The following is a 115,343-nucleotide window of genomic DNA, read 5'->3' on the forward strand; positions in this document are numbered from 1 at the left end:
CTGCACATTAACCCAACCAACGGCCATATCCTGAACGACCCCGAAGCCCAAAAGCTTTGGAGCCGGGAATATGAAAAAGGCTGGGAGGTAAAGGTGTAAGCAGCCACTAATACTAATAACACCGTCATTGCGAGGTACGAAGCAATCCCGAACTATGTGAGATTTAGCTTGTTGGAGATTGCTTCGTACCTCGCAATGACGTAACATAATAATGTACTCATTTAACATCATAACATGAAAAAATACATCTATCCCTTAGCTCTTTTACTTGCAACAGCGTCATTAACCCAAGCGCAAACCAAAATATTTGATGGCAAAACGCTTAAAGGCTGGAAACGCCTTGCCGGTACTGCGGATTATAAGGTAGAAGACGGGGCTATTGTGGGCACCACCGTTTTAAACTCCGGTAACACCTTTTTGGTTACCGAAAAAGAATACGGCGATTTTATTTTAGAGTTGGATGCCAAAATAGAAAGCAAACTGAGCAACTCTGGTGTGCAAACACGTAGCCATTATAACCCTGCCGGTCACGATGGCAAGGGGCTGGTTTATGGCCGCCAGTTTGAGATTGATCCATCGGACCGTAAATGGACAGGTGGTATTTATGACGAAGGACGCCGCGACTGGTTGTACCCACTTGATTTGAATGCCGCTGCCAAAGATGCCTTTAAAGTGGGCGAGTACAATCACATCCGCATTGAGTGCATTGGTAACGAAATGAAAACCTGGGTAAACGGAATCCCAACTGCTGATGTGGTGGATACCATAGACACTAAAGGCTTCATTGCCTTACAGGTTCACGCGGTGAACGACGAAAAACAAGCCGGTAAAAAAGTATATTTCAAAAACTTTAACCTGCAAACTACCAATCTAAAATCAAAGCCGTTTCCTAAAAATGTGTATGTTGTGAACCTGCAACCCAACAGTATCACCGCTGCCGAAAAAGCTGCCGGTTGGAAGCTGTTATATGATGGTAAAACCAGTGCCGGCTGGCGCGGTGCAACCCTCAAAACTTTCCCTAACCACGGCTGGGAAGTAGCCAACGGAACCATGCATGTGCTGCCATCTGCCGGTAAAGAAGAATCGGGCGGTGGTGATGTGGTTACTGATGACAATTATAGCGCCTTCGACCTTTCGTTTGAGTTTAAGCTGACTCCGGGGGCCAACAGCGGTGTTAAATACTTTGTTACCCTGAGTGAAGTCACTACAGGATCAGCAATAGGCCTGGAGTACCAGGTATTGGATGATAAACTACACCCCGATGCCAAACTTGGCCGCGACGGCGACAGAACGCTGGCTTCATTATATGACCTTATTAAGGCAAATAAACCGGAGCGCTTTGTACACCCGATAGGAGCATGGAACATTGGTAGGGTAGTGGTTTATCCTAATAATCACGTTGAGCATTACCTGAACGGAGTTAAAGTATTAGAATACGAGCGTGGTTCAAAAGCATTTAAAGACCTGGTTGCCATTAGTAAATATACCATATGGAAAAACTTTGGCGAAGCCCCTCAAGGACACTTATTGTTACAGGATCATGGTAATGAGGTGTTTTTCAGGAGTATAAAAGTTAGGGCCCTATAGAAAAACCGTCTCAAGTCTCCCTCCAAAGGCGAGACTTGAGACGGGATTATGCTTAATACCCTACTGTAAACCTTCTTTTTACAAATTCGTTGTTTTCCAGTTCATTTAAAATAGCAACGGCCAGGTCTTCAACCGTGATTTCGTGTTGGCCTTTATCGTTAAATATTGGTTCATCGGTACCGGTACGGAATTTGCCCGTGCGCTCGCCGGGGTGCAGGTTAATGGCGGGGCTTAAAAATGTCCAATCCAATTCATCTTCTTTTTTCAGTATGTTCAGGTAATCGCGTGCCGCTGTAGCCCCTGCTTTCCACTCGGCAGGGAATTGAGGGCTATCAACCAATTGTACACCCGGTGCCACGTATAAACTACCCGCGCCGCCAACAACCAATAAGCGCTTAACGCCCGATTGTTTTACAGCCTGTTGTATCGCTTCGCTGCCTTTTAAGAAATCATCATAAAGGTTTGGATTTGTCCAGCCGGCGTTAAAAGCGCTAACTACTGCGTCATGGCCTTTAAGGGCCGCTGCCAAATTATCGGTATCCCAAATATCAGCCGTTACCGTCTTAAGCTTATCGTTATTAATACCAGCTGCCTGAGGGTTACGGGCGATAGCAGTTACCTCATATCCGCGTTGTAACGCTTCGTTTAATACAGCTTTGCCTACAAAGCCTGTAGCGCCTATTAGTGCTAATTTCATAATTGTTGTTATTTTTATTGTAATTTAATTTGTTACAGTTTTGTTTAAATTTTTTTACTCGAATTTGCTGCTGAAATCAGCCAGTGTCATCGTTTTTAGTTTGTCAAAGATGGTTGTATCAACCTCGTCGGCCAAATCATCCAGATGCTTACTTATTTGCTTACCTATGGAGCAGGCTGGGTTGGGTTTATTTTTTGCCTGACCCAAAGCCGGTGCAACTTTTACAGCCTTATACACATCACTGAAGCGAATTTTATCGGGCGGCAGGTTAAGGCTATATCCGCCGGCCTTACCTTCCTTACTGGCTATTAATCCGTATTTACGCAGGTTGCTAATCTCTTTACGTACCAATACAGGGTTGATATTGATGCTGCCGGCAATATAATCAGACGACAATAGCTCACCCGGCTGCGCATTGAGTAGGGTGAGAATGTGTATCGCTATTTGAAATTGCCCGTTCATCTGTAATTAAAATTATTACAGTACAAAGATACGACTGTAATCGATAATTGCAACAGGTTTTAACTGTTATTTTTAAAATTATAGTTTTAAGCACTAAAAAATAAAAGGGTTATAGCTTTGGCCAACTCTACCGCTCAATATTAGAACGCTCCGTAATATTTGTTTATCGACGAATTGGGGTGCAGCCTCGTTGCCTATATGATACCAGGCATATAATTGTTCCGGATTTTATTTGTACAAAACCCGGTAGGGCACCACAAAAAAATGTAAAAGAATGTTTCGCTATAAAGAATCCCGACTATTTTACAAGTTTGAAAATTTAATAGTTTGCGCTCGGCTATACTTAAAAAGGCAGATTGAAACTCGTTTAGTGCCCTGTAACGCAGATAATTGTGATTTGTTTTATCGGGTTGCGCTTTTAAATAAAATATTGTGCAAATTAGTTGATAATTAGCGTGATAATAAATATTATTGTAAGGTAATTAACTTTTGCGAAACCTTTATTATTATTCGAATTAAATGAAGACACTTGGAAAAAAAATCAGACTATTACGTCATCAAAAAGGGTGGAGCCAGGAGGATGTTGCAAAGCGGTTAGATATTTCCATTCCCGCATTCTCAAAAATTGAAACCGGGATAACGGATATTAACTTATCAAGGCTTGAGCAAATAGCAACTTTGTTCGAAATGTCGGTGGTTCAGCTACTTACATTCAACGATGCCGAACAGGATCAAAAATTTGTTAACGAATTGGAAACAGTTAACAAACGCTTAATGGATCGTGAAACCGAAGTTATCGATCTGCAAAAAAAGGTGATTGAGCTGTTTGAAGAGCTTAGGCACTCAAAAGCTACCGCATAAATTTAAGCCCGGGTGCAACCGGGCTTGTTTAAAATGTGCAACGCATTGTTAAATGTTTTTTGCCAAATGTAGCCCCAACAGCCGCATGAATGGCAATCATTTTCTCGTTAAAATCCCCAACCCACGACAATTCCAGTTCATCGTATTGCTTTAAAGGTAAAACATACTCTTTAAGTTTGATGAATATGGCCGATTCGAGCCCGTGTTTCTGGTATTTTTGTTTGGTGCCCATCACTATCGCCCGCATACGCGATACGCCTTTCCAACGGTAATATAAAAATTTAAGCTTACCAATCAGGTCCAGTTTGCCGTTTAGTGGCTTAAGCATCTGGTTGGCATCGGGCAAAATTATAATAAATGAAGCCGGTTCATCATCAATGTACGCAAACCAGATCAATTTTTCGTCCATTAGGGGCTTCATTTTTTTAAAGCTTTCGGCAATGGTGGCCTGGGTAATTGGAACAAAGTTTTCAAAATCCCGCCAGGCATCGTTATAAATCTCGATAAAATCGGCAGCAAACTTTTCCATCTTTTTTATCTCGAAATGCCTGAAATCGTAACCGGGCTTTTTAATAACCCAATTGGCAATTTTTGTAAAGCGCTCAGAAAAAGGCTTGTTTACATCCAGGTGATTGGTAATTTGCTCATACAGTGTTTTAAAACCGTAATCTTCAAAAAATGCCCGGTAGTACGGAAAATTATAGTTCATGCCATAGGAGGGGTGGGTGAAGCCCTCTACCAGCAATCCCCAAAAATTATCATTCTCGCCAAAATTAATGGGCCCGTCCATGGCTTGCATGCCATTATCCTGCAACCATTTTTTTGCGGTGTCAAATAGCAGGAAAGCTGCCTTTTTATCGTTGACGCATTCAAAAAAGCCCATGCCACCCGTTGGCTGCTCATAATGATAGGCCTTTTTATTATTAATAAAGGCAGCAACACGGCCTATCACCTTGCCGTTATCATCTTTAAGAATCCAGCGGGTACACTTGCCATCCTGGTGAAAATTGTTTTTAGCCGGATCAAATACCGCTTCAATATCATTATCCAGCGGGCAAACCCAGTTTTTGTCATTCTTGTATAATGTACGTGCAACGTTTAAAAATGCTTTTTTTGATGCTTTATCTTTTACTTCGGTAATAATCATAGGAAGGCCAAATATAAAAAAAAGCATTCAGGGCATGTGCTGAATGCTTTACAAATGGAACTATGTATGGTTAACGATTAAAAATCGTCGTCATCGTCGTCATCAAATGAATCATAACCTCTGCCCAGATCGTCATCTAAAGGGCCGTCAAAATCATCATCATCGTCCTCAACTTTTTTCTTTTTTGAGTCGAGACTCAGATCGTCGTCGTCATCAAGGTCGTCATCAGAATTGTCGATCTTCTTAGTGGTTGGTTTTTTTGGCGCTCCCATTGTAATGGATTTTATTTGTAAAACTTTGTCAATAATACTTTAAATCGGGCAAAAAGCAGGAATTTTTTTAGAAGCTTTTATTTCCCATTTCAATAGTAAAAATAATCAAAATCATTTTTATTAAAAACATGAAATAAAAATTATTCTGTTTGTTCGCCAATGGCTACCGATGTGCTTGTAAAATCCTTAATCTGAGGTAATTCCTGTATGCTGTTAATTCCAAAATAATCCATAAAAAGGCCGCTGGTGCCATATAATATAGGTTTTCCCAACGCTTCCGACTTCCCGGTTATAGCTATTAGCTCTTTTTCGAGCAATTTTTGGATCGAGTAATCGCAGTTTACACCGCGTATTTGCTCTACATCGGTTTTGGTTACCGGCTGTTTATACGCAATAATGGCAAGGGTTTCCAAAGCAGCCTGGCTCAATCTTTTTTTAGATCGTTGCAATTGTAACAGGTTGATAACCGGGTGGTATTTTTTTTTGGTAAAAAACTGGTAGCCGTTGCCCACTTTTACTAACTCGATGGCCAGGTTATCGTCGCTATATTTTAGTTCGATGGCTTTTAGGCTCTCGTTCACTTCATCAGCCGTAAAATCGCGTTCAAAAGCAGCCTGAAGGCAATACATGATCTCTTCCAACCGTATACCTTGTTCAGATGCGAAGATGAGTGCCTCTATATGATGGGTCATTTTTTTAGTTTGCAGTCCGCGGTTTTCAGTTTGCAGTAAAAAGCAATACACCTGGCTGCCAACTGCTAACTGAAAACTGCCAACTTAATAATCTATAACTTGTTCCTCAATTTCAACCGGTATATCGCGCCAGTCGTATTTTTGGGTGCGTAGCTGTGGCTCAAAACCAGCTTCTTTGATTGAATCCTGGATGCCTTTTGCGGTAAACCTGTGCGGTGCGCCTGCGGCAGATACTACGTTTTCTTCAATCATGATCGAGCCAAAATCATTAGCACCTGCGTGTAAGCATAATTGGGCCACCTGTTTACCAACGGTAAGCCATGAGGCCTGTATGTTTTTAATATTAGGCAGCATAATACGGCTTAACGCTATCATACGGATGTATTCATCGCCGGTTACATTATTGGTGATGCCACGAACTTTACGTAGCAGCGTGCCATCGTCCTGGAAAGGCCAGGGTATAAAGGCAACAAACCCATAATGACCTTCAGGTTTTTCGGATTGTACCTCGCGGATCCAAACCAGGTGCTCAAAGCGTTCTTCGATGGTTTCAATGTGGCCAAACATCATAGTTGCGGATGTAGGCAAGTTAAGCTGATGGGCTGCACGCATTACATCCAGCCACTCCTTGCCACCGCATTTACCTTTTGATATCAGGCGGCGTACACGATCGTTCAATATCTCGGCGCCTGCGCCGGGCAGTGAATCCAGTCCCGACTCTTTCATCGCCCTGAGTACATCTATATGACTCATATTCTCCAGCTTGGCTACGTGCGCTATCTCCGGCGGGCCTAAAGAGTGTAGTTTTAACTTGGGGTATAATTGTTTCAGTTCGCTGAACAGATCGGTATAAAATTTAAGCCCTAAGTCGGGGTGGTGGCCGCCCTGTAGCAGTAACTGATCGCCGCCGTAACGGAAAGTTTCTTCTATTTTCTTTTTGTAGGTTTCAATATCGGTAATGTAGCTATCCTCGTGGCCGGGCCTGCGAAAAAAGTTACAAAACTTGCAATTGGCTATACATACATTGGTAGTATTAACATTACGATCAATTTGCCAGGTAACCTTTCCATGCGGAACCTGCTTTTTACGCAGTTCGTTGGCAGTGTACATTAAATCGGCAGTAGGCGCATTATTATATAGATAAACCCCTTCTTCCTGGGTCAAAAAATCAAACCGCAAAGCGCGTTGCAACAGATCGGCTGTGTTCATATAGCAAAGATAAGCTTTACCTTATTAATTGTTTAACGTTGAGATAAGATTGACAAATTAATGAGAAGCTCACCAGCCCCCTGAAGGGGGAGCAATAATAAACGAGGTTAATTGCAAATCAGAAACTCCCCCTTTAGGGGGTTGGGGGGCTCACCTTTACACTATTATTTCCCCTGTTCAAATCAGGTAGTGCATTATCCGGGTCGATGGTAACGCTTTCAACGTCTTTGTCGTCGGGGAGTATTACCGTTACTACTTTGCGCTGCATCCAGGTTTCAACAGGGAGGTAGTGGCGCTTTTTGCTGCCGTCTTGATATTTTAACTCCACAGTAAATGGCATTGGCAGCTGCTCTTTACTCACAACAGTTATTTTTACGCCCTTGGTTGCGTTACTACCTATGTTTTGGGCTGCTGTAATGGCTATGTCGCTCACCCAGTTGTTATAAAACCAGCCCTTCCAAAACCAGGATAGATCTTCGCCGGCGCCGCTTTCCATCGAGCGGAAAAAGTCGTCGGGTTGCGGGTGTTTAAATGCCCATTTGCTGATGTAGTTGCGGAAGGCATAATCAAACCTATCCTTACCCAGTATCTGTTCGCGCAGCAAAACCAGGCCAAATGCAGGCTTAAAATACACCAGCGGATGGCGATATTTTTCGGGCGTTGCATCTGCAGCCGTCATGATAGATGGCGAAGCGGGGTCGTTCAAAATCGGGATGATCTCATCGGCGGGGTTACCACCACCGGGCGCATATTCACCATCGCGCTTAGGGGCGTATTCGCCTTTGTTAAATTCTTCCGATGCGTAAATGTCTATAAAGGTGTTAAAGCCTTCATCCATCCAGCCAAAACGGCGCTCGTCCGATCCTACGATCATCGGGAACCAGTTGTGGCCTATCTCGTGCGCGGTTACCCAATATAACTCGTTGCCTTTATCGGTAATGCCGTCAAACACAATACCCGGATACTCCATACCGCCTGCAATACCGGCCTCGTTAATGGCAACAGGGTAGGGGTACACAAACCATTTTTCTGAAAAATATTCTATCGATTTTTTGAGGTACTCAGTCGCGCGGTCCCAGGCATTGGGGCCAACACTCTCGACGGGGTAAACCGACATGGCCAATGATTTTTTGCCACCGGGCAAATTAACCCTTGCCGCATCCCAAACATAGGCTTTTGATGCACCAAATGCTACATCGCGGGTGTTTATCATCTTGTAATGCCAGGTAAGCGTGCCTTTGTTAACAGGGCGGCTTGCCGGGTCGGTAACCTCGGCAAGGGTGCGTATCATTACCGTTTTATCGCTTGTGCGCGCGGCATCAAGGCGGGCTATTTGTTTGGCGGTTAAAACTTCTTTTGGGTTTAATAACTCGCCCGAACCGGCTACAATCATATCCCATGGTACAGTAACCTGGTAATCAAAATCGCCATAATCTAAATAAAACTCGCCCGCACCCAAAAATGGCAGGGTATCCCAGCCCCGGCTATCATCATACACGCACATACGCGGAAACCATTGGGCTATTTCGTAAATCGTTCCGTTTTTGGTGTTTACATAATCGGTGCGGTTACCAAAGTCACCCGGAATGGTGTAGTGATATTTGATGCGCAGTTTTAAAGCACCCTTGCCCAAAGCATGCGGTAAACGCACTTGCATACGCGTGTCTGTTATGATAAAAGGCACAGGCTTAACTACATCGCCATAATCTAAAGCGACTGATTCTATGGTATAACCTGTAGTATGCTGGTTTGGTGCCGGCACCCGGCCGGTAAAAAAGTTAGAGCGGGCTTCTTTTTTATAGGTGTTTTGATCCAGCTGAAGCCACAGGTATTGCAGCGCGTCGGGGCTATTGTTTACATAATTAATGGTTACTGTGCCGCTAATGGTTTTGGCAGCGGTATCCAGCGCTACGTTAATGGTATAGTCGGCGCGGTTTTGCCAATATTTGGCGCCGGGTTCGCCATTGGCCGAGTGAAACTCGTTGCCCTTATCGGTATAAAACTGCGGCGAAAATAATGCCGCCGGGTTGTAGTTGGATGTGGTATCGCCGGGGTTAATTTTTGTTTTTTGTGCCTGGGAATTGACAGCAAAAAGGACGAATAGGCCGAAGCCTAAAAATTTAATTTTCATGAGGATCAGTTAAAGGCAGCAATATACAAAGGATGGGCGGGAATTTTATTTGGCGATGAAAAAGATAAAGGAAATTTCAAAAAAATTAAAACGCGTTTATGGAATGGCGATAAAAATTGCATCCTGTTAAAAAACGCACCCGATATGTCGAACATCCAAAATGTCAATATACCTAAACCTTGTCACCAATCGTGGCAGCAAATGATGCCTGCCGAAAGCGGCAGGCATTGCGCCCAGTGCTGTAAAACTGTTACCGATTTTACAACCATGACCAATAGCCAGGTTATTGCTTACCTAAGCAATACAAGCAATGTTTGCGGCAGGTTTAACGAGCAACAGTTAACTAACCTCAATCATCAGTTTAGTGCCGATACCCCGGCAACGGCAACCAGCGGTTGGAAAAGGCTGGCTGTAATAATGGGTATTGCAAGTTTTACCTTATCATTTAAAGCCGTGGCGCAAAATAAACCGGCTATAACGGTGCAAGTTCCCAGGCCAACCGGCGATGCGGGCAGTATTATGTTGGGTAAGGTAGTAGCAACAACCGATGCCGCTAAAACCCGGGTAATCACCGGGCGCATATATGACGACCAAAACTTATCTATACCGGGTGTTAGTGTCAAAACACCATCGGGCTTAACACGCGCTACAACCGATACAGCCGGCAAATTCAGGCTTACCATACCGGCAGATACAAAGCAAGTACAGGTTGCCTTTATAGGATACAAAACGATGCTGGTTGACATTTGTGCAGATGAAAATTACCAGGTAAAACTTACGACAGAACAATATGCCATGCTGGGCGAGGTAGTGGTAACCAAAACGCCCCTTATTAAACGTATTTATTATAAATGTATAAAAAGGCCGATACGGAAGATATTTAATTGATGGGAAATACCATTGGCGCAAGATCTGTTTGATGAGTAAATTGTTAACTTAGTTGTAACCTAACAATCGAAATAATCCATGACGGCAATAAAAAGTATCAGCATTCATGAGCCCTGCCACGAGCAATGGGTGCAAATGAAACCCGTTATCGACGGACGCTATTGCCTGCACTGCTGTAAAACCGTAACCGATTTTACAAAAATGAATAATGCTGATATTATTAGCTACCTGGATAAAAAACCTAATGTTTGCGGCAGGTTTGATAAGCAACAGTTATCACTTTTGAATAACGATATTGGCAATAATAATTATACCATACGATGGAAAAAGTTGCTGGTTGCGGCATCGCTCATGAGTTTAATTCCATTTGCCAGGGCCGAGGCTGGTGTACAACATGAAACAGAGCGACATGAGAACAAAAAACAGGGTCGACAAAATAGCTTGCCGGCTGATACCGTGGGGGAGGTTCTTTTAAAAGGGAAGGTTATAGTAAAAGATGGCGGCCTGCCGCTTCCGGGCACTTCGGTTTATTTGAACGATAAAACCCTCACCACGTCAACCGATATGGATGGCAATTTTAAGTTAATAGTGCCATCATCGGCAGACAGCCTGGTTTTTTCATTTATCGGTTTTAAACCCCAAAAGTTTAAAATTAAAGATGTGCCCGGTAATTTATATAACGTTACAATGGAAGAAGATTCGACAATTGCTAATTCAGCTAATATTGTAGCCGGCGGAGTTTGTGTTCGATATTCATTCGCCCGGCGGGTATGGAATAAAATAAAAAGAATATTTTAGAGCCTTACTAAATCACGTTGCACTTCCCCTTAAATATCCCCATAGGCAAATCATCCATTCCCGTACATTTTGTGTGCGAAACCCTGGCTTACTTTTTAGGCTACCGCTACTATGCCTGGCTGCGCCGGAATACCCACGACCAGATTAGTACCGAAAACCGGCTTATTATTTTTATCGGCGCGGCATTGGGAGCTTTTATAGGTTCGCATGTGGTTGGCGTTTTGGAGAACCCAGCGCTGCTGTCAAAGTTCAACCTCATTTACTTTATGGGCAATAAAACCATTGTGGGCGGAATGCTTGGCGGATTGACAGGCGTAGAGCTTACCAAGAAGAAAATAGGAGTAACCGTATCATCCGGCGATTTGATGGTTTACCCGCTGATACTGGCCATGATTATCGGCCGTACAGGTTGTTTCCTGGCGGGGTTGGAAGATGGTACTTACGGCATTGCCTCAAACCTGCCCTGGGCTATCAATTTTGGCGATGGTATCCGCAGGCATCCCACAAACCTTTACGAGATTGTGTTTTGGATTTTGCTTTGGCTCATTTTAAAGCTGATTGAACGGCGACATCAATTTACCGATGGTTCAAAGTTTAAGGTTTTTATGGCAAGTTACCTGGTATTCAGATTTCTGGACGAGTTTATTAAGCCCGATTACTTTTTTAGTTTTGGGCTTTCGGTAATTCAGTTAGTTTGTTTGGCGGGTATTTTGTATTATTATAAAGTATTTATACACCCATCTAAACTGATAAAAACCGATGCCTGAACGCCCTTATATTTATTATGATTTTACCCTGAGCATTTGCTCCACTTGTTTGCGCCGGGTTGATGCCAAAATTGTGTTTGAGGACGATAAGGTGTACATGCTTAAAAACTGCCGCCAGCATGGTTTCGAAAAAGTACTGATAGCCACCGACATCGAGTATTATAAAAACTGCCGCGACTATGCCAAACGTAGCGAAATGCCGCTCAAATTCAACGCCAAAACGCATTACGGCTGCCCTTATGATTGCGGCCTGTGCCAGGATCATGAACAACACTCCTGCCTTACCGTGGTTGAAGTTACCGACAGGTGCAATTTAAGCTGCCCAACCTGCTATGCCATGTCGTCGCCAAGCTATGGCCGTCATCGTACCTTGCAGGAAATTGAGCAGATGTTGGATGTAATTGTAGAGAACGAGGGCAAACCCGATGTGGTACAGATAAGCGGCGGAGAGCCAACAGTGCATCCCCAGTTTTTTGAGATATTGGACATAGCCAAAACAAAGCCCATTAAACACCTGATGCTGAACACCAACGGCATCCGCATAGCCAAGGACGAGAACTTTGTAAAGCGGCTGGCCACTTACACGCCCGATTTTGAGATATACCTGCAATTTGATTCCTTTAAAAAAGAAGCTTTGGAGCAATTGCGGGGCGAGGATTTGCGCGAGGTGCGCACCAAGGCTATAGAGCACCTGAATAAATATAACCTCTCGACCACGCTGGTAGTAACACTGCAAAAAGGTTTGAATACCGACGAGATAGGCCAAATTATCGAATACGCCCTGAAACAACCCTGCATCCGCGGGGTAACCTTCCAGCCAACACAGCAGGCTGGGCGGTTGGAGAATTTTAATGAGCAAACAGATCGGTACACGCTAACCGAGGTGCGTACCGCTATACTGGAGCAAACCAATATCTTCAATAAAAATGACCTGATCCCGGTACCCTGCAACCCCGACGCGCTGGTAATGGCCTACGCCTTAAAACTGGGCGACCAGGTATTCCCGCTCACCCGGATGATAAACCCGGACGATTTGTTGGATAACTCCAAAAATACCATTGTATATGAACAGGACGAACAGCTGAAAGGCCATTTGCTGAATATGTTCAGCACCGGCAACTCGGTTGATAAAGCTAAAGAGCATCTGCATTCGATATTATGCTGCCTGCCCGAAATTGACGCACCAAGCCTGAGTTACGATAACCTGTTCAGGGTAATTATTATGCAATTCATCGATGCCCATAATTTTGATGTACGCGCCATCAAAAAATCATGCGTGCACATTGTAAACAAGGATATGCAGATTATCCCCTTTGAAACCATGAATATTTTTTACCGGGATGATAAACGGGAATATTTAGAACAGTTACGAAATGAAATGACGGTATGATAGAAGATAACGACCTTAACGACACCACTCAACCAGGTGGTTTTAATACTAATGAAACACCTGAGCCCAATAAACAAAGTGAGGGGATGAAAATAGTTGGATACAATATTTTAGCACTTGCTGTTTACTCCATACCATGCCTTACTGTATCTGGCGGAGCTTTAATTGAAGCTTTCCTGCTATTTATCCATGTGGTTGTATGCATTTGTGCCGCCCTTGGTAAGCGAAGCTGGTTTTGGCTGCTGGCCGGTTTATTAGTCTTAATTATTGGGTTTTCTACCTGTGTTACGGTTGGCTTTAAAGGACTTTAGTGTAATAAATAATTATAAACTATTAATGGAAGAGCTAAACGAAAAGCAAAAGCCACAACAGCGGCCAAAAATAATCATCATCGGCATTAACCTTGCGGTGTTGGCGGCTTATACTATATACTTCGGCGTCAACAAAGAAGAGCTTATTATTATTGGCGAAGCGTTCTTTATAGCCGTCCAAATTATAATATGCTTAATAGCGGCCATTTTTGTTTATCGTAAAGAATTTTTATTAAGTGCATTAGTGGTTTTGCTGATTGGTTTTTCAACCTGTTTGGCCGTTTTTTCAAGCTAACTTACCTATATCTTATGCCAGATAGTGGAACATTTGTTCCAGGGATATATATTGATTGATTAGTTGATTTTGCATTTTAAAATATTTTGGAAAATGCCACAGATGTAACAATAACGGCTTAAACATTTGTCATTGATTCTTAGACTAACACCGGTGGTGTACCACCCCGTACCAGGGTGTTTCAGGGTGTACCAGGGTGTTTCAGGGTGTTTCAGGGTGTCTCGTCCTGACCGGTACACACACTTTGTTGGTTATGCATAGTACCCAATTATTCCTCCAACATCCCGGCCAAAACCCCTTCCTTAAGCGAATTACTGCACATACTTACCTTACCAATACCAAGTTTAGTCATAATAAAACGGGTAATGAGCGATGCGGCAACTATCATATCAACCCTAACCGGGATAATGCCTTTATTGGCGGCCCGCTCTTTATGGCTGGATGCTACAAATTTACCAATGAGCATTAATAATTCATCCTCGTCGAAACTGTAATTTTTGTTGGTTTTTAAGTCGAAATTATGCCCTTTTTCAACTTCTATCACTTCGGCAAAAGTTTCAAAAGCGCCGGAAGAGCCGATGAGGGTGTCGATTTTGCTGCTTTTTACGGCTGCGAACAAATCGACCAGTTTTTCGTCAAGATATTGATTTAAGGCTTCTATGGATGCCGGTGGGATAGGATCTGTTCGATGAAACAAATCCATCAGCCGGGCTGCGCCAATTTCAAAGCTTTGTTTCCATATGATACCATCGGCATTTCCTAAAATAAATTCAACACTGCCGCCGCCGATGTCCATAATGAGCGAATTTTGTGCCGATAAGCATCCGCTGATCTTTACGCCCTGGTAAATAAAACCCGCTTCCTGTTCGCCATCGATAATTTCGATGACTATGCCTGTTTGGGCTTTAACCTCGCTGATAAAATCCTTTCCGTTTGATGCACTGCGCAGGGCAGATGTTGCTATCGCGCGAGCTTCGGTAGCGTTATTGGCCTTTATTTCCTGCTCAAACATTTGCATGGTATCAATGCCGCGCTGGTAAGCCTCGGGTGCAATATAGCCTTTGTTAATGCCGCCCTCGCCAAGCTTTACGGCTTCATGGTAATGTACAATCTCCTGGTAGTTATCAATATCGCCATCGGCAATCAATAAATGGAAGGTATTGGTACCCAAATCCATCACGGCAACGCGTTTACTCATGTTGCTAAAATAGATATTTTAGTTCATTGGTTCACTTGTTCATTAGTTCATTAGTCTTTTCTGGTGGTTAGTCGTTAACCTAATCGCCGAAAGACTTACGAGGTTTTTAAAACTTCGCAAGTCTTGTGCAGTCGACCGTTTTTTGCCCGCTATGCCGCGTTCCAATGAACCAATTATTCCTTATAAAAAAACCATTTACCCAGCTCTTTAAAGTTTACTTTTTTACCATACATCAAAATACCAACACGGTATATCCGTGATGCTACCCAAGTAGTGAAAATAAAGCCGGCTATCATCATTACCATCGAAATGCCAAGCTGCCAGGGTGGAACGCCAAACGGAACCCGTACCATCATGGCCACGGGTGCGGTCAGCGGGATCATGGAAAGCCAAACCGCCAGTGGGCTATCTGGTTTTTGAAACAGGTATGAAACAGATAGGATATAGGTAAATAACAATGGCAGTGTTATCGGGAACATAAATTGCTGGGTTTCTGTCTCGCTGTCAACCGCCGAACCTACTGCTGCAAATAAGGCACTATACAATAAAAAACCGCTAATCCAAAAGAAAGCAAAGCACCCAATCTCATAACCCGCATTGGCACCCAGATTATGGATAAAAGTATAAACAGGGCTTGCCACAGCGGCATTTTTGCCAGCAAGATAGCTTACCAGCGCAGATAAACCAATCCATAGTATAAACTGCGTTAATCCAACTAAGCCAACTCCTATGATTTTACCCATCATGAGTTGAAATGGTTTTACCGAGGATACGATGACCTCAATGATGCGGCTTGTTTTCTCTTCAATAACACCCCGCATTACCTGTGCGCCATAAATAAACAGCGACATGTATATCAAAATTGCGCCCGCGAAGCTAAGCGCGTAGGTAGCACCGATGCTGGTACTCTGGTCGCCGGTTTCGGTTATTTCATTGGCGCTTACTGTCACATTGCTTTTTGTGGCATGTAGTTTTGCAGTATCAATACCAGCTTTAACCAAAGCCGCGCCGGAATTGATATCATTTAACTGGCGCTCAATATTATCGCTCATGGATAAGGTCGATTTCTTTTTGGCAAACATCTGCGTTTTATCCGGCGAATGTGTTGGGATATATAAAACCAGGTCGTTTTCCTGTTCTTTAACTTCGACTTTCAGGTCTTTTAAAGCGTGTTTTGAATAGTCGAATTTGATGTATTGGCTATCTTTTAATTTGTCTTTATATACATCGGCGCTATCAACAATGTGTACAATGTGTGTTGCTTTTACGTCGTTTTTATCGTCGGCTACATAGGCAATAACCTTGTACATTAACGCAAACAGGGCGGGCACAAGCAGTGTCATCACAATAAACGATCTTTTCCGTACACGGGTAAGATATTCGCGTTGTATAATAAGTAATACTTTATTCATGGCTTAGGGAGTTTGCGTTAACTTTTTCAATGAAAATTTCGTGCATGCTGGGGATTACCTCCTGTAGCATGTTGATGTGGGTTTTGGGGATCAGGTATTGCAACACATCATTGGAGTTTTTGCCTTCGGTAAGCTTTATTTTGATGGTGTTGCGCTCATCGTCGGTAAGGGTATCGCCAATCACTTCAAATGGCTGCAGGCCGTCTAAGCTTAAAGGCACACCGGTATATTCCACAAAGTAAGTATCGTTACGGTAGGAGTTGCGGATAGCTTTAACCTTCCCGTCTAATATTTTATGCGATTTATTGATGAGCGCTATAGAATGGCACAATTCCTCTACAGATTCCATGCGGTGGGTAGAGAACAGGATGGTAGCACCTTTTTTGTTCAGCTCCAGGATCTCGTCTTTAATGATCTCGGCATTTACAGGGTCGAAACCGCTGAAGGGTTCATCTAAAATAATCAGGTCGGGCTCATGTAACACGGTTGCCACAAACTGGGCTTTTTGCTGCATGCCTTTGGATAGTTCTTCAATCTTTTTTTTCCACCAGGTTTCCATGCCCAGCTTATCAAACCAAAATTTTAAACGTTTTTGGGCTTCATCGCGGCTAAGCCCTTTCAGGCGGGCCAGGTAAATCATTTGCTCGCCTATTTCCATCTTTTTGTAAAGGCCGCGCTCCTCGGGCAGGTAGCCAATACGGTCTATATGCGATTGATTGAGCTTTTCGCCATTAAAGAAAACTTCGCCTGAATCCGGCGCGGTTATCTGGTTAATGATGCGGATAAGGGAAGTTTTGCCTGCGCCATTTGGTCCCAGCAGACCGAAAACCTGGCCGCTTTCTACCTCCAGGCTTACATCGTCTAACGCCCGGTGACCGGCGTATTGTTTAACAATATTGCGGATGCTTAACATGTTTTGTTTTAGGTTTTATATGTTAATAGTACGGTTTAGATACGGGGAAATTTATAATGTTACATGGCACACGAATTGTCACGAATTTAAATAGATACGAATTTCACGAATTAGGCGAATTGACACGAATGCCGGCGAACAAATCCCAAAGTCATATTTATTCGAATTCGTTATAATTCGCCTAATTCGTAAAATTCGTGTTTAATTCAAATTCGTGCTTATTTTAAACCGGAGCACCTCAATGGCCTCTTTCTGCCGCGATATAATTACATACATATAGCCATTGTAGATGATAGTATGCGGATATCCGTATTGGCCGCCTTTCCATAACCCTTCTTTTTTAAGGTGGTAAAGTTGGTTTGCGATGATGTAGTTTTTATCGAACGATTGGCCATCTTTTGATAATGATAACACCAACGGGTTCCGGTCGTAATGATGTAGTGTATCGGGAATGCCTACGTAATAAAAACGCTTATCGGGCAAGCGGCCGAAGTGAAATTTGCTGTCGTTGTCAGAAAAAGGAACCTCTGCCGGGCGCGACCATGAACTGCCGTTATCCTTACTTTCGGTAAGCCATAATTTACCCTTCCAGCCTTTGCCGGTAACGCGCAACAACATGTGCAGCACGTTATTATCCGTCTGGAAAAACGAACCTTCGCAAAGCGGGGGCAAGCCAAGCCTGGCTGCGGGAGCATAAAAGGCAGCGGAGTTATCCTGGGTGTATAACGAATCGGGGTAAAAGCTGCTGAGTTTCCAGCCGGAGATGCCGCGGGGATCATCAGTGTATGGAAACAAAAAGTTACCGCTGATGATGAGTCGACCGCTTTTGGTGGGCTCGGGGCCGTGGTTAGGGATTAGCGGCACATGCATGTCGATCGGGTTACTCCAGTGCATACCATCTTTACTGGTTTTGGCCCAAAGGTGGGTGTTTTGCCGATGTTTAGTATACTCGCCATAATAGGCCACCAGAGTACCTTTGTACTGGTATAAGCCAGCGGCGGTTAATACGGTAAGTGTATCATTAATCTTGCCCGGCGATGCCAGGGCTACCGGCGCCGACCAATTCACAAAATCCTTCGACGTGGCATAAACCACCCGCTGGCCCGGCGAATCCTCGTCGATAAGGCCGTTGCTCCATATCGCTATGAATTTATCTTTAAAATGAATAATGGATGGGTGATGATTATACAGCCATTCCTTATCGGGCGAGTAGATCATCGACCGCTGGATGTTTAATTTAGGTACGCCGGCTTCGGTTTTGTAGGTGTTGTGGATGGTTTGGGCCTGGGTGTTGCCTGGCATGAAACTTATCAACCAAATAATTAAGGCGGCAAAATATTTAACAGGCACAGTGTTAAAACTTGATTTTGATGGAATATTCATTTATTGTGTTCGAAATTCGGAGATTGAGCGGTTAAGTTCATCCTGGTTTTTTAAATATTTGGTTATCCCTATCAATGCATAACACAACGAAGCAGGTACAAACAATAGACTGAACTCACTAATTTGCACGAAGATTTGAGCTACAAGAACTATCAGAATGCCGGATGTTATATAAAAAAGAAAGTAACTTAAATAAGCAAGCCCAAATAAAGCAAAGGGTAGCCTAAGTTCATCATTACGCAATTTAAAAAAAGCAATAATCAGAGCAATGTTCATAATCATCTTCAAAATTGATAGGAAAAACAACAACATGGCCCCGTTGGTATGAGGGGGAGTAACGTCAGACAAAAAGGTTAATATAAAGTTGAATACGATGAAAACTATAGACGTGTTGATGTATGCTTTTTTTTCATGAAATTGTTTTAACACATAAACCAGGTATATAAGTTGCGCATCAAAAAGTAACTCCCTAATCATCGTGAAATAAAACGGTGGCAGCTGTTGGTTTAACTCAAATAGAAGAGCCCCGATGACTGTAATAAAGTAAATGGCATTAATGGCAATGATATACTTGGTTATTTTAACGCTTACTTTCATATCATTTGCTCATTTAGTCCCTTGTCGATAGCCAGGTACTTTGCTACCTTAAACAGGATATAGAATGTTATGCCCGGAATAAATACCTCGGTAAGGCTAACATATTTGAACATCATCGACGAATAGATGATGCTTGCCACCAATTGTAGCAAAGTGATAAAAAGAAACGCAAGGCCATAAGTAAACATGGGGTATGCCAGCCACTTGTTTTGTATCCTGGCAGATTGGATAATAAAAATAATTACAACAATAATGGATAATAAAAAAAGAAGATAATACAAGGATATATTTTTTGCGGTGATTTTAACAACCACAAAATACAACGAAATAAAAACGTCAACACCGATAAAGATTTTGCACGTTGTGATGATGGAGGTATCTTCCTTTAAGTATTTTAAAACTAAAACCAGGTAGGTTAACGGGATTATGTATACTATTTCATTAGAAACAAGGTGTATTTTGCCTACCCGTATATTGTTAAACCTTAATGCAATAGATGAAATAACCGAAATGGTGTAAAGCAGGTTTACAGCCATCATATAGTAAGTGTTTTTTACTGTTACCATCATTTTTCTGCATCTAATTGAGTAGATGTGTACGTTTCACTCAAGCTGGCATGTATCAGCTTGTAGTGTTGCTCCTTTTGTTCGTTAAGCAATTGGTAAAAAATAAAAATGATGCTTAATAGCACCACTGCCTCCAAAAACGGCGGAATGTAACCGAGGTAGGCGAACTTGAAGGAAAATGCATCGGCTAAGTAGCCCCAGATAAAAGGCAGCCCCATTTGTGCGATAACTTTAAGTGCGAGTGTTATACCCAATAGCTTAAAGCCAGTGCCGGTGTTTTCGTCAATTACTCTGAAAGATTGAATAAGCATATTAAGTAGTATTACTAAAGCTAAAATACCTATTGCTATAGCAATACCCTGGTTACCGAAGCCTGTAAAAGAAAACGGGATAGTAACCGCACTAAAACAAACAAAAACTGCAAAGGAAACGACTATCGAACGCTTTTCCTGCTTTGATCTTAAAATGCATAGCAAGTAAAAAAATACCAGGCAATGCACTACAGAAAATAAGATTGAAAGCGTACCATCGAAATAGAAATTGATAGACCACCTCATGATCTTCACCCCGTTAACGATCGGCAGCCACGCTAAATAGGCAAGCGTTATGGCTATATAAAAAATGCTTTTGCCAACTGTTGGTTTCATCATTGTAAGGTTGCCTTAAATTAGCAAATAAACTTTATTAATAAACTTGTTACTGCATTTTATGGCTATAGCTATTTATAACCTGCATCAGCTTATCATGCCGTATAGCATAAACCGTATTCCCGTTAATGCCTTTCATATCTTTTGCGGCTATCATCGCATTTACAATAGCTTCTTCAACGCTTTCAACGGTAGCCTGGAAAACTTTATCCATTTGTTCTTTGGGTAATACGGTCCAGGTTTGCAGGGTGCCTTTAGCGTTATCTTTGGGTGGTACTGTGCTAAATGCCAGGAAAATATCGCCCGAGCTATTGCGCCCCACGCCGCCGCAGCGGGCAACACCTAACGATGCGCGTTTGGCTACAAGTTTTAACTGGGCCGGTAATAAAGGGGCATCGGTGCCTATAATGATAATGATGGAGCCATCCTTGGGTTTGGAGTTGATAACAGGCAAATCGCCTTTCCACTCTTTACCAACGGGTACGCCGGATATGATCAAGTCTGTCCGCCTGCCAAAATTGCCCTGTACAAAGGCCCCAACGGTATAGGTAGCCGTATCGATACTAATCACCCTCGACGATGTTCCGCTACCGCCCTTAAACTGGAATAACGACATACCCGTGCCGCCGCCAACGTTTCCTTCTTCTACTTTGCCTCCATGGGCAGTACTCAGCGCCTCGAACACATCTTCTTTTTTTACGTGAAATCCGTTAATGTCATTTAATACACCATCGAAAGTTTCGGCAGCTACCGGCAGGCCAAAGGAGAAATCAACCAGCGAGCCTTTGCTGAAGTTTTTAACATTCCACTCGCCAATAGCATCTCTTACCACGCCAACGCTATTGGTATTGGTAATGCCAATGGGGCCGTAGTTAAGGCCATATTCGTCAATTACGGTAGTGCCGGTCATTTCGCCATCGCCATTCAGGCTAAACCATCCGGCAGGCAGCGGGTCGATAGATTTGCCGTTTGGCATAATAACCGTAACGCCAGTGCGTACCGGGCCTTTGCCGGTAGCCAAGGGCCCGTCGCCGCTTATTAATGTCTTGTAGCCCACCAAAACGCCTTTAACATCGGTAATGGCGTTGTACTGGCCGATGGTGCCATTGAATTTGATGCCAAGGTCGCGCGCACGCTGCTGGGCGGTAGCGGTGGTAATGGCTGTAATTATGAGCAGGGCGGTAAAAAAAGAGATTTTCATGTTGATGATACTTCGGCAGGAACCAAAATTCTAATATACCCATCAAAAAACGATAGCGGAAATCATCTGTAACAAAAAAGCCCGAAGTCATAAAACTCCGGGCTCTCAAAATCTTTCGGACTTTCCGTCTTTACTGACTTTCCGACTATCAATTACTCAAAATATTCCTTCATCCGCTCAAAAAAGCTTTTCTCGTTTTTGCCCGGATTGGGTTTAAAATTGGGGCTTGCTTGTAGTTTTTCCAGTATTTCGCGCTCTTCGCGGCTTACAATTTTTGGTGTCCAGATGTTGATGTGCACCAGTTGGTCGCCACGATGGTATGAGTTTACTTCGGGTACGCCTTTGCCTTTCAGGCGCAATATTTTGCCACCCTGGGTTCCGGGGTCAATTTTTATTTTGGCTTTACCGTCAATGGTAGGTACTTCAACAGTGGTGCCCAATGTTGCATCAATAAAATTTACATGCAAATCGTATATCACGTTGTTACCATCGCGTTTTAAAGTTTCGTGCGGAATCTCCTCGATCAAAATGATCAGATCGCCTGGTACACCACCGCGTGGGGCCGCGTTACCTTTGCCGCTCATGCTTAACTGCATGCCTTCGCTCACGCCCGCAGGTACGTTGATGGTAATCAACTCTTCGCCACGCACTACGCCATCACCATGACAAACATTACATTTTGACAGTATGGTTGAGCCTTCGCCGTTACAGGTAGGGCAGGTGCTGGTTGTTTGCATCTGGCCCAAAATAGTATTGGTTACCCTGCGCACCGCGCCCGAGCCGCCACATGTTTTACAGGTTTGAAACGATGCTTTATCTTTTGCGCCGCTGCCATCGCAGGTTTTGCAGACTATTTGTTTATTAACCTTTATTTTCTTTTCGGCGCCGTTGGCAATTTCTTCAAGTGTTAAACGTACTTTAATACGCAGGTTGCTGCCACGGGCTACACGCCTGCCACCGGCACCGCCACCCTGGCGGCCACCGCCACCAAAGAAACCTTCAAACGGACTGCCGCCACCAAATATATCGCCAAACTGGCTGAATATGTCGTTCATATCCATGCCTCCGCCGCCATAACCGCCGCCATTTGGCGATGAAGCATTGGCCGCATGACCAAACTGGTCATACCGCTGGCGTTTCTCGGGGCTGCTTAAAACTTCATAAGCTTCAGCGGCTTCCTTAAATTTTTCTTCCGCCTCTTTGTCACCCTGGTTTTTATCCGGGTGATATTTAATAGCCATTTTACGATATGCCTTCTTTATCTCATCAGCATCTGATCCTTTTGAAACGCCCAGTATATCGTAATAATCTCTTTTAGCCATGTATTTAATTATTGAATTATTGATTTATTGAATTATTGAGTTTTTATAAGTGAATTATTGATTTATTGAATTAGAGGTTGAAAGACTTTTTATCGCTTTCGATTTGTTGATTTAATTACCATGGTAGATAACCAAGTGATATTTCTAAACCTCTCTGATTTTTAAATTCAATAATTCACTAATTCAGTCCCTCAATAATTAATTACGCTCCTACAATTACTTTGGCAAAGCGTATCACCCTGTCTTTAAGGGTGTAGCCTTTTTCCATTTCGTCGATAACCTTGCCTTTAAGGTCATCGGTAGGGGCGGGTATATTAGTAATTGCTTCTTGCAGGTCGGCATCAAATGGAGTGCCTATTGATTCCATTTCTTTCAAACCTTTTTGAGCAAGTATATTTTTTAATTTGTTTTGTATCAGGGTTACACCTTCTTTAACCGGGGCCACGTCAATCGCTTTTTCCATAGAGCGTTGTGCACGCTCAAAATCGTCTAAAACAGGTAACAGGGCAATAATTAAATCCTTGCCTTCAGTTTCCCGGGCTTCGGCGCGTTCTTTTTGGGTGCGCCTGCGGAAGTTGTCAAATTCGGCATACAAACGTAAATATTTATCATTGGCCTGCGCCAGTTCGGCTTTTAACTTCTCTTCGGCAGTAGGGCCGGGTGTTTCTTCAGTTTCAACAGCCTCAACAGTTTCGGCCTGCTGGTCTTTCAGTTGTTGCTCTTCGGCTAAATTTTCCCGTGTAGGCTCATTAATATTTTCAGGGGTATCCATATTTTCTTTCTTCTTTTTCTTCAACATGTCGTTAAATTTCATAGCTGATAGTGCCAATCAAGTATCCTGCCATAGCCGTAAAGCCGACAAGGTGTCAGTGGTACAAAATCAATTCAGGCAGGTATGTCACGGTATGTGCAGGTCTGACAGTGTCTGAATCAGAATTTACAGAATTTTAGAATGAGCAGAATTTAAGAGTCAGAATTTGTAGGAGTACTGTATTAAATAAAATAAAGAGAGGATCAACAGCCATTACTTTAGTATTCTGTTAATCCTCAAATTCTGTAAATTCTGATTCTGATCATATCACCGCATCCTCCAAAACCTTACCATTCTCGCACTTAATAATGCGCGATGGGAAAGTACGGATGATATGATAATCGTGTGTGGCAATTAATACCGCGGTACCCGATTGGCTGATCTGTTTTAGGAGCAATACAATCTCTTCAGAAGTTTCGGGGTCAAGGTTACCGGTTGGTTCGTCGGCCAATATAATTTCGGGGTTGTTAAGCAAGGCGCGGGCAATTACCACGCGTTGCTGCTCGCCGCCGGATAGCTCATGCGGCATTTTTTTAAGTTTAGAACGGAGGCCAACTTTTTCCAGTACGTCAAGGGTACGTTCGGCTATCAGCTTTTTGTCTTTCCAGCCGGTGGCGCGCATTACAAAAAGCAGGTTCTGCTCTATGGAGCGGTCTGTCAATAATTGAAAATCCTGGAAAACTATCCCCAGCTTACGGCGTAAATAAGGCACGTCACGGCCTGATAATTTGCTCAACTCGTAGCCGCAGGCATGGCCGGTACCGGCTTTTATACCAAGGTCACCATAAATAACTTTAAGCAGGCTGCTCTTGCCCGATCCGGTAGAGCCTATAAGCCATACAAAATCACCTTTATCAACATGCAGGTTTACGTTTGACAGTACCAGGTGTGCCTGCTGAAAAATATCAACACCATTTAGCTTTATAATAGAGTTCCCAATCATCTTTTTTATAGCTCTAATTTCAGGATCTGCCCAAAAGGTAAATCCTTAATAATATTCATAATATACTCCGCCTTATCCGCCAGCCCCACCTTATCCAACGATTTATCGGGCCTGTCTACCCTGAAATAAGCCAGCAGCGTAAACTTATCATCCCGCAGCTGTACATAATCGGGTATTTTGGCAACGCCTTTAACTTTTATAATATACATTTTTCAAGGTGAAAGGTTAAAGGTAAAAGGAGAAAGGTAAAAGCACCCGGTACAACCTTTTGCCTTTTACCTTTCGGCTTTCGCCTCAAAAACCAAAGGTATTGTTATTTTAAAGATTTGACAAAAATTCCATTGTATCAATCCCATCGGCATAATCCCATAATGCAGGGTGCTGGCTTTGGCCGAAGCTTACCACCTGGCTGGCTACATTAATGGTGGCATTGGTAACAATACACTGAATATTGTCGCTTTGTTTTTGTAATAGTTCCTGCGCCTGGGCAAGATCGTCGTAATAGCTAAAATACAGCACGGCCAGTGGCGATGCCAGTCTGTCATCTTCCTTTACCATCAAAAATCCGTTATCAAGGTGCTTGTCGCTGTTTACCAGGTAGATGGATTTGTTATAATCGTAATTGTTGTTGTACTTGTGGTGATGGATGATGGCCTTATGATCTTCAATCGATTCAAAAAAGAAATTGAAATTATAATCCTTCGGCACCAGCAACTTACTCACATTGCGGCAACCCAAGCCATAATAATCAAAAATGTCATGGCCAAGGTTAAACAGTTGTTCTGCCGTTTCATCGCCGGTTAGCAGGGCAATACTATTCCTGTTTTTACGAATAATGTTGTGCACTTTGCCAAAGTAGTAATCAAAGTAGCGCGAGCTATTGTTGCTTCCGGTGGCTATAACGGCGTTAAAATCGGCTAAGCGCTCTACAAAACTAAACTGGCTGTCGAAGCTGACGTCAATAGCCACTAATCGTTCTAAAACAGTTTTTATCAGCCGGGCGTCTTGTGACGATGCTTTGATTAGTGCGTGATTGCCGGATGCCAGCACGCACAGCACATCATGAAAACCAACCAGCGGGATATTTCCTGCCAAAATAAGGCCCACTTTTTTGCCCGGGGCGTCATTTTCAAGATTGTATTTTGCGAGCCAGGTTTTCAAATCGTCCTCATTAAGCATTTTACCTATGGCGGTTACGGCTTGCAAAACACTTTCGGGCGTAAACCAGGCGTTATGGTAGCGTTCGTCTTCAATGATGGCCATTAATTGCGCATCGGGTGCAATTAACTGCTTTCCTAAGGTCGAAAATGAGTTTATGGAATTTTTTATGTTAAATTTTGACATATATATGGTGAGGATTTAAACCCCTAAAGCCTTTTTTTGTTATATTTGTGCGCTTGTAAATTACGGGCAAAGTTAATTGAGATTATTATATATTTAGAAATATGGCGATTAAAATCACCGATGAATGCATAAACTGCGGAGCCTGCGAGCCGGAGTGCCCCAATAATGCAATTTATGATGCTGGTGCGGCATGGCGCTTTAGCGACGGTACCGGCCTTAAAGGAATTATTGATTTTGGAGATGGCAATACTTTAAATGCCGAGGAAACTCAGGCTGCCCTGTCCGACGAGATATATTATATAGTGCCTGATAAGTGTACCGAGTGTGTTGGTTTTCATGACGAACCACAATGTGCTGCTGTATGCCCGGTTGATTGCTGCGTAGATGATGAAGATATCCGCGAAACACAGGAAGAATTGTTAGCCAAAAAAGATTGGCTGCATATGAATGAATAATTTTATAAAAAAAAATATTTTGAAAAAGGGATTAGCTTGCTGATCCCTTTTTTTTGCTTGTTTTTTAAATAAAATTATTTGGCGTTTAATAATTTAATAAATTAGCCTTGTAAATTTTAGCTTTAATCTCCTCCACAGCTAAAATATATCTTGAAAACCAATTAAAACGGTGTAATTATTGATCGCTTATTGCATCTTAGTTACATTAATTTTTGCATTTAATCTGATCTATGGAATATGGTATTTGTAACCTTGCTGTAATCCCGCTTCGCGCTTTGCCTGATGACAGGAGCGAACAGGTATCGCAGGTGTTATTTGGCGAGACTTTTGAAATTAAGGAGTGGGCCGAACGCTGGGTTAAAATTGTTACAACAACTGATAATTATACGGGCTGGATAGGCAGGCTGCAATTTGCCATGTTCGGGCATGTAGCCTATAAAAGCCAACAAAATATGCCTCCGCCTTTAACTTACCGGGCGGTTACCCAGGCCTGGAAAATTATTGATAACTCAATACTTTATTTGCCTGCAGGCAGCTCACTTGCCGGTTTAAAAGGAACAACCTGCAAAATAGGGAATGATAAATTCGAGATCATTGGCGAAATAGGCGAAAGGGAAGATATAGCAACAACGGCAAAATCATTTTTGAATGCACCCTATTTGTGGGGTGGCCGCACCCACTTTGGCATTGATTGCTCTGGTTTTACACAGGTAGTATTTAACCTTAATAAAATAAAAATAAAACGCGATGCAAGTCAACAAGCCCTGGAGGGCGAAAAAGTTGACAGTTTAAACAACGCCCGTCTGGGCGATCTGGCTTTTTTTAATAATACCGAAGGACGTGTAACCCATGTGGGTATTTTATTAAACGGCGGACAAATAATTCATGCTTCAGGAAAGGTGAAAATAGACCCTATTGATAACGACGGTATTTATTCGGAAGAGTTAAAGCGTCACACACACAATTTGCATAGCATCCGGAGGTTTTTTTAAGCACGAGCGTACGTTAAAATTTTATATCCCAAATAAAAATATTTTTATCATCACTTACTGATAATAGCTGATCTCCATTCCATGCCAGTTTATTTATTGACAGCGGATGGCTTGAGTATCCTTTTTCGCGGCTGATGATCTTGTACAGTTTAAAATCATCGGCTCCCCAAATTTTAATGCTTTTATCCATGCTGGCCGTAGCGAAGTAAGGCTGGGAGGGGTGGAAGAGGATATGGTTAACAGCAAACAAATGCGCAGGGATGTTTTTTATCAGTTGGTAAGTTGCCGTATCCCAAATTTTCATCTGTGCATCACGGCCGCCGGACACCAGGTACCTGCCATCGGTGCTGTAAGCCAAGGCAAAAACCGACATGGTATGCCCATGCAGTGCTTTAACTAAAGTGTAATCCTCTAAATCGTAAATTTTAACCACGTTATCCCTGCAGCCAAAAGCAACCTGTTTTTCATCGGGCGAAACCCCTATACAACGTACTGTATCGGCGGATACTTTGATGCTGTGCACCATATCCAATGTGTCAAGGCTCCAAACTGATACTGTGCCATCCTCAGAAGCTATCAGCAGCTCTTTTTTACCATTGACAGACTTGATATCAAACACCGGTTTTAGATGATAATTAAGTGACTTGATAACCTTTTGTTGTATAAAATCAAAAACCAGCACCTGGCCGCTGCGCAGGCCTGCAAACATTAACGGATAACCCGCCGGGCAATGAATGGCATAAATTGACGCATTAACCAGGAACATCACTTTAATAAAGGCATTTGTTTTCAGGCTCCACTCCACCAATCCTTTATCATTGCCGCCGGTAAATAGTATTCCCGGTTTTTGTGATAGCTCCAAAGTGAAAATGGGGTTGCCATGCCCGGTAAGTTCGGCTATTTTTTCTGCAATCATTATGTTAGTATCAAGTAGCAAGTATCAAGTAGCAAGATTTTTAATTTGCAGTTGATATTGGGCTGTAAGCAAAAGTAAGATTTTTGACGGAGATGAGTTGTTTTGATATTAGTCTTGACGTAATCTATTTTATGGCCTCGTCATAGGCTGCCCTTGCTATGCGTGCAATAACCAATTCGCGGGCCTTCAAATCAACGGGCGAATTGGTAACCAAAATGGAAATAGCCAGGTGATTGCCGTTAGGTAGTGCAATAATACCGGTATCGTTGGTAGCTGCCGAAATTCCTTTTTCATTGGTACCCGAGCGGCCGGTTTTATGATATACTATTGTACCAACAGGCAACAAACCTTTAATCTGGTTAGGTCCGGTTGAAGTTTCCTGCATAATTTTCCAAAGGTAAGAATGGCTTGCAGGCGAAAGAAAATCGGGTTTAAAGGCCACACTCAATAAATGAGTAAGTTCAGAAGCCGTTACCCAATCGGTAAACTGTACGTCCCAGGCCTGCGCCATTTGATATTCGGAGGCTTTTATCGAGAAGTTTTTGATCCCGATATGGTGAATATAGGCCTCTACCGCATCCGTTCCGCCTAAAACTTTTAAAAGCTTGTCGCAGGCAACATTGTCACTTAACGATACCATATAGCTAAGCAACTCCCTTATCGAAACATCTACATTTGCCGCCGGATATTTATCCTGCAAGGGGCTGTATGTTTTAAATAAATCGCTTTTATCCAGGCGAACCAGCTGATCTAATGTGAATTTCCCTTCGTCAATCTCGTGCAAAACGGTAATGGCAATCGGGAACTTCATCACACTCTGCATTGGCTGGCGCAGGTAGCCGTTATATGTTAACGTATCACCCGTTTCAAGGTTTAATACCGAAACCCCAACAGTACCTTTTGCATCCTTCGCAATTTCGGCAATCTTCTCCCTAAGCCTATCTTGTTGCGCATTGGCATTACCAATAAAAAAGAAACAAAACAGCAAAATATAAAAAACAACAAACCTCACCATAAGTTTCCCTAATGACTAATGACTAATGACTAATGACTAATGACTAATGACTAATGACTAATGACTAATGACTATTTATGCCTTTTCTCCAGGTTTTTAGCAATGGTTTCTAACGTTAATCCCTTTTCGCGAAGCAAAACCAACAGGTGAAAAACCAGATCGGACGATTCATTAATCAAGTCAGTTTCCGTTTCCGCCAAAGCGGCTATAACGGTTTCAACGCCTTCTTCACCAACCTTTTGAGCTATTTTGTTGAGTCCCTTATTCCGCAGCTTATTTACATATGATCCTTCCACCGGATTTTCGTATCTATCGGCAATAATGTTTTCCAGCTCCAAAATAAAGTTTTGATTATAGCCGGTGTTAAAACAACTGCGCGAGCCGGTATGGCAGGTAGGGCCATCAGCTTTAACTTTAATCAGCAAAGTATCATTATCGCAATCAATGCTGATGTTTTTTACATGCAAAAAATTACTGCTGGTTTCGCCCTTGGTCCACAAGCGGTCTTTTGAGCGGGAGAAAAATGTAACTATATTTTCCTGTACGGTTTTATCATAAGCCTCCTGGTTCATGTAGCCCAGCATCAGCACCTCTAAGGTTTGCTCGTCCTGTATAATAACCGGTACTAAACCGTCTGTTTTGTTGAAATCTATATTCATTGTATCTGTTGTTCTGGTTCCTGCTCCAGGGTGCCAGGTTCGTGTTATATTCAATCAAATTCCCCTCTTGAGAGGGGGCGTGTGAGTCCTGAGCGCTGGCAGGGGTGTGCTTTACACCATGCATCTACGTCTCTCCCGCTGGCCTGTGTCCTCACAGGCAGCTACCTCACGTGTGAGTGTAAGGGCGTTACCTTTGGCCCGGGCTTTACGCTCATACTGCACAGGCCTTAATCACGGGCCGGTATCCGCTGCAATCCCTAACGCGGGTAGAAGAGTTATTGCCAGTTGCCAGGTTCGTGGTTCGGGTAAAACGTTTGTTTTAAAACTAACAACGCCCGAGCCTCGAACCTCGCCACCTGAACCCCGCCACCCTATATCCTCACCTCTATATTATTACTCTTCAATACCGCTTTCAAATCCGGAATCAATATCTCGCCATAGTGAAATACCGACGCTGCTAAAGCTGCATCAATATTTGTTTTTTCAAATACGTCAACAAAGTGCTGTACCGAACCTGCCCCACCCGAGGCTATTACAGGGATGTGTACCGCATCGTTCACAATTTTTAATAGCTTGTTATCAAAACCAGCTTTTGTACCATCATGATCCATTGATGTAAGCAAAATTTCGCCGGCACCACGGCTTTCGGCTTCCAGAATCCACTCCAATGTTTCCCGTTCAGTAGGCAATCTGCCGCCATTCAGGTGTACAATGTTTTTGTCGCCAATGCTGCGGGTATCCACCGCAATTACCACAAACTGAACGCCAAATGCTTTGGCCAACTCATCAATTAAAGCCGGGTTACGTACCGCTGCCGAGTTGATCGAGATCTTATCTGCACCGGCGTTTAAAAGTGCATCGGCATCGGCAATTTCGTTAATACCGCCACCAATGGTAAAAGGGATATTTATTTGCCTGGCCACGGCTTTCACCAGGTCCACCATGGTTTTGCGGCGCTCAACTGTTGCGGTAATATCCAGGAATACCAGTTCGTCAGCACCCTGCCTCGAGTAGTTCCAGGCCAGCTCAACCGGGTCGCCCGCGTCGCGCAGGTCAACAAAGTTTACGCCTTTTACGGTGCGACCGTCTTTAACGTCTAAACAAGGGATAATTCTTTTCGAAAGCATAAGCTTTTTAGATATGTCATTGCGAGGAACGAAGCAATCGCGAACTTTGCTTATTCGCTTTGCATGCCACGAGATTGCCACGCTATCGCTCGCAATGACAAATGTTTTATTTTATAATGAGGAGTGAACTATATTGATATAAGGGCCTCTAAATTCCAATTTTTCACATCTTCGATAGTTACCCTGTTCTCATAGATCGCTTTACCTACAACTACCGATTCTACCTTCAAACGGCTCAGTTTCTCTACGTCATCCATCGAGCTTACACCTCCGGATGCTATCAGTTTAATGAATGGCGAATGGTCGAGCAGTTTTTCGTAAAGCTCAATACCCGCGCCGCCCAGTTTGCCGTCTTTGTTGATATCGGTACATAAAAAACGGAAAAATCCTAAGGCAAGGCATTTATCAACGTAGTCCATCAGTTTAATAGGTGAGCTTTCCATCCAGCCTGAGTATTTGATCACTTCGTCCAACACATCTATTGCGATAACCACCTGGTCGGAACACTTGTCGCGGCCGCAAATCTCTTTGCCTAATTGGGGCAAAAATTCGGGGTTGGTTAATGCCTGTGTGCCCACAATAACCCGGTGAACGCCCGAATCAATCAACTCTTTTACTTTTTCGATGCTGCGGATACCGCCACCGTATTGCACCTTCATGTCGGTTTTACGGATCACATCAAACAGGTATTGCTGGTTGCTGAAATCGTTTTTAGCGCCGTTCAGGTCAATAATATGGATAAAGTTGGTGCCATTGCTTTGGTAGCGCTCAATCATTTCTTCGAGCGTTACATCATATTCTGTTACCTGTTGGTAATCACCCTCACGTAGCCTAACTACTTTTTTATTCAGAATATCGATAGCGGGAATTATGTACATGTCTTTTATATTTTTGAAAAGTTTGTTAAAAGTGTTTCGCCGTACACTCCCGATTTTTCGGGGTGAAATTGTACGCCATAAAAATTATCCCGCCAAATTGATGCCGAAAATTCATTGTTATAATTGGCCGATAGTAAAGTGTACGCTTTATCATACTCAATAAAGTATGAATGTACAAAGTAAAAATGTGATCCTGACGGTATATTTTCAAATAATGGGTTTTCCTTTTCGGGATAAACCTGGTTCCAGCCGGTATGCGGTACCTTGTATAAATTGCTGTCCTTAAACCTTAAAGTTTTAATAGGGAACAGGCCAAGCAGGGTAGAGTCACCTTCTTCGGAGTAGGAGGTGAGTAACTGCATCCCCACACAAATGCCCAAAGTGGGCTTTTTTAGGGCTTTAATCGTGGGAACTAATCCTGTCGACTCCAATTTGCTCATGGCTGCGCCCGCATGTCCAACACCAGGGATGATATATCGGTCGTACTTATCAAAATCTTCTTCGCTATTGATCATGCCGTAAGGTATGCCCAACCGCTCCAACGCCGCTGTAAGCGAAAAAATATTACCGGCGCCGTATCTTATTATGCCTATCATTCAGTTTGCAGTTATTAGTTTGCAGTTTGCATTTAGCTGCAGTTTTAATTGACAATGCTTTTTCACTGCCTACTGAAAACTGCCTGCTGCCAACTTAAAGTAATCCTTTGGTCGATGGTAAAACCATCTTATTTACATCACGTTTAACGGCCATTTTTATTGCCTTCGCAAAGGCTTTAAATATAGCTTCTATTTTATGATGTTCGTTCTGTCCTTCGGCTTTTATATTCAAATTGCATTTTGCCGCGTCGCTAAATGATTTGAAGAAATGGTAAAACATTTCGGTGGGCACATCTCCAACTTTTTCGCGTTTAAATTCGGCATCCCAAACTATCCAGTTACGGCCGCCAAAATCAATAGCTGCCTGCGCCAGGCAATCGTCCATAGGCAGGCAAAAACCATAGCGTTCAATACCCATTTTGTTGCCTAAAGCAGTGGCGAAAATCTCGCCTAAAGCGATGCCCGTATCTTCAACAGTGTGGTGTTCATCAATATGCAGATCGCCTTTGGCAATCACTTCCAGGTCGATGCTGCCATGGCGGGCAATCTGATCCAGCATGTGGTCAAAAAAATGCAGGCCGGTTGATACTTTGGCTTCGCCGGTACCATCCAGGTTTATTTTGATGTAGATATCAGTTTCTTTGGTGCTGCGGCGGTGCTCAACCACGCGTTCTCCCAGTTTCAGAAATTCGTAGATTTTTTGCCAGTCGGTAGTTTCCAATGCGATGGTATCGCCAATATGATCTGCTTCGGTAAATTCGCCACCACCTAAGTTAGATTGGTTATTTAACCAGATTGCTTTGGCACCCAGGTTTTTAGCAAGCAGCACATCGTTTTTCCTATCGCCGATGGTGAAAGAATTTTTAAGGTCGTATTTCTCTGTGTTAAGGTATTGCGTAAGCAAGGCAGTTCCCGGTTTACGGGTAGGGGCTTTGTCGGCCGCAAAGGTGCGGTCGATAATTTGGTTGGCAAACTTTACGCCCTCGCTTTCAAATGTTTTGAGGATAAAGTTATGCACCGGCCAAAAAGTATCTTCGGGATAAACGGCGGTACCTAAACCATCCTGGTTGGTAACCATTACCAGTTCAAAATCAAGTTCTTTGGCTATTTTGGGCAGGTAAGTTAACGCCCCGGGGTAAAAAGTAAGTTTTTCGAACGAATCGATTTGCTCGTCCGGCGTTTCGTTAATCATGGTACCATCACGATCAACAAAGAGTATTTTTTTTGATTTATCCATTTAAGATATCTTTTATGTTGAATTCCATACTTCGGAGTTTATTTTTTAAATAAACATCGGCCGTAATTGAATTGCTGGATTTAACTTTAATTTGGCTGCCACTTAGCGTGATCTTCTGCAGCCAAAGGTATATTTGGGAGTTTTCTGCTTTGCCTATTTGTACCTTTCCCGATTTGCCCGAGGTTTTATCTAATACCGTAAAATAAATAGGGCTCTCTTCTTCCATGCTACGGGAAAAATAGCTGACTATTAATTTGTATCGTTTATTTTCAATCACTTCATATACTAATTCCGTGTCCAGGCCCTTTTGTTTTATCTCTTGTATAGTACTTTCAATGATCTCGCTGTCAAGTTTATCGATGTGAGCAATATCCCTTAAGCCATTTACAATAACATCGAATACAGTCTGTTCTTTTTCAGCGTCACTTTGCTGTAAGTACCTATCATAGTCTATCACTGAAAGGCCATTTATATACCAATGATCAAGAGTAAATGATCGCTCCAGGCATACATCCATCGTTTTGCAAACCTGGATATATAAATGGTGATACACAGGGCATAACAAATTTTTACTTCTTAAAATGTTCAAAAAGATCTCGCAATACTGATATGCATATGGGTAAAGAGCTTTTGCTCCCAAATCGAAATCATATACCCTGAAATCCCTAATCCTTTTGTCTTTAACCTTATTTGATCTCGATCTTTCCTCTCTTAAATCAATTGCGTGCTTTAAGGTATCCGCTTTGGATTTTGCTGCAAGTTTAATATTTTCTGATTCAAGAAAATCAGTGCTGATTTGACTTTTTAATAAGAGTAATACATTTTTAAATGTCTCAAAATCAAAAAGGTCGTCTTTTTTTAGCTTTGATTTAACAATTGATCCCGCTTCAAGATATTTGTCAATCAACACGTGTGCTAAATCAATTTCAGATAGGTTTTTATATTGGTTGTCAACCTCAAACTGATGTTCATATTTTTTTTGATCGGCCTTATCTAAATGCTCGGAAAACTCAAACGCTTTTAAACTAACATCGATCTTTTTATAACGTCTGTTTAAAAAGGAAGATGGAAGAGTTTCGAACACTTTTTTAAAATCATTCTCAATTCCAACAACACCAGGCAAAACATATAGTGGGGAATAAAAGAATGTTAACCAAAATTCATTGAACGAAGATGCGAACCCAGAACTATCCAATCTGTTTTGGATGATCGCAACAAGATATTCGAGGTTTCCTTTTAATCCTCCTCCATATCGTCCAGCTGTACTTGGCATTAAATAAATCTTCATTCAATTAAAGTAACGAGGGGCCAAAATTCTGTAGGGTGTCCAATAATATGGTGTTTTCTTCGGGGGTGCCCACGGTAATGCGTAAGCTGCCCTCGCACAAATCAATTTTTGAGCGGTTGCGTACGATGATGCCTTTACCCACTAAAAATTTATAAATACCGTTGGCATCAGTAGTTTTCACCAAAATGAAGTTGGCATCTGATGGATAAATATCTACCACAAAATCAAATTCCTTTAAAGCGAGTACCAGCCTGTCGCGTTGTAAAAGGGTTTCTTTTATCCAGCCATTTACCTGGTCAACGTTTGCCAGGGCTTCTAATGCCAGTTGCTGCGATGACTCGTTAACGTTGTAAGGTGGTTTAACTTTATTCATCACCTCGATAATCTCTTCGCTGGCAAAGGCCATCCCAACACGAAGGCCAGCCAGGCCCCATGCTTTGGATAAGGTTTGCATCACCACTAAATTGGCATATTCGGTAAGTTCCTGAATAAAAGTTTTTTGACGGCTGAAATTGATGTAGGCTTCATCAACCACTACAATACCATTAAAGTTTGCCAGCAATGTTTCAACATCCGCGCGGTTAATGGAATTGCCCGTTGGGTTATTTGGCGAACATATAAATATCAGTTTGGTATGCTCGTCGATAGCTTCGGCAATGCCTTCTAAGTTCAGCTGATAATCTTCGGTCAGCAAAACCTTGCGGGCCTCCACATCATTGATGTTGGCCGATACCTCGTACATACCATACGTAGGGGGCACCAGGATCACGTTATCAACACCTGGGTTGCAAAAGCTGCGGAAAAGGATATCGATAGCTTCATCGCTGCCGTTTCCTATAAATATGTTACGCGCAGGTACGCCCTTGATCTCGCTTAAACGCATTTTAATGGCGTATTGCATAGGATCAGGGTAGCGGTTAAATTGCTTTGCTAATGGTGAACCGTAGGCATTTTCATTGGCATCTAAAAAAACACTGGCTTCGCCCTGGTACTCATCACGTGCCGATGAATAGGGGACAAGCCGCTTAATATTTTCTCTTAGTATATTATTTATATTGTACATTATTCTTTCAATCTTTCTCGATAAACGAATTCTCTAACTTTCCCGTCATTGCGAGGTACGAAGCAATCCCCGATTTGCAAATCCACTTAGCATGTAGGGGATTGCTTCGTACCTCGCAATGACGTCTTTTATTTAACTTTTTCTAATTGACACCGCATTCCTGTGCGCATGTAATCCTTCCATCTCGGCCAAGATTTCAACAGTGTGGCCAATATTTTGAATCCCCTCGCGGGTGATATGCTGAAACGTGATTTTTTTTACAAAAGAATCTACCGATACGCCCGAGTAAGCCCTTGCGTAGCTACTGGTTGGCAAAGTATGGTTGGTGCCTGACGCATAATCGCCGGCGCTCTCTGGCGTTAAATTGCCCAGGAAAACCGAGCCGGCATTAATGATACCTCCGGTTATCTGCTCCCAGCTATGTGTTGCCAATATTAAGTGTTCAGGCGCATAACAGTTGCTGAAATCCATGGCTTCGGCAAGGCTGGATGTTACTACAATGTAGGAGTTATCCAACGCTAAACCGGCAATTTCGGCCCTTGGTAATACGGGTAATTGTTTTTCTATTTCTGCTAAGGTAGCCTCTGCAATTGCAGCCGATGTGCAAACCAACACCGATTGACTGTCAATTCCATGCTCGGCCTGCGCCAATAAATCGGCAGCTATATAAGCCGGTACAGCAGTGTCATCTGCAATAACCAATACTTCTGACGGGCCTGCCGGCATATCAATAGCCGTTGTGGTTGTTGACTGGATAAGCGTTTTAGCTTTGGTTACAAACTGGTTGCCGGGGCCAAATATTTTATCAACTTTAGTAATGCTTTCTGTACCGTAAGCCATTGCGGCTATGGCCTGTGAACCACCAACCAGGTAAATTTTATCGATACCTAACAATAGCGCCACATAGGCTATAAATGCATTTACCTTGCCGCTTTTTTGCGGAGGCGAGCAAACAACAATTTCATGACAGCCTGCGATGCGTGCAGGGATGCCCAGCATTAAAAATGTGCTTGGCAAAACAGCAGATCCGCCGGGGATATATAAACCAACTTTTTCAATCGGCCTTAACTCGCGCCAGCAGGTAACGCCGGGCATGGTTTCTACTTTATCCTCGGTTTTTAGCTGCGTTTGGTGAAATTTATAGATGTTGCTGTAAGCAGTTTCCAGGGCATTTTTTTGCTCTGGCGTAATAGCTTCAGCCAGTTCCTCCAACTCGGCCTTATCCAAAAAAAGCTTAGTTAGCGCTACCTTATCAAACTTTTGGGCATAGTCAATCAGGGCGCTGTCGCCGTGCTGCTGCACATTGGCAATCACTTCCTCCACAACGGCACGAATCTCATTTGCCGGGTCAACATTACGCTGAACCAGTTTCCGGATATCTTTTGCAGTAAGTTCTGAATACTTAAATAGTTTCATAGAGCCCCTAACCCCCTAAAGGAGGAATTTAAAAGGTTAATATTTATGTTGCAGCCACTTTCGCTCCCCCTTTAGGGGGCTGGGGGGCTTAAATAATTATCTTCTCAATCGGCATTACTACAATGCCTTGCGCGCCGGCTTGTTTTAGCTGGCTTATCCTGTCCCAAAAATCGCGCTCCGGGATAACGGTGTGTACTGCAACCCAATCAGCTTCGGCCAATGGTACTACCGACGGGCTTTTAACCCCCGGCAATAAAGCAATCACTGTATCAAGGTTATCTTTATGAACGTTAAGTACCACGTACTTAGTCTCTTTGGCGCGCAAAACCGATTGGATGCGTTGTATCAATTCCTGAACAAGGTCATTGCTTTCAGTGGCTTTACTGCTAATCAGAATGGCTTCTGACGACATTACATCGGCAAATGCTTTTAAACCGTTGCTCTTTAGCGTACCGCCGGTTGATACCAAATCGCAAATAGCATCAGACAAGCCCAGGCCGGGGGATATTTCAACCGAGCCCGAAATGGTACGGATATCTGATTCGATACCCTGGGCTTTCAGGAATTTGCCCAATATCACAGGGTAGGTAGTAGCTATAGCTTTACCATTTAAATCGGCAAGGGTAGCAATATTATTATTGTTTGGTACCGCTATTTTAAGCGAGCATTTGCCAAAGCCAAGACGCTGCAGATAGCTTACTTCAACTTCGGTTTCCTCTATTACGTTTTCGCCTACGATACCCAAATCGGCAATGCCATCCTGAACATATTCGGGGATATCATCATCGCGCAGAAAAAGGATCTCTAAAGGGAAATTCGAAACAGGCGAGATTAGTGAGCTTTTGTAGTTTTCGAAGTTTAAGCCGCAATTTTTTAATAATTCGACAGATTTTTCGTTGAGACGACCAGATTTCTGGATCGCTATTTTAAGTGTTTTCAAAAGAATTGAATTTATGAACTATAATAAAAAAGAGTACAAACGGAGGTTGTTATTTCGCGTAGAAACATACATATTAGCTGATCACCACATGGTGGTGATGCAGATGAAGATGATGTAATGCGATACCGTTCATTTTTTTATAGTATACGGGTAAGTCTGGCGCAAATATAGACAGATGTTTTTTAAATCAAAATTAAATCAGAATTTTATGGATTTGGGAGAATTTGTCAGAATCAGAATTTACAGAATTTGAGCATTAACAGAATTTTGTCTCAGCCGGGATTGTGAACGAAACTAACGAATTAACAAACTTTAAGATTCTGTCCATTCTTTAATTCTGTAAATTCTGATTCTGACTACTACTTTCGTCATACTCATAAATTGCACCCTCTTCCCCAAAATCCTTAATCAGCCTCAACTGTTTTACCTTTTGGATATCCTTTATGTTGATCAGTTCCGGGTTTTCGAGGCTTTTAAACCAGATAAGGTAATAGTGCTTAAAAGTATAAAATTTGGCTATATCCTTTTTAAAAAACCGGTGAGGCACCAGGTAGGATGACATGCCCGAGAAAAAGTAAACCGCCTCATGCGCATCGGTATAAATGGTAACTTTCGGGTCGAACTGGCTTTTATCCATTGTTTTAAGATAAGCCGCAAACGGCGAATCCATCCAGCTTTCGTCAGTATATCCCGGGTTGCCGTATTCGTCCCTTACCTGGTCGTCGTAGCGGTTTTTGTCAATAAAAAACTCTTTGGTTACAAAACCAAGCATCAGGACAATCATAATAGCGCCCACTATTTTGCGGGTATTATCATTAACTATTTTTTTAAGCAGCAGCAGTCCCCAGCTGGTATAACCCCAAAGCGCGGGGATGTATATAGGTGCCAGCAGGCGATGGTTGATACGTTCGTACCGCGAAAAGGTTGAAGACACCACTATAAATAAGCCATACACCAAAGCAAAAGTTATGGCAAGGTTTTCAAAACTATCCAGGTGCCTGCGGTAATAATTGTAAGCCAGGGCAGCTATAAAACCACCGAATATTAAAATAGCCAATGGCACAGATAACCAGTATTGGTTAGGCGTAAGCCCCATCCAATCACAAATCACGTTGCCAAAGTAATACAGGTTTTTGCCAAATGAGGTTATTGAAGGCTCCCGCGGCCCGGTAGTAGTGCCCGACATAAACGCATTGAAAACCAAATTGCTTACCAACAGTGAAATGCAAACAAAGCCATATATAATAATATGTATGATCTTCTTTTTAAGCGGCAAAACCCTGTCCAGCAATAAAAGTAAGCCGCCGGTGCCAACAATGGTAACTGCGGCATAACGGGTAACGCAGCTTATTGCGGCAATTAAAGCCGCTACTATCAAAGCTTTAACCGTATGCTTCAGCAAATACTGTCTGAAAGCAACCAGGAAAAACAAGGTTTCTACTATAAATAACGTTTCGGACCATAAGTAGGAGTATACCTGCAATAACGCCGGACTTAATATAATGGCTACCAGCATCAGCCACTTGTAAACGCGGTTTGCGGGCACAAAACGCTGCATGATCCAACCGGCGGTATAAATGAGCGTGGCAAACATCAAACCATTCAATACCGCGCCAAAAACAACAGGATCTATGCGGGTAATAAACATAATGCTCCCTAAAAATATGGGGTAAAATACCGGGAAATCAACAATAGGGATATGGTTAAATGTTTGCAACGTGCCATTAGTGTTCAAGCTCCGGGCAGCGCTGGTATACATAATAGAGTCTGGCGATATACCAATACCGCTATAACTGCAAAACATTTGTATTGCAACAAAGCCAAGTACCGCGGCAATAAATGTGTCGTAGTTTTTTAAATAGCGGCTTAGCTGCATAGGATTTTTTTACTGTTAAATTTAGTTGTAAAAGTTGTAAGCGGGTAAAATGTTTTAAAAAATGATTTTTTGCAAGTCAAATATGTCATTGCGAGGGACGAAGCAATCGCGAACTATGCATTTCTGTTTTGCACGCGTGCGATTGCTTCGTGCCTCGAAATGACATATTTATAATGTATTATGATGTGATCTACGCAATCAAATCCAATACGGTGCTAATCGGCTGATCGCTGTCAATCAAAATTCCTTTAACACCAGCCAGGGTGCCTGCTTCAACATCGCGCTCGCGGTCGCCTATAAAATAGGATAGGGCAGGGTCAATATTATATTTGGCAATGCCTTGTAGTAACAATCCTGGTTTTGGCTTGCGGCAATCGCAGTCGCCGGTAAAATTAGGATGGTGCGGGCAGTAAAAAAAGTCGGTTATAATTACACCATGCTCAGCATATACAGTTTTTAAGTGATGGTGCATTTTTGCCAACTCCTCTTCGGTATACCAGCCTTTAGCCAGGCCGCCCTGGTTGGTGGCTACCAGTAGCATGTAGCCCCTATCCTGCAAAGTTTTAAGGGCATCAAAATTATCCAGTACATGAAAATCCTCAAAACGGCGAACATAATCGCCCATTTCCTGGTTCAATACTCCATCGCGATCTAAAAAAACGGCTTTAACTTTTGCAGACATCTAAATTTTAATTTTTGGCGAAGTTAGCAATTTGTAAATTATAAGTCCGAAAGTCGGGAAAGTCCGGAAGTCCGAAAGTTAGGAAGTGCGAAAGTTAGGAAAGGCAGGAAGTGTAGAAAAGCTGCAATTGTCATGATCGGTGGAGATTCTTCTTTGACTTCAACCGTGTTAAACTTCCGGACTTTACTGACTTCCGGACTTCTCCCCAAAATAGTCTACTCTTCACATAGATTTAACCAACAAAATTTTATTCTGTTATTGGTATATTTACCGATTGTATAAATGAATAGCGGTAAATTGGTGCAACTTTATACCGATTCTAAATAAGAAAACAACATATTTCATTTACTTAATCATAATAATTGTTTATTTATGTTGTCATTTTGTTAAATAAATATGATATAGATAATCGAATTTTTAGAAATCTTTAAAAATTCCGATAAATTTTATAATTTATTTGCAAATTGGTAACTTCGTTGTTACACCCCTTTATAAACGGTTTACTCTAAAGATGAATCAAACTGATAGCAACCAGGGCCTTTATAGGCCAGAATTTGAACACGATTCGTGCGGAACTGGATTTATAACCAACATAAATGGTCATAAAAGTAACCAGATTATTGATGATGCGCTTACGATGCTCGAGAACATGGAACACCGCGGTGCCTGCGGATGTGATCCTGAAACCGGCGATGGTGCCGGTATATTAATACAACTGCCCCATGAGTTTTTAATGGAGGAATGCTCAAACCTCGAGATCAGCCTGCCCGAACCGGGCGAGTATGGTGTTGGGATGATCTTTTTCCCGAAAGACTCGGCACAGAAAAAAGCCTGCCGCATTGTGATTACCAATGCGATAGAAAAGCTTGGCCTTGTTAAATTAGGTTACCGCAAATTGACCGTTGATTCAATGGCAGTTGGCGAAACAGCCCGCCAGGCCGAGCCGGATGTGGAGCAGATATTTATTGCCCGCCCGCACCACATTACCAATGCGGATGACTTTGAGCGGAAGCTTTTTATATTACGCAGGTACATCAATAAAACTATTACAGATACCATTCCCGGCGCATCTGAATATTTTTATTTTACCTCGTTATCATGCAAAACAATTGTTTACAAAGGCCAGGTAACTACTTACCAGCTGCGTAAATATTATGCTGATTTAACTGATCCGCGTATTGCATCTGGCTTTGCCATGATCCATTCACGTTTCTCTACCAATACTTTCCCATCGTGGAAACTGGCTCAGCCTTTCCGCCTGATTGCCCATAATGGCGAGATCAATACTTTAACCGGCAACTTAAACTGGTTTTATGCCGGTTTAAAATCATATGCTTCGTCGTACTTCACGGCCGAAGAAATGGAAATGATTATGCCGGTGATTGATAACAACCAGTCAGACTCTGCCTGTTTGGATAATATCATCGAAATTCTGTTACATTCGGGCCGTTCGTTACCACACGTAATGATGATGCTGGTACCCGAGGCATGGGACGGCAACGTACACATGGATCCTATTAAAAAGGCGTTTTACGAATACCATGCTACTTTAATGGAGCCATGGGATGGCCCGGCCGCCATCACATTTACCGATGGTAAACTGGTAGGCGCTTTATTGGATAGGAATGGCCTTCGCCCGTTGCGTTATGTAATTACCAACGATGGCCGCGTTATAGCAGCATCTGAAGCGGGTACCCTGGCTATCGACGAAAGTACCGTAGTACGTAAAGGTCGTTTGCAGCCTGGTAAAATGCTGTTGATTGATACCGAAAAAGGCAGGATCATTACAGATGATGAGATAAAAAAACAAATTTCTTCAAGGCAGCCTTATGGCCGCTGGCTGGAGAATTATAAAATAAACCTGAGCGAACTTACCGAACCCCGTTTGGCATTCGCTCAGCTATCAGAAGCTTCTGTATTCCGTTACCAGCAGGTATTTGGTTACAGCCGCGAGGATATAGATACCATTATTAAGCCAATGGCTGTTGATGGTAAGGAGCCCGTAGGCTCCATGGGTACCGATGTGCCTTTGGCTATATTATCTGATAAACCACAACATTTATCAAGCTACTTTAAGCAATTTTTTGCCCAGGTAACCAACCCGCCTATCGACCCAATCCGCGAACGCCTGGTAATGAGTTTGGCAACCTTTATCGGTAACAACGGTAACTTGCTGGATGAAGATAAAATGCACTGCCATTGCGTAGTTTTAAAGCACCCGATATTAAAAAATCACCAGTTAGAAAAACTGCGCAGTATTGATACCGGCCTTTTTCATGCCAAAACACTGCAAACTTACTTTGTAGCCGATGGTATGCCCGGCTCGTTAGAAAAAGGTATTGCAAGGCTTTGCCGCTATGCCGAGGATGCTGTTGACGACGGTTTTGAAGTATTGATCCTGTCGGATCGTGCTGTGGATTCGGAGCATGCGCCCATCCCTACATTATTAGCGGTTTCTGCGGTACATCATCACCTGATTAAAAAAGGCCGCCGCGGCGCCGTAGGCTTGGTTGTTGAAACCGGGGATGCGTGGGAAGTGCATCACTTTGCCTGCTTGCTGGCATTTGGCGCTACAGCTATCAACCCGTACCTGGCTTTGGCAACTATCGAAACCGTTAAAAACAACGGCAGTTTAGAAACCAGCCATGATATTAAAACATTACAAAAAAACTACGTAAAATCTATAAATGATGGTTTGTTGAAGATCTTCTCTAAAATGGGGATCTCGACCCTACAATCATACCATGGTTCGCAGGTTTTTGAAATATTAGGTTTAAATAAAACGGTTGTAGATAAATATTTCTGCGGAGCTGTTACCCGTATTGGCGGTTTGGGCCTTGACGAAATAGCCCGCGAAGCTCTATGCAAACACCGCATGGGCTTTAACACCAAGGGAGCCGACAATTTATTGCCCGAAGGTGGTATTTACCAATGGAAACGCAGGGGCGAAGCGCACTTATTTAACCCAACCACTGTACACTTATTACAACATGCTACCCGTAGCAATGATTACAACGTGTACAAAAATTACGCTAAAGCAATTAACGAGCAAACCGAAAAGCACTTTACCATTCGGGGACTGCTTGACTTTGCCCATCACCGTGAAGCTATCAGCATTGACGAGGTTGAACCGGCCGAAAATATCATGAAGCGCTTTGCAACAGGCGCCATGTCATTCGGCTCTATATCTCACGAGGCGCATAGCACCATGGCTATTGCCATGAACCGCATAGGTGGTAAAAGCAACACCGGCGAAGGCGGCGAGGATGAAATGCGTTACGAAAAAATGGCCAACGGCGATTCCATGCGTTCGGCTATTAAGCAAATAGCATCTGCCCGTTTCGGTGTAACATCAAATTACCTGACCAATGCCGATGAATTGCAGATAAAAATGGCACAAGGTGCCAAGCCAGGCGAAGGCGGGCAGCTTCCGGGTCATAAAGTTGATGATTGGATTGCTAAAACCCGTCACTCAACCCCCGGGGTAGGTTTGATTTCTCCACCGCCACACCACGATATTTACTCTATCGAGGATTTGGCGCAATTAATATTCGATTTAAAGAACGCCAACCGAGCTGCACGTATCAATGTAAAATTGGTATCAAAAGCAGGTGTGGGTACAATAGCAGCAGGCGTGGCCAAAGCACATGCTGATGTTATCCTGATTGCCGGCTATGATGGTGGTACCGGTGCATCGCCAATAAGCTCAGTAAAACACGCCGGCTTGCCGTGGGAACTTGGTTTAACCGAAGCTCACCAAACATTGGTACGTAACAAATTACGCAGCCGTGTGGTATTGCAAACAGATGGCCAGCTAAAAACCGGTCGTGATTTGGCCATTGCAGCTTTGATGGGAGCCGAAGAGTGGGGAGTTGCAACAGCGGCGCTTGTAGCCGGTGGCTGTATCATGATGCGTAAGTGTCACCTGAATACCTGCCCGGTAGGTGTTGCCACGCAAGATCCTGAATTAAGGAAACTGTTTAGCGGTAAGGCAGATCACGTAGTGAACCTGTTTAAATTTATGGCCGAAGAACTGCGCGAGATTATGGCCGAATTAGGTTTCCGTACCATTAATGAAATGGTTGGCCGTGTTCAGTTCCTGAAAGTGAAAGATCATCTGGAAAGCTGGAAGGCTAAAAAGATTGACCTGAGCGGTATTTTACACCCGGTTACCAATACCAAAGGCATGACGCTTTATAACAGCGAAAAGCAGGATCATGGCATGGATGAGATATTGGATTGGCAGTTGTTAGCGGCAGCTCAACCTGCTCTTGAAGATAAAACACCGGTATTTGCATCGTTCGATGTCATCAACGTTAACCGTACCATTGGTACCTTACTGTCAAACGAGATCTCGAAGATCTATGGTTCGGCTGGCTTACCCGATAATACCATTAACTACAAATTCAAAGGCTCGGCCGGGCAAAGTTTCGGTGCTTTTGCAACCAAGGGTATCTCTTTTGAGTTGGAAGGCGAAGCCAATGACTACGTAGGTAAAGGTTTATCAGGCGCACAACTGGCTATTTATCCTTCAGCGAAAGCTACTTTCACGCCGGAAGATAATATCATCATTGGTAACGTTGCCTTATATGGCGCCACATCAGGCGAGGTATTTATCGGTGGTATGGCAGGCGAACGATTCGCGGTACGTAACTCAGGTGCTACTACTGTTGTAGAAGGTATTGGCGACCACGGTTGCGAGTATATGACCGGTGGCCGTGCACTTATCCTTGGTAAAACAGGCCGTAACTTTGCGGCAGGTATGAGCGGTGGTTTAGCCTGGGTTTATAACCCGGATAACAGCTTTGCCGAGAACTGTAATACCGAGATGGTGGATCTTGATCCGCTATCGTTACAGGATGAAGAGCAGATACTTACCTTGTTGCGTAAGCATGTAAGCCTTACAGGTAGTAAACTTGCACAGCAGATCCTGGCTAACTGGGCCGAGGCATCTACACAGTTTGTGAAGGTGTATCCAAAAGAGTATAAAAAAGTAGTAGAGAAGTTACAATATCAAACAATAGGCTAAATTTCAATGGGAAAACCAACAGGATTTCAGGAGTTTAACAGGGAATTACCAACTAAGGTTCCCGCTGCTGAACGCGTAAAAAACTATAAAGAGTTTGTTAATTTATATACCGACGAGAAGCTGAACCAGCAATCGGCCCGTTGTATGAATTGCGGTATCCCTTTTTGCCATTCGGGATGCCCGCTGGGTAATATTATCCCGGAGTTTAACGATGCAGTGTATCGTCAAAACTGGGAAGAAGCTTACCATATTTTATCATCAACTAATAATTTCCCCGAGTTTACAGGTCGTATCTGTCCTGCACCTTGCGAGTCTGCATGTGTGTTAGGTATCAACAAGCCGGCTGTAGCTATCGAGGAAATTGAAAAGCATATCATTGAAATTGCTTACCAGAAAAATCTGGTAAAACCAACTGCGCCTTTAGTAAAATCGGGCAAAAAAGTAGCTGTAATAGGCTCTGGTCCGGCCGGTTTGGCTGCTGCAGCTCAATTGGTAAAGGCAGGCCACGCAGTAACAGTTTACGAGCGCGATGACAAACCGGGAGGTTTATTGCGCTACGGTATTCCTGATTTCAAATTAGAGAAAACTGTAGTAGAACGCCGTATAGAAGTAATGGAAAAAGATGGTGTGGTGTTTAAGCTGAACAGTGAAGTAGGTGTTAACGTTGCCGCTGATGAATTGGTGCGCAATAATGATGCTGTAGTACTGGCGGGTGGTTCAACAGTACCACGTAACCTGATGATCCCCGGCAGGGAATTAAAAGGCATCCATTTTGCAATGGACTTTTTGAAACAGCAAAACAAACGTGTAAGCGATATTGCAGTTGACGGGGATGATATTTTGGCCACAGGCAAAGATGTAGTAGTAATTGGCGGCGGCGATACCGGCAGCGATTGTGTTGGTACATCAAACCGCCAGGGAGCAAAATCAATTAAGCAGTTTGAGGTGATGTTTCAGCCACCTGCACAGCGTACACAGCACATGCCATGGCCAACATATCCAATGGTGCTTAAAACCACCAGTTCGCATGAGGAAGGCGCCGAACGTTTCTGGGGCGTAAACACCATGGAGTTTTTAGGCGACGACGAAGGTAACCTGCGTGCGTTAAAAGTGGTAGATGTAGAGTGGGAGCAGGATTTTATGGGCCGCCCTGTAAAATTCCATGTGGTTGAAGGATCAGAACGTGAAATTCCTTGTCAGCGTGTGTTCCTGGCCATGGGTTTCCTGTATCCGCAGCCTGCAGGCCTGTTAGCTCAATTAGGCGTTGAACTGGATGACCGCAAAAACGTTAAAGCCAAAGAAGGCGTTTACCGCACCAACGTAAGTAAAGTATTTGCTGCCGGCGATATGCGCCGCGGACAATCACTTGTTGTTTGGGCAATATCCGAAGGTCGCGAAACGGCCCGCAAAGTTGATGAGTTTTTAATGGGCCACTCATTGCTGGAAAGTAAGGATGCCGTTAATCAGTTTGACCAGGTGTTTTAAGAAAACGCCTGATCTGCTGAAGATATATAACCACGCTGCGTACTCTTTTATGGGTATCGCAGCGTGGTTTTTTGTTTTATTTTGATGGGTTATTTTGTGCTGTTTATGGTTAATCAATATTAATTATGCCACTTTAGTAAACCACTTACCCCTTTTGTTGTTAAATCTAAACAAGGCATAATCAATTTATAAATGAAGTATTTCACCGGCTTATTATTGATTTTGGTTACCCTCATTTGGATACCATCATGTGAGAGCAACAAACGCGCAAACAATTACAACAATAAAGCACTCGTTGACGACGCCGGAATACTTTTTTTTAAAAATGGCGCTGAGGCCAGCCTGACCACCGTAAAAGCTTCCGGTTTGGCTATCTCCAACTCAAAAAATCAACAGGTTATTCAGTTTGCCAAAGCGATGATTGACGACCATACTTTGCTTGCCGATAATTTAAAAAAATTGGAGATTGATAACTTTGTAACCTCCAGCGATACCATAAATGCCGGCCATCAACAAGTAATTGCCGTTCTTGAACAAAAAAAGGCGGCCGATTTTGATAAAGCTTATATGGAACTAATTGTAAACCAGCACGAACAGGAGATAACCTTGTTTAAAACAGCCTCACTCAATAAAAATTCAAACCTATCTGATTTTGCCAATAAGAATATGCCATCGTTACAAGCGCATCTTGATTCGGCTAAGATGATTATGCTGGCGTTAAAATAGTTTATTTTATAGCAGGGTAATGTTTAAATTGCGGGCTATACCTATCTAAATCATGCTATTAAAAAAACGTTCAGTTATTGCCTTTTTGCTGGTTTTAATTGCCTGCCAAATACAGGTTTCTGCACAAGTTTCTGCTATAAAGCCGGGTGAGGTTTGGCCCGATAACCGGGGCGAACATGTACAGGCCCATGGTGGCGGCATTATCAAAATTGGCAAATTATATTACTGGTTTGGCGAAGACCGGGCAAAAGACAATGATCCCGCCAAACGCTACGTAGCCTGTTATTCCTCTCCCGACCTTACGAATTGGACGTTCCGGAACAAAGTGATCAAAACAGACGACCCGGCAAACTTTGGTAAAGGCTTTGTTTTAGAACGGCCAAAGGTTTTTTACAACAAAAAGAACAGGCAGTATGTGATGTACCTGCATATGGATAGCGCCAACTACAAAGCTGCCCGTGTTGGCGTTGCGGTTTGTGAAAAGATAGATGGCGACTACAAGTACCTTAAAAGCTTTAGGCCTTTAGGGGAGCAAAGCCGGGATATTGGCCAGTTTGTTGACGATGACGGTTCGGCATACCTGATATTTGAGGATAGGGCCAAAGGCTTCCATATTGCACAACTATCGGACGATTACCTGAGCGTTGAAAAAGAGATCTGCCTTATTAAAGCGCCTTTGGAAGGTGGCGCCCTGGTGCATTATAAAGGGCTTTACTATGCCATTGGATCGGCACTTACCGGTTGGGATCCCAATCCTAACAAATATGCTACGGCAACATCGCTAAGCGGGCCATGGTCGGAGTTTAAAGATATCGCCCCGCCCGAAACAAATACTTATGGATCGCAATCTACCATGATGGTGAAGGTTGTTGGTACAAAACGTACCACCGTGATTTTTATGGCCGACCAGTGGCGTCCAAAAGCCCAATGGGATTCGCGCTACCTGTGGATGCATTTGGAAATAGGCGATGGTAAGTTATGGCTGCCAAAGCCACAGCCCTGGAAGATAGATGTAAAAACGGGGGAATGGAAATATGCCGAGGATAAATGACAACCTGTTAAGCCTTTAACTCCCGCGAGGTTAGCGTCAGCGTAACTCGTGGGCATCCTGGTTTAAGCCTATGGCTTAACTATTTCAGCTGAAAGCTGAAACCATGTACCCCACGAGCTGGAAGCTCGCGGGAGCGATGCGCGATAGCGGAAGATGCTAAAATAATTTCAATTGCTGTTGTACCGGTGGCTTTGCTTTTCCAAATACGGTGCGGCCACCGTATTTCCATGAATCCTCACGCTCTTTGGCAATTACCTGGTCAAAATTGGCGTTGGGTGTAAAATCTTTTTCGGCATTCTCGGCTATTTTATGGAGGCGTTTGATGGCTTCGTTTTGTTCTGATAACCCCAGTTTCGATTTGTGTATTGCATTTTGGAGGACGCCTATAGTTTCATCATAAACTTTGGTAGGTACGGCGAAGGGGTGGCCATCCTTACCGCCGTGCGCGAATGAAAATCTTGCCGGATCCTTAAACCGGGATGGAGTTCCGTGTATAACCTCGCTTACCAATGCCAGCGATTGCAGGGTACGTGGCCCCAGGCCTTGTAATAGTAATAAATCTTCAAAATCAGCAGGTTGCTTTTCATGCGCTAACCAAAGTACGGCACCCAGGCGTTTCAAATCCACGTCCCTGGCTTTTACATCATGATGGTTGGGCAGTACCAGGTGACTGATCTCTTTGATCATGGCTTCCGGATTTTCGGCGGCTATCTGCATTACCCCGTTTCGGGAGGTGTCGGCCAGCTTATCTGTCATGTTCAGGATCAGGCCTGTATTTTTGCCGTAGATGGATGTATGCGGATCATCAACAAATGATGTTAATTGCTCCGAATGCCAATGGTAGCGGCGTGCCGTGCTGCTGGCATCGCTCATGCCCTGCTGTACAACGGCCCATTTGCCGGTATCGCTCAGGATAAAATTGTGGGTATACAGCTGGAAACCATCCTGAATGGCTGTGTTATCAACTTTAGCGCTTAGTTTGCTGCATCGTACCAGGTGGTTGCCGTCAAGTCCGGTGGTTTCACCAATTTTTAACAACTCGGCAGGGGTTTGTTTGGAATGTTTGCCTTTGCCGCCGCAAATATAAATGCCCAGTTCGCGGCTGTGCGGGTTTACTGATTTTTTTAAAGCGCCCATTACCGATGTAGTTATGCCCGATGAGTGCCAATCCATCCCCATAACCGCGCCAAGGCTCTGAAACCAGAAAGGATCGCTCAGGCGGCGTAAAACCTCGTCCTTGCCATAATCCATTACGATGTTTTCAATTACAGCCAGGCCTAACTTTGCCATGCGCTCGGCAAGCCATGTGGGTACATAGCCATAGTGTAAAGGTAAGTCAGCACTGCCGGATCGCTTCATGCTAACAAATTTAGCATTTGTTTTTGATTTAAGGGGCCTGCAGGATTAACAAATTTATTCTGAACTCGGATTAAGCAGATTTTTCGGATTTGATTTGGAATCCATCCTTTCAATCCCTTAATCCCCAAAATAGTGGTTCAGACCAAAAGCATCTTCAAATTCTCAAATCTTCAAATTCTCAAATTAAATTAATCTTCTTCCGTTTCACCTGCGTACAGCTCATCTATTTCGGCAGCATATTTTTTCTCAATTACTTTGCGTTTGGCTTTCATAGTTGGGGTTATTTCGCCTTCTTCCATGCTGAAAGGGTTACGTTTTATCCTAAATGATTTGATACGTTCAAACTTGGCGAGCTCGTTGCTGAATTTGCGGATATCCTGGCTTATCCAGTCCACAATTTCCTGATCATCGATAAATACTTCCGGGCGCTCAAAAAAATCATTCTGGAGGCCGAATTGTTCCTGCAAGCCTTCTTTACCAGGCACTATAATAGCGGCTATGTATTCGCGTTTATCGCCCACTAAAAACACCTGTTCAATTTTAGGGCTTTTGAGGTAGGTATTCTCAACCGGTGTAGGATATATATTTTTGCCGTATGCATTTACCAGCATGTTTTTTAGCCTGTCGGTAATTTGCAGGTTGCCGCGGTAAAAACGGCCGATATCGCCGGTATGAAACCAGTTATCTTCGTCGATAACCATGGCTGTTTCTTCGGGTTTATGCCAGTAACCTTTCATTACGCAATGGCCGCGAACAATAATTTCGCCTTCCTCGGTTTCTGTATTTTCCTTAAAATTATCGTGGGTTTGTATCGAGTAAATTTCTTTGGTTTCTACATTTTGGATGGCTACCTCAATGCCCGGAATAATGCGGCCCACAGTGCCGTAAATAACCCTGTGCCTTTCGGTTACAGCCATAACGGGCGATGTCTCTGTTAATCCGAAACCTTCCAGTATTACAATACCCAGGTCGCCAAAAAACTCACCTATGTTTTTGGGCAGTGCGCCTCCGCCCGATACCATAAACTGCAGCTTGCCACCGGTTTTTTCTTTTATCTTACTGAAAACCAATTTTTCGGCAATGCCATGTTGTGCTTTAAGGATAAGGCCCGGCGATTTACCGGCTTCGTGTATCAAACGTACCTTTTTGCCAATTTCAAATGCCCATAAAAATATTTTGGTTTTTAAACCACCCGCAGATGTGCCACTTTTAATAGCCCTATCGTGAATACGCTCAAGCAGGCGCGGCACGCAACATAGTATGGTAGGCTGCGTTTCGCCCATGTTTTTGGCTAACAGCTCCAAACTTTGGGCAAAAGCAATTTGCGACCCTTTTAAAATTGCGATATGATAAATTGTACGCTCAAATACATGCGATAACGGCAGGAACGATAAAAAGCGGTCATCCTTGCTTACAAAAGGAATTTGGATAACACTATTTAGCGCGTTTTGGGTAAGGTTATAATGCGTAAGCATTACACCCTTAGGGATACCTGTTGTACCTGATGTATAAATAAGGCAGGAAAGGTCGGTAGGTAAAATAGCTTCGCGGGCGGCAGCAATAGCATGGCGATATTGGCTCACCAAAGCCAGCCCTTCTTTAATCACATCATCAAAACCAATTACACCGGCGTTGAGCGTATGTTTACCGCTGTGTTTTTCAAAATCATCAAAAGCCGGTATAATACGAATGAGCTCGGGGCAGTTATTGGCTATTTTAAGCACCTTGCGAAGCAGGAACGGATTACCTGTAATGATGGTTTTTGCGCCCGAATCGTTTAAGATATACTCAATTTCGGTTTCGGTGAGGGTAGGGTATATCGATGCATTTACCGCACCTATCTGCTGTAATGCCTGGTCGTAATAAACATAATTTGGCCCATTCTCGATGATTAGCGACAACCGGTCGCCTTTTTTGATGCCCAGGTTTAATAACCAGGCCGATACGGCATCTATCTTTTCCAGCGCCTCGCCATAAGTAATCTCCACCCAGGTATCTTTAACCTTATGGATTAAAAATGTATGACTTTCGGGATGGATATTGGCAACGGTATTGCGTATAAACGATGGGACAGTTGTAAGCTCGGTTGTATAACTCATCAGTATAATTGGATATTCCCAACAAACTTATATTATTTGGCAACAAAAAACAATTGGGATAAGGTTTCTTAGTGGCAAATAGCGAAAGGGTTTGAAATCTGGCCTGTTCGAAACGTTAAAATAAAGGCTGGTTTTGAACGCTGATGAATACGCTCGTCGCGGGGCTAAGCCAACAAACCTCATTGATCCCGCCCGTCCGGCATAATTTATCTTCATGATCCGTGTTATTTAATGCTTTCCATCCTGAAATCATACACTTCCTGTATCGGGACAACAGCCCTGTTTACCTTGTTGATATCTTTTCCTTCCTCCGACCATAAAAATGGGTAAAAGTTAAAAGCCTGGTCACCGTTTAACTTCTTCAAATCTGCCTGCCATTCTTTCCATCGCAGGCCAGCATAAAAATGGTTTATATCACCATACCAGCAAAAGTTCAAAAATTCGGTATACCCTATATGCAGCGCTTCCCACTTTAAGTGTTCAGGTGCCAGGTAATAAATTTTGCCCATATCGGTACCAAATTTGCCGCCGTTGACAGCAAAAAGCCCGCCGCCGGCATCATCTGCTATCAGTAAAAATGAAGGCTGTTCGCCTAAACTCATTAAAACTTTTGCCTTTATTCCAGCCTGGGAGGCTCCGTTTTAATTTTTCGCTGCCCGATCCTAATATGCGTAACCAGCCATTATCAACCAATATCCCGCCGGTAAAATAAATAACCGCGCCCATGTACGAGTGAGTGGTTACTTGTGTTTGATATAATGCATCTTTGCCATTGAATGCAGGCAAAATTTCGACTTTGTTTTTCGCCGCTTTTATATCTTGTAAAAGCAAGGGCCAGGCAGATGTATCATTGGTTAATTCGGCAACAGACCGCAACTTTATTTGCGCGACAGCCGGGAGAGCAAAAGCAAAAAGAAAAAGGATTAGGATTGTTTTTTCATTTTAAGTGATAGCCAAAAGTAAACAAACGGGCAAATAAAAACTTTTAGTAAGAAACTCGAATTCCTTGCCTGTTTCTTCATCATAATAAGTAACCAACCGGGCTTCCTGCAACGGCACTTTATGAGCTTTTTCGGGGTTACCTAACAATATGATTTTATCGCTGCGCACACCATGGGCAGCCATCTTTTCACTCACTTGTTTCTCTTCTGCACATTCCCATCTTGCTCTTTTATTTAAGCGGGTTACCCAACTAATGCCTTTTTTCGTCCATTCAGCCATGGGCATATAGCTGTTATAGCCTTTATCCATAACCAGGATCGAGCCTTTGGGCAATTCCAGTTTGGGCATTACCGTTTTGTCGTTGGTCGAGGCACTGGTAATGTTAATAAAACAAGGAACGTTATCCTTAGCCCTGATCAAAACATGGGCTTTAACGCCTCCTTTCTTTTTTCCATTGGCATTGGCATTTCCGCAATCCTTAAAAATCTCGGAAAATAACGTTATTGTTGTTGAATCGACTATAAATAGCTTGTTAGACAGTTTAGTCTTAGACAGGCTGTCCGGTAAAACACCAAAATGATGTTTGAACAATTCATGGTACAGGTCTTCGAAGAAATCAGCAGAACGGCGTTCATTCGCATCTGCCAGCGTGCTTCTGTAACGGAAGCCAGGCAATATGTCGACAAGTATTTTGCCGGTAATTATGGCAGCACCTCATCGCCGTTTGGCAACCTGGGTGGTTTTTATCCAACAACTTTTAATGAAGCGGATGAATGGCTGGATAATTTTTTAAAACAGCGCCTGCATCATTTCGGTGTTTATGAGGATGCCATGGTGGCCAATGAAAGTTTTCTTTACCATTCGGTACTCACACCTATGCTTAACATCGGCCTGTTAAATCCGCAGCAGATAATTGATAAAGCTTTAGATAAGGCCGCCAGCGAGGAGATACCCCTGAACTCATTAGAGGGGTTCATAAGGCAAATAATGGGCTGGCGCGAGTTTATTCATATTGTTTATGAACGCGAAGGCGTAAAGCAGCGCACAAAAAATTACTGGGGATTTAAACGGAAAATTCCTAAATCTTTTTGGATGGGCACCACAGGTATTCATCCGGTTGATGTGGCGATTAAAAAAGTACTGGCCACTGGATATAGCCATCATATAGAGCGTTTGATGGTGATGGGCAACTTTTTTTTGCTTTGCGAATTTGACCCGATGATGTTTACAGGTGGTTTATGGAAATGTATATAGATGCCTATGATTGGGTGATGGTGCCTAATACCTACGGCATGCCCCAGTTTGCAGATGGAGGCTTGACGACCACCAAGCCCTACATCAGCGGCAGCAACTACCTGTTAAAAATGGGCGATTGGAAAAAGGGCTCATGGCGGGATATATTGGATGGCCTTTTTTGGCGTTTTATGCGCGTTCACCGTGATTTTTTACCGGTAATCCGCGATTGGCCGGTGGAACCTTTCTTATAGTTTGGGGGATAGGGAAAATAAATGAACGTCGTAAATTATTGGAATCCGGAATTAAGGTTGATGGTGTTGTTTTCAGATTAGAAGCGCGCTTAAGCAGCGGAACAGACCGAATGCTTTTATACTATCCGGTAATTAGGTATGTTACTTTAGATAAAAACTGGATAACTGAAGAATACGATGTTGGCTCTAATCCTTCAGCATATAAAGAAGGGGACATTGTCAAAATAATATATGACCCTGCAGATCAAAAGCATTTTATAATTGATAACTTTTCAACTAAAATATTCGGATGGGTACTTGCCTTGATAGGTGTGGCGATACTAGCAGGTGTAGTAATTTACTATATATTAACATGACTGTCCACTTAAAATAAGCTGAGTGACAGCTGGTTACAATTTAGTTCTTTGACATCTTTGTAGTCTATCTTTTTAAGTAGGTCATTTACAGGAGTTTTATCCAGTAGCGATATGCTGATTACCTGTAACATTTCGTAGGTTGAACGACCGGTTTTCAGGTCTTTGGCGACTATTGCCACAAGACAGTAGGCGATAATTGCTGAATAGAGTTGAATACGGACCGCGTTTTCAGAGGTACCCCAAAAGGATTTAATCTTCAAATGCTGCTTTATCCATTTAAAGAAAAGTTCTATCTGCCAGCGATTTTTGTAAAGAAGCGCAACCTGAGCGGGTGTTATTTCCATATTATTGGTCAGGAAAACGAAAGTCCTTTCGCTCTCTTTATCATAATACTTTACTCTTCGCAGCTTTTCAGGATAATCTTTGCCAGTGTAAAAGCCTGTCAATCTTCCTGTCTGATCGCACAGCACTCCGGTGGGTTTATCAACCTTATTGGAATATATTCTTCGATATTTTAAACTCGATTTAGCACGGATCACGAAGTAAGCCTTTCTTTGAGTAATGGTATACAGCCTGGAAAAATCTACGTAACCACGATCAAAAATGTAGTAAGCATCTTCTTCATAGGTGATATAATCCATAGCATTCATGTCATTTACCGCAGCTGAAGTGATGTGTATAAAGGCTGGAATCTGTGTTGTAATGTCAAAAAGGGTATGAATTTTTATTCCCCCTTTGGTTTTACGAAACTTTGCCCACCAAAATACACTTAGGCACAAGTCTATGGTGGACGAATCAAACGCATATATCTTGCCTTTTATCTCAAAATCTTCATTAGCGCGTTTATTCCGGGCGATGCCGATCACGTGATAAGCAAACTCCTCGAATATCTTGCTGTTCCTGTTTTCATTGGCTTTGGCAAGATTACTTCGGGTCACGCTTTTTCCAAGACCTAAATGATATGATTTTTTACTATGGGCTTCCAACGTAATGATCAGATCACGTAAGCTATCTCGGTTTGTAAGTTGACCAAACAGCATACAGAGCAACTGGTTCCAACAGGAAAAGTGCCTTACATACTTATCCCCGTCATACTTCTTTACAATCCCATCAAATACACGCTGGGGAAGAAACTCTGATAATTGCGAGAAAACGTATTTACCTTGATTCATTTTTGTCGGTTGACCGACTAACCTAATCAATTCAAATCGTCACGCGCTAAATGAGCATTTAACTAATAGACTATCAATGATTTCAAAGAACAATTTTTATTTTTTAATGGACACTAATGATTTTAAGCAATAAAAAACTGAAAAAAGGTGTGCATTCGTAAGGACTGAAACTTTTCGGATTGATCCTTTACTTCCCATCTGCGTCTTTTGATACACAGGGCAACCTTATGACCGCGAATAGGAAAATCCTGTATGGCCGTTTCCGGTAAGAAGCCCTTGGATTCCAGTTGTGGCTTCTCATAACCTGATGGAACAAGGTTCTTTTCTTCCAGGTAAATGTTCAATTGCCCGCTCTCAGATGAGCGAACATCCATAAGTTCAAAATATTCTAAAAGACCTTCAGGTAAGATTAAACGGACAAGGGTTTCGTATGCTGCTGTCAAGGGTATTCGTATTTGTTATTCCTATCCCCAAAACAAATACTTTTTTTACTCCCCCACAATTATTTTGCTTGATCCCCGTTTTACTCGTTTAAGTGGTGTATTCAGAAGGATTGAGAAGGATTGCTAAAAAAGAAAAATCCCTGTAAATCAGCAATTTACAGGGATCATCATTGGGCAAAAACTTCCTTTTGTGCGCCCACCTGGGCTACTATGGTTATGTCTGTATTCGCTGATTATCAATCACTTGCAAGAGGCACTGGCGATGTTAGTCGCCGCTTTGGTCGCTGACCGCTCAAGCATTGTAAAAGTACTATTTTGTACCCAAATATACCAAAAATCGGATCAAAAAATTGGTGGGTTCCTGGTTCGAGCCCAATCACGGCTACTGTATTATTTTATGCGGTTAGCGTTTCCCATTTGTCAATCTCACCCCTCTGCACTGTTAACTACAATTAACTATCTTTACCGTTGATAATACTCTTGTAAATGAGCAAAAAGCGCAATATAAAACCAATGTATATTTCCTATTTGGAAATTGAGAATATTAAATGCTTTGGAAAAAAACAAAAACTCGACCTGAAAAGTATTGATGGTACCATATCTCCGTGGACATTGATATTAGGGAATAATGGTGTTGGTAAAACTACTTTACTCAAATGTGTTGCCTGGATGGATACAGCTGAGGAAACAGATAAGAAGAAAAAAAATGATGCTAAAATAAAGGGAGATAAAATCGCCGTAAAATCATCAATGGACGCTTTGGAAAGTGATACAGACTATGAGCAATTAGCGCGTATCGGCGGTGAAGTCATCAGTACTGTGAAAGCGCAAATGACCATTGGAACAGAGCTAGGCAGTATTCCGAAGGAAAGTGACTTTTTAGAATATTCAATATCTTTTAAAACGAATAACGGAAAACTGGAGGAAGTTACTCCTACTTTAACAGGTGTTGATGAATTTCATGCCCCTTATATCTACGGCTATAGTGCGGGTCGCCATATGGAGCTAAAGAACACAGAAAGACTTGAATTAGCCGACCCTGTAGGTAACCTCTTTTCAGAAACAGGTGAATTATTTGACGCGGAAGATCAATTACTGAACTATGATTATACAGCCATTCAGGAAGGGCCAAACGCAAAAGAGGCAATATTCCTGGAAAACATAAAGACATTACTTGTATCCTTATTACCGGGAGTTGAATCGACCAAATCTATAAAGACTTACGCTAAGACCCGAACCGTAAAGATTAAGACAACCGATGGCGAGGTACCCCTTAATAATATGAGTTTGGGTTATAAAACCATGGTGGCCTGGATCGTTGACCTCGCCTTAAAGATGTTAGCTCAAAACCCGGACAGCAAAAACCCACTTGAAGAACCGGCTATTGTTATCATTGATGAGATTGACCTTCACTTACATCCGAGCTGGCAGCGGTTGATCAGGGAAAAACTTACGGGTACTTTCAAACGCACTCAGTTCATTTGCACTGCCCATAGTCCTTTTATGGCACAGGCTTCCGAAGCGGAAAATTTATGTGTTCTCAATCGTGGTGAAAATGAAGTATTAATTCAAAATGAACCTTTAATTGTTAAGGGTTGGAGGCTTGGTCAGATCGTTACAAGCGAGCTTTTTGGCCTAGGAAGCGACAGGTCTCCATTTGCTGAAAAGACCATCGAACAGCGTCGCATGCTTATCGATAAAAATAACTTGACCGCAAACGAAAAAGAACAATTAAATTCTTTGAATGACCAAATTGACAGTCTTCCACTTGAAGGAGGTGATGAAGATGATAAAATAATGCAACAGATCAGAGAAGCAGCCAAGATGTTAAAAGAAAAAGGTATCATCAAATGATCAAAATCAACAAAGGTGCAGCACCGGTTGCACTTGCGAGGGCTAAAACCAGGTACGATGGCATCAATAATCCACTATACGTTGCCAATAGGCGTGCTTACAATAATGGTACTTCAACCTTTTCATTCACGGCGGCTTATAAATCAGACTCTGTAAAATTAACACTGACTGCCAGGCAACATGGTAAATGCGCATTTTCTGAGGCAAAATTTGTTCACGATGACTTCCATGTAGAACACTTCCGTCCTAAAGGAATGGTCGAGGCATGGCCTTCGGGCGTAGCAACTTATCCAGGATATTATTGGATGGCTTATGATTGGGATAACCTTTTTTTAGCTAAATCGACGTTAAATAGCGCATTAAAACGTAATTTTTTTCCGTTGGTAGGACGTGTGCGGAGAAATCGGAATCATCTTGACACTAGGGTCGAAAATAATTTATTGATAAATCCGGGAACTGAAAATCCAAGGTCATTTATCCGATTTGAAAATGAAGAGATTAAGGGTATTAACAGAAGAGGTAAACAAAATATAGAATTATTAGGCCTGCGCAGTCCGCAATTGGATGAAGCACGTCGTAACCTATATCGCAAACTTGTAAATATCAGAGATGCTGTTGACCTGCTGTTAGAAAGTGGTGTGCCACTAACGCATCCAAAAATCAGTGAGTTTAGAACGACTTTACAGGAGGCTATTTTACCAGAAGCCGAATTTAGCTCCATGGCAATAGATTTGCTGACAGGTTGGCCCCATCTTTAGTTAAGCTGCTACACTTATCAAAATTTTGCAACATTTTAAATTCTTCGTAAATATCGGTTATCCTATAAGATAGTTGCGTTCTAGTCCGATTATCTATTGAAGGATTATTATTGAGTATTTTAAAGAACTCTTGAATGGCCCTGAACACAAATATCCCGTGTAGAACGCCATTTAACGGCCGTTGTTCATCCCGCCAAGGCGAGTAAAAAGTCTCTGCCAAATCTGATCGAATTAAAACAATATGCTGTTGGATCAGGCTTAATTTTAGATGCATTGCCTCATGTAAAATTCCTTCTGCTACGCGAAGAGAGGAAGTATTATCATTGTTTATGCAAACTGATACAAATATCGTGAAGGGCAAATTTGGGTGGCTGTAACTGGTATCATAATCCGGGCCTTCGCTGGCTATGATTTGAATACAATTGACCAGACTGGTTATACAATTGATACACTCAGGTACGGATGCTAACAGCAATAAAGCGGCTTTCAATTTAGTTGCTGCCTTTTCTTTAATTAATTGCCGTTTACTTAAAGGTAATAAGCCATGTTCTTCGTAAAATTCGGCTAGGCCAATTTCATCTGGTTCTTCCAGGTAGATTGCATTACGTCCATATGTTGCTAAGAATTGTTTACCCACCTCCGCATCCTGGCCGGTCAAGACCTTTGTAGTGGAATAGGCAGGCCGATCATGTATCCCCGCGCTTTCCAATTTCAGGTACGCCGAATTAACCAGCTTGGCAGTGAGTTCGTTTTCCCAAAGCGGGAAAGGCTGCCGGATAAAATGATCAATATCGGATTTAAACTGTTCAGTCAACAGCATTGAAAGTGTAAACTAATGTATAACGGGTAAAATCATGCACGGCAGAAACGGCATGGTAAGACCGATCTGATATTTCGAAGCCAATACCTGTATTGTGCAATGGTCGAATGATCTTGGCCACATCCGTTGGCGCTTTGGAGTTAAACAACATTAAGTAACCGCCTTTTTCATCGCTCCAGTGATCATTAATCTGAACAACCAGGCGGTGGGTTTCGGCGCTGCCGATGAAATCATTATGTACGCCCATTTTGTGACCATTGATCAATTTGTGCACTGTAATATCAATCACTTTTAATGACTTGCCGAAATGAGCTCCAAAATTTTCTGAAAGGTAATTTAATGTGGCTTCACGATTTAAAAACTTTAGCGGTTCCGGTAGGTCTAAGCTAACCAGGCTAAATTCATATTGTGTGTAAAAATTAGTTTTGGTGAATGACCACAGATCCGTGGTTTCAAACCATGCCAAGAGTTCGGTTGCGCTGTCATTCAGAAGCACCCGATCTATACTAAAATGCGGGAAAGGATTTTCACTCGTTACTATTCCAGCTAACGGTATTTCGGTGACCTCAGGCAACGTTTCCATATATCTTCTCCAGTGCGCTTTTCATTTCGTCTACCAACAGCATTTGATCGGCACAGTAAACGGAAATATTATTAAATTCAGTTTCTTTTTTCCAGCGGTGTAAGATCATGCCACCTCCGCAAAGGTCAAGATATGGACAACGCAGGCATTTTTCGTTAGAAGGTCGTTGCATTTCCCGATAAGCCGTAAATGCGGGAGAGCTGACAAAATCGAATAGATTCCGATCTGTAATATTAACCCGTCGTTCAAATTGATCAGCACCATTGAACGCGCTTTTCAGCGTATCATTCTTTGTCAATGAGCCATCCGTGTCGATGATTAAAATACCAAAATCAGTAACACCTAAGCCCTCTTTGCTAACCATGCCACCTAATAGCACTTTGAGCATATCATCCAATACGCGTATTGGCAGAGGGTTATGGTCGGCCAAGTAAATTTTAAGCAATTCCGACATCCAGCTTCCATATTCGGTAGAATACAAGGCTTTTTTACCAAAGGGGAGGCGGTCGTGATTGCCATCTCTATATAGGAAATCTACACTCGGTGCATCCAATGATTTAAAAAAACGGTAAACTTCTCCGGGGTCAGAAAACGGGTCGATCACAGCTAATAGTCCGGCATTTAAGAAAAGATGATCAGGATGTGATTTTAAAATTTCATAACCTTTGATCACCGCCTCAAAAGTACCGCCACCGGCATGATCTACGCGCCATTGGTCGTGCACCTCTTTCGGGCCGTCAATACTCACTGCAACGCTGGCGCGATGAAAAGAACATATGTCCAAGATTTCGTTGCTGATTAGTACGCCATTGGTTTGGATACTGATAGTAAAGTCTTGCGTCAGGGAATTTCTCAGGGTAGCCAGCAAATAATTTAAACGCTGCGCTCCCAACAAAAACGGCTCGCCGCCGTGTAATACGACACTAAATGGCTTACCCTGAAGGTCTGCCACCTTTTTAAGTTCTTGTGCAGTGGCTTCAATTGTTTCCGGGCTCATGAACTTGCCCATCCGTGACCAATTATCATCGCCCATATGATAAACATAGCAATAGGTACAGTCTATATTGCACCTGCTGGCTACTTTTAACAATACGGTATCGATCAATGCTTCCAAGATTAATGTTATCTCCCGCGGTTATGGCGGTTATGGGTTCTGTTGTAGGAATGGATGCGGTTTTGGTTCTCAAAATCGATCTCGCCGATTAGGCGTATTAACACTTCGTTATCCATTTTGGTATGATCGATAACGATTTGCTGGGTCTGTTGTTCCCCGGCATTGTTTTGAAGTTTTTCCTCGTTATTTTGTTCCATAAAAGCCTCGATTAGCAGGTAAAGTTATGGATAAAAATAGCCTTATTTTTTTTATTTCGTAATGGTTTGATTTTTAGTTATTTATTTACGGTTGTTGTTTTGTGTTATTTCTGCTGATGTTTTCTGATAATTTTGTTTTTCTGTTTTGTATTTGGACTTCTATTTTTGGTAATCAACTTATTATCAATTATATAATGTTTGTCTTTTTGTTTGTTGATTTCGTGATCCTGCGTTTCATCGCTACGTTCATTATTTTGAAAAATAGCATCATATTTTCTAAAACCCGAAATCCTTGATTTTTTATTTAATTTTATCAAAAAGAACTATGCTTAATAATCTACTTACCCAACAACTAAAAGGCGAATTTACAAGGCAATCCGGCGATAAACTGACCGCAGATAATAACCCGGCCGATTTCGCGGTATTTCTTTATGAGAAGCAACTCAAAGCTATCGCCGAAACTGTAACAGAAGAATTAACGAAAACCCCGGCAGCGAAGCCGTATTTGGATAGTTTTCAGAAAAACCTCCAGCATAAATTAGGCTCATCTTTTTAACTCATCCTTTAATGACACCAGCTGAAGAACTACTAAAAACCTTAACACCGAAAAGACTCCAAGAGTTTGGCGCGATAGCCGTGCTTGCCGGTAGTATCGAATTTTGGCTGGAAAGAGTAATCTGGTCGTTGACTGGTGAAGACGTTGAAGCAAAAAAGCCTTCTACTGACACGCTCCCGGTGTCCATATTGATCGATAGGCTACTTACCGCTTCAATCAAGATCGCTGATAACGATCTAAAAGCAGCAATTAATCTTTGGTCGCAAATCGCCAAACCCGCATTTCGGTGCAGAAATTCGATATTGCATGGCCTGGGAGTGATGTATGGTGAAGTTAATGCTGCGTTTATGACAAATACAAAGTGGGAAGGTGAACTTAGGAAACGTGGTAGTTCCTCTTTCCACGTAAATGAACGCACAACGACCTTGCTCAGCGCGATTTTTCAAATGCTGCTGGACGCGATTATCGCTATTAGATTGGTTTTAGCTAAAGAAAAGAATGCTAACCAATTTTTCACTAGGGATTATGTAGCCATCATGCAAGAACGCCGATCAGAAGCTAACGAAATTGTTGACCTGGCCACGGCTGTCAATCATGAAAAATATTAATTAGCCACAGCACTCTCACGTTTTCTTCAAATCAGATACGGGATAGATAATATTGGAAGTTTCTGTTCCTGGGATTCCCTTCAAAGTCTACTTCATAAAACTTTAAATCCGCTACCGGAATGGGGTTTAATAAGCGGAAATTGCAATATTGCAGTCGTTCAAATTGTTCGGGAATAGGAAGTGCCGGGAATTCATTTCGTAATTTTTGCAGTAATTGACCGGCTTCCTTGCCGTTCTCCAAAATTAGATCAACGTCGGACACTCCATTTACTTCGATCATAACCGGCTTGGCCGATATCGCTAAATACCGGCGAATATCTAACACATCAAGTTCCGCTGGAATATCGGGCTCTCTACCCGCATGAATAAGGACACTTATAAGGATCAAACACTTTTCTAGGATCTCGCTGCCTACGGTATTCATGCAGGCATAATACGCCGCCCGCATTTGACTTGCCGAAACGTAGATCCCTTCATGGCGGTAGTTTAAAGTCAGGCCGTGGTATTCAAGATCGCCTTGAGCAATGGATGCTTCTATAGAAGCTCGGTTTATATCCAATGATGGGTGGCTGATATCCCAATGCCGAATCTCCGCGTAAAGGAATTTTAAAAGGTCAATCAATTTCCAATCAGTACTTGGGTTAATCGCACCGAGGCCGGTAGCACGGATGGAATCCAAAAAAATGGTCGAGGTGCCGTGCCAGAAACTACTCCCGTTCCAAGTCAAATTGTTAAGCATTGTTTCCGAGTGTAGGGTTAGTTAAGCATTAAAATAGCCATGCAAGGCGACTAGTGTATTATAAACTATTTTACTTTGCAACTCATCTGTAAAATATTCAGCAGGATCTATGGCGTCCAAATTCATTTTGAAAGTAAGAAAGCCACTCTGAGCACCCACCTCTCGGAAAACAATGGTCGGTAAGCCGTCAATAACTGTAGCCATTGCACCATCGATGTCTGCTTTGCTCCGCTCAGGCTCCATGGCGATCAGTTCCGGCACCAAGCGCGGCACCCATTCCACCAGCGTTTGAAAGATCGTACCTGCCAGTTTCACACCGGAATTATTTTCAGCGTAAGCCAGGATACCTTTATTGAACGCATAAGCACATACCACTTCCAAAAGATCCCAAAACTCAATTCCTAGTGAAAAATACCCGCTGATGAGGTGGTTAAGATACCGATGCACCGGATGGTCTTTCTTAAATTCAGCATAAAGTTCCAATTGTAATAAAGTTGACAAGGCCATATCCAGATCAAACTCAATGTCGATCAAACTTTGAAAGTTAACATTTTTATAAAGTGGTGTTTTGTCCTGTAATAATGGATAAGCACTCGCAAAGTCCAAATTTTTTAATCTGATCAGATGGTAAAGACTACGGCTGTCATTGCTAAGTTCGATCCTGTAATTAAAGAAATTTTCAGCCTGCTCTTTCAGTTCCTGATGGTCAGGCCAATATTTAGCTAAAAGATTGGATTTAAAATTTAGGAAGTAAGGGTTAGAACCGGAGAAATTCAACCCATAGTCGATCCAATATAATGCTGATTTAAGATTGCCAACCTGTTCATAGGCCTCAGCCACCCAAAACAATCCGTTGATGTAAACTTGAGTTAAGTTATTTTTAGTGGAAAGAACTTGTTCAAAATAGGTAAGTGCTTCTTTGTATTTGCCAAAATTTTGTGCCAGTGCTACCCCTTTACTAAAAAGAGCAGGCTGTAAACCGGGGTTAATTGACAATGCGGTATCATAACATTTCAGCTCATCTTCAAAATCCCCAAAATAGCCATGTTGAGTACCGAGGTTTTTCCAGGCTTGCGCAGCGTTGGGGTCTTTTTGTAAACTGATCCGATATAGTTTGATCGCTTTCTCGTGGTCATGCAAAGCACCTAACGTATTGGCATAATTATAATAGATCATCGCCGGAGCAGTCGGTGATATAGAATCTTTAAATAGGTCTCGTGCCTGTATGATCTTTCCCTTGTCACCATCATTCATCCCATATTCGGCAAGTATACAGGCCTTCATCTGCAATAAATTCTCCGTGGTTTTAATTTTAACAAGCTCATTGATGATGCTCAACGCCTCATGATAACGAAACGTTTGATAAAGACTCCAGCAAAGTGCTTGCTCAATATTAAAATTCCCAAAACCATCCCGAATGAGGTGACGGAATAAATAGACCGCCTGCTCGAAATCATTATCATAATAGACTTTCCAGGCTGCTAACTCCACATTGTTGTGAATCTTTGAAATGTCAAATCCATCTATAAATGTTCTGTTGCTAAAGATGAGCTGAACATCATTAACAATATTTCCCCACTGTATATCTTTCACCAGCCTGGTTTTTGGCAAATTAACCGTATATTCCTTATTTCCTTTAGACAGATCAACATCCAAGTCATCTACCCACGCCCAATAAGCTTCATCTGCTTCAGCCTCATAAACAACTATCATCACTGGCTCCAAGCGGACTTTATAATAACTTAGCGTCGTATGCTTTATCACAGCCTTTGCAAAATCGCCTTTACTTCTTTTGTTATGCCCTTTTAGCTGGATCGAAAAGTTAAGCCCGGTAACCTGATTGTTAACAGCGATCTCCACCTGATAATCTATGCCGTAATCCATACCTGGAACGGTATAAAACCATTCATCGGGTATATGTCTTTCTAAATATTTCTTGGCTTTGGTGTCGGTGATATGTTCATCAGGGCGTTTAGGTTTGGTCATGGTGCGAAGGGTAAAAGTCAAATATAAGAAAACAGACGGTGCAATTTCGTATCTTTAAGGATGCCCGAACCCTCTAAAATATTCGCGAAAGATTCCATCACCCGGAAGGAACTATTTCATATCAAAAAAAGTGTCAGCCGCAATGATTTTACAGCATGGTTAAAGAATAACTTTCAGGCTATCCGTTGTTATCATGCCAGCCGGCCTACGGATCTAACCAGCTATTTTCTGCATGGCCTTCGGCCGAGTGACCTTAACCAGTCGCTTGCCTCTTTTCATCAACTTTTAAAAGAAGTAAATTATTCGGGAGACGTTAATGTGCAGGAAACCATGGAACTTTTTCAGGGAAAGAGTGATCGCTTCATCTATGTTATTTTAGACAAGTACGATTTTATCGACCATGCACTTATATGACCGGATCAAGGGCGCTTCCGGTACGTTCAATCAAATGTTAAATGACATATTTTTCAATTACACGCTGATCATCGAAAACTATATCCCTGCCAATTGTATAGTCGGACATGAGCATCCTACTGAGCGTGTTCAAGATTTTCATGGCGGGGGCTATTATCAAAACTCCATTAATAGTTGTCCATTCTGTCAGCAAGGCTAATGATAGCCTGTAATATATTTCCAGCAAACGCCCCTTGTTTACACCGCTAAAAATAATCAGCAATGTAAACAGGGGGCGTATCGGGCGGGCGTAGCCCGCCGCCGGGCAATTTTAAAAAATCTTAATCCCTATCTTATCAGGTACAAAATAATTGCAACTATAATCAGCAGCATGCCAATAAGGTTAAGTAACCTTTCCAAATTGGTAATTATTAAAGCCCGGGCATAGGTGTTAAAATATTGCAGGCCTGCAACACCACGGCGATTAAATCTGCGCCTGCCGATGGTGTAGCATATCAACAGGCCGATCACTAAAAGCACTATCGCATAAATGGTCAGGTGGTTGATATGGTGTGTTAAATATTTCATGGCTAATGGTTTTAATAAAATGGGGCTTGCGCCCCATAAATCAGTTTAAAATCAGTTGCGTTTCGCCTGTTCGTTCAAATTGCTGGCAAAGGTGAAAGGCGGTTTGTGTTTTGTTAAACCCGTTGCCAAACAAGATAGATTTTAGTTTGGCCTCTTCACTTTTATAGGATTTGACATTTTGCATGTAACCGCTGATAGCGTTGTATGCCCCAAACAGCGTTCCCCTTGTAGTGTCGGTTTGTTGTGTTGGGTGGCTAAATGCAAACTCGCAAACCTTTTCAACGGTATTCAAAAACTGGCTGGAAAATTCGTCCATATTTTCGCCGTCTATCACCTTCTGCAATACTTCCTTACTCGGCGCCATTGCCTTTTGCACCAATTTTAGAACCTCTTTATCCGTAATATGGATAAGTGCCCAACGGTTGAATATCCCGTTTAACTGGTCGCTCATGGTGTTAGATATTCCCATCACCTGATGAGCTTGTTTTAAACGCTCCTGTACGCTTTGCGTGTGGCGTATTTTTACGCAGTTGGACATGTTACCCAATGCAGCATGTAATGTGTTGTTACAAACGATGCGGGTGGGTGTAAACGCTGCGGTAATACTGCCGTAACCATCGTGCGAAGTGGTTAAAAAGAGATATTTCTCTATCAGGTCGTCATTGCCTACTTTAATGTAACCCGGCAATTTGGCGGTAATAAATATGCGCTCACCGTTGCCCAACGCCCCGCAAGTTTCGTACAAAATGCCATCCCCACCGCCTACAATAGCATCAAAGAAACTGAACGCATCACGGTTCTGTACAACTTCGTAATCATTACCCACTACGCCTAAAATCTGCTCGCTATCCGTGCGCACGGTTGCGTAATAATTCGGTACATCAACCCGCCATTCCATCACCACATCGTTATCCTCTGTTTCAGGGCTGGTATCATCGCCAAAGGTAAACAGGTTACGTTTTTCTACGGTATAGTCCAGACCTGCGTATTTTATCGCTTCGCTACTGGTGGGGTAATGGTCGATAATTTGACCTAAGTTGTGCCAGGCTTTTTCCTTTACGCTCATAAAGCTGTGTTTGCCTGTTTTCTCGTTAAAATTTATCTGATGTGCCATGATATTATGATTTTAGTTTATAATCCATTATTTCCGTTTCTATAATTTTGACGGTTTCTGTATCGGTTACCGTGCAAACCGAATTATTCTGTATTTCGTATATGGCGTCATGTACCTTAACATGCGTGTGCTCGATGCGCACTTTCACCAATAAATAAATATTATCCTCCATCTCTTAAAACTGGTAAGTGTTCAAAAACTCGGTTAATTCAAGCTGGAAGCGTGCGGGGTTCTCTTTGGCCAGTTGCTCGGCGTAGCCTTCCCAAAAAATTTGGTCGGTCAACTCTATAAATTGCTGGTACATCTTAATTCCTGTTTTTTGTGAAACCTTAAAAAATGCCCCCGCCAAAGCAGGGGCATAGATTTTTTAGTTAGCGGGAAAAATGATATTTCCTTCAATTTCGGCCAGTTTGTTATCGCAGGCATCATAGATGAATTGCGTAACCAAACGGATAAGCCCCGGTGTTGTGGTCACAAATTCACGGTTCTTATCATCTTTGATAATCAGTTTGCAACCCTGAAATGGATTGTCGTTCAATTCGTCCGCTTCCTGTGTCAAAGCCACTTCAAAGGCTTCCAGTTGTTTTTTGCGGGTTATCAGGTTTACCCGTTGCGTGGCTAAACGGTGCAGGTTTTCCACGTCTTTGATGCGTTGCTCCACGTTGCGTGGTGGCATGATGTAACGGATTTCCTTTTGTGGTTCTTCCGCTACCTGCTGCTCTTGCTGTTCGGGTGCAGGGTTAGCGGGTTGGTTATCCACTGCAACGGTAGTATCGGGCGTTGCTTCGGCGGTTTGGGTTGCCTCAACTTCCGCAGCAACGGCGGGTTTTTCATCTTTTGCGGGTTCATCTTGTTTGGCTTCCTTTCCTGTGATGTTCGGGCGGTTCTCGGTTCTTGGTGCGTTTGTGTTTTTTGCGTTAGTACCTTGTACCTGTTTTGCATTTTTTTCTGCTGTTTTCATTTTGCTTAGCATTAAAGAGTTAAAAAATTTGTTCGTTAATTCTTCTCTTTCGCCCCTTTCCCGTAAAAGCTTTTTCCAAAAGAAAAAGGAGAAAAAGAAAGCGGAATTTTCCAGGCACGTCACGCGGCAAAAAGGAAACGGAATAATTGGAGGGGACCCTTTGGGGAGGCAGCCGTTTATGCCGTAGTCTTTTTGCCTACTGCAAACGATCTTCGGCTAACAGTGCCGAATTTTGTTTTCTTTTACTCGTTTTGATTTTGTGAATAGCTGTCCAAAAAGCTATCTACTGGTAGTGTTTCGCAAGTGCGGAGGCATTCGGGACTTATGGCCTGAATGGCGATGCTTTTGCGCTAAATGGGCGGACGTTTTGAGCGAGAGCGAAAATCAGCCGCTTGCGGTAAGGATCGCAGCGGCATCCTGCGTGGCAGATAGAGCGGAGAGCCTGGGCCATAGGCACCGCATTAAAAATTGAAATTTTGGAAATGGAGTTTGAATTATAAAATATTCGGATATTGCAGGCTGTGGATCAGCAGACCTTTAAGCATATTAACCAGATACTGGCACGGGATAATAAGTCGTCGACGTATAAGTTCGCATTGCTCAGGGGGACCATCGAACTGATAGAGGATAACTCGCCGTTTATAATCATCAAAGATAGTAGGGCACATTTTCCGCTTGATCTACTCGTTGAAAAGTGGCTGCTGTATTATTACCCCTTGGTGAATGTACCGCAGATCAATAATAGTACGCAGTTGGCTTTCGCGGGGCTCTTGAAGGTGATTGTAAGTTATTACGAATTACGGGGTGGTTTTTCGGCGTTCTATAGAGACCTGAAACATATACCGGCGGAGATCGCCCCGACCTTTGCATTGTTGAAGAAGAAGTTGGCGGCGACGATCACGCAGATGCCCATGAAATATATCGGCACGTCGATCTACAATAAGTTCTATTGCATTTATGAGTATGAGCGCGGCACTTTTTCTATACCCGTTGAATATTATGAAGCCTTCCAGGTGCTCGGCAGTTTTATCAACGGAACGGATGCCATTCTTTTTAAATGGGCTGAATTCTCCGTACAGGCCTCGGGCAAAACCCTGACCACTACCCAGGTGCTTAATGAAGTATTGCGAAGCCCCGTCACCGAACGGGATATTGCTGAGTCAAAATCCCTATACAAAAGCGTCCTCCAAACCGACGGTAAGGTTCGCTGCGTCTGGAGCGGCGATACCATCAACCGCTATGATATCGACCATATCATCCCCTTTACCATCTGGAGGAACAACGACCTGTGGAACTTGCTGCCGGCAAGGCCCGACTTGAATAACCAAAAACGGGACAAAATACCCAGCCCCACCCTCATCGAGAACCGGCGGGAACTCATCACTCACTACTGGGGCCTCCTGCATATGCACAAACCGCAACGGTTCCGCAAAGAACTCCAGACCGCCCTCCTCGGTTACAATAACACAAGCGACTGGCATGAACCAGCAATCACCCAACTGAAAAACAGCTGTGATTACCTGATTACGACGAGGGGATTTGAGGGTTGGAACGGTTAATTTAAAAGGAAAAGGTTTTAAGAAAGATCTTCACCGAAATTTTTTACTTCAATGTCGAAGTTAGCTGCGATGGCATCAAGGTTAAGTTTCATGTCTGCGCGGGGTATTTTGCGGCGCATGTGGGTAGCGAACGATTTGTTGTATTGGGAATAATTGAACGGGCTTTTATCAATTTGAAAGCGTCTTTTTAAATTATTCACGCTTTTGAGGTAATCATTGAGGCATTGGGCGAAAAACGCGGGATCCTTTCGTAACAGGTAGTAATAGGTCATGAAAAAACTGCCGTTAATCATGATTAGTGGCCGGGTATTAAATGGCCGTAGCAGGTCGGCGGCCTTTTCATTGACGTATTCGTTGACCCCGTTCATATCGAGGTTAGCGTCTGAATAGACAATGATCGGGTAAATATTAATTTTCTTGACGTCTTTGAAGGCTAATAAGGTCTTTAATTCTTGATCGTTGGCCAGGTACCCGAGTTGCCGGATGATCTGGTTCAGGCCTTTTTTGGCGCCCAGGAAGTTTTGACCGATGAAATCCTGGAAGTCGGGGAAGCTTGCTCTGTCCAGCCCGTTGGCATTGAAGTCGGTCATTTTGACCTCGATCACAAATACGTTGTTGCCCGCTTTGACGTGGTAATCCTGGTACTTTTCATTGCTGACGATACGATGGTTCCGATCGCTGAAAATGGTGTTGATGAATCTGCCCACAAAATACCGCTCAAAGAAATGAAGCCCAAAATAGCTTTTGAGATCATTGTATTTTCCATCACGCAGCGAGGTGTTTTTATATAGGGAAAATAAGACTCCCTGGTCTAATCCATAAGTGAAATAGTTGTTGTCTAATATTAGCAGGCGCTCGCTATCGAGTTCGTAATAGGGCTTCGGCACCAGATCATAGTGCAGGGACAGCGGGCGTCCTTCAACCAGGTCTTCCTTGCGGAGGACAAACTGTTCCAGTACCGGTAAATATTGGCCGTTTCGTTCCAGGATATATTTGGCCTGTTTATTATTTATGAGGATTCGCTCTATGAGGTTTAATAAAACACTCGCCAGACTCCAAACATTAGGGATTTCCAAGGCTTTGCAATACTCGGATGCCGGCTCTTTTAGCCTGGCATCATCGGTTAAAAATTTACTCAGGAACGCAAACTTCAATAAAGTGTTGAACTTTAAGAACCGCTCGCGGCGCAGGTAATATTGCTGCTGGATATCCTGCCTAAATAAGCCCTCAAATGTTTCAGGGTCGGCTTTACTGGTATAGAAGTATTCATTATAAGCCAGGATCGCCTTAAAAAGATCAGCCGCAAATTCCTTGCTATTCATCGTTTCTCCGGGCGTATAATTTTCCAGCGCCTCCTTGATGATCAGGGACATCACCGGCCCGGTAAACGCGCTTTGGTGCGCGCGGTCGATCAAGGCCATCAATTGGACCGTGATGTCATTTACTTCTGGCAAACCATCAAAGATCGCCTCTTTCAATACCCGCATATTTTGTATCAGCACTTCCTGTTGGAGATAAAGGATCGCATTGATCTTTGCCAAACGGAGCAGGATCAGATCAGTCGGGTATTTCCGCAGTAAATCAAACGGGCGTTTAGGTGGCGCCTGCCCGAATGCCTGTGAGTAATTCATCACTGCAATTAGATTTGTAGCTCTCTTTTTGGTGAGGTGCATTAATAGTGTGCAAAAGGTTCATCAAGTAATACTAATTGTTCCTGGTTTAAAACAGAACGGGCGGCCGGGTACAAGGCGATGATCTGACGCGTAGCTAATTGCAAATAAGGAATGATATATTCGACTGCCATGCTGATATAATGCAGTTCGGTTTCCGTTTCTACGCCGGTACCCCGGCGCTGTTCGATAGTACGGTAAAAGGACATCGGTAAGGTATGGGTTTGGACAGAGAGCAGCCGGTACATGGCTTTTAGATCCGACTCACCGGTTCCCATGCGCTGTTCGATCGCTTCCCGGTTGAGGTAAAAGGCATGCTCGCCTTTTAGCAGCCTTTTTTGCTCGTTTTCAGAAAAAGTCAGGAAGAAGTTATTTTGCCGTAATACCGCGCGCAATTCATCAGCCTGTTGTTCAAATTTCGGCAAATCTTCTCTTATGACCTGGAAATCTGTCAGTATTTTTTTACGGGTCAGGCAATCATGTAAATTAAAAAGCTGTAGCCGGCACTGCCACTCGGTGTCCGGTATCTGTTCAATGCATAAGTAAAAATAGGCGTGATAATTTTCAATAATGTTACGGGCAAGTGTGGCGACCGAGGGGGTATCCCAGTTGTTGAAAGCTGAGGGAAAAATACAGTTGCCTGGTAAGAGCTGGACCAAGCTGACGCTGGTCACGCAAAGTTTGGCGAATAGTACCGAAGCCCAGAATGCCCGGTCATCAACAGGTTGATGATGGATACTGCCGGAAACGGTTGTCGCTAATTGGACATAATTTTCGCAAGCATTGCGGGCGTATTCGTAGGCAGGTCTGTTTTCATTCATGATTGGTTATCTCCTATTCCATTGTATCGCCATCACGGCCTTTTGCATTTTGTGTTTCAAAGAAAAGACCATGCTGCGCAGCCTATTTGCGTAGTGGTACGCTATGTCGGAATTCGATTTTCTTTTATATTATCTGACCGGCCTGAACCGGACTTCGTCCATCAGCAAAAGTATTTATGACAAATTACCCGGGCAACTAAAACACACCTACGTAGTTAATTTGATAAGTATTCAGCGATGATTGAGTAATCTCTATCCAGTTGGAAAGATTGGATAATATTTTGGATGCGTTCGTTTTTAACAAGACCGATTTGACGCTCGTTTTTAAAGGGGGCCAGCCAGCAGTCAAATCCATCCTGAAGGTTCTTCTCGCCGGCATTATGGTGGCTGAAGATTAAAAACTGATTGGTCGCGACCTGACGATAATAAAGTAGCAAGTCCTTGCCAAGAGTTTTACCTTGATCATAAGTTTGTTTAAAGCCTTTATCCGTCAGCATATCCAGCACTTGGCTGACCCGGTATTTATGCCGGTAAATACTGTCAGCATTCAGTTTATACTGATGAATTTCTGCTGCGGTCAATTCAGTTTTTAAATATCGTCGGTAAAGATTATTCGCTTTGATAGGCATTGTCTGAAAATACCATTCGAGGAGATCATTCCTATTCAGGTCACCCGGCAATTCGCTGGAATGTACGGTTTCGAGATAGTCTTGAAACCAATCCTTCATCTGTTCTAACCCTGACGGCTTGATGTCATCGTTCAGCTTTCGGAAAGTGGCTATCTTTACACCAATAGCCATTCGGCCAAATCCTTGAGCTGCCAGCCAACGGTAAATATTCCCCTCCTGGCCCGGCGAGCAGGTCGCTTTAAAATTACCGGGTTTGGTTTCATGAAAAGAAACGAAGTCGTTGATTTGATAAGGCTTGTCCATGTGAAATTATAAATAAGTAACAATATCGGATTAAATCGATAAAGGTTAAGGGTTGTGAAAAAAAACACCTAATTGGATTTGATGCCAAACTAACCTACCTTTAGCAGGTTGACCTAAAGCCATTGCCTCATGGACCATGATAAGTTTAAAAAAATAATCGAAAGTTGCCATTTGAATTTCCTGATAGGTTCTGGCGCGTCAAGAAATTATTTCGCCACGCTGGGTAATGTAGAAGACCTGCTTACGGAACTTTCAAAAATGCCGGCGGGCAAGGAAAAAAACATTTTAGAAACCTCTATCAAAAAGGATTACTTTGACAAAGCGATAGCGGGCAATCTGTTCATCAATAACAGTGCAGAGATCAAAGATGCAGTAGTTGCTGACGAGCTAAAAAGCACCAAAACCAATTACCAGGAATTTTTGGTGGCGCTTAATATTATCCTGCTGCGCCGGCGGAGTAATATTATCAGCAGGCAGGTCAACCTGTTTACGACAAACATGGACCTGTTTATCGATGTGACGCTGGAAGAGATCAACCTGGAATACAATGATGGTTTTTCAGGCAAGCTTAATCCGGTTTTCTCCACCAGCAATTATCATAAAAGCATTTTTCAAAAGAGCCCACACTATGACAATAAAGCGGAATTGCCGCTTTTTAATCTCTATAAAATGCATGGATCAGTTACATGGAAAAGTGACAGTAGCCAGATCGTATTTGACAGCCAGTTGCAAATATTGCGTGACATTGTCCAAGTAGAACTTAAAAAACCAGTAATCAGCGAATTTTTGGATGGCGACAAACCTAAAACTATAGAAGAATTAACTGCCGAAGCAACGAAACTGGAAGAAGATGTCAGCTTTAGCACCTTTCTCAATGCTTATGATAAACTGGAAATCATCAATCCAACGAAAGAAAAGTTTAGTACAACAACGGTACAGTATAACTTCTACGAGTTACTGCGTATGTATTCCAATGAATTGGAAAAAGAAAATTCCGTTTTGTTCGTGCTGGGATTTTCATTCGCAGATGAACATATCCGTGAAATTACAAAACGGGTGGCTAACTCAAATCCAACTTTGCTGATCTGTATTTTCGCTTACAACGATAGCTCGAAAACAGATATTGAACAGAAACTCAATATGGGTGAAATCAAATTCAAGAATGTTGAAGTGGTCACCGCAGGCTCCTTATTCGACCTGAATGCTAACTGGTTTAAAAAGCTGGCCATGGAACTCGATGCTGACCAGTTCACCACTAAAAAGAACGACATCATTGTCAATGTAACCTTACCCAAAGCGGAACAGGCATGAGTACGCTAGATTCCATCCTGAAGATCGGCGCGGTGGTATCTGTCCGTGGCCGGAGCGTGGAGATTAAGGTCGATTCAGCTAAAAACGCTTCTCATTTGCTCTATAAAGGCGAACTGCTTAAGAACGTTTCCGTAGGCAGTTATATCAAAATCGCCAAGGGATTTACACACTTGGTCGGAAAGATCGAAGGGGAATTTGTCACCGAAGTTAAGCCCAGCGACTTTCGAACCTATACCAGCGAGCAGGAAAAAATCAAGAGGCTGCTGCAAATCAGTCTGATCGGCTTTTTAGAGGGTAATGTATTTAAACAAGGGGTCAAGGAATTACCCTTGGTAGACAATGAAGCCTACTTACTGACGCAGGATGAATTCAACTTCGTGCATAAGTTCGTTAAAGATGATGAGGAAACGTTCATTCTCGGCAGCTTAGCGCAGGAAAAAGGCAAAGCTATAGAGCTAAGCATTGACCGGCTATTGGCAAGCCATATCGGGATATTTGGAAATACGGGCAGTGGTAAGTCTTATACACTTGCTAAACTATACCACGAAATTCTCTGTAAATACAAGGACGAGCCGGCCTTTCAGGAAAATGCGCGGTTCTTATTGATCGACTTTAACGGCGAGTATATGTCGCCGGAAGATGGTCAGCCGGATGATGTCATCATTGCTTCCAAATATAAACAGGTATACCGTTTGTCGACTGGTAAAAGCGGCAGCAAGAAAAAATACAGGTTACCTAACAAGGTTATCAATGACGAGCAATTTTGGTCTTTGATATTGCATTGTACGGAGAAAACACAGTCACCCTTTATTTCGCGCACGCTTAAAAGCGAGTTCCTGGAAAATAACATCCAGACTAATGAAGGCTTTCAAAAGCTAATCGCTGTAACACTGGAACACATTACAACAAAGGTTAGCCAAAATCAGGAAAAAAACCTCGTGCTTACCTTTCTTGAAGAACTCGCGAAGTTTGGTATGGCCGATAAAATCAATAACTTTAAAGCCTTTTACCGCGATTTACGCACCAATCTTCAATTTCACAGCAAAGACAAATATTTTTATTATAATGGTGTTATATCCACGACGGCGGAATTCCTTCCCTTGCTTCGTGAAAAAGTTAATGTCTTAGAACCAGACATTAGCGGACTATCAGTCATTCAAAAAATACGACTAAAAATCATCTTTAATTTTTATTATGAGATCCAAAACGGATTTGCAAATAAAGAACACATTGGTCCAGTAATGGGCCGGTTGGATGATCGCATCAACGATTTAGAAAAGGTGATTGAAATCACTCAGGAAAAAAATGAACCATGTATTTTGTCCGTTGTTTCGTTAAAAGATGTAAACATTCAAATGCGAAAAATATTACCGATGGTGATCTGTAAACATCTCTACGAGGAAAAGAAAAGCAAGATCGAGCGGGATAAATTTCTTAATATCATTATCGATGAGGCTCATAACATTCTTTCATTTAACTCTGACAGAGAAAGTGAAACTTGGAAAGATTATCGACTGGAAGCATTCGAAGAGATTATCAAAGAAGGCCGAAAATTTGGCGTATTTCTTACAATCGCCAGCCAGCGCCCCTCAGATATTTCTAGTACCATTATCTCCCAATTGCATAATTACCTGTTGCATCGTCTCATCAATAATAAAGATATAGAAGCCGTAGAAAAGACGATCTCTTATTTGGATAAGGTTTCATTCGATTCCTTGCCGATTTTGCCTCAGGGCAGTTGCATACTTGCCGGGATCTCGGCGCAATTGCCGGTCATTATTGAAGTGGGCACCATTCCGGATGAAAATAAACCTTTTAACGAAACGATGATCCTGACCAAACACTGGCGCGGGGAACTCAAAGCTGATGACGATCAAGCTGAAGCTGCCGCAACATTATGATTTATCGTGAAGGTGAAACAAGATATACAGCATCAACAAATAAGGCCCTGCCTGATAGAAACTATGTGTTTCTCCGTGTAGCATAGGATTACGCGGCAGATTTAGTCGTTCTGAGACCTTATGCGGTGTAAAGTTTTCCGACGGAATACCTTTATCGGTCAATTTCTTACTGGTAAAAGTATCGATTTCATTTAATGCTACTGAGATCGGTAAGTTAGTTTTTTGCAGGTATTCAAATGCCGATTTAATCGTGAGGTCCGGCTTTTTAGGCTCATATTGCTTGACATACATTTTCTTGGCTTTATCAAAGAAGTTATATTCCAGCGGGCGGAAGCCCAAATGGTGTTTGGCATAATATTCCAGCACCCCAAACATGAAAGTCGTACCAAGAATGCCCTTTGTAAAAGGTTCATCAGCCATGATCTGGGAAGCGGCTTCCCGAATGGTTACCGTTAGCCAGGGTTTTATATGATCTTGCTGGTATTCGTCAAAAAAACCTCTAATAAACCATTGCACATCGGCAAGCCACGCTGTATAGGTGCCATAAAAGCTCCGGCAGAGGATTAGTTTAGCGAAATAACATTTGAGCTCCGGGTCTGCCTCTTGATAGATAATAAATTCGCTTATCAATTCCGTGCCGGTATTGTAATCGGGATACTCGTTAAATTTGCGGTCCTCGATCAGTCGCTGATAGTCAAGGATATTAAGCAAGGTCTTCATATCTCGGGATTTGGTATACTGTAAGCGGAAAATAAGTGGCCATCATTTCGTTGGAGCATTGGATCAGGGAAAAGCGGGCGATGTTGGAGTCATATTTGTCCATATGGTCTTCGACCGGCAGATCTTCGACTAGTGTTGAGGCTACTGCAAGCACGTAATTGATATTTTTTTTGAATAGCCGTTTAAATTTACTGAGGGTCAGGTCGTCGTAATTCCGGCCTGAATTGACCAGTTTATCATAAAAACGATCCAAAAAGCTGCTGTCTTTGCCGTTGGTAGCTTCTTTTAATCGTCGGGCGGAAATGAGCACCTGGTTGGTCAATTCCCGTACTTTGGAATTGAAGCCAGCTTTTACATGGCATAAATACAATCCTTTTTTATCGTAATACAGTACATCACAAAGTTCAACGCCATCGACGATCAGCGCGTCGCAAACGATATAGCCTGCTTCCAGATCGTATAGGTGATTGTATTCCCGCTCCTGGGCCAGTTCTTCTTTATCCCAGGGGAATTTCAATATCTCCGGTTTGGCGCGGTAAGTACGGAAAATATGTTGGGCGTTAGTGATCAGGTCGGTAATAAACTGATCTTTCAGAAAATACCACTTGGTATCGATCAGAAACACCGGGCTATTCTTGTAAGAGAATTCTGCGCCAAAATGAAACATGAACCCTGAGCTTGTAGTCACCTTATCGCCTTTCAGCGCTGCGATATGTACGCCCCAAAGGTAGTCGCCGAATTTGTATTCATTGGTCATTCCGACTGTTGACACCGCCTGATCCATGACCCGGCGGAAGATATCGTCACGGTTATCTAACGTAGCAAAGAGCTTATAGCCGCCTTCTTCCGTTTTTTCTTTCAGTTGATAAGTTTCCGCTTCGTAGAACAGGTCGATACGGTTTGGATTGCAGAAATCAAAGTCAAAACGATCGCTGGCCAATCGGCTGCCATTATAAATGAAAGCGAGATTATTATAAAGTTTATGAATCAGTAGCTTACGTAACTCATAGACCTCCTCGTTATCATTGATAGGTTGGTAGGAACTGAGGTACTCTTTAGGCGGGTGCGTAGCTACCAATGCTAAATCTTCGATCAATTGGTGCAAGCCGTCGAAATCCAAGTTCTTGCCGATTCTAAACCCTGCGCCAACAGTCAATTGCAGCCGCTCACGTTCTTTACTTTTTAAGCGGGGGAAATATAAATCCGTAGACTCTCGGCAAAGTTTAACGTGGATTTCTTTAGGCAGTTTTCCAAACCGGGTAAAATTGACAATGCGGTACTCGTTCCGAAATTGTTCGTTCATACCAATGCGCTGACCGGTGATGCCCCTTGTACGGATAGAAGTTAACTCATCTTTATCGGGCTCGATAATGCGGTCATAGGCCGTTAGACCGAACGAGTGATCGATATAAGGAATGATCAACATGTAGGCACTGCCTCCAACCACCACATATAATTGAAATTCTGTTTCGACAAAAAGTAGCAAGGATAACTTTTGCTGCATGAAATCATTGCCCTCGGTAAGTTGTTCAGGTAGAAAGTCAGACCAATCCGACTCGTGCTCGGCGGTGTTCATCAAAAACAAATAATAGGTGAAATCATCGCGCTGGAAAGTGGACAATTCATCGGGATCAAAGATTTGATCGAACTGTAATTTCTTCCGCCCTTTATTGACGATAAGTTCAATGATTTCCAGTGTAGTCAGTCCTATTAATTCATGATGCTCTTTATGGATCTGATAAACGTTCGGTGTGATCGCCATAGTATTTATTGGTAACGGCTTAGTTCATTTTGAGGGACCAGTGGGTAGGTGAGCATAGCTTTGAGGTCTATGAAATCGATATCGCGGCCGCTTTTGGATTTGTCATTAGGGAAAATCATGCACAAGAGCCGTGCGCCGGTTTGTTCGTCGATCACGATCTTGTAACAGGCTTCCGGTACACGGACTGTATTACCGGGCTTGATGCGTTTGTCTTTGAAGATAGATCCGGCGACGATGAACAGGTGTTTGGTTTTGGACATATCTCTGATGCGGCCTTCCCATTCCAGCCATTTACCGTGGTTGAGCTCGGTAGTCTGCGGTACACAGTTATAATAACAAAAAGTCTTTTTCTCGACCGAGCAACTGCCCGCAAAATCTTCCGCATTCGCCAGGTGGCCACGTTCATACTGGGAGTTGGTGTAGTCGTCGTTAGTGGCCGTCTGTTCACCACACTGTGCAAAGGAAAAATGTTCTACGTTACGGTCGCAAGGGCCGCCGCCTTTATAAAGCTTATAGGTAACGTAGAGTGGGTTTTTAATCGCGAAGGAATAATAGGATTTGTAAATACCAATATCGATCACTTTGTCGACACGTTGCGCGTATGTAAAGAGGCCGTAGCAGGAAACTGCAACAAAAAGGAAGCTGAATCTCAAAATAGGTTTCATGATAAATTGGTTAGGTAAGCCGATATAAATATAAGTTATATTTGATTAACTTAGAGTACCTTATCTATCGTTATGGCCAGCAAAAAAACTGATGAAAAATTACCGCTGATCAATGCGCATACGCATATTTTCAACGGGCCTTGTATCCCGCCTTATATCGGTAAAACTTTTGTGCCCTGGCCGCTATACCAAATTTTCAGTGTTACCCTGATCCTGAAAATTTGTAAGTTTTGGTTTACAGACGACCTGAAAAGCCCTTATAAGTGGCGGTTCAGACCCTGGTACAAGAAAGTTCAAAAAGCTTTTTACGATTGGCGGATGGGCATCAGCAGGTCTTGGTGGTTACATTACCCTGCGATGGTTTTTAATATATTGATCGTTTATCATGGCTTGGTCTATATCCTTGCGGGACTTCGCTTACTACCGAAAATCATCGCCTGGTTAAGCGCACACTATGCATTTTATGACGGCCCCTCAATTTTCAGAATGCTGGTTGTTGCTTTCATGCTGTTATTCATCAAGATGGGGCGGGACCTGACATTTTTCATCCTGAAAAAAGTGTGGTCCGTTATGCGTATCCTGCCGGATAAAAAGACGGTGGAGTTTATCGGGCGGTATGTCAACATCGGCCGCTTTTCTTACTATGAGAACCAGCAAAAGATATTTGCCAAACTCCAGGTACAATATCCTCCCGGCACCGGTTTCATTATCCTGCCCATGGATATGGAATTTATGCAGGCGGGCCAGGTAGCCCCAACCATGTACGCTGACCAAATGGCGGAGTTAGCCAAAATCAAACAAGGCAAAGAAAATATTTTCTATCCGTTTGTGGCTGTTGATCCTCGGCGAAACAAAGTGGGCAAGCAGGACTTTTTTGAATGGTCAAACGCGGGTAAGGGTAATGTTGTACTCGACGCTTGCTTTATCAAAGATTATATCGAAAAAGAAAAGTTCAGCGGCTTTAAAATTTACCCGGCTATCGGCTATTACCCATTTGACCATCAGCTATTGGCCCTCTGGAAATACGCAGCCGACGAAAACCTGCCGATCACCACGCATTGTATCAGGGGCACCATCTTTTATCGCGGCAAAAAAGAAAAGTCATGGGACACACACCCGGTATTTCAGGAAGCCATGGCAGACAAAACCTACCGTCCCATGCTGCTCAAACAAATGGACAATGTGGATTTCATTAACAACTTTACCCACCCGCTTAACTACCTCATCCTTGTCGAGGAGCGTCTCCTGCGCTTAGTCGTCGCGACTGCCAACGATAAAATTCAGACCCTGTTTGGTTATAACGGACCAGATAACCCGATGGACTATGACCTCAAGCATCTCAAACTATGCTTTGCCCACTACGGCGGTGACGACGAGTGGAAGAAATATTTTGAAAGCGACCGCGACTTTGTGACCAAGGACATTATTACTATTCCAGCAAAAGGCATCAACTTTTTCAAGGACGGTCCGATCAGTGAATCCTTTGGCACACTGGAAAACATCTGGAAAGGCACGGACTGGTACTCGATCATCACCAGCATGATGTTACAATACGATCATCTGTATGCCGACATCAGCTATATCATACATAACGACAGTATAGTGCCCTTGCTTAAAGCCACCTTAAAGAACAAAAACCTAAAATCAAGGGTGCTATTCGGCACCGACTTTTACGTGGTCCGCAACCACAAAAGCGAAAAACAAATGCTGGCCGACATCCAGGCGGTGTTAACCGACGACGAACTCGACGCCATCGCCAGGGACAACCCGCGAAGCTTCTTAAACATTACCACTTCAGTTGCCATTGTCGCAGAATCGGTTATCTGATCGACCACTATGAGCACATAATGGATAATTCGCAGGAACTTACATCTTTCAAGAATGACTCTGCTCCTGATAAAAGGAGTTTGATACGTTCGTAAGCGGCTTTTTGATTCGTAGTTTGATTAGTAGATTTCAAACCTGGTTGTACGATTGTAATTTCAACCGGGATTATTGGATTATCGAAAGAATCTAAAATGGCTTTGATTTGTGCCAAAGTCCCTTTTTTGATTTTTGCACTGCTGTCATTTTGGTCAGCCCGGTCATAGATTTGTTTGACTAATAAACCTCTATTGGCCCAATTAACCGACTTGACCGCCTGTCCACAAACTTCATAGATATCATCTATGCTACAGTTTGGTTCGCTGCCACTTTGCTTCTTGCAGTGCCAAAACTGTATTTTCCCTTTTTTAAGCCCAATTACATCGGCAATTTCAAGGGAACCATGATCATAGAACACAACATCATAATCCTGAGCTGCCAATTCAATAATATAATCATGTATAGATAAGTGCGTATTACCTGCAGCAAGATTTGCTGCAACATCATCACTGGTATAAAACTCCTTAGCCACATTGACATTGGCCGGCCAAACATGAGCTTGCAACTGATCATCGCTGATTGTCCGCAACTTGTCGGTATTAAATTCAAATAATACACGTCCCACTAATTTGGACAGATCTTCATAAAAAAGATTAAGCGGGCTTTCATTCAGTAAGGCCAGGAAAGCGCTTGTATTGCCATAATGCGCACCCCGTGTGATCGCCATTTTATGCCGGGTATCAGCCGCGTATTCAAAACTTGCCCGCGGTTCGAGTTTATACTCAATTTTACAAACAATATCATTTTTGGAAATTTCGATCGTGGTAACGGAAGTGCTTTGACTAACCACCTGTACTTCACAAGAGCAAATCAAAGCCCCTTCCACAGGCTCTTCATCTTCATCAAGAAATACGATCGAGGTTAACTTATAATATTGTTTGGCATCCCAGTCTGTAAAAAACACCTGTAAATCCGGAAAAGCACTCACCACTTTGCCGCTATCCAGATCGGACAACGGGGATTCCAATTTATCCATTTCTGGATCGCCAACTTTGCGCGCGATGTTGTTACACCACTCGACAAAATATTTGATCTTATTATCCTCCAGGCACCATACTTTTGAACTCGTACTAATACCCAGTAAGACATCTTTTTGCAGAATAGTGTCAAACGCACCTCCGAAGGAATGTCCCCTCGTATAACTGTATTTATCAGAAGGTAAAACCCCCAATTGAGCCTGTGATCCCAAAATTTGTTTATAGGATTCACTGTTCCCTTTGGTTTTCCGGCTTTTTAAGCCAACATTGTACATTTTCGGTTCTTTCCAACCGGCCATCGCTCTTTTTAAGAGCGTCATCGGTATCATATCATGCAGCGTGCCCGGTGTTAAGTATTGCTTGGCAATATGTTCGTAAAGTTCAGTCTCTTTTATCGTCGCTCCTATAAATAACATCGAATTATCTTTGTCGAAATAGATGACAAAGAATTCGTTTTGAACATCTTTCAACGTATCGTCTTTCATGTACCACGACGGTGTCTTTAACTCCGACACGATATGTAAGGCGACATCGTGGGCCTGGCTGACATGGTGATGCCGCATAACCGGATTGCTTAAAGCATCAGTGCCGGAAAAATCAATTTGTTTGTGAATGTCGATTGGATTATCATCGTCGTTATCAGCTGAATGTGGGCGAGGAATAACTTTATAAACTTTGGCATGAAAAAAAGGCCTGAGATCATCATCTTCTAAAGAAATCGGTTCTTCATACTGCAAAGCAATTAGTGGTTGTTGTTCTGTATTATCTTCAAAAGAGTCAAAGAACTCCTGCTCGTCTTCCGTTTTTTGTATTTTGAGTTTATGAAGATCGGGCAACACGACAGACCAATCTTTTGTATCTTGTTTGTAAAGCTGGTGGGAATCGATTTTAAATTCATGTTCACCGGCGATCAAAGTAGCCACGCTACCGCCTGGCGTATTGGTACGGGAAATTCTTCCGACAAACTGCAAAGTAATCGCCAGCGATTTATGCGGAATGTGTACGGCAGCGATCTTTAGTGCGGGGAAATCATAACCTTCACCCATCATGTCAACGCAGATCACACCATCAATTTCTCCAGTAGTAAGTTGTTTGATCCGTGATTTAACGGTTGCATTCCCAAGCTTACTGTGAATAACCACTAATTTTAGCTGTGTGTGTTGGGCGTATATATCAAAAAGCTGGTCTGCATCGATTTTTCTATCAGTTCTGATGATAATTCTGTGGTCGCTATGGGATCTTGCGCTATATACTTCCTGGGCTTTCTTGGCGATAGCGATATTCTTATCGTCAGGTGTTGAAAATAATTGTGTATTTACAGGCACAAAATTGATCTTGCTGAATAATTTATCCTCATAAGCCTGCTTTAAAGAATAGTTGTAAATCAGCCGTGCGCGGATGTCTTTTTTATCCCGGCGAAATGGTGTGGCCGTTAATAATATTTGCCGGGCTGACGAAAACGCTTCTAGGATATTAACCCAGGAACCCGCCCGACTATGGTGTGCTTCATCGACAAATACGAGATCGAATGCTTCTTTGCCAACAGTTTCGCCCAGGTTTTCTAAACGATTCAATGTGCCGGGAATGGCGACAATTACATCGTAATCTTTTAGAATTTTGGCCCAAGCTTTCTTATCATCAATAATATTAACTAACTCGTATACTTTCGGTAATTTCCGACCGCCCGGAATGATCCCCTTATCAACCAATAGTTTAGGGTTCCGAAAATTTTCGACGATCTGCTCCCTAACCAGCTGGCTGGGCGTAACTACCAAGATCTTACTGGCATTCATCGCATAACTTAATACGACCATCACAGCGGTCTTGCCGGTGCCGGTGGGCATGGTTATTAGCCCGGGCTCATAACGTACACTGAAGTGCGCCAATGCGGCCCCGATCGCTCCGACCTGGTTTTTGTATAATCCTTGTTTGCCGTTTTTTTGTTCAAACAAATGGATTTGATCATGTCCTTTCTGGAAGCAACTCATGGTTTAGATTGATTAGGATAAGTGAATGTCAAAGGTTTAAGCCATTCAAAGATAGACGATTTATTCGTTGTATATTTATATCTATTATTTGTTCATATGGTCGAGTATTATAAGTTGTTTGGGGACCTGCCCGAGGGGGATTATGAAAACGGTGTAACGTTTCTGGAGCAGGAGTTGCGCTATGAACTTACTGCGGCATATGAGCAGGAATTTGTAGATGCCGATGTGCGACATTTTAATGATACGGAGCGACGGCTATATACACTATTCTTTGATTGCACGCAGGATTATGAGAGTGATGATATTTATGCCCGGGCCGCACGGGTCGTTTTTGTTTATGGGCGGTCATCGGCGGCGGCGGGCAAAAGGAAGCATCACCGGATGCAGCAGTTCCTTGGCGCTTTTAAGGATCAGCCAGAGTACGTGGGTTATGACAAAGGGCATTTCATCGCGCATTGTAATGACGGACAGGTCGATCAGAACTTGTATCCGCAACTGCGGGAACTGAACCGTGGTTTATCGTCGCAGGGTAAGTTGTTCCGTTCCATGGAACGCTATATCCAGCAAAATGAGGGTGTGTTCTACTTTGTCCGCCCGATCTATAATGACCTGACCTGGATACCACACCAGATCGATTTTGGCATATTTACCAAAGAAAAAGGTTTATTACTGAACCGCTTTGATAACCGGGTTTTGAAGAATGAGTGATAATCCTATCGTGCTGGATGTAAGTCATCCCTTGCTGATCAAAAGAGAGACCTGGCTGAAGAAACGGTTGCAGGAGGCACTTAACCAGCCCTTTATTTCTTTTAGTGAGGTTATTTCCAAGTATGGGATGGGCATTTATCTGATTTATGACGAAGAGGAGCTTTTGTATATCGGTATGACTACCCGCCCGGGGCATAACCGTATCAAAGAGATTATTGGTGGTTTCCGTAAACATACCCTTAACCGTAAGCTAATGGCACAGCAGTTCCGGCACCATGGTTATACCATGCATGTGCTAAGCACAAAGAATCACAAACGCGATTGGATCGAGAACGGGCTGATTAGTACTGATAAATTTAGGGAGGTTCAGCGCGAGGTCAATCAAAAAATCAAACAAACGCTGCGTTTCAAGTTTTACGAGTTTAAGTATATTAACATCGAATTTCTGGAGCACTATGCCATCGCCACACTGCAACCGCTTTATAATGATTAAGAAAATCAGGCCCGGGCGGTAAGACGGGCAACGGCACGCTGGAAGACTTGTTCGGCTTCTGTTTCGACGACCCGGATATAGTTCTCGTTCCAGGCTTTAAGGTCTTTGTAGAATTGGGCACCGGTTTTAGCGATCTTTTCGTCGATCTTGGGAGTAAATTGCGGCCTGAAGCTGAAACGCCAGCTCGGATCACGTTTCCGGTCTGCCATATATTGGGTTGCGTTTTTCCGGATATTGGAGAAAAGCAGTGTTCGGTCCATACCAGCCGCGAACTCTATCAATCGTTTGAAATTTAGCTGACTTGGTGTTGGTTTGGCGACTTTGGTCGTTTCTGCTACGGCAAACGGCCTATCCGGCTTCGGATCCAATTTAGATTCGATGCGGGTCAATAATTCGATGATCTGGTCAAGTTTATCGGCTATGCTCATGATGCAAAGTTAAGGTGGTCAAGTATTTTACGGGGAATTATTTAGTTTCGTAGTATGCCAGAAAAAAAATCAAAGGTTGCCGAGATCAAGACCAAGCCGACGGCGGTGAGCGTGACGGATTTTATCGGCACGCTGCCGGATGAGCAAAAGCGCAAAGACAGTTTCATGCTGGTGGAGATCATGCAACAAGCCAGTGGTGAGATACCGATGCTGTGGAGCAATGTCATTGTCGGTTTTGGTTTGAAACGTTACGTAAGTCCGGCCAGCGGCAGACAGGTGGATTGGTTTAGGATCGGTTTCGCGCCGCGCAAAGCGAACCTGACGATTTATCTGATCGACATGAGCAGGCACAAAGCAGCTTTGCAGCACCTCGGCAAGTTTAAGACGGGCGGTGGGTGTTTGTATATCAATAAACTGGCAGATGTGGACCCGGTGGTGCTAAGCGCGATGATCGCAGCGGCATTAAAATAGATTATTTACTTTGAAGTAATTTATTTAGTAAATTCGTTTGTTGATTTTCCCATATGGCTACGCTGGATGCGCTTTCTGACCAGGAATTGCTGGACCTTCTGAGGTCGGGTGACCGACTTGCGTATGAGGAAATCTATCACCGGTATAAGTTCGTGTTGCATAATCATGCATGGAACAAAATAAGAAATAAAGAGGAGGCGCAGGATGCTTTGCAGGAGGTGTTTGCGAAGCTTTGGGCGCAGCGGGGTACTTTAAACATCGGCACAAATTTATCAGGTTACCTCTACAGTTCAGTGCGTAATCAGGTACTGAACCAGATCGCGCGGAAAGATGTGCAGGGGCGTTATATTGCTTCGATTCTAGCTTTTGCGGAAACGCAGCCAGTGGTAACAGACCATCGCGTTCGCGAGAATCAATTGAGGGAACTGATCGATCAAGAGATCGCTGCTTTGCCGCCGCGAATGCGGGAAGTGTTCGAAATGAGCCGTAAGGACCATTTAACTTATAGAGAGATCGCGGCCCGCCTGGGCACGAGCGAGGAGACCGTGAAGAAGCAGGTTTCGGGAGCACTGAAGGTACTGCGCGTCAAGTTGGGGATTTTTGTCTACTTGTTTTATTTATTCCATACCCTTTAACCGATCATTCTTATGCTTTGCTGGACGACCTCTTTAAGGAGCGGGCGTAATTGTTGAAGGAGTTCATCCGCACCTTTTTCCCCGGCATAAGTTGCTACAATACCGGCAAACCGCTGGTAGAATGGTTTTTTTCCAAGGCCGAACGAATTCAAGATGTCTTTGTAGTCGTTTTTGAGTTCGTCCACTCTGTTAAAGACAACTTCTTGTCCCATCGCTAGTTTATCCAGTTTTTTGATGATGGTATTGACTTTGTTTTTGATGATTTTGATCTCCTCCAGTGTGAACGCATTTTTGTCGATGCCGACCTGCGCCTTTTCCAGTTCCCTGACCAGGAAGTGGGTCACATCATCTAACAAAACATTGGTCGGGGCATCATTTTCATAGTCCGATTGAATAATGTCCCGTTTTTCGCCCAAGTAAACTAATAGTTCAGATATGAAAATTGCGCGGTCTGTTTTATGTTGCGACGCCTTTTTTAATTCTTGTTTGAGAATGATCCAAAATCCGCCCAGGTCGTCACGTTCGTCATTCGCATAGTCATACAGCGCAGTTTCAAATAGGATATTATCCTTAAGCCAGTGCGTTTGGCGTTTAATCACTTCGGCAAAGGTGGATTCATCAAATACGATCTTATATTCGGTCATTGGAGTTATTTAAGGCGTGTCTTTAGGGATCAGGCCGATATCTATGGCGATATCGCGGGTGAACTTGGCTAGCGGACGTTTATGGGTATCGGCGGAATTGGCGTAGTTCCCGATCAGTAAACGGTTGATCACTTCGTCATTAACAAAGATCTTTTTAAAACGGTGCCGTAATATGGCTTTGTAGGTATCCGTATAAGCTTCCGCTTTCAAAAGCAGTTCTTCCGCGATATCTACCTGCGTTTTGTAGATGCCCTGGATATCAAAAACGGTATCGAAAGTTTCAAAACCGGGAGCTGCGGACGGCTCCGTAAAACCAATATCAATGAGTTTGATGTCACGCTTCAGAATGAACTTGGCTTGACTGGCTCCTTTTAAGGCAAAGGTAAAGGGCGACGTATGTTTCGGCACCTGATCATATAATTTGAAACTGACTTTTTTGATGCCTTTGGCCAAATTACAATTGGCACAGACCGGGTATAAATTATAGAGCGATATACTGAGGCATGGGCTCCCTGTTTTCGAGTGATAATGATCCGCCTGGAATTTGGCGCGGTAGCGTTTACCTTTTTTACTTTTACGACGTTCAACAGTAATAGCGAGTATAGAATTGCAATATACGCAGCTCTTGATGCCCAGAGCATGGAAATACTCGGGGTAAAATGTTGAGCGCAAACCACTATAATCAAGCAGTTTTAGCAGCTTATCTCTGAATTTTACATAACCTTTAGCTAACTCCGCGGCGCCGATCTTCGCTTCAAATTCGGCCTGCATAATAGCCAGTTGGTCCGGATGCGCCGTGATGATCTCATCCAGGTGGCTGAATAACATTGCGATGTATTCTTGTTGTCTTTGATCAAGCGGGCCATTACATAAGTCGCTTAATGCCGCGTATACATAAGCTTTATGGTCATCAATCGCCGTTTTGCGGGCGGCAATGATCTTGTCGACATGGCCTATAGGTATCGAAATCATACTTTATCCAATTTTGCAGCTTTTATCGCCTGTAGGCGGCTGATCTCTTTATCGATCTCATCCGGTGTCAGCAAGAAGGCCTGGGTGTATAATTCATTTAAGCTGGTTTTAATCAGCGGTTCGCCGAGCATATCGATAAAACGGCGGACCTTGATCTGGTCCCACTTGGGGTAACGGGTTGCGGGCTTGTTTTTTTGGTTGCGCTGGATCACCCACATTAAATAATTGATTGCGGATTCGATCTGTTCTTTGGCGAACTCCCCCATGTAGCCCTCCGTGTCCAGGAAAAAACTATTAGCTAATAGGTCGTGGATATTCCCGCCGAAAGTCTTGGTTTCGCTGCTCACCTGCAGGGACCTGCCCTCTCTCACATCTAAATATAATGTATGCTCTTCCGGAATGTCTGAAAGAATGAAAGGAGAATGAGTAATAAAAAGCAGGTTGATCGATCTGATCGACTTCAGCCGGGCGGCCGCGATGCTGGCCAACAAGTCTTTAATGAACCGGCGCTGGAGGTCGGGATGATAGTAAAGTTCTACCTCGTCAAAGATAATATTGATGTGCTGATACTTTACGAGTTTCGTGGGAGTGTCGGTCGGTACACGCTGGTATTGGTATTCCTTCACCGAGTCGAGGTTACGCAGGTGATAAACCAGCGAAGAAAGCGCATAGATCTTTTGTTTTTCTCCCGAACTGAGTTTTTCCATGCGGTCCTCGGAATTGCTGAATTCGATATCAATGGCAAAAAAAGAGGGGGGTAAAAGTTCTATCGTCGGAATATCGTGCTTGTCCTGGACCGTTTTGATACTTGCTGCTAAAGCGCCGATCGGTAATTCGAAATTTTCCTTGTCTTTTGGGATGATATCGAATTTCAGGAAATTGATCGCCTGGCGCAGTTTAAAGGTGATGTGGCTGTGATCCGCATATAAGGTCTCGATGTATTTTCTTAGGAGCTCGCTTTTGTGCATGCCGAAGAAATTCGGGAAACGCCGATATTGCTTGTAACGCTGGGCGATACTTTTCAATTTTCTAATGATGTATTCCTTGGCGAGCCGCTGAAGATAGATATCATTGCTGACCTGAAAACCCGGTTCGTTAAAAAAGATCTCGAACAATACCGGAAAGATGCGGTGGCTCAGATCATTCGAATTAGGGAACACAATCTCGCCGCTTTTTTTATTGACTTGGAACTTGCTGGCATCCATGGTGAAAACGGCCTTTTTGGCGGTCTTGACGTTATTTTTAAAGTAAAGGATACCTGAGCCGTCGCTGAGCAGATTAGTGAGCAACCGGGCTTTAGCCAGATAGTTCTCGGAATTGATGTTGATATTGCCTTCTGAACGGTACGGGTTGAGGACGACCGGGGTTTGGTAAGAATCGTTTTTATGGAAAATAGACTTGATCCAATGACCAACTTCCCGGGAATTCAGGCCATACATCGAATAGTTGATGACGATGGTATAGAATAATTCGGCCAATTGTTCCCGGTAGTTGAAATGCGCCGAAGCTTGGAATCCCCGGCCGTTATTGTTGAACTGGGTCAGGTGGAAGAAATTTCCAATACTGGTGATCTTGAAGAAACGCCCTTTGAGCCTATAGTAGATTTCTACGTTGATATTGGCTTCGGGCGTGTAAGGAACGCCTTCTTCGTCCTCTTTATCGGTCAGTCGCAGGCGGCGCGATAGGTTATAAAGTGCGACATAGAGCAGTTCGACCAGGCTGCTTTTGCCCGCACCGTTCTTACCCACAATCGCACTTATATGCACGTCGATCTTGCCGACATTATAGATCTCAGGCGGAAAATTGGCAATAACCTTGATCTGCTCCTGATCTTTATACGTATCGATATGATAATTTTTCGACAAATAATAGATCTCATTTATGGTCAATACTTTGACATATTTGGCCTGGCAGTCGGTTAAGGGTCTGATTGCAATGAGTTGCAGTCCTTTTGAGTTCATGAATAAGGCAATAAGTGCTGGTAAATATAATATATTTGAGCAGATGTCTAAGCCGAGAATATGCGCGTATTGCCAAAAACCAGGTAAACTGACCAAAGAACATATCTGGCCGAACTGCCTGATCACCCGGATGCCGGAACTACAGGTCAACTATTTAAAAAGCCGGCAGCTTTTTACCAGTTCAGACCTGGTGATCGCGGATGTTTGCGCCACTTGTAATAATAAGAAGTTATCTCCGCTGGATACTTACTTTTGTTCACTGTATGATCAGTATTTCAACACTTATCAGGAAGATACCACGCCATTCAAGTTTGCCTACAACTATGACCTGCTACTCCGGAGCCTGCTAAAAATCACCTATAATTCCTCCAGGACAGTAGCTCGGGACCAGAATGATTTTGAAAAATACCGGGAAGTCATCTTAGACGGCAATTTGATACGGGAAGATGTGGTTATTAAGCTCGATCTCATCCGGCCAACCATCGTTAACGAAAAAAAGGTGTACCCGTCCTCAGCCAGGTGTGGTGTTATCCAGCTACCAGCCGAAACGCCCCATTTCCTATTGCGTTTTATTTCGGTCAACTCGTTCTATTTTTATTTGATCCTCTCCAAATCGCCCACCATTCAACCGGATACTTTCGAGGAGTTCGGCCGCGTTTTTGAAAGCGTACCGGGAACAATCATACACCCTTATAAAAGCGAGGTGGTTCTGGGGGAATTTTCTGGACATGATACCGAAAGTATACATATTGATTTTCTTTCCGGCACCCAGGAACTGTATCATGACTATGCGGCCAAAAAAAGGCGTCAATAAATATATAATATTGATTGTCAATTAGTTATAAAATAATCAATTTTTTGTCCTACAACAGGATACCCCTCACCCTGCCAGCAGTTGGTCTTACTGTTATATATGGAAGAAAAAGATATTAAAAACCTTTTGGATAAATATAGGGCGGGTACGGCCAGTGAGGAAGAGATCGCGCTGCTGGAGAGCTGGTATCTGCATTTTACCGAGCAGGAACCGGAGGTACTGACCGAGGAAGAACGCCTGCACACTTTTAATGAAGTTTGGGCGAACCTGCAGGTAAAACCGGTAAGGCGCTTATGGCCGCGTATTGCGGCGGCAGCTTCTATTTTGCTGATGCTTTCAGCTGGTGGTTATTTCTTGTTGCATAAGAAATTACAACCACAGCAGGTTGCACAGGTGAAAAACGATTTGAAGCCGGGTATGAATGGTGCGATACTGACTTTGGCTAATGGTCAGAAGGTGGTGTTGGAGAAAACGAAGACCGGCGCTATCGCGACTGGTGTGCAAAAGACCAATGACAGCTTGCTAACTTATAATAGTACAGACGCTATTGGCTATAATACTTTGGAAACGCCGAAAGGCCGTCAGTATGCAGTAGTGCTGCCGGATGGCAGTAAAGTATGGCTGAATGCCGCATCTTCCTTAAAATATCCCACTAAATTTACCACCGAGCGCTTGGTCGAACTCACTGGTGAAGCCTATTTTGAGGTGGTACACAATAGTAAAATGCCATTCAAGGTCAGAACCAATAACCAGATCACTGAAGATATCGGTACCGCCTTCAATATCAACAGCTACGGCGATGAGCCAAACATTACGACAACCTTAGTGGAAGGTGCCATTACCGTCAATAAAAAACTGCTTAAACCGGGACAAGCAGCAATAATGGCGAAAAACGGCACCATCCGGATCGAAAAATCAGATGTAGAAAAAAGCCTCGCCTGGAAAAACGGATTATTCAATTTCGAAAACATGCCGCTTCCTGAAGCGATGCGCCAATTATCCCGCTGGTATGATGTCGAGGTGGAGTATCCTGACGGTGAGCCAAAAACGGTATTTCATGGGGAGATGCACCGCAATGTTAATGCATCTCAGGTCCTGGATGTCCTTAAATTCTTTAAGGTCAATTTTGAGATCGAACAAGGAACAAACGGAAAGAAAATAATTGTCAAACCCTAATTAACCCCAACTATGCAAAGATATTTACGACAACAAGGCTAGGCCGAAACTAAGGGTCCCTGAGACAAAAAAGCCGCAAAAGTGGTTCGAAGCACTTTTACGGCAAAGTCCGGGTCAACCCTTCCCGACACGTCGGGATAAATAATTTGGAGAACTATTCATGTATTAACCCAAACGTTACAAAAGTAATGAATTTTACTGCTATTCAGGCAGCGATACGATCGCGTGCCTCACTAATCTATAAGGTTATGAAACTAACGACATTCGTGCTCGTCATAGCCCTTGTCCAGGCCAGTGCCGCAAGCTTCGCCCAGAAAATCAACCTGAACGAAACCAACGCACCCTTAGAAAAGGTCATCACCGCTATCAAACAACAATCCGGTTACGTTTTCCTGTATACTGACCAACAGATCAAGAACGAAAGGATCACCGTAAAAGTAAATAATGCCTCCATTGAGGAAACCCTTAAAGCCGCTTTCGCAAACACCTCGGTAGATTATAAGATAGTTGGCAACAACGTCCTATTAAAAAAAAACGAACCAACACCATTAGAAGAAGCTAAATCGGCACTCGCCCAAATCACCATCCGTGGCAAAGTTGTCGACGAAACAGGCTCACCATTAGCTGGTGCAAGCGTCACCGAAAAAGGAACCACCAACGGCACCCGCACCGACAAAGAAGGTGTATTTAGCCTCACTTTAGCTGATGATAACAAAATCATCACATTTAGCTTCGTTGGATACGAACCCATCGAATTACGCGCGAAGGATATTACTTCTGGCGGCACTATTACTTTAAAAGCCAGCACCACCAATTTAAAAGAAGTTGTTGTAAATAAAGGTTATTATACAACTACCCAACTGCTCAATACAGGAAACGTAACAAAAATTAACGGAGATGACATCAAAAAACAACCTGTAAGTGATCCATTGATGGCATTGGAAGGGAGAGTTCCTGGTTTACAAATATCTCAATCATCGGGTATTCCCGGTGCTTATTCCACGGTAAGGATACGCGGACAAAATAGTATCGCCAACGGTAATAAACCTTTATATATTGTTGATGGTGTGCCATATAGTGCAACAAGCATGACCAGTGTTTATATTACCGGTGGGGCAGTTAGTACTCCCACGAGCGTTGGCAGTGCAAATACTGGCAGTCCAGAAGGAGGCCTAAGCCCATTTAATAATCTCAGTCCGACGGATATTGAAAGTATCGAGGTATTGAAAGATGCTGATGCTACCGCGATATACGGTAGTCGTGGAGCAAACGGAGTCATACTTATTACTACAAGAAAGGGTAAATCTGGTGATACAAAAGTAGACGTAGACATTTCCTCAGCATTTGGAACGGTGGCTCGAACGATGGAGTTTATGAATACTGAACAATATTTGGACATGCGCAGACAGGCATTTACCAACGATGGGAAATTACCGTCAACAACTGATCTTGATCTTAACGGGACATGGGATCAAAATTCTTACACAGATTGGCAAAAAGTATTAACAGGAGGCACTTCCCGATTCGATAATATTCAGACTGCAATTTCTGGCGGTGATACAAATACTAAATTCCGCATTGGAGGAACAACCTCAAAACAAACAACAGTTTTCCCTGGAGAATTTAGTGATCAAAAAGCCTCTTTAAGTCTAAACCTTGATCATGTGTCAAGCAATGGCAAACTGCATATCTTATTTTCCGGAAATTTTGTCCATGACATCAACAAATTGCCAACAAGCGATTTTAGTAGTGACATATTTATTGCACCAAACTCGCCTTCTAGATTGTTAGACAATAATGGAAATTTAATTTGGACAAACATACCGGGTAACAATCCTTTTTCTAGATTAAAAAGTTCTTATCAAGCGACAACCAACAATCTAATTGGAAATACAAACTTAACTTATAAGGTTTTGCCGAATCTTGAAGCAAAAGTCGGATTAGGTTATTCCAACATGCAATTAAATCAGAACAATATTGTGTCGGCAGTTCAATTTCGTCCACCAAACGATGTTAACCCCAGTTTGAGGCAACATGATAAAGCAACAAAAGACATAAATACCTGGATTATAGAGCCACAAGTTAATTATAATACGGTTATTTTTTCAGGCAAACTTTCTGTATTAGTGGGAAGCACCTTTCAGCAAAACAAACAAAGCGACTACGGTCTAAGAGCTACAAATTTTTCGACTGACGATTTGGTTCAAAACTTTGCGCTGGGCTCGACTCTAACAGTTAGGGGAAACAGTAGTACGTTGTACCATTATAGTGCAATTTATGCAAGGTTAGGCTATAATTTAAAGGATAAATATTTATTAAACCTAACTGCTCGAAGAGATGGTAGCAGTCGCTTTGGGCCAGAAAATCAATTTGGCAATTTTGGAGCTGTAGGCGCTGGCTGGATTTTTAGTGAAGAAAATTTTATTAAAAACGCTCTTCCTTTTTTAAGTTTCGGCAAGTTGCGTGGAAGTTACGGTTCAACCGGTAACGATCAACTTACTGATTACGCATACATGAGTACTTACGCTCCTTACACTAGTTCAACTTACCAAGGAGTAACTACTTTAAATCCGACCGGCTTGACCAATCCATATTATGGCTGGGAAACCGTAAAAAAATTAGAAGGTGGGTTAGAAATTGGCTTTTTAAAAGATCGAATTAATTTAAATATTAGTTATTATAGGAATCGTACCGTTAACCAATTGGTAGGTTATGCGCTGCCCAGTACAACAGGGTTTACAACCATAACCGCGAATTTGCCTGCGGTAGTTGAAAATAGTGGGGTAGAGTTTGAGATAAATACCTTAAATATACAATCACGCAAATTTAAATGGACCACTTCGTTTAATATTTCGGTTCCAAGAAATCGACTCGTTTCTTATCCAGGTTTAGCATCTTCTTCATATAGAACTTTATATCAGGAGGGGAAATCGTTGTTTATTCAACGAAAATATCATGCCACTGGCGTTAATCCTCAGACAGGGCTTTACACGTTTGAAGATGTAAATAAAGATGGGATAATTAACACTAATGATAATCAATTCTTGAAAGAAATTACGCAAAACTACTATGGCGGCTTTGATAATACTCTTACAATAGGAGACTTTCAGCTTAGTGTAAATTTTCAGTTTGTCAAGCAAACTGGTATTGAGCCAACTATCAATTTTCCGGGATCTTTTGGAAGTGGTGCTCTAAATATGCCAACTTACATCAGCGATGCATGGCGTTCACCTGGTGATATTACAAGATATCAACGGTTTTCTCAACAGTCAGGAGACGTTTCAACGGCGTGGGCAAACGTGACTAATAGTGATTACTTTATTGTAGACGCTTCGTTCATACGCCTAAAAAATTTGGCATGCTCGTACATACTTCCATTAAAATGGCTTCAAAAGGCTCATTTAAAAGAAATCAGATTATTTGTTCAAGCCCAAAACCTAGCGACAGTTACTAATTATCGTGGGATCGATCCTGAAACACAAGGCCGATCTTTACCACCACTACGTATGCTTAACTTGGGTTTACATGCTTCACTATAAATTTTAGCTACTAACATGAAAACATTTTGTAAAAATACATTTTCTCTATTCATAGGGTTAATGCTGCTCTCTTCTTGCCGCAAATTCGTTCAAATTGCGCCTTCCGAAACTGTGGTTGCCACCGCTAATGTATTTGATAAAAATTCAACTGCGACCGCCGCGCAATTGTCTATATACGCTCAAATGCAAAGTAATTCTTATCCGATGAAAAGGATGACTGGTTTATCATCTGATGAGTTGAAGAATTACTCGTCAAATACAACTTCCATAAACCTTTATGCCAATAATTTAAACGTGACCAACGACGCTCAAACAATTGGCATTTGGAAAACAGGGTTCAATTTCATATATCAGGCCAACGCTATTATTGAGAATTTAAGTAACTCTCCTGGAATTAACCTTTCTGTAAAAAGACAATTAACGGGTGAATCAAAGTTTATTCGCGCTTATTGGAATTTTAATTTGGTAAATTTATATGGTGACATACCTATTGTTACCACCACAAATTATGTTTCAAACGCTACGCTAAGTCGGTCTTCTAAAACAGAGGTATACGCTCAAATTGTTGCTGACTTGACCGAAGCTCAGGCACTGCTCAATTCTAACTTTGTTGACGTGACAGACACGGTAATAACAACTGAACGAATAAGGCCAACTAAATGGGCTGCGACAGCACTTCTAGCAAGGTCGTATTTATATATGGGAGACTGGGCCAATGCGGAAGCCCAAGCAACGGCAGTTATTAATAATGCCTCATTATTCAGTTTACCAAGTAATTTGAACAGCGTGTTTTTAAAGAATAGTACAGAAGCTATTTTTCAACTTCAATCCCCATCGACTTCGACATTCACAGACGAGGGCTCGTTTGTCCTAACCAGTAGTCCAATAACAAACAGCGGAAGTCTCAACGCACTAGCGTTAAGCGATTTTTTATTGAATAGTTTTGAAGTCGGCGACGCGCGCAGAAATAGTTGGGTAGGCACTTTCTCAAGCTGGTTTTTTTGTAATAAATATAAAGCGAATAGCACTACTGTAAGCGCAACGCCCGCGTTAGCGAATACTGAATATACGACGATTTTAAGACTGGCTGAACAGTATCTTATCCGTGCCGAAGCAATTGCAAGAAAAGGAACCAATTTGGCTGATGCAATTGCGGACTTGAATATTATACGAAGAAGAGCGGGCCTGCCAAATTATGCCGGCCCGATAGATCAAGTTTCTGTAATAAATGCCATTATGCATGAGCGACAAATAGAATTATTTGCTGAAGGTTTTCGCTGGTTTGATTTGAAAAGAACCAATACTATAGATGCAGTGATGACTAATGCTGCTATTCAAAAAGGGACAGTATGGAAAAGTTATCAGCAATTATATCCGATACCCGCAGTAGACATTGATAATAGTGTTGGTAAAATAACACAGAATAATGGCTATTAACTACTAATAACTTGAATATGAAAACAATCATAGTTTATATAATTGCTTTGTGTAGTGGTATTGCCGTATTAGCACAGTCTACAAATAAAGGACTAAAGGAGCCCGAAGTGGGTAAGCCATGTCCAAATTTTTATTTTAATAAAGTTGATTTTTACAAAAGTAAAAACACCTCCCTTGCGGACTTAAAGGGTAAATGGATTGTGCTGGTGTTTTGGTCAAAAAGCTGTTCAGCATGTATTGCCAGTTTTCCTCAGGAAAGTCGAACACAGGTTGACTTGGGAGATAGGGTACAATTTGTATTGGTGACCTTCGACACTCCTGAAGAAAGGCGCCTTTATAATAACTTTCATAAGAAATTGAATCTAGCAATGCCATCTGCATTTGACAATGAGATTTTTGAAAGTTTTAATGTAGGGGGCTTACCGCATACCATAATCATCGATCCCGCTGGAGTTGTCCGGGTGATTACTACGGCTTCTCCAAGCACTGAAAAATTAAAGGAATTGATAAATGGAAGTTCTGTGGCCTTTGGAAAAGCGAGTTTTGCAGATAAAAAAGGAGCACCACAGAAGTTCCCATACGATAGGAAAATTCCTTTTTTAGTGGGAGGTAATGGCGGAATTGACAGCAATTTCCAGTTCCGATCGTTATTTGCTTTGTGGCAACCAGGAAACCCAATTGCTCATTCATGGACGCCTTTATTTGAACCTCGACACGCGCTTATGCTCGGCATTAACGGTAAAAAGAATGTGCTCGAAATCATTGGATGGGATTTAGGTAGGCTCTACAATATAGCATACTTTGGTAAGATGGAATCTGGATATGGTGACACTTCCTACTATGGCAAATATTTCGGTCGACCCATCTTTGAAGGCAAAAATATGGCTCCAGGAACTATCGGCAGAATAACTGATACAAATTATTACTGCTATAGTTTAGTTGTTCCTATAGACAAAGCAAATAAAGAGTTTATGATGCAGGTAATGCAAAAAGATCTCAAAACCTATTTTAATTATGACATAAGAATAGAGAACAGAAAAATGCCGTGTTGGAAATTGACTGCTAACGAAAACGCCAAGATATCCTTAGAAACCAAAGGCGGTCGCACAGAAAATCTCAATTCCCAAAATCGATGGCAAGAATTACATTTAAGGAATATTACAATGCAGCAGCTAATTTCATGGCTTACATCATACTCTGGAATCGATAGAGTGTTTGATATTGTATCAGATGAAACGAATATAAAATCCAATATAGATATAGATTTAAATATTGTAAAAGGTGATTACCAGTCAGTGAAAGAAGCACTCCAGAAAAACGGCCTTGACTTAGAAAAAGGTGAAAAAGAGATGAAGGTGCTTGTAATTCGTGACCCCAAATAACATTTTAATAATTTTAATATGAAAACTTTAAATTCTATAATATTGACATTAGTTGCGCTAGCTTATTTGACTAGCTGTAAAAAGGAAGTATCCACAGATTTAGATGCGGGCGTTGTTAATGTGACCAACGCAGTGATTGGCGGCTCAACTGTTACTTTGATTGCCGACCAAAGCATTGTCAGCACCAGCAATACCGTCGCTGTAAATAATTATGCGATCATCCCAATCAGAAGTTCTGAAAACAGACTTACCTTAGGGACAGCAGCAGTCGCGGCGACCTCCACAGCTCCGGCAATACCATCAGTAACCTATTACAATCAACCGATTACCATTACCAGCGAAAGTAATTATTCGCTTTTCCTAACCGGCCCTTCACCATCGGCTGTCGAATCCGTACTGATCAAGGAAACATTTCCGTATGCTTACAAAGACAGCATTTGTGCAGTTCGTTTTATTAATCTAGCTCAAGGAAACACTCCGGTTAGTGTCAATATCAAAGGACAGGCGAATGGTTCGGAAGCGGCAAGTGTGGCTTACAAGGCATACACCGACTTTAAGCAATACCCGGCTAAGAAAATTAACCCGAACTACATCTTCGAATTCCGAAATGCGGGTACCGGAACATTGATCACGAGCTACACTTTGACTACTCCCTACTTTCATAACGTAACCCTTGCTTTACGGGGCGCGATTGGTGGATCGACCGGAGTAATTCTAGTGAATAATTATTAAAGCGGCAATTCAAAAACCACCTATGAAAAAAGGCTGATGCCCCGTGTCCCCGAAAGCGGAACGGGTGCATTCGGCCGATGAATCGATCCCATGAAATTATCCAGGATTTACCTACCCTTAGCGCTAGCTATGCTCTGTTGTACTCGTTTGGGTGCATTTGCACAAGCCAAACATGTCGTGCTCATCAGCATCGACGGCTTCCGGCCTGCGATGTATTTGGACAAAGATTGGGACACGCCGAACCTTCGTAAACTGATGCGGGAAGGCACCTATAGCGATAAGCTTATCAGCGTATTCCCCGCTTATACCTACCCGGCGCATACCGCTATGGTTACCGGTGCGATGCCTGCAAGGTCAGGAATTATTTTCAATCAACCAATCGGTAGTAAAGGGGAATGGTTTTGGTTCGCTGATAATATCAAAGTTCCTACGCTATGGCAGGCATTAAAAGCAAAAGGGTTTACTACAGCCTCCGTAGAATGGCCGGTAAGCGTCACCAGAGACATTACCTGGAATATCCCCGAGATCTGGCCGGTGGGTACACCCGACCGGGTGACCGAAGCTAAAAAGTACGCAACTCCCGGCCTGTTTGAAGAAGTGCAGCAAAATGCCACCGGTAAACTGGATACGTCCAACTTCAATGATGAATATGCAAGTTTAGATGATAACGCCGCGCGTATCGCCGCTTACATCTTTAAAACACGGAAACCTGCTTTTATGGCGGTGCATTTCGCGAACGTAGACAGCAAGGAACATGAAAACGGAACGGATGGGGAAGCAGTAAAACTGGCCGTAGCGTCAAACGATCACGCCGTTGGTATCATCCTGGAGGAGATCGCCAAAAGCAAAGCCAAAGACAGCACGGCAGTTATCATTGTCGGCGATCATGGCTTTGTGACCATCAATACCATTATGCGGCCAAACCTACTGATCAAAAGCCTGCCGGCCAAATTCATCGCCTCCGGCGGTTCCTGCTTCCTTTATGGCCAGCCGGGGACCGAAAAACAAGTCATAGACAGCTTAAACAAGCTGCCCAAAGACAAACGCGGCCTGTTCCGCATCATAGACCGCAAAGAACTCGACCATATGGGCGCGGATAGCAATGCCTTACTGGCATTGACTGCCCAACCCGGTATGGTCTTCAGCGGTTCCGTGGCACCTGCCAAAGCGACCAATCTTGGTGTCGGCACCTTTATTCAAAACAGCCCGCTCGAAGGCGTATTCATCCCGACCCAGGGGGGTCACCACGGCTATGATCCCAACATCAAAGAGATGTGGACCGGATTTATCGCGGCCGGTGCCGGGATCAAAAAAGGCGGACATATCGATGAGATCCACATGGTAGACATCGCGCCACTGATCGCCAAACTATTAGGTATTGAATTTAAAACGCCCGACGGGCGTTTGGTAAACGGGATTATCGAATGAAAATGGCGATCAAATACCTGGTGGTTATGGCGGCGTGGCAATCAACCAATGCCCTGGCGCAGCCGTTCAAAGCGGCGCGCTGGATCACTGTGCCTTACGCTGAAGGTACCGGCAAACGGAATTGCCCTTTATTTGAAAAAAGCTTCGTTACCCATAAACCCATAGCCAAAGCCGTTTTAACCATTACCGCATTGGGCTTATACGAAGCCAATATTAATGGTAAACGCGTTAGCGATGCGTATTTCACACCCGGTTTTACCGTTTACAACAAAAGACTGCAATACCAGCAATATGAGGTGACCAAACTCTTGAGCCAAAAGAATACTTTAAAAGTCCTAATTGGCGAAGGCTGGTACCGCGGCACTTTCAGAAATGAAAACAGCGATGAAGCAAGAAACAATTTTGGCAATGAGGCGGGATTGATCGCTGAACTCAACATTGCCTATAAAGACGGCAGCCATACCACAATCGCTACCGGCCCGGGTTGGACCTGCAGGAAAAGCAATATCCAATATTCAGAACTGTATGATGGTGAAATGCAGGAAACGCGAAATAGCGTACAATCCAGCTACCCGGCTAAGCTATCAGACGTAAATGTCAACCTGGTACTACAGGAAAGCGAATACGTCAAAAAACACGAAACCTTCAGCCCGGTACGCATCTTTCGTACGCCAAAAGGCGAACAGGTGGCCGACTTCGGCCAGAACCTGGCGGGCTGGGTGAAGCTAACGATCAAACGCAAAGCCGGTGATACCATCAAATTAGGCCATGCAGAATTATTGGACAATGCAGGGAACTTCTATGCCGGCAACCTGCGCACAGCCAAAGCAGAGGACATTTATATCCTCAACGGCGAGGCACAAACATTGGAGCCGCATTTTACTTACCACGGTTTCCGTTATATAAAGCTTCAGGGAACTGATGCAACGAAAGTTAAACTGCAAGCTATCGCCATCTATACCGACCTGAAACCCACCGGCACTTTTGCATGTTCCGATAGCCTGATCAACAAGCTCTATCAGAACATCAGCTGGAGCCTGAAAAGCAATTTCGTCGATATACCCACCGATTGCCCGCAGCGGAGCGAACGCCTCGGCTGGACGGGTGACGCGCAGGTTTTTGCGGGTACAGCAATGTACCTGTATGATACCAAACGTTTTTACAGCAAATGGCTGCGCGACCTGGAAGTAGAGCAAGGCAGCAATGGCGCGGTGCCAAACTTCCTGCCACGCTCTATGCCCAATACGGATGTAGACTTTGGCGTTGCCGGCTGGGGCGATGCGGCAACGATCATGCCCTGGACATTGTACCAGGCCTATGGGGATAAAGCTTTGTTGCGGGAACAATATCCCGTTATGAAGAAATGGGTGGATTATATGACCTCCGTCAGCAAGGAGGGCCTCTTTCTGAAGAATGGTTACGGGGACTGGTATGCCATGGGCGCGTCAACCAGTGTCGTATTTATTGATCAATGCTTTTATGCTTACAGCACCCGATTGGTTCGTGACGCTGCAAAGGTCTTAGGTCATGCAGCTGACGTACAACAATATGAAACACTTTATAGCAGTGTGGTTAAACGCTTCCGGGAGGTTTACGGCAAATTCAACCGCAAGGATACCCGGACACAAACCGCCTATGTACTGGCATTAGCCTTTGACCTGCTACCTGAAAATGAACGGGCCGAAGCAGCGAAGCTATTAGCGGAAAATATCCGTTCCAATGGCAATAAACAGGCTACCGGCTTTTTAGGAACACCTTACTTATTGCCTGTCCTCAGCCGCTTTGGTTATAGTACACTGGCTTATACTTTATTAGAACAACAAGAATGCCCTTCCTGGCTATACCCGGTCACGAAAGGCGCCACCACTATCTGGGAACGCTGGGATGCGATCAAACCGGATGGTACATTACAGGAAGCCTCGTTCAACCATTATTCCTATGGTGCGGTCGGGCAATGGCTCTACCATAATATGGCGGGGATCAGCGCGCTGGAACCGGGTTACCGGAAGATACAGATCAAACCGGAAACGGGGACTCTTAACTGGTGCAAAGCCAGCCTGATCACCCCACAAGGTAAAGTCGCGGTTCACTGGCAAAAACTAAACGGCAAATTGAAGATGACGGTCACCGTACCGAAAGGCACGACCGCCATGATCTATGTACCTAAAGATGATAACAGTGGCTATGACCTCGTGAATGCCGGTGCAGGCACCCATGAATATACCAGCAAAGAATAATTAATACCCATCAATAGCAAACCATATCACCCATGAAAAAACTGATTTTATTATTAGCCATTACGGCAACAACTTTAACTAGCAAAGCACAAACCATACCGGCGGCTATTACTGCGGCGCTCAAAGCCGATGACGCGGCTGCTTTAACTAAACAAATCAACAAAGACAACATCAACGCCTGTTACGGCAAATACAGCTTATTAGCAGAAACCATTCGCCAGGATGCCCCCAACTGCTTTAAGCTATTGATCGAGCAAGGCGCTGAGGTCAATAAAACCTGTAACGGCTACCTGCCGCCACTCATGCATGCCGTCAAATACGGCCACCTGGAAATGGTCAAAACACTGATCGCCAAAGGTGCCGATAAAAATTATACATACGCTGGTGAGCTGAAACTCACCAACGGCCCGGAAAAAGGCGATACGCCATTCAGTTATGCCAAAAAATACGAACGGGACGATATCCTGGAATACTTAACGTCTTTAAAATAAACCGATGAAAAAAATAGTATTAATAGCGCTCACGCTCATTGCCACATTTTCAGCAAAAGCCCAGATCGAACCCGATCCGACGAAATGGGCTTATGGCCTAAAAAAACTAAGCGGCAATACCTATGAGGTCCACCTGCTGTGTACCATCAAAGCGCCCTGGCATATCTATGCCCAAAAACAAGGCAAGGATTTTATTGGGACAGCTACGAAAATTTCTTTCGCCAAACAGCCGGGGTTAACCCTGATCGGCAAACCCATAGAAAAAGGCAAGCTTGAAAAATTCGTCAACAAAGAGGTCGATATCGTTAACCTGGAATACAAGGACAAAGTGGACTTTGTCCAAAAAGTAACCATCAAGCCCGGCATCAAAGAGATCAAAGGCACGGTGCATTACCAGACCTGCACCGATGAAAGATGCCTGCCTGAAGCAAGCGTCAGCTTTACCATTCCCGTAAATTAAAAGGACGAACATCTAATATGATATGGAATGGCTGACGATAAGTATTTGCGCCGCATTTGTAATAAGCTTAGGCTTATTGCTCAGATGGCTATACAAAGACCGTCAGCAGGAAAAAGAAATAAACAAACAATGGCAGGAACTAAAGGCTAAGAACAAGGAAACTGCCAAGAAGAAACTTAGCAATAAGTAGTTAATAATTAGTTAAAAAAAGTGTGAAGGGCACCCGCGGTGCGTGCGGGGCCCTTTACTTAAAGCAATTATCCGCATTGAACCACTACACCGCCATCGCTTTCATCTTTTTGGTCGCTATTGTCATCTGGCTGTGCATCAAAATTCATGAGGACGACCCGGAAACGTAAAATACTTTTCGTTCTTTATATGATCAGTTAATAGCGAACGCCAGTGCCGGAAGCGGCACGGCGTTCATTTTAAAATCGGTAATGTCTTACTAAGACACTATACAATCAGAAAAAAACACGAACCAACAACCTTAAAATAAAAAGATAACGATAAGGCCAGGCCTTATCACGACATATAACAAACTCTCCCCGTACGAGAAAAATCTGGAAGTTTTATTAACAGGCAAGAGAGCACGACACCCGCGATTACACGTGGGCTGGCTGTGCTGTGGCCTGGTAGCCAGATACCAACTCGTACCATAACATAAGCGGCCCCGTGTATGACCGGATTTAAATCAATCCATAAAACATACATCTATGAGAACCATTACCGACCGCTTTTACGATGCGCTGGAAAACCAGCTTTCCGAAGCCAAACTCAACAACGAAGCGCTGATCGACCAATACCGCGAATCCGTCCGCATCAGCAAAAAAGCGATGACCAAGCTGAAGAACTATGTGACCAGCTACGCCTTTGCCGATACCGAAGAAGAGATCCACTTTTTCAAACACATTAAACCCAAATTTTACAGCAAATACATCTACTATAATAACATCTACAACTACCACATGAAAGTCCCGCCGGGTGGCGAAGAAGCCCTGCGCGCCTATATCAATAAACACCTGGATAAGATCAAAAGCTATTACGACGATAACCTTTCCTTTTACCAGTATTACCGCTCCGGCTCGACCGCCCAGGATGCGGTCTTCTTTACCCGTGGCGGCTTTGACGTACACCCGGAACTCGAAGACTTCGAGGAAGATGAGCAATATTCCACCAGCCATGATTACAAGATCGCCCGCATCATTGCCAACGAGAAGATACAGGAATACCTCAACCTGGAAATGGCGCTCGTCGGAAATAGCGACCTCGTGCAATTGAACGGCTACCGGGTGTTCCCCTTTAAAAATTTCCAATGGACCGCCACGACGACGGATGCCGCAGAACTGCTGTATGCACTCAAAGAAGGCCGGGCGATCAATAACGGCAATATCGATATTGGTGAACTGGTAACGCTTTGGGAATTCATTTTCGAGATGGAGATCAAAGAGCCTTATCACAAGCTTTATGACATTGGCAAGCGGCATAAAGAGATGTTCGTTTTCCTGACCCGCATCAAGGATGCCCTTTGGAATTTTATCAAACGCAAGTTCAATAAAGGCCTGCCGCCGGAAGAAGAATAGCATTATTCCGGTTCATGCTGATCCAAATCAGGCCATACGATCACACATCCCTACCAAGTTGTGTGATTTACATTTCGCTCCGCTCCAACTTTGTTTTGCCCGGCGGCATGGTGCCGTCCGGGTTTAAAACAAAGACTATGCTTAGCACCATATCCTGGCAGCAATATGTCACTGCCGTTCTCCTCCTCTCCGCCGCCTGGTACGCCTATGTCGGCCTGCGGTATTACCAGCCCGAACTCTCCGCATTCCTTAAGCTCAAGCCAAACATTAAATCAGCCCTACCCCCGGTCGCCAACCAAATGACCGTAGTCATGGGCGAAGCCAAGCCTGAAACTGATACCGGGCTTTTTGACCCGGACGAACTTATTTTCAGCAGTTCGCAGCCGGACGATATCAGTGATCAGACCTTACCCAAAGGGCCTGCCGATGATTTACTGGCTGAAGCCAAAGTATTGGTTGAAGCTTATGGTCAAAACGATGATAAGGCCGGATTCCTTTCCCTTTTTAAACTATTACTGGACAAATACGAAGTGTTTGCTGATGAGATCAGCCTTCCGGCCATTCTCAAACAGCTTAACAACTACGCAACTGATAAACTCCCATTTCAAATCGAGGCCGCTGAATGGCCATTAACATCTGCATCATGAAAAAGATAAAAGCAATTATCGCCTTGCTGTTTATGGCAACCGTAAGCCTCGCGCAGGACGGCAATGCCGGCATTAACGAAGCCACCAATCAGGTTAAAAGCTATTTCGCCACGGGCACCAATTTAATGTATGCCATAGGCGCTATTGTCGGCCTGGTAGGCGCGATCAAAGTCTACAAAAAATGGAATGATGGCGAGCACGATACCGGCAAGGTCGCGTCCAGTTGGTTCGGTTCCTGCATCTTCCTGGTTGTGGTCGCCACGGTGCTTAAATCATTCTTTGGGGTATGAGTTACCAGATCAACAAAGGCATTAACCGCCCCATAGAATTTAAAGGGCTAAAGGCTCAATACATCGGCTATTTGGGCGGCGGGCTGGTTATCCTGCTCGTGCTATTCGCCATCCTGTATTTGATCGGCCTGGCGGTGTACTACTGCATACTCATCATCCTGGGTTTGGGTAGCCTGTTATTTTATAAAGTATTTGGGCTAAGCCACAAATATGGCGAACACGGGTTAATGAAACGCAATGCCCGCAAATACCTGCCGACCTATTTGAAATTTAAAACAAGGAGCATCTTTTATGAAAAACGCTGAACAAGTATTCCCGATCTATAAAGTCGAGCACGATACGCTGCTTTCCATGCAAGGTGACCTGACCATCGCGTTTGAACTGACCCTGCCGGAACTGTTTACGCTGTCGAATGATGAGTACATGGCATTTCACCAGACCTGGGTGAAAGCCATCAAGCTATTGCCCAAAAACGGCATCTTTCATAAACAGGATTGGTTCGTTGAGCATAAATATGCCGCCGGCTTTGGCGACATAACCTTCTTAAGCCATGCCAGTGAACGCTTCTTTAACGAGCGCCCTTACCTCGCCCATCACTGTTTGGTGATGCTCACCAAACGGCCGGAAAATTATAAACCGGTAACGAGCGCAACCAGTAGCCTGATGCGAAAACGCATTACTCCAGCTCAAGCTACCTCAACGGAACTGTTCCGTGATTTTGCGGATAGCGCCGGTCAATTTAAACGTATCCTGGAAGATAGCGGCTTAGTACGGGTTCGCCGCTTAAATGATGATGAACTCGCAGGTACCCTACAAATACCCGGTATTTTAGAGCAATACTGCTTTTTACTCGGCCAGTCCGACAAGCCTGTATTAAAAGATATCCATTTGCATGATGAACTGCGCATCGGTGAAAACTATTGCCAGCTATACACACTGGCTGAAGCTGAAAATCTGCCGGCATTGGTTGGCCCGCGCATCACTTACGATCAATACAGTACCGATAAAACCAAATTCAGTACTGGCTTTGCCAGCCCAATAGGTGCCTTGCTGAACTGTAATCATATCTATAACCAATATTTATTTATTGAAGACAGTGCCAAAACCCTCAAAAAACTGGAAGCCAAAAAGCTGCGCCTGCAATCGCTCTCCGCCTACTCCCGCGAAAACGCAATCGGCCGTGATGCCACCCAGGAGTTTTTGAACGAAGCGATCAGCCAGCAAAGGCTTCCGGTTAAGGCACATTTCAATATCCTGGCCTGGACGGCTGACAAAGCCGAATTGAAAGACGTACGTAACAAAGTCAGCTCCGCTTTGGCGCAACTGGATGCCCAGCCCAAACAGGAAACCGATGGCGCGCCGCAGATCTGGTGGGCCGGTTTGCCCGGCAACTCAGGGAATTTCCCAATGAACGACACCTTTGACACGTTTGCCGAACAAGCAGCCTGCTTTTTCAATTTAGAAACCAATTACCGCTCGTCATTGTCACCTTGCGGCATTCGCCTGGGAGACCGATTGAGCGGTAACCCGTTGCATGTTGACCTGAGCGATGAGCCGATGAAAAACGGCATCACCACCAACCGCAACAAATTTATCCTTGGCCCATCCGGCAGTGGCAAGTCCTTTTTTACCAACCACCTGCTCCGCAGTTACTATGAGCAGGGTTCACACATTGTACTGGTCGATGTCGGCCATAGTTATGAAGGGCTTTGCGAATTCGTAGACGGTTATTATTTCACTTATAGCGAAGATAGTCCGATCAGCTTTAATCCATTTTATGTCGGTAAAGACGATGTTCTCGATACCGAAAAACGCGAAAGCATCAAAGCCATGATCCTGGCACTCTGGAAAAAGGAAGACGAAGGTGTGCAACGCTCCGAATACATAGCCATTTCCGACGCCCTGTTTCACTACTATGAGAGCCAACCGGAATTTGCCTGCTTCAACTCCTTTTACGAGTTTTTGAAAGGCCCTTTTTACGATACCATGAAAGCCAGTAAGGTCAAAGACCAGCATTTCGATATTGATAACCTGCTGTTCGTTTTACGCCCCTACTATAAAGGGGGCGAATATGGTTACCTGTTAAACGCTATCGAAAACCTTGACTTGCTGCACCGCCGTTTCATCGTGTTCGAGCTGGATAATATCAAAGACCACCCGATCCTGTTCCCAGTGGTTACGCTTATCATCATGGAGACCTTTGTGAGCAAAATGCGCAAGCTGCCCAAAGAAACCCGCAAAATGATCTTAATTGAAGAAGCCTGGAAAGCCATCGCCCGTGAGGGAATGGCCGAATACATTAAGTATTTGTTCAAAACCGTCCGTAAATTTTTCGGTGAAGCTTTAGTGGTCACCCAGGATATCGAAGATATCATCAGTTCGCCGGTTGTTAAACAAGCCATTATTAATAACAGTGATTGCAAGATCCTGCTTGATCAGCGTAAGTATCAGAACGACTTCCCGAAGATACAACAGTTATTAGGTATCACCGATAAGGAAACAGCGCTCATCATGAGTATGAACCGGGCTAATGATGAGCGGTATCGCTATAAAGAAGTCTTCATTAGTTTAAATGGTCAATTGTCAAGGGTTTACCGTACCGAGGTCAGCCGGGAAGAATACTGGACCTATACCACCGAATCAGCTGAAAAAGCAAAAGTGAAAACCTACAAAAAGAAATATGGCGATATCCGCAAAGCCATTGCGGTAATCGTCCGGGAAGAACAAGAAAACAATGCAGCATGAAAACAACCATTAAGCTATTGCTCGCCGCCATGCTATTAGCCGGCTGCGGCTCGAAAAATATTGAAGGCACTTATGTCAGCCATAACCAGGGCCAATTTTCTATTGCCGACGATACCCTGGTCATTACCGATACGGTTATCATTAATCACACCGGCTTTCAAAAGATACGGAACGGACAAATGATGCCCAAGGCGTTCAAAACCCGGAAATGGACGTTACACAGTCCCGACGCGCCGCCTATGCAGATCAGCGGCAACCAAATTCAAATCGGCAACACCACTTACCATAAACTGCCATGAAAAAGTTAGTATTTATATTCCTGCTGTTCGCCGCAACGGCAAGCCAGGCACAAATACCGTTTGTCGGCACACTGGTCAAAAAGGTTATCAAAGCCATTGACCTGAAGGTACAACGTATGCAGAACGAAACGATCTGGTTACAAAACGCGCAAAAAACGATAGAGAACGAATTGTCGAAATTTCGGCTAACTGAAATTTCTAACTGGTCGGAGAAGCAAAAGGCGCTATACAGTGACTATTATGACGAGTTATGGAAGGTAAAATCGACCATTGCTTTTTACCAGCGGATCAAAGATTTGACCGTAAAACAGATAGCGATGGTGGGCGAATATCAAAGAGCCTGGAAGCTATTCCAGTCGGATCAGCACTTTAAGCCCGATGAAATTATCCAGATGCAAAGGGTTTATGTAGGTATACTCGATGCCAGTGCTAAGAATATCGATCAGATCATGTTGGTCATTAATCCGGGCAAAACCCAAATGACCGATCAGCAAAGGCTGGAGGCCATTAACCAGGCCGGTGACCGGCTGGATGAAAATTATAGCGATCTCAAACAATACAATAATCAAAACATGATCCTGAGCCTGCACCGAAGCAAGGATCTCAACGAAGTACAAACCATCAAAAATTATTATGGACTGCATTAAACAAGCAACAAACCTGCGCAGCAAAGCAAAGCATTTGCTGGCGTTCGCACTGGTGACCGCTGCCATGAGCCATTGCGCCCAGGCGCAAACTTTTGCGGAATGGTTTAGCCAAAAGAAAACACAAAAGAAATACCTGTTGCAGCAGATCGCAGCACTGCAGGTTTACAGCGGCTACCTCAAAACCGGTTATAGTATTGCTAAAGGTGGCCTGGGTTCTATTAACTCCTACGTTGGTAATGAATTTAGTCTGCACGATGGCTATTACAAGCACTTAAACAAAGTGAATATAGCTGTGAAGAATAACCCACAGGTTAATGACATTATCCGCTGGCAGCAAGATATTTTAAAGCAAACCATGGCTATAAAAAAGCAAGGTGGGTTAACGGCGAATGAAAACAATTACACCGGTAAAGTTTGTAGTGCCTTGCTAAGCGATTGCGATGCCCGCATCAATGATCTCCAAACTATTTTATCAGATAACAAAACCGCAATGAGCGATGAGGAGCGCATACGGCAGATCGCAAGGTTACACCAGGCAATGCAGGATAACTATCGTTTCGCAGGTAATTTCAGATCACAGCTACAGCTCTATGTTCGGAACAAACAGCAGGAACAAAACGATCATCATACTTTAAAAAATTTATATGCAAACCGCTAAAACACTTAAACGCCGTGGGGCTATCATAGTGGTAGCCTTGCTGCTAACAATGAATGCTAAAGCCCAAAGCGATGAACTGCAACAATTGCTGCTCAATATCGAAAAACTAACCCAGTTCAAAGCCATCCTGTCCGATATGAAACAAGGGTACCAGATCTACCAGCAAGGTTATGGCATGGTCTCCAATCTATCAAAAGGTAATTTCAATCTGCATAATATATACCTGACCGGCTTAATGGCGGTCAATCCCGCAGTTCGTAATAACCCCAGGGTCGGCCAAATCGTAGGACAGCAAAACGCTCTAATCAGCGAATATAAACGCTACGCCAACCTGTTCCGACAAAGTGGAACTTTCAAAGGCAACGAACTTGTTTATTTCAATAACGTCTATAACCAGCTTGTCAAACAAAGCAACGCGAATATAGATGAACTGGCCAACGTCACGACGGCCGGGCAATTAAGAATGTCTGATGATGACCGGTTGCGCGCCATCGACCGCATCTTTACCAGCAGTACCGAACAGCTCCAGTTCTTGCGCTACTTTAACCGCAAAGCGGTCATGCTCAGTTTGCAGCGCAGCAAAGACCGGAATGATACCCAAACACTCAAACGGCTTTACGGCATCAACTAAAAAATCATGAAAAAGAAATTATTATTAAGCGCCTTACTGGCGTTTACAGGGACACTTTTTCCCTTATTTTCCAAAGCCGAAGGCCTGGCCGATGATATCCACGGCCTCCAGGGCGTGTTGAATAATGTTTATAATGAGATGCTCCCGATGTGCAGCCAACTCATCGGCGTTGCGCGTGGCATCGCCGGTTTCGGCGCACTTTTGTATATCGCCGCCCGTGTCTGGCGGCATTTGGCCAATGCCGAAGCCGTAGATTTTTACCCCTTGTTGCGCCCATTTGCTTTGGGTATGGCCATCCTGCTTTTCCCCACTGTTATCGCCGTGATCAACGGCGTAATGAACCCGGTTGTAACTGCCACCGGTGGCATGGTAAAAAATTCTGATGCCGCTATCGAAAAGCTATTGGCTCAAAAAGAAGCCGCTATCGAAAAAACAGATACCTGGCAGATGTATGTTGGTGATGACGGCGAAGGTGACCGAGACAAATGGTATAAGTACACCCACCCCGATGACCCCAACGGCGATAAGGAAGGTGTATTCTCCGGCTTAGGTAACGATGTGAAATTTGCCATGGATAAAGCCAGTTATAAATTCCGCAACAGCGTCAAACAATGGATGTCTGAGATACTACAGGTGGTTTATGAAGCTGCTGCCCTTTGTATCAATACCATCCGCACCTTTTATTTGGTCGTATTAGCGATACTCGGCCCGCTGGTGTTCGGCATTGCCGTTTTCGATGGCTTCCAACATACGCTGACGACCTGGCTGGCTAAATACCTCAATGTATTTCTCTGGCTACCGGTGGCCAATATCTTCGGCAGCATTATCGGTAAAGTCCAGGAAAACATGCTGAAACTGGATATTCAGCAAATTGGCAATGCCGGCGATACCTTTTTTTCCAGCACCGACACCGCTTACCTGATATTTCTTTTGATCGGTATCGTCGGCTACTTTACCGTGCCTGCTGTGGCCGGTTATATCATCAATCCGGGCGGCGGCAATGGCTTATTAAACAAGGTTACCAACCTGACCAGCATCAGCTTGAGTTCGATTAAATCAAGTTCGTATTCGGCCGGGATGGCGGCCGGCGAACGCATGACACAAGGCGCGACCAACATCGTGAATGCGCCCGGCCATATCGCCGAAGGCTACCGTTCGGCAGGTTCCAATAATGTACAGGCAGAAAAACTAAACGGAAACGCTAAAAAATAAAGATCATGTTCACACACCTGAGAAATATCGAAACTGCTTTTCAGCAAAATAAACGCATTGTCGCGCTGGTCATTTTGACGAGCGCCCTCATATCTATCGCTGCTATCTATTTTTCCTTTGCCGCTTATCAAAAAGCTTCCGCACACATTTATGTGCTGGCAAATGGCAAAGCTTTGGAAGCCATCGCGGCAGACCGAAGAGACAATATCCCGGTGGAAGCGCGTGACCATATTAAAATGTTCCATCACTACTTTTTTACGCTTGATCCGGACGAAAAAGTGATCCAAAGCAATATCGGCAAAGCCTTATACCTGGCCGACGAAAGCGCACGCAACCAATACAATGGCCTGAAAGAAAAAAGCTATTATAACAACCTGATCTCCGGCAATATCAGCCAGCAGATCACCGTGGACAGCATTCAACTCAATATCAATTCCGAGCCTTATTATTTCAAATGCTTCGCTACGCAAAAGCTTATCCGGTCAACCAGCACCATCAATAAATTACTCGTTACCCAAGGCTACCTGCGTAACGTCAGTCGTTCCGATAACAACCCGCACGGCTTTTTAATAGAGCATTGGGAAACATTGGCTAACCGCGATACGACCATAGCACCATGAATAGATTCCAACAATGGTTTAACCAGTTAAAACCCGCACAGCAAAAAACAGCCCTGGTGCTTTTTTGCCTGCTGTTCGCTTGCCTGCTAATACTCAGTATTCGCTATCAGCAAACCAATATGAATACCGGCAACATTGTACAACCCCGGCTAAAAACAGATACACTAAAACACAGATAATTATGGAAAAGCAACGAAAATTCCTGTTGGTATTACCGTTATTGGTGATCCCATTTATGACCATGGCCTTTTGGGCTTTAGGTGGAGGCAAAACGCAAAATCAGCAATTCGTCAATAACCGCGGGCTTGATACCGACCTGCCTGAAGCACAGTTTAAGGACAAAGATAAAACCGATAAAATGTCCGTTTAC

117 protein-coding genes (2 of these 117 only partly in view) are annotated in these 115,343 nt (G+C 43.3%); 55 read left to right on the top strand and 62 right to left on the bottom strand.

What is annotated here, in order from left to right:
* Both ACFGVS_RS02780 and ACFGVS_RS02785 read left to right on the top strand, forming a co-directional pair.
* Positions 1-99: the final stretch of a Gfo/Idh/MocA family protein gene (locus ACFGVS_RS02780; protein ID WP_439697349.1), read on the top strand. It extends 1,233 nt beyond the left edge of the window; only the last 99 of its 1,332 coding nucleotides appear in the window; its start codon lies off the left edge, out of view; it ends in the stop codon at positions 97-99.
* A gap of 135 nt (positions 100-234) precedes the next feature.
* Entirely contained in the window at positions 235-1,587 is a 1,353-nt protein-coding gene (locus tag ACFGVS_RS02785) for a 3-keto-disaccharide hydrolase (protein ID WP_439697350.1), read from the top strand.
* Positions 1,588-1,639: 52 nt separating this feature from the next.
* On the opposite strand, the gene ACFGVS_RS02790 is transcribed toward ACFGVS_RS02785, so the two are convergent.
* Both ACFGVS_RS02790 and ACFGVS_RS02795 read right to left on the bottom strand, forming a co-directional pair.
* Positions 1,640-2,284, bottom strand: a complete 645-nt coding sequence (locus ACFGVS_RS02790; protein ID WP_439697351.1) for an NAD(P)-dependent oxidoreductase — start codon at positions 2,282-2,284, stop codon at positions 1,640-1,642.
* A gap of 54 nt (positions 2,285-2,338) precedes the next feature.
* Positions 2,339-2,746 (bottom strand): Rrf2 family transcriptional regulator, encoded by a 408-nt coding sequence (locus tag ACFGVS_RS02795; protein WP_439697352.1) that lies wholly within the window; start codon positions 2,744-2,746, stop codon positions 2,339-2,341.
* Positions 2,747-3,265: 519 nt separating this feature from the next.
* Here ACFGVS_RS02795 and ACFGVS_RS02800 point away from each other — a divergent pair.
* Positions 3,266-3,607, top strand: a complete 342-nt coding sequence (locus ACFGVS_RS02800) for a helix-turn-helix domain-containing protein (protein ID WP_076378169.1) — start codon at positions 3,266-3,268, stop codon at positions 3,605-3,607.
* A gap of 28 nt (positions 3,608-3,635) precedes the next feature.
* Here the strand turns inward: ACFGVS_RS02800 and ACFGVS_RS02805 are convergent, their stop codons facing one another.
* From ACFGVS_RS02805 to ACFGVS_RS02825, 5 genes are all read right to left on the bottom strand, one after another.
* On the bottom strand, positions 3,636-4,754 hold the full coding sequence (locus tag ACFGVS_RS02805) for a GNAT family N-acetyltransferase (protein ID WP_439697353.1): 1,119 nt from the start codon (positions 4,752-4,754) through the stop codon (positions 3,636-3,638).
* 77 nt (positions 4,755-4,831) lie between these two features.
* Positions 4,832-5,026: a hypothetical protein gene (locus ACFGVS_RS02810; protein WP_090647388.1), complete on the bottom strand. Its 195-nt coding sequence runs from the start codon at positions 5,024-5,026 to the stop codon at positions 4,832-4,834.
* Between the two features lie 140 nt (positions 5,027-5,166).
* On the bottom strand, positions 5,167-5,718 hold the full coding sequence (scpB, locus tag ACFGVS_RS02815; RefSeq protein WP_274212970.1) for an SMC-Scp complex subunit ScpB: 552 nt from the start codon (positions 5,716-5,718) through the stop codon (positions 5,167-5,169).
* A gap of 84 nt (positions 5,719-5,802) precedes the next feature.
* On the bottom strand, positions 5,803-6,927 hold the full coding sequence (gene mqnC / locus ACFGVS_RS02820) for a cyclic dehypoxanthinyl futalosine synthase (RefSeq protein WP_090647397.1): 1,125 nt from the start codon (positions 6,925-6,927) through the stop codon (positions 5,803-5,805).
* A gap of 133 nt (positions 6,928-7,060) precedes the next feature.
* Positions 7,061-9,058 (bottom strand): M1 family metallopeptidase, encoded by a 1,998-nt coding sequence (locus tag ACFGVS_RS02825; RefSeq protein ID WP_439697354.1) that lies wholly within the window; start codon positions 9,056-9,058, stop codon positions 7,061-7,063.
* 144 nt (positions 9,059-9,202) lie between these two features.
* On the opposite strand from ACFGVS_RS02825, the gene ACFGVS_RS02830 reads away from it, so the two are divergent.
* The 6 genes from ACFGVS_RS02830 to ACFGVS_RS02855 all read left to right on the top strand — a co-directional run bounded on the left by ACFGVS_RS02830 (position 9,203) and on the right by ACFGVS_RS02855 (position 13,507).
* Entirely contained in the window at positions 9,203-9,946 is a 744-nt protein-coding gene (locus ACFGVS_RS02830) for a carboxypeptidase-like regulatory domain-containing protein (RefSeq protein ID WP_439697355.1), read from the top strand.
* Positions 9,947-10,024: 78 nt separating this feature from the next.
* Positions 10,025-10,744, top strand: a complete 720-nt coding sequence (locus ACFGVS_RS02835) for a carboxypeptidase-like regulatory domain-containing protein (RefSeq protein WP_439697356.1) — start codon at positions 10,025-10,027, stop codon at positions 10,742-10,744.
* A 17-nt stretch (positions 10,745-10,761) separates the two neighbouring features.
* Positions 10,762-11,511 carry a prolipoprotein diacylglyceryl transferase gene (locus tag ACFGVS_RS02840; protein ID WP_439697357.1) on the top strand — a complete coding sequence of 250 codons (750 nt, stop codon included), beginning with the start codon at positions 10,762-10,764 and terminating at the stop codon, positions 11,509-11,511.
* On the top strand, positions 11,504-12,901 hold the full coding sequence (locus tag ACFGVS_RS02845) for a radical SAM protein (RefSeq protein ID WP_439697358.1): 1,398 nt from the start codon (positions 11,504-11,506) through the stop codon (positions 12,899-12,901). Before ACFGVS_RS02840 ends, ACFGVS_RS02845 begins: the two co-directional genes overlap by 8 nt.
* On the top strand, positions 12,898-13,212 hold the full coding sequence (locus tag ACFGVS_RS02850; protein WP_439697359.1) for a hypothetical protein: 315 nt from the start codon (positions 12,898-12,900) through the stop codon (positions 13,210-13,212). Before ACFGVS_RS02845 ends, ACFGVS_RS02850 begins: the two co-directional genes overlap by 4 nt.
* Positions 13,213-13,237: 25 nt before the next feature.
* Positions 13,238-13,507 (top strand): hypothetical protein, encoded by a 270-nt coding sequence (locus tag ACFGVS_RS02855; protein ID WP_439697360.1) that lies wholly within the window; start codon positions 13,238-13,240, stop codon positions 13,505-13,507.
* Positions 13,508-13,775: 268 nt separating this feature from the next.
* Here the strand turns inward: ACFGVS_RS02855 and ACFGVS_RS02860 are convergent, their stop codons facing one another.
* The 13 genes from ACFGVS_RS02860 to ACFGVS_RS02920 all read right to left on the bottom strand — a co-directional run bounded on the left by ACFGVS_RS02860 (position 13,776) and on the right by ACFGVS_RS02920 (position 25,844).
* Complete coding sequence (locus ACFGVS_RS02860; protein WP_439697361.1) at positions 13,776-14,705, bottom strand: Ppx/GppA phosphatase family protein; 930 nt, start codon at positions 14,703-14,705, stop codon at positions 13,776-13,778.
* Positions 14,706-14,878: 173 nt separating this feature from the next.
* Complete coding sequence (locus ACFGVS_RS02865) at positions 14,879-16,117, bottom strand: ABC transporter permease (protein ID WP_439697362.1); 1,239 nt, start codon at positions 16,115-16,117, stop codon at positions 14,879-14,881.
* Positions 16,110-17,030, bottom strand: coding sequence for an ABC transporter ATP-binding protein (locus ACFGVS_RS02870; protein WP_439697363.1), 921 nt, complete (start codon positions 17,028-17,030; stop codon positions 16,110-16,112). Before ACFGVS_RS02870 ends, ACFGVS_RS02865 begins: the two co-directional genes overlap by 8 nt.
* A gap of 201 nt (positions 17,031-17,231) precedes the next feature.
* On the bottom strand, positions 17,232-18,332 hold the full coding sequence (locus tag ACFGVS_RS02875; RefSeq protein ID WP_439697364.1) for an exo-alpha-sialidase: 1,101 nt from the start codon (positions 18,330-18,332) through the stop codon (positions 17,232-17,234).
* Positions 18,333-18,413: 81 nt separating this feature from the next.
* Positions 18,414-19,010, bottom strand: coding sequence for a hypothetical protein (locus ACFGVS_RS02880; RefSeq protein WP_439697365.1), 597 nt, complete (start codon positions 19,008-19,010; stop codon positions 18,414-18,416).
* Positions 19,007-19,579: a hypothetical protein gene (locus tag ACFGVS_RS02885; protein WP_439697366.1), complete on the bottom strand. Its 573-nt coding sequence runs from the start codon at positions 19,577-19,579 to the stop codon at positions 19,007-19,009. The genes ACFGVS_RS02880 and ACFGVS_RS02885 overlap by 4 nt, the downstream gene beginning before the upstream one ends.
* Positions 19,576-20,226 (bottom strand): hypothetical protein, encoded by a 651-nt coding sequence (locus ACFGVS_RS02890; RefSeq protein ID WP_439697367.1) that lies wholly within the window; start codon positions 20,224-20,226, stop codon positions 19,576-19,578. Before ACFGVS_RS02890 ends, ACFGVS_RS02885 begins: the two co-directional genes overlap by 4 nt.
* 46 nt (positions 20,227-20,272) lie before the next feature.
* Positions 20,273-21,424 (bottom strand): DmpA family aminopeptidase, encoded by a 1,152-nt coding sequence (locus tag ACFGVS_RS02895; protein ID WP_439697368.1) that lies wholly within the window; start codon positions 21,422-21,424, stop codon positions 20,273-20,275.
* A gap of 152 nt (positions 21,425-21,576) precedes the next feature.
* Positions 21,577-22,746, bottom strand: a complete 1,170-nt coding sequence (gene dnaJ, locus ACFGVS_RS02900; RefSeq protein ID WP_439697369.1) for a molecular chaperone DnaJ — start codon at positions 22,744-22,746, stop codon at positions 21,577-21,579.
* A gap of 202 nt (positions 22,747-22,948) precedes the next feature.
* The gene (locus ACFGVS_RS02905; protein WP_439697370.1) at positions 22,949-23,560 is read right to left on the bottom strand and encodes a nucleotide exchange factor GrpE; all 612 of its coding nucleotides are present in this window, start codon (positions 23,558-23,560) and stop codon (positions 22,949-22,951) included.
* A gap of 259 nt (positions 23,561-23,819) precedes the next feature.
* Entirely contained in the window at positions 23,820-24,500 is a 681-nt protein-coding gene (locus ACFGVS_RS02910) for a cell division ATP-binding protein FtsE (RefSeq protein ID WP_090647474.1), read from the bottom strand.
* Positions 24,501-24,505: 5 nt separating this feature from the next.
* Positions 24,506-24,709 (bottom strand): fructose-6-phosphate aldolase, encoded by a 204-nt coding sequence (locus tag ACFGVS_RS02915; RefSeq protein WP_076378137.1) that lies wholly within the window; start codon positions 24,707-24,709, stop codon positions 24,506-24,508.
* Positions 24,710-24,818: 109 nt separating this feature from the next.
* Positions 24,819-25,844: an acyl-CoA reductase gene (locus ACFGVS_RS02920; protein ID WP_439697371.1), complete on the bottom strand. Its 1,026-nt coding sequence runs from the start codon at positions 25,842-25,844 to the stop codon at positions 24,819-24,821.
* 101 nt (positions 25,845-25,945) lie between these two features.
* On the opposite strand from ACFGVS_RS02920, the gene ACFGVS_RS02925 reads away from it, so the two are divergent.
* Positions 25,946-26,299: a 4Fe-4S dicluster domain-containing protein gene (locus ACFGVS_RS02925; RefSeq protein ID WP_090647487.1), complete on the top strand. Its 354-nt coding sequence runs from the start codon at positions 25,946-25,948 to the stop codon at positions 26,297-26,299.
* A 230-nt stretch (positions 26,300-26,529) separates the two neighbouring features.
* Complete coding sequence (locus tag ACFGVS_RS02930) at positions 26,530-27,291, top strand: C40 family peptidase (protein ID WP_274212989.1); 762 nt, start codon at positions 26,530-26,532, stop codon at positions 27,289-27,291.
* A gap of 13 nt (positions 27,292-27,304) precedes the next feature.
* Here the strand turns inward: ACFGVS_RS02930 and ACFGVS_RS02935 are convergent, their stop codons facing one another.
* The 13 genes from ACFGVS_RS02935 to ACFGVS_RS02995 all read right to left on the bottom strand — a co-directional run bounded on the left by ACFGVS_RS02935 (position 27,305) and on the right by ACFGVS_RS02995 (position 40,984).
* The gene (locus ACFGVS_RS02935) at positions 27,305-28,207 is read right to left on the bottom strand and encodes a WD40 repeat domain-containing protein (protein ID WP_439697372.1); all 903 of its coding nucleotides are present in this window, start codon (positions 28,205-28,207) and stop codon (positions 27,305-27,307) included.
* A gap of 124 nt (positions 28,208-28,331) precedes the next feature.
* A complete protein-coding gene (gene bla, locus ACFGVS_RS02940) occupies positions 28,332-29,222 on the bottom strand; it encodes a class A beta-lactamase (RefSeq protein ID WP_439697373.1) in 891 nt (296 codons plus the stop codon).
* A 71-nt stretch (positions 29,223-29,293) separates the two neighbouring features.
* Entirely contained in the window at positions 29,294-29,881 is a 588-nt protein-coding gene (hisIE, locus tag ACFGVS_RS02945) for a bifunctional phosphoribosyl-AMP cyclohydrolase/phosphoribosyl-ATP diphosphatase HisIE (protein ID WP_439697374.1), read from the bottom strand.
* Positions 29,882-30,252: 371 nt separating this feature from the next.
* Entirely contained in the window at positions 30,253-31,008 is a 756-nt protein-coding gene (hisF, locus tag ACFGVS_RS02950) for an imidazole glycerol phosphate synthase subunit HisF (RefSeq protein ID WP_439697375.1), read from the bottom strand.
* 128 nt (positions 31,009-31,136) lie between these two features.
* Positions 31,137-31,886, bottom strand: coding sequence for a HisA/HisF-related TIM barrel protein (locus ACFGVS_RS02955; RefSeq protein WP_090647506.1), 750 nt, complete (start codon positions 31,884-31,886; stop codon positions 31,137-31,139).
* A gap of 5 nt (positions 31,887-31,891) precedes the next feature.
* The gene (gene hisH / locus ACFGVS_RS02960; protein ID WP_439697376.1) at positions 31,892-32,482 is read right to left on the bottom strand and encodes an imidazole glycerol phosphate synthase subunit HisH; all 591 of its coding nucleotides are present in this window, start codon (positions 32,480-32,482) and stop codon (positions 31,892-31,894) included.
* 94 nt (positions 32,483-32,576) lie between these two features.
* Complete coding sequence (gene hisB, locus ACFGVS_RS02965) at positions 32,577-33,719, bottom strand: bifunctional histidinol-phosphatase/imidazoleglycerol-phosphate dehydratase HisB (RefSeq protein ID WP_090647512.1); 1,143 nt, start codon at positions 33,717-33,719, stop codon at positions 32,577-32,579.
* Complete coding sequence (locus tag ACFGVS_RS02970; protein WP_439697377.1) at positions 33,712-35,007, bottom strand: hypothetical protein; 1,296 nt, start codon at positions 35,005-35,007, stop codon at positions 33,712-33,714. The genes hisB and ACFGVS_RS02970 overlap by 8 nt, the downstream gene beginning before the upstream one ends.
* Before the next feature lie 4 nt (positions 35,008-35,011).
* Positions 35,012-36,070, bottom strand: coding sequence for a histidinol-phosphate transaminase (gene hisC / locus ACFGVS_RS02975; RefSeq protein WP_274212995.1), 1,059 nt, complete (start codon positions 36,068-36,070; stop codon positions 35,012-35,014).
* A gap of 132 nt (positions 36,071-36,202) precedes the next feature.
* On the bottom strand, positions 36,203-37,486 hold the full coding sequence (gene hisD / locus ACFGVS_RS02980; RefSeq protein WP_439697378.1) for a histidinol dehydrogenase: 1,284 nt from the start codon (positions 37,484-37,486) through the stop codon (positions 36,203-36,205).
* Positions 37,487-37,574: 88 nt separating this feature from the next.
* A complete protein-coding gene (hisG, locus tag ACFGVS_RS02985) occupies positions 37,575-38,426 on the bottom strand; it encodes an ATP phosphoribosyltransferase (RefSeq protein ID WP_439697379.1) in 852 nt (283 codons plus the stop codon).
* A gap of 331 nt (positions 38,427-38,757) precedes the next feature.
* Positions 38,758-40,302 (bottom strand): hypothetical protein, encoded by a 1,545-nt coding sequence (locus tag ACFGVS_RS02990; protein WP_439697380.1) that lies wholly within the window; start codon positions 40,300-40,302, stop codon positions 38,758-38,760.
* A gap of 190 nt (positions 40,303-40,492) precedes the next feature.
* The gene (locus ACFGVS_RS02995; protein WP_439697381.1) at positions 40,493-40,984 is read right to left on the bottom strand and encodes a D-glycero-alpha-D-manno-heptose-1,7-bisphosphate 7-phosphatase; all 492 of its coding nucleotides are present in this window, start codon (positions 40,982-40,984) and stop codon (positions 40,493-40,495) included.
* 511 nt (positions 40,985-41,495) lie between these two features.
* On the opposite strand from ACFGVS_RS02995, the gene gltB reads away from it, so the two are divergent.
* From gltB to ACFGVS_RS03015, 4 genes are all read left to right on the top strand, one after another.
* Positions 41,496-46,013 (top strand): glutamate synthase large subunit, encoded by a 4,518-nt coding sequence (gene gltB / locus ACFGVS_RS03000; RefSeq protein ID WP_439697382.1) that lies wholly within the window; start codon positions 41,496-41,498, stop codon positions 46,011-46,013.
* A gap of 6 nt (positions 46,014-46,019) precedes the next feature.
* Positions 46,020-47,498 carry a glutamate synthase subunit beta gene (locus tag ACFGVS_RS03005; protein WP_439697383.1) on the top strand — a complete coding sequence of 493 codons (1,479 nt, stop codon included), beginning with the start codon at positions 46,020-46,022 and terminating at the stop codon, positions 47,496-47,498.
* 192 nt (positions 47,499-47,690) lie between these two features.
* Entirely contained in the window at positions 47,691-48,224 is a 534-nt protein-coding gene (locus tag ACFGVS_RS03010; RefSeq protein ID WP_439697384.1) for a DUF4142 domain-containing protein, read from the top strand.
* 52 nt (positions 48,225-48,276) lie between these two features.
* A complete protein-coding gene (locus ACFGVS_RS03015) occupies positions 48,277-49,275 on the top strand; it encodes a family 43 glycosylhydrolase (protein ID WP_439697385.1) in 999 nt (332 codons plus the stop codon).
* 156 nt (positions 49,276-49,431) lie between these two features.
* On the opposite strand, the gene ACFGVS_RS03020 is transcribed toward ACFGVS_RS03015, so the two are convergent.
* From ACFGVS_RS03020 to ACFGVS_RS03040, 5 genes are all read right to left on the bottom strand, one after another.
* On the bottom strand, positions 49,432-50,634 hold the full coding sequence (locus ACFGVS_RS03020) for a DUF763 domain-containing protein (RefSeq protein ID WP_439697386.1): 1,203 nt from the start codon (positions 50,632-50,634) through the stop codon (positions 49,432-49,434).
* 188 nt (positions 50,635-50,822) lie between these two features.
* Positions 50,823-52,733, bottom strand: a complete 1,911-nt coding sequence (locus ACFGVS_RS03025; protein ID WP_439697387.1) for an AMP-dependent synthetase/ligase — start codon at positions 52,731-52,733, stop codon at positions 50,823-50,825.
* A gap of 224 nt (positions 52,734-52,957) precedes the next feature.
* Complete coding sequence (locus ACFGVS_RS03030; protein WP_439697388.1) at positions 52,958-53,335, bottom strand: DUF2625 family protein; 378 nt, start codon at positions 53,333-53,335, stop codon at positions 52,958-52,960.
* A complete protein-coding gene (locus ACFGVS_RS03035) occupies positions 53,292-53,609 on the bottom strand; it encodes a DUF2625 family protein (RefSeq protein ID WP_439697389.1) in 318 nt (105 codons plus the stop codon). Before ACFGVS_RS03035 ends, ACFGVS_RS03030 begins: the two co-directional genes overlap by 44 nt.
* Positions 53,610-53,675: 66 nt before the next feature.
* Positions 53,676-54,266, bottom strand: a complete 591-nt coding sequence (locus ACFGVS_RS03040) for a transposase (protein ID WP_439697390.1) — start codon at positions 54,264-54,266, stop codon at positions 53,676-53,678.
* On the opposite strand from ACFGVS_RS03040, the gene ACFGVS_RS03045 reads away from it, so the two are divergent.
* The 3 genes from ACFGVS_RS03045 to ACFGVS_RS03055 are packed head-to-tail and all read left to right on the top strand — an operon-like array spanning position 54,252 to position 55,518.
* Complete coding sequence (locus ACFGVS_RS03045) at positions 54,252-54,929, top strand: hypothetical protein (RefSeq protein WP_439697391.1); 678 nt, start codon at positions 54,252-54,254, stop codon at positions 54,927-54,929. The two genes, ACFGVS_RS03040 and ACFGVS_RS03045, sit on opposite strands and share 15 nt — an antisense overlap.
* Positions 54,914-55,162 (top strand): hypothetical protein, encoded by a 249-nt coding sequence (locus ACFGVS_RS03050; protein ID WP_439697392.1) that lies wholly within the window; start codon positions 54,914-54,916, stop codon positions 55,160-55,162. Before ACFGVS_RS03045 ends, ACFGVS_RS03050 begins: the two co-directional genes overlap by 16 nt.
* Positions 55,138-55,518 (top strand): DUF3592 domain-containing protein, encoded by a 381-nt coding sequence (locus tag ACFGVS_RS03055; protein ID WP_439697393.1) that lies wholly within the window; start codon positions 55,138-55,140, stop codon positions 55,516-55,518. Before ACFGVS_RS03050 ends, ACFGVS_RS03055 begins: the two co-directional genes overlap by 25 nt.
* Positions 55,519-55,526: 8 nt before the next feature.
* Here the strand turns inward: ACFGVS_RS03055 and ACFGVS_RS03060 are convergent, their stop codons facing one another.
* Together ACFGVS_RS03060 and ACFGVS_RS03065 are read right to left on the bottom strand one after the other, a co-directional pair.
* A complete protein-coding gene (locus tag ACFGVS_RS03060; RefSeq protein ID WP_439697394.1) occupies positions 55,527-56,690 on the bottom strand; it encodes an IS4 family transposase in 1,164 nt (387 codons plus the stop codon).
* A 122-nt stretch (positions 56,691-56,812) separates the two neighbouring features.
* Complete coding sequence (locus ACFGVS_RS03065; protein WP_439697395.1) at positions 56,813-57,133, bottom strand: ISAon1 family transposase N-terminal region protein; 321 nt, start codon at positions 57,131-57,133, stop codon at positions 56,813-56,815.
* 486 nt (positions 57,134-57,619) lie between these two features.
* Here ACFGVS_RS03065 and ACFGVS_RS03070 point away from each other — a divergent pair, with 486 nt between their 5' ends.
* Positions 57,620-58,987 (top strand): AAA family ATPase, encoded by a 1,368-nt coding sequence (locus ACFGVS_RS03070; RefSeq protein WP_439697396.1) that lies wholly within the window; start codon positions 57,620-57,622, stop codon positions 58,985-58,987.
* Positions 58,984-59,745 carry a hypothetical protein gene (locus tag ACFGVS_RS03075; RefSeq protein ID WP_439697397.1) on the top strand — a complete coding sequence of 254 codons (762 nt, stop codon included), beginning with the start codon at positions 58,984-58,986 and terminating at the stop codon, positions 59,743-59,745. The genes ACFGVS_RS03070 and ACFGVS_RS03075 overlap by 4 nt, the downstream gene beginning before the upstream one ends.
* Here ACFGVS_RS03075 and ACFGVS_RS03080 read toward each other — a convergent pair.
* The 4 genes from ACFGVS_RS03080 to yhhA are packed head-to-tail and all read right to left on the bottom strand — an operon-like array spanning position 59,699 to position 62,459.
* On the bottom strand, positions 59,699-60,565 hold the full coding sequence (locus ACFGVS_RS03080; RefSeq protein WP_439697398.1) for an aKG-HExxH-type peptide beta-hydroxylase: 867 nt from the start codon (positions 60,563-60,565) through the stop codon (positions 59,699-59,701). The two genes, ACFGVS_RS03075 and ACFGVS_RS03080, sit on opposite strands and share 47 nt — an antisense overlap.
* The gene (gene yhhC / locus ACFGVS_RS03085) at positions 60,552-61,148 is read right to left on the bottom strand and encodes a cyclophane-containing peptide 2OG-Fe(II) oxygenase YhhC (RefSeq protein ID WP_439697399.1); all 597 of its coding nucleotides are present in this window, start codon (positions 61,146-61,148) and stop codon (positions 60,552-60,554) included. Before yhhC ends, ACFGVS_RS03080 begins: the two co-directional genes overlap by 14 nt.
* Complete coding sequence (gene yhhB / locus ACFGVS_RS03090) at positions 61,132-62,262, bottom strand: cyclophane-forming radical SAM/SPASM peptide maturase YhhB (RefSeq protein ID WP_439697400.1); 1,131 nt, start codon at positions 62,260-62,262, stop codon at positions 61,132-61,134. Before yhhB ends, yhhC begins: the two co-directional genes overlap by 17 nt.
* A gap of 8 nt (positions 62,263-62,270) precedes the next feature.
* Positions 62,271-62,459 (bottom strand): YhhA family cyclophane-containing RiPP, encoded by a 189-nt coding sequence (yhhA, locus tag ACFGVS_RS03095; protein ID WP_439697401.1) that lies wholly within the window; start codon positions 62,457-62,459, stop codon positions 62,271-62,273.
* A 325-nt stretch (positions 62,460-62,784) separates the two neighbouring features.
* Between yhhA and ACFGVS_RS03100 the strand changes: the two genes are divergently transcribed.
* Together ACFGVS_RS03100 and ACFGVS_RS03105 are read left to right on the top strand one after the other, a co-directional pair.
* Positions 62,785-63,015: a hypothetical protein gene (locus ACFGVS_RS03100; RefSeq protein ID WP_439697402.1), complete on the top strand. Its 231-nt coding sequence runs from the start codon at positions 62,785-62,787 to the stop codon at positions 63,013-63,015.
* Positions 63,016-63,026: 11 nt separating this feature from the next.
* On the top strand, positions 63,027-63,623 hold the full coding sequence (locus tag ACFGVS_RS03105) for a hypothetical protein (RefSeq protein WP_439697403.1): 597 nt from the start codon (positions 63,027-63,029) through the stop codon (positions 63,621-63,623).
* Between the two features lie 31 nt (positions 63,624-63,654).
* Here ACFGVS_RS03105 and ACFGVS_RS03110 read toward each other — a convergent pair whose 3' ends face one another.
* Together ACFGVS_RS03110 and ACFGVS_RS03115 are read right to left on the bottom strand one after the other, a co-directional pair.
* Entirely contained in the window at positions 63,655-64,362 is a 708-nt protein-coding gene (locus tag ACFGVS_RS03110; protein ID WP_439697404.1) for a hypothetical protein, read from the bottom strand.
* A 21-nt stretch (positions 64,363-64,383) separates the two neighbouring features.
* A complete protein-coding gene (locus tag ACFGVS_RS03115) occupies positions 64,384-66,348 on the bottom strand; it encodes a DUF4365 domain-containing protein (RefSeq protein ID WP_439697405.1) in 1,965 nt (654 codons plus the stop codon).
* 60 nt (positions 66,349-66,408) lie between these two features.
* Between ACFGVS_RS03115 and ACFGVS_RS03120 the strand changes: the two genes are divergently transcribed.
* On the top strand, positions 66,409-66,762 hold the full coding sequence (locus ACFGVS_RS03120; RefSeq protein ID WP_439697406.1) for a hypothetical protein: 354 nt from the start codon (positions 66,409-66,411) through the stop codon (positions 66,760-66,762).
* A gap of 327 nt (positions 66,763-67,089) precedes the next feature.
* Here ACFGVS_RS03120 and ACFGVS_RS03125 read toward each other — a convergent pair whose 3' ends face one another.
* The 5 genes from ACFGVS_RS03125 to ACFGVS_RS03145 all read right to left on the bottom strand — a co-directional run bounded on the left by ACFGVS_RS03125 (position 67,090) and on the right by ACFGVS_RS03145 (position 69,404).
* On the bottom strand, positions 67,090-67,329 hold the full coding sequence (locus ACFGVS_RS03125; protein ID WP_439697407.1) for a hypothetical protein: 240 nt from the start codon (positions 67,327-67,329) through the stop codon (positions 67,090-67,092).
* Positions 67,330-67,369: 40 nt separating this feature from the next.
* Positions 67,370-68,443, bottom strand: coding sequence for a DUF932 domain-containing protein (locus ACFGVS_RS03130; RefSeq protein WP_439697408.1), 1,074 nt, complete (start codon positions 68,441-68,443; stop codon positions 67,370-67,372).
* A gap of 4 nt (positions 68,444-68,447) precedes the next feature.
* A complete protein-coding gene (locus ACFGVS_RS03135; protein ID WP_439697409.1) occupies positions 68,448-68,615 on the bottom strand; it encodes a hypothetical protein in 168 nt (55 codons plus the stop codon).
* A 3-nt stretch (positions 68,616-68,618) separates the two neighbouring features.
* Complete coding sequence (locus tag ACFGVS_RS03140) at positions 68,619-68,747, bottom strand: hypothetical protein (RefSeq protein WP_439697410.1); 129 nt, start codon at positions 68,745-68,747, stop codon at positions 68,619-68,621.
* Between the two features lie 63 nt (positions 68,748-68,810).
* Entirely contained in the window at positions 68,811-69,404 is a 594-nt protein-coding gene (locus ACFGVS_RS03145) for a hypothetical protein (RefSeq protein WP_439697411.1), read from the bottom strand.
* Positions 69,405-69,925: 521 nt separating this feature from the next.
* On the opposite strand from ACFGVS_RS03145, the gene ACFGVS_RS03150 reads away from it, so the two are divergent.
* A complete protein-coding gene (locus ACFGVS_RS03150; protein ID WP_439699231.1) occupies positions 69,926-70,963 on the top strand; it encodes an HNH endonuclease domain-containing protein in 1,038 nt (345 codons plus the stop codon).
* 17 nt (positions 70,964-70,980) lie between these two features.
* On the opposite strand, the gene ACFGVS_RS03155 is transcribed toward ACFGVS_RS03150, so the two are convergent.
* From ACFGVS_RS03155 to ACFGVS_RS03165, 3 genes are all read right to left on the bottom strand, one after another.
* A complete protein-coding gene (locus ACFGVS_RS03155; protein WP_439697412.1) occupies positions 70,981-72,636 on the bottom strand; it encodes a hypothetical protein in 1,656 nt (551 codons plus the stop codon).
* The gene (locus ACFGVS_RS03160; RefSeq protein ID WP_439697413.1) at positions 72,636-73,454 is read right to left on the bottom strand and encodes a DUF5677 domain-containing protein; all 819 of its coding nucleotides are present in this window, start codon (positions 73,452-73,454) and stop codon (positions 72,636-72,638) included. Before ACFGVS_RS03160 ends, ACFGVS_RS03155 begins: the two co-directional genes overlap by 1 nt.
* A gap of 215 nt (positions 73,455-73,669) precedes the next feature.
* On the bottom strand, positions 73,670-74,386 hold the full coding sequence (locus ACFGVS_RS03165) for a hypothetical protein (protein WP_439697414.1): 717 nt from the start codon (positions 74,384-74,386) through the stop codon (positions 73,670-73,672).
* A gap of 129 nt (positions 74,387-74,515) precedes the next feature.
* On the opposite strand from ACFGVS_RS03165, the gene ACFGVS_RS03170 reads away from it, so the two are divergent.
* Positions 74,516-75,697: an SIR2 family protein gene (locus ACFGVS_RS03170; protein ID WP_439697415.1), complete on the top strand. Its 1,182-nt coding sequence runs from the start codon at positions 74,516-74,518 to the stop codon at positions 75,695-75,697.
* Positions 75,694-77,598 (top strand): ATP-binding protein, encoded by a 1,905-nt coding sequence (locus ACFGVS_RS03175; RefSeq protein WP_439697416.1) that lies wholly within the window; start codon positions 75,694-75,696, stop codon positions 77,596-77,598. Before ACFGVS_RS03170 ends, ACFGVS_RS03175 begins: the two co-directional genes overlap by 4 nt.
* On the opposite strand, the gene ACFGVS_RS03180 is transcribed toward ACFGVS_RS03175, so the two are convergent.
* From ACFGVS_RS03180 to ACFGVS_RS03190, 3 genes are read right to left on the bottom strand one after another with little or no spacing between them, the layout of a single operon-like run.
* Positions 77,593-78,318, bottom strand: coding sequence for a hypothetical protein (locus tag ACFGVS_RS03180; protein ID WP_439697417.1), 726 nt, complete (start codon positions 78,316-78,318; stop codon positions 77,593-77,595). The genes ACFGVS_RS03175 and ACFGVS_RS03180 overlap by 6 nt on opposite strands.
* Positions 78,302-80,080 (bottom strand): DUF6119 family protein, encoded by a 1,779-nt coding sequence (locus tag ACFGVS_RS03185; RefSeq protein ID WP_439697418.1) that lies wholly within the window; start codon positions 80,078-80,080, stop codon positions 78,302-78,304. Before ACFGVS_RS03185 ends, ACFGVS_RS03180 begins: the two co-directional genes overlap by 17 nt.
* A 5-nt stretch (positions 80,081-80,085) precedes the next feature.
* Complete coding sequence (locus ACFGVS_RS03190) at positions 80,086-80,745, bottom strand: DNA/RNA non-specific endonuclease (protein ID WP_439697419.1); 660 nt, start codon at positions 80,743-80,745, stop codon at positions 80,086-80,088.
* A 72-nt stretch (positions 80,746-80,817) separates the two neighbouring features.
* Between ACFGVS_RS03190 and ACFGVS_RS03195 the strand changes: the two genes are divergently transcribed.
* The gene (locus ACFGVS_RS03195) at positions 80,818-82,572 is read left to right on the top strand and encodes a hypothetical protein (RefSeq protein ID WP_439697420.1); all 1,755 of its coding nucleotides are present in this window, start codon (positions 80,818-80,820) and stop codon (positions 82,570-82,572) included.
* A 7-nt stretch (positions 82,573-82,579) separates the two neighbouring features.
* Here ACFGVS_RS03195 and ACFGVS_RS03200 read toward each other — a convergent pair whose 3' ends face one another.
* Positions 82,580-85,633: a DEAD/DEAH box helicase gene (locus tag ACFGVS_RS03200; RefSeq protein ID WP_439697421.1), complete on the bottom strand. Its 3,054-nt coding sequence runs from the start codon at positions 85,631-85,633 to the stop codon at positions 82,580-82,582.
* A 96-nt stretch (positions 85,634-85,729) separates the two neighbouring features.
* Between ACFGVS_RS03200 and ACFGVS_RS03205 the strand changes: the two genes are divergently transcribed.
* Together ACFGVS_RS03205 and ACFGVS_RS03210 are read left to right on the top strand one after the other, a co-directional pair.
* Complete coding sequence (locus ACFGVS_RS03205; RefSeq protein ID WP_439697422.1) at positions 85,730-86,341, top strand: DNA/RNA non-specific endonuclease; 612 nt, start codon at positions 85,730-85,732, stop codon at positions 86,339-86,341.
* Positions 86,334-86,834 (top strand): hypothetical protein, encoded by a 501-nt coding sequence (locus tag ACFGVS_RS03210; RefSeq protein WP_439697423.1) that lies wholly within the window; start codon positions 86,334-86,336, stop codon positions 86,832-86,834. The genes ACFGVS_RS03205 and ACFGVS_RS03210 overlap by 8 nt, the downstream gene beginning before the upstream one ends.
* A gap of 5 nt (positions 86,835-86,839) precedes the next feature.
* Here the strand turns inward: ACFGVS_RS03210 and ACFGVS_RS03215 are convergent, their stop codons facing one another.
* Positions 86,840-87,262 (bottom strand): hypothetical protein, encoded by a 423-nt coding sequence (locus ACFGVS_RS03215; RefSeq protein ID WP_439697424.1) that lies wholly within the window; start codon positions 87,260-87,262, stop codon positions 86,840-86,842.
* 54 nt (positions 87,263-87,316) lie between these two features.
* Here ACFGVS_RS03215 and ACFGVS_RS03220 point away from each other — a divergent pair, with 54 nt between their 5' ends.
* Together ACFGVS_RS03220 and ACFGVS_RS03225 are read left to right on the top strand one after the other, a co-directional pair.
* The gene (locus ACFGVS_RS03220; RefSeq protein ID WP_439697425.1) at positions 87,317-87,733 is read left to right on the top strand and encodes a DUF1801 domain-containing protein; all 417 of its coding nucleotides are present in this window, start codon (positions 87,317-87,319) and stop codon (positions 87,731-87,733) included.
* Positions 87,734-87,786: 53 nt separating this feature from the next.
* A complete protein-coding gene (locus ACFGVS_RS03225) occupies positions 87,787-88,368 on the top strand; it encodes an RNA polymerase sigma factor (RefSeq protein WP_439697426.1) in 582 nt (193 codons plus the stop codon).
* Here the strand turns inward: ACFGVS_RS03225 and ACFGVS_RS03230 are convergent.
* Genes ACFGVS_RS03230 through ACFGVS_RS03240 form a run of 3 tightly spaced genes read right to left on the bottom strand, consistent with a single transcriptional unit; the run spans position 88,365 to position 91,849 of the window.
* Positions 88,365-89,012, bottom strand: a complete 648-nt coding sequence (locus ACFGVS_RS03230; RefSeq protein WP_439697427.1) for a hypothetical protein — start codon at positions 89,010-89,012, stop codon at positions 88,365-88,367. The two genes, ACFGVS_RS03225 and ACFGVS_RS03230, sit on opposite strands and share 4 nt — an antisense overlap.
* A gap of 9 nt (positions 89,013-89,021) precedes the next feature.
* Positions 89,022-89,984, bottom strand: coding sequence for a hypothetical protein (locus ACFGVS_RS03235; RefSeq protein WP_439697428.1), 963 nt, complete (start codon positions 89,982-89,984; stop codon positions 89,022-89,024).
* Positions 89,981-91,849, bottom strand: coding sequence for an AAA family ATPase (locus tag ACFGVS_RS03240; protein WP_439697429.1), 1,869 nt, complete (start codon positions 91,847-91,849; stop codon positions 89,981-89,983). The genes ACFGVS_RS03235 and ACFGVS_RS03240 overlap by 4 nt, the downstream gene beginning before the upstream one ends.
* 139 nt (positions 91,850-91,988) lie before the next feature.
* Between ACFGVS_RS03240 and ACFGVS_RS03245 the strand changes: the two genes are divergently transcribed.
* From ACFGVS_RS03245 to traM, 24 genes are all read left to right on the top strand, one after another.
* Positions 91,989-92,759 carry a hypothetical protein gene (locus ACFGVS_RS03245; protein ID WP_439697430.1) on the top strand — a complete coding sequence of 257 codons (771 nt, stop codon included), beginning with the start codon at positions 91,989-91,991 and terminating at the stop codon, positions 92,757-92,759.
* A gap of 99 nt (positions 92,760-92,858) precedes the next feature.
* A complete protein-coding gene (locus ACFGVS_RS03250; protein WP_439697431.1) occupies positions 92,859-93,935 on the top strand; it encodes a FecR family protein in 1,077 nt (358 codons plus the stop codon).
* A gap of 248 nt (positions 93,936-94,183) precedes the next feature.
* Positions 94,184-97,474, top strand: coding sequence for a SusC/RagA family TonB-linked outer membrane protein (locus ACFGVS_RS03255; protein WP_439697432.1), 3,291 nt, complete (start codon positions 94,184-94,186; stop codon positions 97,472-97,474).
* A gap of 15 nt (positions 97,475-97,489) precedes the next feature.
* Positions 97,490-98,911 carry a RagB/SusD family nutrient uptake outer membrane protein gene (locus tag ACFGVS_RS03260; protein ID WP_439697433.1) on the top strand — a complete coding sequence of 474 codons (1,422 nt, stop codon included), beginning with the start codon at positions 97,490-97,492 and terminating at the stop codon, positions 98,909-98,911.
* Positions 98,912-98,928: 17 nt separating this feature from the next.
* Positions 98,929-100,293 carry a TlpA family protein disulfide reductase gene (locus ACFGVS_RS03265; RefSeq protein WP_439697434.1) on the top strand — a complete coding sequence of 455 codons (1,365 nt, stop codon included), beginning with the start codon at positions 98,929-98,931 and terminating at the stop codon, positions 100,291-100,293.
* An 18-nt stretch (positions 100,294-100,311) separates the two neighbouring features.
* A complete protein-coding gene (locus ACFGVS_RS03270; protein WP_439697435.1) occupies positions 100,312-101,025 on the top strand; it encodes a hypothetical protein in 714 nt (237 codons plus the stop codon).
* A gap of 147 nt (positions 101,026-101,172) precedes the next feature.
* Positions 101,173-102,453: an alkaline phosphatase family protein gene (locus ACFGVS_RS03275; protein ID WP_439697436.1), complete on the top strand. Its 1,281-nt coding sequence runs from the start codon at positions 101,173-101,175 to the stop codon at positions 102,451-102,453.
* The gene (locus tag ACFGVS_RS03280; protein ID WP_439697437.1) at positions 102,450-104,690 is read left to right on the top strand and encodes a family 78 glycoside hydrolase catalytic domain; all 2,241 of its coding nucleotides are present in this window, start codon (positions 102,450-102,452) and stop codon (positions 104,688-104,690) included. The genes ACFGVS_RS03275 and ACFGVS_RS03280 overlap by 4 nt, the downstream gene beginning before the upstream one ends.
* Before the next feature lie 32 nt (positions 104,691-104,722).
* Complete coding sequence (locus ACFGVS_RS03285; protein ID WP_439697438.1) at positions 104,723-105,181, top strand: ankyrin repeat domain-containing protein; 459 nt, start codon at positions 104,723-104,725, stop codon at positions 105,179-105,181.
* A 4-nt stretch (positions 105,182-105,185) separates the two neighbouring features.
* A complete protein-coding gene (locus tag ACFGVS_RS03290) occupies positions 105,186-105,641 on the top strand; it encodes a protein-disulfide reductase DsbD domain-containing protein (protein ID WP_439697439.1) in 456 nt (151 codons plus the stop codon).
* Between the two features lie 22 nt (positions 105,642-105,663).
* The gene (locus ACFGVS_RS03295) at positions 105,664-105,831 is read left to right on the top strand and encodes a hypothetical protein (RefSeq protein WP_439697440.1); all 168 of its coding nucleotides are present in this window, start codon (positions 105,664-105,666) and stop codon (positions 105,829-105,831) included.
* Positions 105,832-106,357: 526 nt separating this feature from the next.
* Positions 106,358-107,224 carry an RteC domain-containing protein gene (locus tag ACFGVS_RS03300; protein WP_439697441.1) on the top strand — a complete coding sequence of 289 codons (867 nt, stop codon included), beginning with the start codon at positions 106,358-106,360 and terminating at the stop codon, positions 107,222-107,224.
* A gap of 14 nt (positions 107,225-107,238) precedes the next feature.
* The gene (locus ACFGVS_RS03305) at positions 107,239-107,871 is read left to right on the top strand and encodes a hypothetical protein (protein WP_439697442.1); all 633 of its coding nucleotides are present in this window, start codon (positions 107,239-107,241) and stop codon (positions 107,869-107,871) included.
* Complete coding sequence (locus ACFGVS_RS03310) at positions 107,868-108,161, top strand: DUF4134 domain-containing protein (RefSeq protein ID WP_439697443.1); 294 nt, start codon at positions 107,868-107,870, stop codon at positions 108,159-108,161. The genes ACFGVS_RS03305 and ACFGVS_RS03310 overlap by 4 nt, the downstream gene beginning before the upstream one ends.
* Positions 108,158-108,466, top strand: coding sequence for a DUF4133 domain-containing protein (locus ACFGVS_RS03315; RefSeq protein ID WP_439697444.1), 309 nt, complete (start codon positions 108,158-108,160; stop codon positions 108,464-108,466). Before ACFGVS_RS03310 ends, ACFGVS_RS03315 begins: the two co-directional genes overlap by 4 nt.
* The gene (locus tag ACFGVS_RS03320) at positions 108,453-110,906 is read left to right on the top strand and encodes a TraG family conjugative transposon ATPase (protein ID WP_439697445.1); all 2,454 of its coding nucleotides are present in this window, start codon (positions 108,453-108,455) and stop codon (positions 110,904-110,906) included. Before ACFGVS_RS03315 ends, ACFGVS_RS03320 begins: the two co-directional genes overlap by 14 nt.
* Positions 110,903-111,205, top strand: a complete 303-nt coding sequence (locus tag ACFGVS_RS03325) for a hypothetical protein (protein ID WP_439697446.1) — start codon at positions 110,903-110,905, stop codon at positions 111,203-111,205. The genes ACFGVS_RS03320 and ACFGVS_RS03325 overlap by 4 nt, the downstream gene beginning before the upstream one ends.
* Complete coding sequence (locus tag ACFGVS_RS03330; protein ID WP_439697447.1) at positions 111,202-111,852, top strand: conjugal transfer protein TraI; 651 nt, start codon at positions 111,202-111,204, stop codon at positions 111,850-111,852. The genes ACFGVS_RS03325 and ACFGVS_RS03330 overlap by 4 nt, the downstream gene beginning before the upstream one ends.
* Entirely contained in the window at positions 111,839-112,510 is a 672-nt protein-coding gene (locus tag ACFGVS_RS03335) for a hypothetical protein (RefSeq protein WP_439697448.1), read from the top strand. Before ACFGVS_RS03330 ends, ACFGVS_RS03335 begins: the two co-directional genes overlap by 14 nt.
* Entirely contained in the window at positions 112,497-113,141 is a 645-nt protein-coding gene (locus ACFGVS_RS03340) for a TerB family tellurite resistance protein (RefSeq protein ID WP_439697449.1), read from the top strand. Before ACFGVS_RS03335 ends, ACFGVS_RS03340 begins: the two co-directional genes overlap by 14 nt.
* A 6-nt stretch (positions 113,142-113,147) precedes the next feature.
* Positions 113,148-114,353, top strand: a complete 1,206-nt coding sequence (gene traJ / locus ACFGVS_RS03345; protein ID WP_439697450.1) for a conjugative transposon protein TraJ — start codon at positions 113,148-113,150, stop codon at positions 114,351-114,353.
* A 5-nt stretch (positions 114,354-114,358) separates the two neighbouring features.
* Positions 114,359-114,973, top strand: coding sequence for a conjugative transposon protein TraK (traK, locus tag ACFGVS_RS03350; protein WP_439697451.1), 615 nt, complete (start codon positions 114,359-114,361; stop codon positions 114,971-114,973).
* Positions 114,970-115,152: a hypothetical protein gene (locus tag ACFGVS_RS03355; protein ID WP_439697452.1), complete on the top strand. Its 183-nt coding sequence runs from the start codon at positions 114,970-114,972 to the stop codon at positions 115,150-115,152. Before traK ends, ACFGVS_RS03355 begins: the two co-directional genes overlap by 4 nt.
* Before the next feature lie 2 nt (positions 115,153-115,154).
* Positions 115,155-115,343 carry the start of a conjugative transposon protein TraM gene (gene traM, locus ACFGVS_RS03360; protein WP_439697453.1) on the top strand. It continues 816 nt past the right edge of the window, so 189 of the gene's 1,005 nt are visible here — the first part of the coding sequence; its start codon is at positions 115,155-115,157; its stop codon lies beyond the right edge, outside the window.

This window comes from Mucilaginibacter sediminis (genome assembly GCF_051903035.1).
Lineage (GTDB): Bacteria > Bacteroidota > Bacteroidia > Sphingobacteriales > Sphingobacteriaceae > Mucilaginibacter.

Bases quoted from the DNA above. Each gene is read 5' to 3' on its own strand.
- ACFGVS_RS02785 (WP_439697350.1), top strand. From the start codon at position 235: ATGAAAAAATACATCTATCCCTTAGCTCTTTTACTTGCAACAGCGTCA.
- ACFGVS_RS02790 (WP_439697351.1), bottom strand. From the start codon at position 2,284: ATGAAATTAGCACTAATAGGCGCTACAGGCTTTGTAGGCAAAGCTGTA.
- ACFGVS_RS02795 (WP_439697352.1), bottom strand. From the start codon at position 2,746: ATGAACGGGCAATTTCAAATAGCGATACACATTCTCACCCTACTCAAT.
- ACFGVS_RS02800 (WP_076378169.1), top strand. From the start codon at position 3,266: ATGAAGACACTTGGAAAAAAAATCAGACTATTACGTCATCAAAAAGGG.
- ACFGVS_RS02805 (WP_439697353.1), bottom strand. From the start codon at position 4,754: ATGATTATTACCGAAGTAAAAGATAAAGCATCAAAAAAAGCATTTTTA.
- ACFGVS_RS02810 (WP_090647388.1), bottom strand. From the start codon at position 5,026: ATGGGAGCGCCAAAAAAACCAACCACTAAGAAGATCGACAATTCTGAT.
- scpB (WP_274212970.1), bottom strand. From the start codon at position 5,718: ATGACCCATCATATAGAGGCACTCATCTTCGCATCTGAACAAGGTATA.
- mqnC (WP_090647397.1), bottom strand. From the start codon at position 6,927: ATGAACACAGCCGATCTGTTGCAACGCGCTTTGCGGTTTGATTTTTTG.
- ACFGVS_RS02825 (WP_439697354.1), bottom strand. From the start codon at position 9,058: ATGAAAATTAAATTTTTAGGCTTCGGCCTATTCGTCCTTTTTGCTGTC.
- ACFGVS_RS02830 (WP_439697355.1), top strand. From the start codon at position 9,203: ATGTCGAACATCCAAAATGTCAATATACCTAAACCTTGTCACCAATCG.
- ACFGVS_RS02835 (WP_439697356.1), top strand. From the start codon at position 10,025: ATGACGGCAATAAAAAGTATCAGCATTCATGAGCCCTGCCACGAGCAA.
- ACFGVS_RS02845 (WP_439697358.1), top strand. From the start codon at position 11,504: ATGCCTGAACGCCCTTATATTTATTATGATTTTACCCTGAGCATTTGC.
- ACFGVS_RS02850 (WP_439697359.1), top strand. From the start codon at position 12,898: ATGATAGAAGATAACGACCTTAACGACACCACTCAACCAGGTGGTTTT.
- ACFGVS_RS02855 (WP_439697360.1), top strand. From the start codon at position 13,238: ATGGAAGAGCTAAACGAAAAGCAAAAGCCACAACAGCGGCCAAAAATA.
- ACFGVS_RS02860 (WP_439697361.1), bottom strand. From the start codon at position 14,705: ATGAGTAAACGCGTTGCCGTGATGGATTTGGGTACCAATACCTTCCAT.
- ACFGVS_RS02865 (WP_439697362.1), bottom strand. From the start codon at position 16,117: ATGAATAAAGTATTACTTATTATACAACGCGAATATCTTACCCGTGTA.
- ACFGVS_RS02870 (WP_439697363.1), bottom strand. From the start codon at position 17,030: ATGTTAAGCATCCGCAATATTGTTAAACAATACGCCGGTCACCGGGCG.
- ACFGVS_RS02875 (WP_439697364.1), bottom strand. From the start codon at position 18,332: ATGCCAGGCAACACCCAGGCCCAAACCATCCACAACACCTACAAAACC.
- ACFGVS_RS02880 (WP_439697365.1), bottom strand. From the start codon at position 19,010: ATGAAAGTAAGCGTTAAAATAACCAAGTATATCATTGCCATTAATGCC.
- ACFGVS_RS02885 (WP_439697366.1), bottom strand. From the start codon at position 19,579: ATGATGGTAACAGTAAAAAACACTTACTATATGATGGCTGTAAACCTG.
- ACFGVS_RS02890 (WP_439697367.1), bottom strand. From the start codon at position 20,226: ATGATGAAACCAACAGTTGGCAAAAGCATTTTTTATATAGCCATAACG.
- ACFGVS_RS02895 (WP_439697368.1), bottom strand. From the start codon at position 21,424: ATGAAAATCTCTTTTTTTACCGCCCTGCTCATAATTACAGCCATTACC.
- dnaJ (WP_439697369.1), bottom strand. From the start codon at position 22,746: ATGGCTAAAAGAGATTATTACGATATACTGGGCGTTTCAAAAGGATCA.
- ACFGVS_RS02905 (WP_439697370.1), bottom strand. From the start codon at position 23,560: ATGAAATTTAACGACATGTTGAAGAAAAAGAAGAAAGAAAATATGGAT.
- ACFGVS_RS02910 (WP_090647474.1), bottom strand. From the start codon at position 24,500: ATGATTGGGAACTCTATTATAAAGCTAAATGGTGTTGATATTTTTCAG.
- ACFGVS_RS02915 (WP_076378137.1), bottom strand. From the start codon at position 24,709: ATGTATATTATAAAAGTTAAAGGCGTTGCCAAAATACCCGATTATGTA.
- ACFGVS_RS02920 (WP_439697371.1), bottom strand. From the start codon at position 25,844: ATGTCAAAATTTAACATAAAAAATTCCATAAACTCATTTTCGACCTTA.
- ACFGVS_RS02925 (WP_090647487.1), top strand. From the start codon at position 25,946: ATGGCGATTAAAATCACCGATGAATGCATAAACTGCGGAGCCTGCGAG.
- ACFGVS_RS02930 (WP_274212989.1), top strand. From the start codon at position 26,530: ATGGAATATGGTATTTGTAACCTTGCTGTAATCCCGCTTCGCGCTTTG.
- ACFGVS_RS02935 (WP_439697372.1), bottom strand. From the start codon at position 28,207: ATGATTGCAGAAAAAATAGCCGAACTTACCGGGCATGGCAACCCCATT.
- bla (WP_439697373.1), bottom strand. From the start codon at position 29,222: ATGGTGAGGTTTGTTGTTTTTTATATTTTGCTGTTTTGTTTCTTTTTT.
- hisIE (WP_439697374.1), bottom strand. From the start codon at position 29,881: ATGAATATAGATTTCAACAAAACAGACGGTTTAGTACCGGTTATTATA.
- hisF (WP_439697375.1), bottom strand. From the start codon at position 31,008: ATGCTTTCGAAAAGAATTATCCCTTGTTTAGACGTTAAAGACGGTCGC.
- ACFGVS_RS02955 (WP_090647506.1), bottom strand. From the start codon at position 31,886: ATGTACATAATTCCCGCTATCGATATTCTGAATAAAAAAGTAGTTAGG.
- hisH (WP_439697376.1), bottom strand. From the start codon at position 32,482: ATGATAGGCATAATAAGATACGGCGCCGGTAATATTTTTTCGCTTACA.
- hisB (WP_090647512.1), bottom strand. From the start codon at position 33,719: ATGGATAAATCAAAAAAAATACTCTTTGTTGATCGTGATGGTACCATG.
- ACFGVS_RS02970 (WP_439697377.1), bottom strand. From the start codon at position 35,007: ATGAAGATTTATTTAATGCCAAGTACAGCTGGACGATATGGAGGAGGA.
- hisC (WP_274212995.1), bottom strand. From the start codon at position 36,070: ATGTACAATATAAATAATATACTAAGAGAAAATATTAAGCGGCTTGTC.
- hisD (WP_439697378.1), bottom strand. From the start codon at position 37,486: ATGAAACTATTTAAGTATTCAGAACTTACTGCAAAAGATATCCGGAAA.
- ACFGVS_RS02990 (WP_439697380.1), bottom strand. From the start codon at position 40,302: ATGCAGCTAAGCCGCTATTTAAAAAACTACGACACATTTATTGCCGCG.
- ACFGVS_RS02995 (WP_439697381.1), bottom strand. From the start codon at position 40,984: ATGTCTGCAAAAGTTAAAGCCGTTTTTTTAGATCGCGATGGAGTATTG.
- gltB (WP_439697382.1), top strand. From the start codon at position 41,496: ATGAATCAAACTGATAGCAACCAGGGCCTTTATAGGCCAGAATTTGAA.
- ACFGVS_RS03005 (WP_439697383.1), top strand. From the start codon at position 46,020: ATGGGAAAACCAACAGGATTTCAGGAGTTTAACAGGGAATTACCAACT.
- ACFGVS_RS03010 (WP_439697384.1), top strand. From the start codon at position 47,691: ATGAAGTATTTCACCGGCTTATTATTGATTTTGGTTACCCTCATTTGG.
- ACFGVS_RS03015 (WP_439697385.1), top strand. From the start codon at position 48,277: ATGCTATTAAAAAAACGTTCAGTTATTGCCTTTTTGCTGGTTTTAATT.
- ACFGVS_RS03020 (WP_439697386.1), bottom strand. From the start codon at position 50,634: ATGAAGCGATCCGGCAGTGCTGACTTACCTTTACACTATGGCTATGTA.
- ACFGVS_RS03025 (WP_439697387.1), bottom strand. From the start codon at position 52,733: ATGAGTTATACAACCGAGCTTACAACTGTCCCATCGTTTATACGCAAT.
- ACFGVS_RS03030 (WP_439697388.1), bottom strand. From the start codon at position 53,335: ATGAGTTTAGGCGAACAGCCTTCATTTTTACTGATAGCAGATGATGCC.
- ACFGVS_RS03045 (WP_439697391.1), top strand. From the start codon at position 54,252: ATGATGTTTGAACAATTCATGGTACAGGTCTTCGAAGAAATCAGCAGA.
- ACFGVS_RS03050 (WP_439697392.1), top strand. From the start codon at position 54,914: ATGGAAATGTATATAGATGCCTATGATTGGGTGATGGTGCCTAATACC.
- ACFGVS_RS03060 (WP_439697394.1), bottom strand. From the start codon at position 56,690: ATGAATCAAGGTAAATACGTTTTCTCGCAATTATCAGAGTTTCTTCCC.
- ACFGVS_RS03070 (WP_439697396.1), top strand. From the start codon at position 57,620: ATGAGCAAAAAGCGCAATATAAAACCAATGTATATTTCCTATTTGGAA.
- ACFGVS_RS03075 (WP_439697397.1), top strand. From the start codon at position 58,984: ATGATCAAAATCAACAAAGGTGCAGCACCGGTTGCACTTGCGAGGGCT.
- ACFGVS_RS03080 (WP_439697398.1), bottom strand. From the start codon at position 60,565: ATGCTGTTGACTGAACAGTTTAAATCCGATATTGATCATTTTATCCGG.
- yhhC (WP_439697399.1), bottom strand. From the start codon at position 61,148: ATGGAAACGTTGCCTGAGGTCACCGAAATACCGTTAGCTGGAATAGTA.
- yhhA (WP_439697401.1), bottom strand. From the start codon at position 62,459: ATGGAACAAAATAACGAGGAAAAACTTCAAAACAATGCCGGGGAACAA.
- ACFGVS_RS03100 (WP_439697402.1), top strand. From the start codon at position 62,785: ATGCTTAATAATCTACTTACCCAACAACTAAAAGGCGAATTTACAAGG.
- ACFGVS_RS03105 (WP_439697403.1), top strand. From the start codon at position 63,027: ATGACACCAGCTGAAGAACTACTAAAAACCTTAACACCGAAAAGACTC.
- ACFGVS_RS03110 (WP_439697404.1), bottom strand. From the start codon at position 64,362: ATGCTTAACAATTTGACTTGGAACGGGAGTAGTTTCTGGCACGGCACC.
- ACFGVS_RS03115 (WP_439697405.1), bottom strand. From the start codon at position 66,348: ATGACCAAACCTAAACGCCCTGATGAACATATCACCGACACCAAAGCC.
- ACFGVS_RS03120 (WP_439697406.1), top strand. From the start codon at position 66,409: ATGCCCGAACCCTCTAAAATATTCGCGAAAGATTCCATCACCCGGAAG.
- ACFGVS_RS03125 (WP_439697407.1), bottom strand. From the start codon at position 67,329: ATGAAATATTTAACACACCATATCAACCACCTGACCATTTATGCGATA.
- ACFGVS_RS03130 (WP_439697408.1), bottom strand. From the start codon at position 68,443: ATGGCACATCAGATAAATTTTAACGAGAAAACAGGCAAACACAGCTTT.
- ACFGVS_RS03135 (WP_439697409.1), bottom strand. From the start codon at position 68,615: ATGGAGGATAATATTTATTTATTGGTGAAAGTGCGCATCGAGCACACG.
- ACFGVS_RS03140 (WP_439697410.1), bottom strand. From the start codon at position 68,747: ATGTACCAGCAATTTATAGAGTTGACCGACCAAATTTTTTGGGAAGGC.
- ACFGVS_RS03145 (WP_439697411.1), bottom strand. From the start codon at position 69,404: ATGAAAACAGCAGAAAAAAATGCAAAACAGGTACAAGGTACTAACGCA.
- ACFGVS_RS03155 (WP_439697412.1), bottom strand. From the start codon at position 72,636: ATGCACCTCACCAAAAAGAGAGCTACAAATCTAATTGCAGTGATGAAT.
- ACFGVS_RS03160 (WP_439697413.1), bottom strand. From the start codon at position 73,454: ATGAATGAAAACAGACCTGCCTACGAATACGCCCGCAATGCTTGCGAA.
- ACFGVS_RS03165 (WP_439697414.1), bottom strand. From the start codon at position 74,386: ATGGACAAGCCTTATCAAATCAACGACTTCGTTTCTTTTCATGAAACC.
- ACFGVS_RS03170 (WP_439697415.1), top strand. From the start codon at position 74,516: ATGGACCATGATAAGTTTAAAAAAATAATCGAAAGTTGCCATTTGAAT.
- ACFGVS_RS03175 (WP_439697416.1), top strand. From the start codon at position 75,694: ATGAGTACGCTAGATTCCATCCTGAAGATCGGCGCGGTGGTATCTGTC.
- ACFGVS_RS03180 (WP_439697417.1), bottom strand. From the start codon at position 78,318: ATGAAGACCTTGCTTAATATCCTTGACTATCAGCGACTGATCGAGGAC.
- ACFGVS_RS03185 (WP_439697418.1), bottom strand. From the start codon at position 80,080: ATGGCGATCACACCGAACGTTTATCAGATCCATAAAGAGCATCATGAA.
- ACFGVS_RS03190 (WP_439697419.1), bottom strand. From the start codon at position 80,745: ATGAAACCTATTTTGAGATTCAGCTTCCTTTTTGTTGCAGTTTCCTGC.
- ACFGVS_RS03195 (WP_439697420.1), top strand. From the start codon at position 80,818: ATGGCCAGCAAAAAAACTGATGAAAAATTACCGCTGATCAATGCGCAT.
- ACFGVS_RS03200 (WP_439697421.1), bottom strand. From the start codon at position 85,633: ATGAGTTGCTTCCAGAAAGGACATGATCAAATCCATTTGTTTGAACAA.
- ACFGVS_RS03205 (WP_439697422.1), top strand. From the start codon at position 85,730: ATGGTCGAGTATTATAAGTTGTTTGGGGACCTGCCCGAGGGGGATTAT.
- ACFGVS_RS03210 (WP_439697423.1), top strand. From the start codon at position 86,334: ATGAGTGATAATCCTATCGTGCTGGATGTAAGTCATCCCTTGCTGATC.
- ACFGVS_RS03215 (WP_439697424.1), bottom strand. From the start codon at position 87,262: ATGAGCATAGCCGATAAACTTGACCAGATCATCGAATTATTGACCCGC.
- ACFGVS_RS03220 (WP_439697425.1), top strand. From the start codon at position 87,317: ATGCCAGAAAAAAAATCAAAGGTTGCCGAGATCAAGACCAAGCCGACG.
- ACFGVS_RS03225 (WP_439697426.1), top strand. From the start codon at position 87,787: ATGGCTACGCTGGATGCGCTTTCTGACCAGGAATTGCTGGACCTTCTG.
- ACFGVS_RS03230 (WP_439697427.1), bottom strand. From the start codon at position 89,012: ATGACCGAATATAAGATCGTATTTGATGAATCCACCTTTGCCGAAGTG.
- ACFGVS_RS03235 (WP_439697428.1), bottom strand. From the start codon at position 89,984: ATGATTTCGATACCTATAGGCCATGTCGACAAGATCATTGCCGCCCGC.
- ACFGVS_RS03245 (WP_439697430.1), top strand. From the start codon at position 91,989: ATGTCTAAGCCGAGAATATGCGCGTATTGCCAAAAACCAGGTAAACTG.
- ACFGVS_RS03250 (WP_439697431.1), top strand. From the start codon at position 92,859: ATGGAAGAAAAAGATATTAAAAACCTTTTGGATAAATATAGGGCGGGT.
- ACFGVS_RS03255 (WP_439697432.1), top strand. From the start codon at position 94,184: ATGAAACTAACGACATTCGTGCTCGTCATAGCCCTTGTCCAGGCCAGT.
- ACFGVS_RS03260 (WP_439697433.1), top strand. From the start codon at position 97,490: ATGAAAACATTTTGTAAAAATACATTTTCTCTATTCATAGGGTTAATG.
- ACFGVS_RS03265 (WP_439697434.1), top strand. From the start codon at position 98,929: ATGAAAACAATCATAGTTTATATAATTGCTTTGTGTAGTGGTATTGCC.
- ACFGVS_RS03270 (WP_439697435.1), top strand. From the start codon at position 100,312: ATGAAAACTTTAAATTCTATAATATTGACATTAGTTGCGCTAGCTTAT.
- ACFGVS_RS03280 (WP_439697437.1), top strand. From the start codon at position 102,450: ATGAAAATGGCGATCAAATACCTGGTGGTTATGGCGGCGTGGCAATCA.
- ACFGVS_RS03285 (WP_439697438.1), top strand. From the start codon at position 104,723: ATGAAAAAACTGATTTTATTATTAGCCATTACGGCAACAACTTTAACT.
- ACFGVS_RS03290 (WP_439697439.1), top strand. From the start codon at position 105,186: ATGAAAAAAATAGTATTAATAGCGCTCACGCTCATTGCCACATTTTCA.
- ACFGVS_RS03295 (WP_439697440.1), top strand. From the start codon at position 105,664: ATGGAATGGCTGACGATAAGTATTTGCGCCGCATTTGTAATAAGCTTA.
- ACFGVS_RS03300 (WP_439697441.1), top strand. From the start codon at position 106,358: ATGAGAACCATTACCGACCGCTTTTACGATGCGCTGGAAAACCAGCTT.
- ACFGVS_RS03305 (WP_439697442.1), top strand. From the start codon at position 107,239: ATGCTGATCCAAATCAGGCCATACGATCACACATCCCTACCAAGTTGT.
- ACFGVS_RS03310 (WP_439697443.1), top strand. From the start codon at position 107,868: ATGAAAAAGATAAAAGCAATTATCGCCTTGCTGTTTATGGCAACCGTA.
- ACFGVS_RS03315 (WP_439697444.1), top strand. From the start codon at position 108,158: ATGAGTTACCAGATCAACAAAGGCATTAACCGCCCCATAGAATTTAAA.
- ACFGVS_RS03320 (WP_439697445.1), top strand. From the start codon at position 108,453: ATGAAAAACGCTGAACAAGTATTCCCGATCTATAAAGTCGAGCACGAT.
- ACFGVS_RS03325 (WP_439697446.1), top strand. From the start codon at position 110,903: ATGAAAACAACCATTAAGCTATTGCTCGCCGCCATGCTATTAGCCGGC.
- ACFGVS_RS03330 (WP_439697447.1), top strand. From the start codon at position 111,202: ATGAAAAAGTTAGTATTTATATTCCTGCTGTTCGCCGCAACGGCAAGC.
- ACFGVS_RS03335 (WP_439697448.1), top strand. From the start codon at position 111,839: ATGGACTGCATTAAACAAGCAACAAACCTGCGCAGCAAAGCAAAGCAT.
- ACFGVS_RS03340 (WP_439697449.1), top strand. From the start codon at position 112,497: ATGCAAACCGCTAAAACACTTAAACGCCGTGGGGCTATCATAGTGGTA.
- traJ (WP_439697450.1), top strand. From the start codon at position 113,148: ATGAAAAAGAAATTATTATTAAGCGCCTTACTGGCGTTTACAGGGACA.
- traK (WP_439697451.1), top strand. From the start codon at position 114,359: ATGTTCACACACCTGAGAAATATCGAAACTGCTTTTCAGCAAAATAAA.
- ACFGVS_RS03355 (WP_439697452.1), top strand. From the start codon at position 114,970: ATGAATAGATTCCAACAATGGTTTAACCAGTTAAAACCCGCACAGCAA.